At 66.5% G+C, this 113085-nt stretch carries 107 protein-coding genes, 1 tRNA gene and 1 pseudogene; 53 read left to right on the forward strand and 56 right to left on the reverse strand.

Annotation, left to right across the window (positions count from 1 at the left end; all coding sequences use genetic code 11):
- Window positions 1–574: 574 nt before the first annotated feature.
- Both WS95_RS26585 and WS95_RS26590 read right to left on the reverse strand, forming a co-directional pair.
- A complete protein-coding gene (locus WS95_RS26585; RefSeq protein WP_059827031.1) occupies window positions 575–1108 on the reverse strand; it encodes a cytochrome b in 534 nt (177 codons plus the stop codon).
- The gene (locus tag WS95_RS26590) at window positions 1105–2193 is read right to left on the reverse strand and encodes a catalase family peroxidase (protein ID WP_059827033.1); all 1089 of its coding nucleotides are present in this window, start codon (window positions 2191–2193) and stop codon (window positions 1105–1107) included. Before WS95_RS26590 ends, WS95_RS26585 begins: the two co-directional genes overlap by 4 nt.
- A 157-nt stretch (window positions 2194–2350) precedes the next feature.
- Between WS95_RS26590 and WS95_RS26595 the strand changes: the two genes are divergently transcribed.
- Both WS95_RS26595 and WS95_RS26600 read left to right on the forward strand, forming a co-directional pair.
- Window positions 2351–2872, forward strand: coding sequence for a sigma-70 family RNA polymerase sigma factor (locus tag WS95_RS26595; RefSeq protein WP_034200555.1), 522 nt, complete (start codon window positions 2351–2353; stop codon window positions 2870–2872).
- Window positions 2869–3627, forward strand: a complete 759-nt coding sequence (locus tag WS95_RS26600; RefSeq protein ID WP_034209720.1) for an anti-sigma factor family protein — start codon at window positions 2869–2871, stop codon at window positions 3625–3627. The genes WS95_RS26595 and WS95_RS26600 overlap by 4 nt, the downstream gene beginning before the upstream one ends.
- A gap of 643 nt (window positions 3628–4270) precedes the next feature.
- On the opposite strand, the pseudogene WS95_RS26605 reads toward WS95_RS26600, so the two are convergent.
- Window positions 4271–4447, reverse strand: a pseudogene (locus WS95_RS26605) (Imm71 family immunity protein); the annotation flags it as partial.
- Window positions 4448–4463: 16 nt separating this feature from the next.
- Window positions 4464–5072 (reverse strand): hypothetical protein, encoded by a 609-nt coding sequence (locus tag WS95_RS26610; RefSeq protein WP_156444592.1) that lies wholly within the window; start codon window positions 5070–5072, stop codon window positions 4464–4466.
- A gap of 221 nt (window positions 5073–5293) precedes the next feature.
- Here WS95_RS26610 and WS95_RS35180 point away from each other — a divergent pair, with 221 nt between their 5' ends.
- Window positions 5294–5509, forward strand: coding sequence for a hypothetical protein (locus WS95_RS35180; RefSeq protein WP_059827035.1), 216 nt, complete (start codon window positions 5294–5296; stop codon window positions 5507–5509).
- On the opposite strand, the gene WS95_RS26620 is transcribed toward WS95_RS35180, so the two are convergent.
- Window positions 5510–5770, reverse strand: a complete 261-nt coding sequence (locus tag WS95_RS26620) for a hypothetical protein (protein ID WP_059827037.1) — start codon at window positions 5768–5770, stop codon at window positions 5510–5512.
- A 586-nt stretch (window positions 5771–6356) separates the two neighbouring features.
- On the opposite strand from WS95_RS26620, the gene WS95_RS26625 reads away from it, so the two are divergent.
- Together WS95_RS26625 and WS95_RS26630 are read left to right on the forward strand one after the other, a co-directional pair.
- Window positions 6357–6433, forward strand: a tRNA-Val gene (locus WS95_RS26625).
- A gap of 312 nt (window positions 6434–6745) precedes the next feature.
- Window positions 6746–7261, forward strand: a complete 516-nt coding sequence (locus WS95_RS26630) for a DUF2628 domain-containing protein (protein WP_059780488.1) — start codon at window positions 6746–6748, stop codon at window positions 7259–7261.
- A 100-nt stretch (window positions 7262–7361) separates the two neighbouring features.
- Here WS95_RS26630 and WS95_RS26635 read toward each other — a convergent pair whose 3' ends face one another.
- Together WS95_RS26635 and WS95_RS26640 are read right to left on the reverse strand one after the other, a co-directional pair.
- Window positions 7362–8243, reverse strand: coding sequence for a sigma-70 family RNA polymerase sigma factor (locus WS95_RS26635; RefSeq protein WP_059827039.1), 882 nt, complete (start codon window positions 8241–8243; stop codon window positions 7362–7364).
- Window positions 8243–8719, reverse strand: coding sequence for a carboxymuconolactone decarboxylase family protein (locus tag WS95_RS26640; protein ID WP_059827041.1), 477 nt, complete (start codon window positions 8717–8719; stop codon window positions 8243–8245). Before WS95_RS26640 ends, WS95_RS26635 begins: the two co-directional genes overlap by 1 nt.
- 581 nt (window positions 8720–9300) lie before the next feature.
- Here WS95_RS26640 and egtB point away from each other — a divergent pair.
- From egtB to WS95_RS26665, 5 genes are all read left to right on the forward strand, one after another.
- Window positions 9301–10527: an ergothioneine biosynthesis protein EgtB gene (egtB, locus tag WS95_RS26645; RefSeq protein WP_059780462.1), complete on the forward strand. Its 1227-nt coding sequence runs from the start codon at window positions 9301–9303 to the stop codon at window positions 10525–10527.
- Window positions 10511–11524: an L-histidine N(alpha)-methyltransferase gene (gene egtD / locus WS95_RS26650; RefSeq protein WP_059780461.1), complete on the forward strand. Its 1014-nt coding sequence runs from the start codon at window positions 10511–10513 to the stop codon at window positions 11522–11524. Before egtB ends, egtD begins: the two co-directional genes overlap by 17 nt.
- A gap of 291 nt (window positions 11525–11815) precedes the next feature.
- On the forward strand, window positions 11816–12121 hold the full coding sequence (locus WS95_RS26655) for a hypothetical protein (RefSeq protein WP_027783093.1): 306 nt from the start codon (window positions 11816–11818) through the stop codon (window positions 12119–12121).
- A gap of 36 nt (window positions 12122–12157) precedes the next feature.
- The gene (locus tag WS95_RS26660; protein ID WP_059827043.1) at window positions 12158–12412 is read left to right on the forward strand and encodes a hypothetical protein; all 255 of its coding nucleotides are present in this window, start codon (window positions 12158–12160) and stop codon (window positions 12410–12412) included.
- Between the two features lie 186 nt (window positions 12413–12598).
- Window positions 12599–12967, forward strand: coding sequence for a hypothetical protein (locus WS95_RS26665; protein ID WP_034209708.1), 369 nt, complete (start codon window positions 12599–12601; stop codon window positions 12965–12967).
- 246 nt (window positions 12968–13213) lie between these two features.
- Here WS95_RS26665 and WS95_RS26670 read toward each other — a convergent pair whose 3' ends face one another.
- Together WS95_RS26670 and WS95_RS26675 are read right to left on the reverse strand one after the other, a co-directional pair.
- Window positions 13214–16240, reverse strand: a complete 3027-nt coding sequence (locus WS95_RS26670; RefSeq protein ID WP_059827045.1) for a type III restriction-modification system endonuclease — start codon at window positions 16238–16240, stop codon at window positions 13214–13216.
- A complete protein-coding gene (locus WS95_RS26675) occupies window positions 16240–18258 on the reverse strand; it encodes a site-specific DNA-methyltransferase (protein WP_059827047.1) in 2019 nt (672 codons plus the stop codon). The genes WS95_RS26670 and WS95_RS26675 overlap by 1 nt, the downstream gene beginning before the upstream one ends.
- A 434-nt stretch (window positions 18259–18692) precedes the next feature.
- On the opposite strand from WS95_RS26675, the gene WS95_RS26680 reads away from it, so the two are divergent.
- A complete protein-coding gene (locus WS95_RS26680; protein ID WP_257139951.1) occupies window positions 18693–19445 on the forward strand; it encodes a response regulator transcription factor in 753 nt (250 codons plus the stop codon).
- Between the two features lie 25 nt (window positions 19446–19470).
- On the opposite strand, the gene WS95_RS26685 is transcribed toward WS95_RS26680, so the two are convergent.
- The 15 genes from WS95_RS26685 to WS95_RS26755 form a co-directional block, all read right to left on the reverse strand.
- On the reverse strand, window positions 19471–20481 hold the full coding sequence (locus tag WS95_RS26685) for a fimbrial protein (protein WP_059827050.1): 1011 nt from the start codon (window positions 20479–20481) through the stop codon (window positions 19471–19473).
- Window positions 20481–23117, reverse strand: coding sequence for a fimbria/pilus outer membrane usher protein (locus tag WS95_RS26690; protein WP_257139952.1), 2637 nt, complete (start codon window positions 23115–23117; stop codon window positions 20481–20483). Before WS95_RS26690 ends, WS95_RS26685 begins: the two co-directional genes overlap by 1 nt.
- Window positions 23118–23257: 140 nt before the next feature.
- Complete coding sequence (locus tag WS95_RS26695) at window positions 23258–23962, reverse strand: fimbria/pilus periplasmic chaperone (protein ID WP_257127807.1); 705 nt, start codon at window positions 23960–23962, stop codon at window positions 23258–23260.
- Window positions 23963–24172: 210 nt separating this feature from the next.
- Window positions 24173–24718 carry a fimbrial protein gene (locus WS95_RS26700; RefSeq protein WP_034209703.1) on the reverse strand — a complete coding sequence of 182 codons (546 nt, stop codon included), beginning with the start codon at window positions 24716–24718 and terminating at the stop codon, window positions 24173–24175.
- Window positions 24719–24914: 196 nt separating this feature from the next.
- Entirely contained in the window at window positions 24915–25154 is a 240-nt protein-coding gene (locus tag WS95_RS26705) for a hypothetical protein (RefSeq protein ID WP_034209702.1), read from the reverse strand.
- A gap of 110 nt (window positions 25155–25264) precedes the next feature.
- Window positions 25265–25579 (reverse strand): hypothetical protein, encoded by a 315-nt coding sequence (locus tag WS95_RS26710; RefSeq protein WP_059827057.1) that lies wholly within the window; start codon window positions 25577–25579, stop codon window positions 25265–25267.
- A 103-nt stretch (window positions 25580–25682) separates the two neighbouring features.
- Entirely contained in the window at window positions 25683–27821 is a 2139-nt protein-coding gene (locus tag WS95_RS26715) for a peptidase domain-containing ABC transporter (protein ID WP_059827059.1), read from the reverse strand.
- Between the two features lie 42 nt (window positions 27822–27863).
- Entirely contained in the window at window positions 27864–29123 is a 1260-nt protein-coding gene (locus tag WS95_RS26720) for an HlyD family secretion protein (protein ID WP_059827061.1), read from the reverse strand.
- A 40-nt stretch (window positions 29124–29163) separates the two neighbouring features.
- Window positions 29164–30465: a TolC family outer membrane protein gene (locus tag WS95_RS26725; RefSeq protein WP_257139953.1), complete on the reverse strand. Its 1302-nt coding sequence runs from the start codon at window positions 30463–30465 to the stop codon at window positions 29164–29166.
- Window positions 30466–30803: 338 nt separating this feature from the next.
- Window positions 30804–31931: a porin gene (locus WS95_RS26730; protein WP_059827063.1), complete on the reverse strand. Its 1128-nt coding sequence runs from the start codon at window positions 31929–31931 to the stop codon at window positions 30804–30806.
- 282 nt (window positions 31932–32213) lie between these two features.
- Window positions 32214–32891 (reverse strand): response regulator, encoded by a 678-nt coding sequence (locus WS95_RS26735; RefSeq protein WP_059827064.1) that lies wholly within the window; start codon window positions 32889–32891, stop codon window positions 32214–32216.
- Window positions 32892–32904: 13 nt separating this feature from the next.
- A complete protein-coding gene (locus WS95_RS26740) occupies window positions 32905–34272 on the reverse strand; it encodes a sensor histidine kinase (protein ID WP_059780450.1) in 1368 nt (455 codons plus the stop codon).
- Between the two features lie 88 nt (window positions 34273–34360).
- The gene (locus WS95_RS26745; protein WP_034209866.1) at window positions 34361–35209 is read right to left on the reverse strand and encodes an ABC transporter permease; all 849 of its coding nucleotides are present in this window, start codon (window positions 35207–35209) and stop codon (window positions 34361–34363) included.
- Between the two features lie 26 nt (window positions 35210–35235).
- The gene (locus WS95_RS26750) at window positions 35236–36033 is read right to left on the reverse strand and encodes an ABC transporter ATP-binding protein (protein ID WP_059780449.1); all 798 of its coding nucleotides are present in this window, start codon (window positions 36031–36033) and stop codon (window positions 35236–35238) included.
- A 112-nt stretch (window positions 36034–36145) separates the two neighbouring features.
- Window positions 36146–37150, reverse strand: a complete 1005-nt coding sequence (locus WS95_RS26755) for an ABC transporter substrate-binding protein (RefSeq protein WP_034209694.1) — start codon at window positions 37148–37150, stop codon at window positions 36146–36148.
- A gap of 387 nt (window positions 37151–37537) precedes the next feature.
- Here WS95_RS26755 and WS95_RS26760 point away from each other — a divergent pair, with 387 nt between their 5' ends.
- Window positions 37538–38026 carry a CPBP family intramembrane glutamic endopeptidase gene (locus WS95_RS26760; RefSeq protein ID WP_034209693.1) on the forward strand — a complete coding sequence of 163 codons (489 nt, stop codon included), beginning with the start codon at window positions 37538–37540 and terminating at the stop codon, window positions 38024–38026.
- A gap of 54 nt (window positions 38027–38080) precedes the next feature.
- On the opposite strand, the gene fliR is transcribed toward WS95_RS26760, so the two are convergent.
- The 9 genes from fliR to WS95_RS26805 form a co-directional block, all read right to left on the reverse strand.
- A complete protein-coding gene (gene fliR / locus WS95_RS26765; protein ID WP_059827066.1) occupies window positions 38081–38863 on the reverse strand; it encodes a flagellar biosynthetic protein FliR in 783 nt (260 codons plus the stop codon).
- A 22-nt stretch (window positions 38864–38885) separates the two neighbouring features.
- On the reverse strand, window positions 38886–39158 hold the full coding sequence (gene fliQ, locus WS95_RS26770) for a flagellar biosynthesis protein FliQ (protein ID WP_006491272.1): 273 nt from the start codon (window positions 39156–39158) through the stop codon (window positions 38886–38888).
- A 17-nt stretch (window positions 39159–39175) separates the two neighbouring features.
- The gene (gene fliP / locus WS95_RS26775) at window positions 39176–39937 is read right to left on the reverse strand and encodes a flagellar type III secretion system pore protein FliP (RefSeq protein ID WP_059827068.1); all 762 of its coding nucleotides are present in this window, start codon (window positions 39935–39937) and stop codon (window positions 39176–39178) included.
- Window positions 39938–39973: 36 nt separating this feature from the next.
- Complete coding sequence (gene fliO / locus WS95_RS26780) at window positions 39974–40549, reverse strand: flagellar biosynthetic protein FliO (RefSeq protein ID WP_059827070.1); 576 nt, start codon at window positions 40547–40549, stop codon at window positions 39974–39976.
- Window positions 40546–41034: a flagellar motor switch protein FliN gene (gene fliN, locus WS95_RS26785; protein ID WP_034209688.1), complete on the reverse strand. Its 489-nt coding sequence runs from the start codon at window positions 41032–41034 to the stop codon at window positions 40546–40548. The genes fliO and fliN overlap by 4 nt, the downstream gene beginning before the upstream one ends.
- Entirely contained in the window at window positions 41027–42025 is a 999-nt protein-coding gene (fliM, locus tag WS95_RS26790) for a flagellar motor switch protein FliM (protein WP_034209687.1), read from the reverse strand. The genes fliN and fliM overlap by 8 nt, the downstream gene beginning before the upstream one ends.
- A 22-nt stretch (window positions 42026–42047) precedes the next feature.
- Window positions 42048–42548: a flagellar basal body-associated protein FliL gene (fliL, locus tag WS95_RS26795; protein WP_034209686.1), complete on the reverse strand. Its 501-nt coding sequence runs from the start codon at window positions 42546–42548 to the stop codon at window positions 42048–42050.
- Between the two features lie 260 nt (window positions 42549–42808).
- A complete protein-coding gene (locus WS95_RS26800; protein WP_059503099.1) occupies window positions 42809–43531 on the reverse strand; it encodes an LrgB family protein in 723 nt (240 codons plus the stop codon).
- A gap of 13 nt (window positions 43532–43544) precedes the next feature.
- Complete coding sequence (locus tag WS95_RS26805; protein ID WP_059827192.1) at window positions 43545–44018, reverse strand: CidA/LrgA family protein; 474 nt, start codon at window positions 44016–44018, stop codon at window positions 43545–43547.
- 141 nt (window positions 44019–44159) lie between these two features.
- Here WS95_RS26805 and WS95_RS26810 point away from each other — a divergent pair, with 141 nt between their 5' ends.
- Complete coding sequence (locus tag WS95_RS26810) at window positions 44160–45086, forward strand: LysR family transcriptional regulator (RefSeq protein ID WP_059780442.1); 927 nt, start codon at window positions 44160–44162, stop codon at window positions 45084–45086.
- Window positions 45087–45108: 22 nt separating this feature from the next.
- Here the strand turns inward: WS95_RS26810 and WS95_RS26815 are convergent, their stop codons facing one another.
- The 4 genes from WS95_RS26815 to WS95_RS26830 form a co-directional block, all read right to left on the reverse strand.
- Complete coding sequence (locus WS95_RS26815; protein WP_059827072.1) at window positions 45109–45495, reverse strand: type II toxin-antitoxin system VapC family toxin; 387 nt, start codon at window positions 45493–45495, stop codon at window positions 45109–45111.
- Window positions 45492–45740: a type II toxin-antitoxin system Phd/YefM family antitoxin gene (locus tag WS95_RS26820; RefSeq protein WP_059827074.1), complete on the reverse strand. Its 249-nt coding sequence runs from the start codon at window positions 45738–45740 to the stop codon at window positions 45492–45494. The genes WS95_RS26815 and WS95_RS26820 overlap by 4 nt, the downstream gene beginning before the upstream one ends.
- A 105-nt stretch (window positions 45741–45845) precedes the next feature.
- Entirely contained in the window at window positions 45846–47408 is a 1563-nt protein-coding gene (locus WS95_RS26825; protein ID WP_034209680.1) for a DHA2 family efflux MFS transporter permease subunit, read from the reverse strand.
- Between the two features lie 178 nt (window positions 47409–47586).
- Window positions 47587–48075, reverse strand: a complete 489-nt coding sequence (locus tag WS95_RS26830; RefSeq protein WP_059780439.1) for a MarR family winged helix-turn-helix transcriptional regulator — start codon at window positions 48073–48075, stop codon at window positions 47587–47589.
- Between the two features lie 174 nt (window positions 48076–48249).
- Between WS95_RS26830 and WS95_RS26835 the strand changes: the two genes are divergently transcribed.
- Window positions 48250–48534: a multidrug ABC transporter ATPase gene (locus WS95_RS26835; protein ID WP_082725042.1), complete on the forward strand. Its 285-nt coding sequence runs from the start codon at window positions 48250–48252 to the stop codon at window positions 48532–48534.
- Window positions 48535–48831: 297 nt separating this feature from the next.
- On the forward strand, window positions 48832–50397 hold the full coding sequence (locus WS95_RS26840; RefSeq protein ID WP_059827077.1) for an efflux transporter outer membrane subunit: 1566 nt from the start codon (window positions 48832–48834) through the stop codon (window positions 50395–50397).
- Between the two features lie 25 nt (window positions 50398–50422).
- Here the strand turns inward: WS95_RS26840 and WS95_RS26845 are convergent, their stop codons facing one another.
- From WS95_RS26845 to gspG, 8 genes are read right to left on the reverse strand one after another with little or no spacing between them, the layout of a single operon-like run.
- Complete coding sequence (locus tag WS95_RS26845) at window positions 50423–51211, reverse strand: type II secretion system protein N (protein ID WP_059780483.1); 789 nt, start codon at window positions 51209–51211, stop codon at window positions 50423–50425.
- 36 nt (window positions 51212–51247) lie between these two features.
- Complete coding sequence (gene gspM, locus WS95_RS26850; protein WP_034209865.1) at window positions 51248–51754, reverse strand: type II secretion system protein GspM; 507 nt, start codon at window positions 51752–51754, stop codon at window positions 51248–51250.
- Window positions 51751–53127 (reverse strand): type II secretion system protein GspL, encoded by a 1377-nt coding sequence (gspL, locus tag WS95_RS26855; protein ID WP_059827078.1) that lies wholly within the window; start codon window positions 53125–53127, stop codon window positions 51751–51753. The genes gspM and gspL overlap by 4 nt, the downstream gene beginning before the upstream one ends.
- 26 nt (window positions 53128–53153) lie before the next feature.
- A complete protein-coding gene (gspK, locus tag WS95_RS26860) occupies window positions 53154–54263 on the reverse strand; it encodes a type II secretion system minor pseudopilin GspK (protein ID WP_059827194.1) in 1110 nt (369 codons plus the stop codon).
- Between the two features lie 2 nt (window positions 54264–54265).
- Window positions 54266–54934, reverse strand: coding sequence for a PulJ/GspJ family protein (locus WS95_RS26865; RefSeq protein WP_034209673.1), 669 nt, complete (start codon window positions 54932–54934; stop codon window positions 54266–54268).
- 7 nt (window positions 54935–54941) lie between these two features.
- Window positions 54942–55343 carry a type II secretion system minor pseudopilin GspI gene (gene gspI / locus WS95_RS26870; protein ID WP_059780481.1) on the reverse strand — a complete coding sequence of 134 codons (402 nt, stop codon included), beginning with the start codon at window positions 55341–55343 and terminating at the stop codon, window positions 54942–54944.
- A 2-nt stretch (window positions 55344–55345) separates the two neighbouring features.
- On the reverse strand, window positions 55346–55915 hold the full coding sequence (locus WS95_RS26875) for a GspH/FimT family pseudopilin (RefSeq protein ID WP_034209672.1): 570 nt from the start codon (window positions 55913–55915) through the stop codon (window positions 55346–55348).
- A gap of 39 nt (window positions 55916–55954) precedes the next feature.
- Window positions 55955–56407 (reverse strand): type II secretion system major pseudopilin GspG, encoded by a 453-nt coding sequence (gene gspG, locus WS95_RS26880; protein WP_027783126.1) that lies wholly within the window; start codon window positions 56405–56407, stop codon window positions 55955–55957.
- Window positions 56408–56582: 175 nt separating this feature from the next.
- Here gspG and WS95_RS26885 point away from each other — a divergent pair, with 175 nt between their 5' ends.
- Window positions 56583–56993 carry a type II secretion system protein N gene (locus WS95_RS26885; protein ID WP_034209671.1) on the forward strand — a complete coding sequence of 137 codons (411 nt, stop codon included), beginning with the start codon at window positions 56583–56585 and terminating at the stop codon, window positions 56991–56993.
- 31 nt (window positions 56994–57024) lie between these two features.
- On the opposite strand, the gene gspF is transcribed toward WS95_RS26885, so the two are convergent.
- From gspF to gspD, 3 genes are read right to left on the reverse strand one after another with little or no spacing between them, the layout of a single operon-like run.
- Window positions 57025–58242 carry a type II secretion system inner membrane protein GspF gene (gene gspF, locus WS95_RS26890; RefSeq protein WP_034209670.1) on the reverse strand — a complete coding sequence of 406 codons (1218 nt, stop codon included), beginning with the start codon at window positions 58240–58242 and terminating at the stop codon, window positions 57025–57027.
- A gap of 4 nt (window positions 58243–58246) precedes the next feature.
- Window positions 58247–59737 carry a type II secretion system ATPase GspE gene (gene gspE / locus WS95_RS26895; RefSeq protein WP_306453340.1) on the reverse strand — a complete coding sequence of 497 codons (1491 nt, stop codon included), beginning with the start codon at window positions 59735–59737 and terminating at the stop codon, window positions 58247–58249.
- Window positions 59738–59742: 5 nt separating this feature from the next.
- Window positions 59743–62085, reverse strand: coding sequence for a type II secretion system secretin GspD (gspD, locus tag WS95_RS26900; protein WP_059827080.1), 2343 nt, complete (start codon window positions 62083–62085; stop codon window positions 59743–59745).
- Window positions 62086–62466: 381 nt separating this feature from the next.
- Between gspD and WS95_RS26905 the strand changes: the two genes are divergently transcribed.
- Together WS95_RS26905 and WS95_RS26910 are read left to right on the forward strand one after the other, a co-directional pair.
- On the forward strand, window positions 62467–62952 hold the full coding sequence (locus tag WS95_RS26905) for a lytic transglycosylase domain-containing protein (protein WP_034209667.1): 486 nt from the start codon (window positions 62467–62469) through the stop codon (window positions 62950–62952).
- Window positions 62953–63110: 158 nt separating this feature from the next.
- Window positions 63111–64421 carry a GTP-binding protein gene (locus WS95_RS26910; protein WP_059827196.1) on the forward strand — a complete coding sequence of 437 codons (1311 nt, stop codon included), beginning with the start codon at window positions 63111–63113 and terminating at the stop codon, window positions 64419–64421.
- 131 nt (window positions 64422–64552) lie between these two features.
- On the opposite strand, the gene WS95_RS26915 is transcribed toward WS95_RS26910, so the two are convergent.
- Entirely contained in the window at window positions 64553–64831 is a 279-nt protein-coding gene (locus WS95_RS26915) for an HU family DNA-binding protein (protein WP_006401505.1), read from the reverse strand.
- A gap of 388 nt (window positions 64832–65219) precedes the next feature.
- Here WS95_RS26915 and mnmC point away from each other — a divergent pair, with 388 nt between their 5' ends.
- The 7 genes from mnmC to WS95_RS26950 all read left to right on the forward strand — a co-directional run bounded on the left by mnmC (window position 65220) and on the right by WS95_RS26950 (window position 74081).
- A complete protein-coding gene (gene mnmC / locus WS95_RS26920; RefSeq protein ID WP_059827082.1) occupies window positions 65220–67151 on the forward strand; it encodes a bifunctional tRNA (5-methylaminomethyl-2-thiouridine)(34)-methyltransferase MnmD/FAD-dependent 5-carboxymethylaminomethyl-2-thiouridine(34) oxidoreductase MnmC in 1932 nt (643 codons plus the stop codon).
- 669 nt (window positions 67152–67820) lie between these two features.
- A complete protein-coding gene (locus WS95_RS26925) occupies window positions 67821–69035 on the forward strand; it encodes a cation:proton antiporter (RefSeq protein WP_034209665.1) in 1215 nt (404 codons plus the stop codon).
- Window positions 69036–69049: 14 nt separating this feature from the next.
- On the forward strand, window positions 69050–70165 hold the full coding sequence (locus tag WS95_RS26930) for a YbdK family carboxylate-amine ligase (protein ID WP_059827084.1): 1116 nt from the start codon (window positions 69050–69052) through the stop codon (window positions 70163–70165).
- 507 nt (window positions 70166–70672) lie between these two features.
- Window positions 70673–71311 carry a MarR family winged helix-turn-helix transcriptional regulator gene (locus WS95_RS26935; RefSeq protein WP_034209663.1) on the forward strand — a complete coding sequence of 213 codons (639 nt, stop codon included), beginning with the start codon at window positions 70673–70675 and terminating at the stop codon, window positions 71309–71311.
- Window positions 71312–71339: 28 nt separating this feature from the next.
- A complete protein-coding gene (locus WS95_RS26940) occupies window positions 71340–72050 on the forward strand; it encodes a glutamine amidotransferase (protein ID WP_034209862.1) in 711 nt (236 codons plus the stop codon).
- A 210-nt stretch (window positions 72051–72260) separates the two neighbouring features.
- A complete protein-coding gene (locus WS95_RS26945) occupies window positions 72261–73373 on the forward strand; it encodes an NADH:flavin oxidoreductase/NADH oxidase (protein ID WP_059827086.1) in 1113 nt (370 codons plus the stop codon).
- A 177-nt stretch (window positions 73374–73550) separates the two neighbouring features.
- Window positions 73551–74081, forward strand: a complete 531-nt coding sequence (locus WS95_RS26950; RefSeq protein ID WP_034209661.1) for an SET domain-containing protein — start codon at window positions 73551–73553, stop codon at window positions 74079–74081.
- Between the two features lie 135 nt (window positions 74082–74216).
- Here the strand turns inward: WS95_RS26950 and WS95_RS26955 are convergent, their stop codons facing one another.
- Window positions 74217–75701, reverse strand: a complete 1485-nt coding sequence (locus WS95_RS26955) for a sensor histidine kinase (RefSeq protein ID WP_034209861.1) — start codon at window positions 75699–75701, stop codon at window positions 74217–74219.
- A 117-nt stretch (window positions 75702–75818) separates the two neighbouring features.
- Window positions 75819–76511 (reverse strand): response regulator, encoded by a 693-nt coding sequence (locus WS95_RS26960; RefSeq protein ID WP_006401494.1) that lies wholly within the window; start codon window positions 76509–76511, stop codon window positions 75819–75821.
- A 122-nt stretch (window positions 76512–76633) separates the two neighbouring features.
- Between WS95_RS26960 and WS95_RS26965 the strand changes: the two genes are divergently transcribed.
- Window positions 76634–76864 carry a DUF3717 domain-containing protein gene (locus WS95_RS26965; RefSeq protein WP_006401493.1) on the forward strand — a complete coding sequence of 77 codons (231 nt, stop codon included), beginning with the start codon at window positions 76634–76636 and terminating at the stop codon, window positions 76862–76864.
- 93 nt (window positions 76865–76957) lie between these two features.
- On the opposite strand, the gene WS95_RS26970 is transcribed toward WS95_RS26965, so the two are convergent.
- Both WS95_RS26970 and phhA read right to left on the reverse strand, forming a co-directional pair.
- Window positions 76958–77335: a 4a-hydroxytetrahydrobiopterin dehydratase gene (locus WS95_RS26970; RefSeq protein WP_257127321.1), complete on the reverse strand. Its 378-nt coding sequence runs from the start codon at window positions 77333–77335 to the stop codon at window positions 76958–76960.
- 73 nt (window positions 77336–77408) lie between these two features.
- A complete protein-coding gene (phhA, locus tag WS95_RS26975) occupies window positions 77409–78302 on the reverse strand; it encodes a phenylalanine 4-monooxygenase (RefSeq protein WP_059827197.1) in 894 nt (297 codons plus the stop codon).
- A 138-nt stretch (window positions 78303–78440) separates the two neighbouring features.
- On the opposite strand from phhA, the gene WS95_RS26980 reads away from it, so the two are divergent.
- Complete coding sequence (locus tag WS95_RS26980; protein WP_006408082.1) at window positions 78441–78926, forward strand: Lrp/AsnC family transcriptional regulator; 486 nt, start codon at window positions 78441–78443, stop codon at window positions 78924–78926.
- Window positions 78927–78990: 64 nt separating this feature from the next.
- Here the strand turns inward: WS95_RS26980 and WS95_RS26985 are convergent, their stop codons facing one another.
- Both WS95_RS26985 and WS95_RS26990 read right to left on the reverse strand, forming a co-directional pair.
- Complete coding sequence (locus WS95_RS26985; protein WP_059780430.1) at window positions 78991–79524, reverse strand: class IV adenylate cyclase; 534 nt, start codon at window positions 79522–79524, stop codon at window positions 78991–78993.
- 194 nt (window positions 79525–79718) lie between these two features.
- The gene (locus WS95_RS26990; protein ID WP_059827088.1) at window positions 79719–80618 is read right to left on the reverse strand and encodes a LysR family transcriptional regulator; all 900 of its coding nucleotides are present in this window, start codon (window positions 80616–80618) and stop codon (window positions 79719–79721) included.
- A gap of 458 nt (window positions 80619–81076) precedes the next feature.
- On the opposite strand from WS95_RS26990, the gene WS95_RS26995 reads away from it, so the two are divergent.
- From WS95_RS26995 to WS95_RS27115, 25 genes are all read left to right on the forward strand, one after another.
- Window positions 81077–82762, forward strand: a complete 1686-nt coding sequence (locus tag WS95_RS26995; RefSeq protein WP_059827090.1) for a GMC family oxidoreductase — start codon at window positions 81077–81079, stop codon at window positions 82760–82762.
- A gap of 428 nt (window positions 82763–83190) precedes the next feature.
- Window positions 83191–83970 (forward strand): ABC transporter ATP-binding protein, encoded by a 780-nt coding sequence (locus tag WS95_RS27000; protein WP_027783147.1) that lies wholly within the window; start codon window positions 83191–83193, stop codon window positions 83968–83970.
- On the forward strand, window positions 83967–84722 hold the full coding sequence (locus WS95_RS27005) for an ABC transporter ATP-binding protein (RefSeq protein ID WP_059827092.1): 756 nt from the start codon (window positions 83967–83969) through the stop codon (window positions 84720–84722). Before WS95_RS27000 ends, WS95_RS27005 begins: the two co-directional genes overlap by 4 nt.
- 77 nt (window positions 84723–84799) lie before the next feature.
- Entirely contained in the window at window positions 84800–85999 is a 1200-nt protein-coding gene (locus tag WS95_RS27010; RefSeq protein WP_034209656.1) for an ABC transporter substrate-binding protein, read from the forward strand.
- Window positions 86000–86127: 128 nt separating this feature from the next.
- Window positions 86128–87012, forward strand: a complete 885-nt coding sequence (locus WS95_RS27015) for a branched-chain amino acid ABC transporter permease (protein WP_027783150.1) — start codon at window positions 86128–86130, stop codon at window positions 87010–87012.
- A complete protein-coding gene (locus tag WS95_RS27020) occupies window positions 87012–87989 on the forward strand; it encodes a branched-chain amino acid ABC transporter permease (RefSeq protein WP_034209655.1) in 978 nt (325 codons plus the stop codon). The genes WS95_RS27015 and WS95_RS27020 overlap by 1 nt, the downstream gene beginning before the upstream one ends.
- 1059 nt (window positions 87990–89048) lie before the next feature.
- Window positions 89049–90206, forward strand: a complete 1158-nt coding sequence (locus WS95_RS27025) for an ABC transporter substrate-binding protein (RefSeq protein ID WP_034209654.1) — start codon at window positions 89049–89051, stop codon at window positions 90204–90206.
- Between the two features lie 201 nt (window positions 90207–90407).
- Window positions 90408–91463, forward strand: coding sequence for a branched-chain amino acid ABC transporter permease (locus tag WS95_RS27030; RefSeq protein ID WP_059827094.1), 1056 nt, complete (start codon window positions 90408–90410; stop codon window positions 91461–91463).
- A gap of 4 nt (window positions 91464–91467) precedes the next feature.
- Window positions 91468–93252 carry a branched-chain amino acid ABC transporter ATP-binding protein/permease gene (locus WS95_RS27035; protein ID WP_059780425.1) on the forward strand — a complete coding sequence of 595 codons (1785 nt, stop codon included), beginning with the start codon at window positions 91468–91470 and terminating at the stop codon, window positions 93250–93252.
- Entirely contained in the window at window positions 93252–94007 is a 756-nt protein-coding gene (locus WS95_RS27040) for an ABC transporter ATP-binding protein (protein ID WP_034209652.1), read from the forward strand. The genes WS95_RS27035 and WS95_RS27040 overlap by 1 nt, the downstream gene beginning before the upstream one ends.
- 533 nt (window positions 94008–94540) lie before the next feature.
- Entirely contained in the window at window positions 94541–96511 is a 1971-nt protein-coding gene (gene mnmG, locus WS95_RS27045; protein WP_059827096.1) for a tRNA uridine-5-carboxymethylaminomethyl(34) synthesis enzyme MnmG, read from the forward strand.
- On the forward strand, window positions 96508–97194 hold the full coding sequence (gene rsmG / locus WS95_RS27050; protein WP_059827098.1) for a 16S rRNA (guanine(527)-N(7))-methyltransferase RsmG: 687 nt from the start codon (window positions 96508–96510) through the stop codon (window positions 97192–97194). The genes mnmG and rsmG overlap by 4 nt, the downstream gene beginning before the upstream one ends.
- Before the next feature lie 51 nt (window positions 97195–97245).
- Complete coding sequence (locus WS95_RS27055) at window positions 97246–98025, forward strand: ParA family protein (RefSeq protein WP_011546804.1); 780 nt, start codon at window positions 97246–97248, stop codon at window positions 98023–98025.
- Between the two features lie 31 nt (window positions 98026–98056).
- Complete coding sequence (locus WS95_RS27060) at window positions 98057–98950, forward strand: ParB/RepB/Spo0J family partition protein (RefSeq protein WP_059780477.1); 894 nt, start codon at window positions 98057–98059, stop codon at window positions 98948–98950.
- A 10-nt stretch (window positions 98951–98960) separates the two neighbouring features.
- Window positions 98961–100091, forward strand: coding sequence for an SLC13 family permease (locus WS95_RS27065; RefSeq protein WP_059827099.1), 1131 nt, complete (start codon window positions 98961–98963; stop codon window positions 100089–100091).
- A gap of 567 nt (window positions 100092–100658) precedes the next feature.
- Complete coding sequence (locus WS95_RS27070) at window positions 100659–101180, forward strand: ATP synthase subunit I (protein ID WP_059827102.1); 522 nt, start codon at window positions 100659–100661, stop codon at window positions 101178–101180.
- A 109-nt stretch (window positions 101181–101289) separates the two neighbouring features.
- A complete protein-coding gene (gene atpB, locus WS95_RS27075) occupies window positions 101290–102141 on the forward strand; it encodes a F0F1 ATP synthase subunit A (RefSeq protein ID WP_034209647.1) in 852 nt (283 codons plus the stop codon).
- A 75-nt stretch (window positions 102142–102216) separates the two neighbouring features.
- Window positions 102217–102486: a F0F1 ATP synthase subunit C gene (atpE, locus tag WS95_RS27080; protein WP_006482730.1), complete on the forward strand. Its 270-nt coding sequence runs from the start codon at window positions 102217–102219 to the stop codon at window positions 102484–102486.
- A 129-nt stretch (window positions 102487–102615) separates the two neighbouring features.
- On the forward strand, window positions 102616–103086 hold the full coding sequence (locus WS95_RS27085) for a F0F1 ATP synthase subunit B (protein WP_006477283.1): 471 nt from the start codon (window positions 102616–102618) through the stop codon (window positions 103084–103086).
- Window positions 103087–103088: 2 nt separating this feature from the next.
- Window positions 103089–103628, forward strand: a complete 540-nt coding sequence (locus WS95_RS27090) for a F0F1 ATP synthase subunit delta (RefSeq protein WP_034188172.1) — start codon at window positions 103089–103091, stop codon at window positions 103626–103628.
- Window positions 103629–103672: 44 nt separating this feature from the next.
- Complete coding sequence (gene atpA / locus WS95_RS27095) at window positions 103673–105214, forward strand: F0F1 ATP synthase subunit alpha (protein ID WP_059503166.1); 1542 nt, start codon at window positions 103673–103675, stop codon at window positions 105212–105214.
- A 118-nt stretch (window positions 105215–105332) separates the two neighbouring features.
- Entirely contained in the window at window positions 105333–106208 is an 876-nt protein-coding gene (gene atpG, locus WS95_RS27100) for a F0F1 ATP synthase subunit gamma (protein WP_034209645.1), read from the forward strand.
- Window positions 106209–106274: 66 nt separating this feature from the next.
- A complete protein-coding gene (gene atpD / locus WS95_RS27105; protein ID WP_011882816.1) occupies window positions 106275–107669 on the forward strand; it encodes a F0F1 ATP synthase subunit beta in 1395 nt (464 codons plus the stop codon).
- A gap of 121 nt (window positions 107670–107790) precedes the next feature.
- On the forward strand, window positions 107791–108216 hold the full coding sequence (locus tag WS95_RS27110) for a F0F1 ATP synthase subunit epsilon (RefSeq protein ID WP_006477288.1): 426 nt from the start codon (window positions 107791–107793) through the stop codon (window positions 108214–108216).
- A gap of 253 nt (window positions 108217–108469) precedes the next feature.
- Window positions 108470–110197 carry an AMP-binding protein gene (locus tag WS95_RS27115; RefSeq protein ID WP_059827104.1) on the forward strand — a complete coding sequence of 576 codons (1728 nt, stop codon included), beginning with the start codon at window positions 108470–108472 and terminating at the stop codon, window positions 110195–110197.
- A 746-nt stretch (window positions 110198–110943) separates the two neighbouring features.
- Here WS95_RS27115 and WS95_RS27120 read toward each other — a convergent pair.
- The gene (locus WS95_RS27120) at window positions 110944–111744 is read right to left on the reverse strand and encodes a transporter substrate-binding domain-containing protein (protein WP_059827106.1); all 801 of its coding nucleotides are present in this window, start codon (window positions 111742–111744) and stop codon (window positions 110944–110946) included.
- A gap of 149 nt (window positions 111745–111893) precedes the next feature.
- On the opposite strand from WS95_RS27120, the gene hemE reads away from it, so the two are divergent.
- Window positions 111894–112988, forward strand: coding sequence for a uroporphyrinogen decarboxylase (gene hemE, locus WS95_RS27125; RefSeq protein WP_059827108.1), 1095 nt, complete (start codon window positions 111894–111896; stop codon window positions 112986–112988).
- The last annotated feature ends 97 nt before the right edge of the window (window positions 112989–113085 follow it).

Below are 113085 nucleotides of genomic sequence, written 5' to 3' on the forward strand. Positions count from 1 at the left end.
TTCAAACCTGTTACTGTTTTCGGTTCTTTCGAACCGGTCGCTCACTCAAAGCTGACAGGAATATGAATCACTTCATAAACCTGACTTACTTTAGTGTGAGACTCTTGATACTTTTGCTATCTGATCCTAGGATCAGCTCGCTTCCATCAAGCGCCCACACTTATCGGCTGTTAGTTTTTAAAGAGCATTCTGCGAGGGAACCTGAAGTTTCCCGGCAGCGCTGCGTTTTCAGCAGCAGAGAAGCGAGATTATTAACCGTTTTTTGAAACTCGTCAACAACTTTTTTTAACTACTTCGTTGCGACGACTGCGGTTTAATTTCGTATGCACTGGAGTCGCTACAACCGACTTCAACAGCACCGCTTCCCTTCTTCCCCCGCGCCGCGTTTCCGTTAGCGCGAAAGAGGCGAGATTCTAAGCACCTGCCCCGGTCTCCGCAACCCCCTTCGTGAAATATTTTTGACATGTCGTGCCTGCGGCCGTCGAACCTCCCGATTGGTCATATATAAGCGAGCGCGGCAGCAAGCCGCGCTCGCCCGCGAACCGGCCGCCGCATCGAACGCAATCTGCGTCGCTCACCGCCCCACCATTGCCCTCACCACCCCATCCCGCCGGATCAACCCGTGATACAGCGCAGCCGCGAAGTGCGCGAGGAACGTCAGGAAGAACAGATAGGCCAGCACGCGATGTGCAACCCGAAGCCACGCGAACGTCACCGGATCGGCCGACACCAGCGCCGGCAATTGCACGCCGCCGCCCAGCGTCACCGGATATCCGCCGGCCGACAGCATCGCCCAGCCGATCAGCGGCATCGCGACCATCAGCGCATACAGCACGAGATGCGACCCGTGCGCGGCCACCTTCTGCCACCCTGGCAGATCCTTGGGCAACGCCGGCGGCTTCGACAGAATCCGCACGACGATCCGCACACACACCAGCACCAGCACCGCGACACCCAGCGGCTTGTGAATCGCCACCAGAACCTCGTGCCGCGCGGAAACCGACGCCACCATTCCCACCCCGATGAACAGCATCGCGAGGATCATCGCGGCCATCACCCAATGCAGCACCCGCGCCGGCCAGCTAAACGTCGTCGAAGCCTTCATCATCGTCCCTCCCCACTCAATCGCGCCACACCCGCCACGCCGGCCTCTTCACTCGTGCGACGCAGATACGAATCCGCATACGCGGCCGAGCGCGCCGCCAGCAACGGATCACCCGACACCTGGATCCCCTGCGGCAGCACCGTCGGGTCGTAATTCACGTCGCGGCACGGGCCGCTGTCCTGCGCCTCCACGCGATCGAGCACGAGCGTGCCCGCGTCGATCGTCGTGCGCTGCGCGGGCCAGATCTTCGTCGCGTCGTCCACCGGGTCGCCGGGCTCGGCCAACGTGACCAGCAGCTTCCACTTCTGCGCACCGGCCGCGATGCGCTGCGTCACGTCCTGCTGCAGCACGTTCGGATTGGCGGCCGTCGCGACGTCGCCGGCGCCGGCCGTCTGCTCCGGCACGACGCGCCACCGCACCGCCTGGCGCTTGCCGGCCGCGTCGACGAAATAGAACGCGTTCAACCCGTAATAGCTTTCGGTGACGTAACTTGCGCTCGGCTTCGCACCCTTCACCCACTGCAGGAACGCGGCCGCCTCCGGATGCGCGCCGAAAAACGCCTTCACCTTCGCCGGATCGGGCTTGCCTGTCTTCGGATCGGGCCGGGTCGCGAGCGTCTGCTCGTAGAACGCCTGCGGCGTCGCCACAGGAAACACCGGCATCGCGTTCATCCCGGTCCGCCATTGCTCGCCGTCCGGCGCGGTGAGCTTCAGCGCGAGGCTGCGGATCGGCACGCTGCTGTCGGGCGCGTACGGGTTGCCGCCCGGCAACGCGAAGCGCCCGACCACCGGCGTGCGAACCGCCTTGAAGAACGGCGCGACCGAATACGCGCTCGCGGCGCCGTTGCCTTCGAAGTAGCCGGTCACGCACACGCCCTTCGCGTGATTGCGCCGAAAGCCCGGATGGACGCCGCTGTTGGTCTGCAGCGCGTCGACGAGCCGGTGCGGGGTCAGGCGCGCGGGCGCGAGCCATCCGCCGGCATACCCGAACGCCGCGGCGACGCCGGCCACCGCGCCGCCGATCACGGCCCAGCGCCACCACCCGCGCCCGGGCTCGCGCTGCGGCGAAGAAGACGAAGATTGCTTCATGAATGCACTCCCGATCGTCAGATCATTGTCGAACGTGCGTAGGACGCCGCCCGCGCCGCTTTATTCCACGAAAAGTTTTTTCGTATGCTGGAGGGAATAATCGGCGCCGACCGGCGTCCTACGCGGCATCTACGACCTTTCGGCAACCGGCCCGGCCATGCCCTCCACCGCCCTCGACGACGACGCGTTGCGCGAACTCATCCCCCGGCTGCGACGCTTCGCGTTGTGGCTGGCGCGCGACGTCCACGCGGCCGACGATCTCGTCCAGTCGACGCTCGAGCGCGCGCTGTCGCGCTGGACGAGCCGTCGCGACGACGCGTCGCTGCGCAGCTGGCTGTTCACGATCCTGTACCGGCAGTTTCTCGACGGAAAACGCAGCGCGAAGCGCTACGCGTGGCTGCTCGGCCGCATCCGCGACGACGACGAAGCGCACTGGCCGTCCGCCGAACGCGAATTCGCGGCGCGCGCGACGCTCGAGGCGTTCGGCCGGCTCTCCGACGAACAGCGCAGCCTGCTGCTGCTCGTCGCGGTCGAAGGCTTCACCTATCAGGAAGTCGCCGACCTGCTCGACGTGCCGATCGGCACCGTGATGTCGCGGCTCTCGCGCGCGCGCCAGGCACTGCGCCAGCTCAGCGACGGCGAACTGCCTGCTCCTTCCTTGCGGTTGATGAAGAAATGAACACGCCTCCGAACGAACATGACCTTCAGGCCTATGTCGACGGCCAGCTCGACGACGATGCGCGCGCCGCAGTCGAACGCTATCTCGCACTGCATCCGGAGCGCGCGGAACAGGTGAAGCAATGGCAGCAGGACGCGCAGCGGCTGCGGGCCGCGCTGGAGAGCGTGCGGATGCCGGCGGACAATCCCGCGCTCGATCCGGCGGCGATTCGCGGCCGGCGCGCGGAGCGCACGCGGATGCGGTTCGCGATGGCGGCTTCGTTCGTGTTCTGCGTCGGGCTCGGGACGTTCGGCGGGTGGCAAGCGCGCGGCTGGAACGCGCCGCCGCCCATCGCGCCGATGAGCGATGCGGTCAAGGCCTACCGGATGATGGTGGTCGATCAGACGGCGAAAGTCGATTACCGGCCGACCGGTGCAGGCGATTTGCAGGGGTGGCTCACCAGGCGCGTCGGTGCGTCGGCGAAGCTGCCGGATTTGAGCGCGGCGGGGTTTACGCCGGTCGGCGGACGGTTGTTCACGACGGACAGCGGAGCCACGGCCGCGATGGTGCTTTATCAGGACGATGCGGGGCAAACGCTGAGCTTCTATCTCCGGCCGGCGGAATCGGAACATCGGCTGCTGCCGGCCGGGCAACGCGTGGATGGCGCGCTGCTGGCGCGGTATGGATCGGTGAACGGCCTCAACTATGCGGTGGTCGGGCCGGCCGGGAGCGTCGGGGAGAAAGCGGTCCTGCAGGCGCTCGATCAGCAGACTTGAAGTGATACGATGCGCGCCCGGATGGCGGTCGGTAGTGGCGGCCCGCGCCTTTTCCGGCGCGGCTCGGCCCGCTTGAACGGGCGCACGCTCACCGCTCGAATGCACAGCGTTTCGACTGGCTTTCGCCGGCTGTTATTCACATTGAAACCGCTCCATCACCTTTAGAATCACAGGGTTTCGAGTCGCCGCGGAACAGGATATCCACATCGATCATGACGGTGCCGCATGCTGACTTCGATGGGTTCGCTCACCCTTGGCGTGCACAGCGTTTCGGGTTGTTTTGGGCGTCGATATCCACAAGCCGGGTGATCGGCCAAGCGTCTTCGCCGGATTCGACTGCGCTCACCCGTTGAATGCACAGGGTTTCGAGTGGCTTCGAGTCGACGATATCCACAAGGCATTCGACTTCCGGAAGTCGCACGCGATTTGTTCGCTGCCCGCTTGCATTGTCGACAAAGCCTTGTCGGGCAAGACATTCAGGCCAACGAGCCCATCGAAACCGGAATGCTCACCGGTCGGATGCACAGGGTTTCAACTGGATCGTGCGCCGGTTATCCACACACCGCCGCTCGCGCTTCGGGTCACTTCGTCCCCACTATCCCGAGAATCTCGCCGGTTTCCGGCGCGATGACGTAGTGGTCGGCTCCGGATCGTCATCGGGCCACGTATTCGCCGCATGTTCATACGCGTTAGCAAATCGCGCGAACCCGTCGCGCTTGCGCGTCCAGTGCGACAAACTCGTCACGCGTTGAAGCAGCCAGAAAATCTTGCGCCGAGCGGCGTCGTCCGTCATGTCGTGCTGCTCGATCGTGCCCGTCACGATGGCTCCGCTACGCTCATGTCGGCGTGTCGTCGTTGCACAGGCCGCTACGTTCCAACACCGCCCGCAGGCATACCGGACATACGAGCTCACCGGCGTCCCACAGCTGCACGAACATAGCCCGATCGTCGATGCGGAACGTCGATTCAACGATGTCGATATCCGGCCCGAGCACCTTGCGCAAGAACGTTTCGTCAAACCAGTGCGTGGCGCCCTGCTTCATGCTGGCATCGGTTACTCGCACGACAGGACAATCGCGGATCACGTCGATCGACAAGATCGCGGCCTCGATATCCGGTGACGTCCGCGTCGGCCGGATCAAGCCGTGCAATTCGCAGCGTGCGACGCCGCGCGGCCAATTCGCATTCGCCGCGACGACGGACGTGTCGAACGCCTGTTCCTTCGTCGTCGGTTTATAAGGCACCTCGCCGGAGCGCACGAGCAATTCGTCCAGGCATGCCGAACACAGATGCGCACGCAAACGCTCCAGCGCCGCAATCTTCGGAAACGCCTTCACGTGCGCAACGTTGTCGATGAAGGTCGCATCGACCTCGTGTTCGTCAAGTTCGGCACGCAGCATCCACATTTCACGGCTGTATTTCGGCCGGTCGAGCGAAACCTTCACGAGTTCGCCCGGCGAGAACTGCCCGCGCTGCCGGATGCGCGCGGCGATGCCAGTCGACGTCGTGATCCCGTTATCGCGTCCGTGCCGATGGCACATGATCGGTCCCATTACCGGCTCCGGTGGCGGGCAGTACTGGTATCGCCCGGGTCTTGCTTCGGTTTCATCGTATCGCTCGCTGTCATCGATGGCTCAGGATTCGAAATGCCTCGCGCGATTCGGGCATGTCGTTCGACGATGTATTGCGCCGGTCCGCGCCATGCGACCGAACGGTACCCGGGCCGCACGACGCCGGTCTCACGGTAATACTCGACGAGCGCCTGCGGGCGCGAATCGCCACGTCGGTCGCCGCAACCGCGACATGGCCGGCGATGGACGTTTCCTTCATCGCGTCGACAGGCGCGCTCATCGATCGCTTCGCCCGGCGTCGTCTGTCGTGATCACCCTGCCTCCTTCGCGAGCCATCCGACGATCGCCGCGATATCTTCGTCGGAAAGTTGCCCGACACGCTCGACGGAAACCCCGTAGTTGAGATCGAACTTCACGTTGAATCGCTGGCCCTTGTAGCGGCAACACAGAACTTCGGCTTCCGGTATCGACGCACGTCGCTCGAACACGACGTCGCCGGGATGTCGCTGCATCCGTTGTACGACTGTGTCGATATCGAGCGCGTGGAGGCGGGTCAACGAGGAATCGGTCATGTGCCGTGAGCCTGTCCGTCGGGCTTTGCATCCCGGATGCCGGCGATTCTACAGACATGAAGGCTTGCGCATCGATCGATGCGCTTCACAGCGTTCCGCTTCGTTCATCCAGTCGCTGCACGCAGTGCATATCCCGAGCGAAGCACAGTCGGTGGACTGTGCTTATCCAAAGGTTTTAACAGGGTTCGTATATATACGTAGTGATAGTTAACAAGCGCCGTGCGTCACAGTGGATAACCTCCGTAACGCACTGAATTCTCGGCGCGAAGCGAAATGCATAACCCTGGGTGCGCGACGTGAACAGCGCCCGGCAGCACAGAACAACTTTTCGTCGATTCACAGCCGCGCCGACCTATCCTCAATCGTTCCACTGTGAATCCAGAGGCTTGCCGGACGGTTATCCAGAGGGGAATGTGGATAACACCGCAGCACATCGACGCGTTTTGCTGTGACGCGAACGAATAAGGCCGACGCTGCCGGCATCGCCAGGCAACATCGACGTCAGCCCGCGCACGCCCCGTTTCAAAAAATTTTCACGAAGGGGCTTGTGCTCCCCGGAAACCCTCTCTATAATTCGCGGCTTCTTAGGCTCGTAGCTCAGTTGGTTAGAGCACCACCTTGACATGGTGGGGGTCGTTGGTTCGAATCCAATCGAGCCTACCAACGAACAAAATGAAGGGGTCCGGCAGCACAACTTGCCTACAGGCAACGCGGCTCGCCAAACATACGAACGCCACGCGGCAACTTCGCGTGGCGTTTTTCTTTTCCGGTCCGAAACGACGCGTGAAGCCCCGACGCGTCGTGTCGTGCGAACCGCGGCATCGCATCCTCCGTTCGACATCCCGACTTGCCACACAATGGCCGATGCACGGCGCGTAGAATCGTGTGCGCATCGACGTGGCGGCTTCGCCCGTCGCCCGATTTCCACCGCATCAAAACAACGACGCGCGCTTCGCGCGACTGAGAGCACACGACATGTCCGAGGTCACGACCGCCGCATCGCGCGCAAGCCACGACGAAATCGCCGCTTACGTCGGCAAGAAGGCCGACTGGTACGAACGAAAGTGGGCGATCGCCGAATCGCGCAAGAGCCGGCAGTCGTGGAACTGGGCCGCGTGCTTTCTCGGCCCGGTCTGGATGGCGTATCGATGCATGTACTGGCAGGCGGCCGCCGTGCTCGCCGTCACGCTGGGCATCACGCTGATCGAGTTGCTGTACTTCCCGGGATACTTCGAATCGAGCACGCTCGACCCGGCCACGATTGCGATCGCGGTGTCGCTGGGCTGGTACGGGAACGGCCTCTACAAGCGGTACGTCGAACGCAGGATCGAAAAGCTGCGCCCGAACGCGACGTCCCGCGAATCGTTTCTCGCGCTGCTCGACGCGCAAGGCGGCACGAACTGGCTGGCGGCGGCCGGTTTCGCCGTCGCGACGCCGCTGCTCGGCGTACTGCTGTACATGATCGGCAACGCCGGCGGCATGACGTTCTGATCGCGGTCGCCGGCAACCGGCAACGCGGGGTGAACAGAAGAGGGCGGGCGGCGCCGTCGCCATGCATCCACATGGCACGCGACGCATGCTCGCGCCACCCTCAATGCAGATGCTTCAATTTGTCAGGATTGCGCACGACATAGATCGCGACGATCTTCCCGTCGTCGATCTCGAGCGCGGTCGTCTGCAGCTCGCCGTCGGCTTCCAGCGTGACGAAACCCGGCAATCCGTTGATGTACCCGGCCCGCACGAGCTTCGACGCATGCGTCGTGAACAGCTCGGCGAGGTACGCGTGCACCCGCATCACGCGTTCGAAGCCGAACACCGGCTTGCCGGCCGCGGTACGCTTGCCGCCGCCGTCCGAATGCAGGCTCACGTCCTCGGCGAGCATCGCGCCGAGCGCGCGCATGTCGCCGCTGCGTGACGCCGCGAAGAACGCTTCGGCCAGCTCGATCCCGCGCTGCTTCTCGACATGAAAACGCGGCCGCGCGTCGCGCACGTGCGTGCGTGCCCGCGCGGCGAGTTGCCGGCACGCGGCCGGCTCGCGCTGGATCGTCGCGGCGACTTCGTCGAATTCGAGGCCGAACACGTCGTGCAGCAGGAACGCCGCGCGTTCGAGCGGCGAGAGCCGTTCGAGCGCGAGCAGCAGCGGCAGCGTGACGTCGTCCTGTTGATCTTCCTCGACGACCGGCTCGGGCAGCCACGGGCCGATATAGGTTTCGCGCTGGCGCCGCGCGGACTTCAACTGATCGAGGCACATGCGCGTCACCATGCGGCGCAGGAACGCCTCCGGCACGCGCACGTCGGTGCGGTCGACGTCCATCCAGCGGATGAACGCCTCCTGCACCATGTCCTCGGCATCCGCGACGGAACCGAGCATCCGGTACGCGACGCGCAGCAGCGTGCGGCGCAGCGGATCGAAGCTCGCCGCCGCGTCGGCCCGTTCGTCGGCGCCGACGTTGGCCGGGTCGAGGTTGGACATCAGGCCACCATCTTCGCGGCGGCGGCCTTCGCGTCGGCCGGGTCGACCCACAGCCCGAAGCCGACGGCGAGCCGGTTCCAGCCGTTGATCACGTTGATCATCACCGTGAGTTTCACCTGTTCCTCCTCGCTGAAATGGTCGTTCAGCGCCGCATAGGCCGCTTCGTGCGCAGCGTGTCCCTCCGACAGCCGCGTGAGCGCGTCGGTCCAGCCGAGCGCCGCGCGCTCGCGGTCGGTGTAGCAGGGCGCTTCGCGCCACGCGGACAGCAGGTAGATGCGCTGCTCGCTCTCGCCTTGCTCGCGCGCCTCGGCGGTGTGCATGTTAATGCAGTTCGCGCACGCGTTGATCTGCGACGCGCGGATCTTGACCAGCTCGATCAGCGTCGGCTCGAGGCTCCCGGCGGCGGCGACCGACACGGTCATCCAGTGCTTCATCAGCGCGGGGGCGGCGGCAAACGGATTGAGTTTTGCAGTCATGGTGGCTTCTCCTTTCGTGTGGGTTCCGCCGATATGACGAGCGAGCCCCCCGCGGGTGTGACATCGACGCAAAAAAATTTTCGGAACCGTCGACGCGGGCAGCGGCAAGCGAAGGGCGAGGCCGTCGAGCAGGGCGCTGCGGGACGCGATGTCGACGGACGAAGGGGGCGCATCGCGCCGTTCCGCCGACGAACGCGCGCCATCGACCTTTCATGCACGCCGTGCGGTTGTCACCGGACGTCAGCAGTGTGCAGTCGCGGGCACGTGTATTGCGTCCGTCGGCCGAACCCGGCCGCGACGGCCGCCGACGGTTCGTGCCGCGTGCGACGCCCCCCAATCGAGAATGCTTTCATTTTTCTTTCCGCTTCGTTTCATCGGAAATCCGATTCGCGACGTTCACATTTCTGGACCATACTGTTCTGCACGGGCAGACGAAGTGACGCCGCATCCGCGGCCCGGCGCGCGCGCCGGTTGCCCAACGACGCAGCAGCAGGTTGCACGTCAGCCGCGCGCACCCCAGCGCAAGGCTTTCCCTTTTCCGGCAACGCAACGCAGCGAATCGCGACGTGGACGGTAAACCGATGAGCCTCCTTGCATCACAGCTTCAGCGCCGTTACCAGGACGTGCGCGCCCATAGCGTCGCGTTGACCGCGACGCTGTCCGCCGAAGACCAGGCCGTGCAGTCGATGCCCGACGCGAGCCCGACGAAATGGCACCTCGCGCATACGACGTGGTTCTTCGAAACCGTCGTGCTGATGCGCCGCGTGCCCGGCTACGCGCCGTTCGACGACGCATTCCAGTTTCTCTTCAATTCCTATTACGAAGCGCTCGGCCCGCGCCATCCGCGACCGCAGCGCGGCCTGCTCACGCGTCCATCGCTGGACGACGTGCATGCGTACCGGCAATACGTCGACGACGCGATGCTGCACGCGCTGGCCGAGGCCGACGCGGCGCGGCTCGAGGCGATCGCGCCCGAGCTGGTGCTCGGCCTGCATCACGAGCAGCAGCATCAGGAACTGATCGTCACCGACATGCTGCATGCGTTCTCGTGCAACCCGTTGCGACCGGCGTTCCGGCCACGCACCGGCGCCGATGCGCAACGCGCGCTCGCCGCGGGCGACGCCGGCCCGTTGCGCTGGCTGCATCAGCCAGGCGGGCTCGTCGAGATCGGCCACGACGGCGATGGGTTCTCGTTCGACAACGAACGGCCGCGTCATACGGCGCTCGTGCGGCCGTACGAGATCGCGAATCGCCTCGTGACGAACGCGGAATTCGCGGCGTTCGTCGCGGACGGCGGCTATACGCGCCCCGAATTCTGGCTGTCCGACGGCTGGGCCACGGTGCAGCGGGAAGGGTGGCAAGGGCCCGCGTACTGGATGCCGGACGACGACGACGCGGCCGCCACGCGCGTGCGGCGCACCTTCGGCCTGCACGGCGTCGAGCCGCTCGCGCCCGACGCGCCGGTGTGTCACGTGAGCTTCTACGAAGCGGCCGCGTATGCGGAATGGGCCGGTGCGCGGCTGCCGACCGAATTCGAATGGGAAACCGCGTTCGCGGCCGACGGCATCCAGCAGATGCTCGGGCAGGTGTGGCAGTGGACGCGTTCGTCCTACGAGCCGTATCCGGGCTTTCGGCCGCTCGCGGGTGTGGCGGCCGAGTACAACGGCAAGTTCATGGTCGGCCAGCAGGTTCTGCGCGGCAGCAGCATCGCGACGCCGCCCGGGCACGAACGGCCGACGTACCGCAATTTCTTTCCGCCGGCGGCACGCTGGCAATTCACGGGAGTGCGACTTGCGCGAGACGTCTGACCTGACGGCCACGAGCGGTGGCCTGCAACCCGCCCGCGATGCGCGGCCGAGCGCGTTCGAGCGCGACCTGATCGACGGACTGTCGCGCACGCCGCGCAGCATTTCGCCGAAATACTTCTACGATGCGGCCGGTTCCGCGCTGTTCGACCGCATCTGCGAACTGCCGGAGTATTACCCGACGCGTACCGAGCTCGGCATCCTGCGCGAGCGCGCGGCCGAGATCGCGCAGCGTGTCGGCCCGCATGCGGACATCGTCGAATTCGGCGCGGGCTCGCTCGAGAAGATCCGCATCCTGCTCGACGCGTTCGCGAACAACTACGCGAACGCGCCGGCGCGCTACGTGCCGATCGACATCTCGGCCGACCATCTGCACGGCGCGGCCACCCGCCTGCGCGCCGCGTATCCGTGGCTCGACGTCGCGCCGCTCGCGGCCGACTACACGAAGGCCGAGCAACTGGCCGAGCTGACCGAAACGCCGCGGCGGCGCATCGGCTTCTTTCCCGGGTCGACGATCGGCAACTTCTCGCCGGAAGAGGCCGACACGTTCCTGCGCGACGCGGCGCGGCTGCTGCGCGGCGGCGGCCTGCTGGTCGGCGCGGATCTCGTGAAGGACGAGCGCACGCTGCACGCCGCGTACAACGACGCGCAGGGCGTGACCGCGCAGTTCAACCTGAACCTGCTGGTGCGCGCGAACGCCGAACTCGGCGCGGATTTCGACGTCGATGCGTTCTCGCACTGCGCGTTCTACGACCGCGAGCGGCAGCGCATCGAGATGCATCTCGTCAGCGACGTCGCGCAGACCGTACACGTGCGCGGCCACACGTTCAGCTTCGAAGCCGGCGAGCGCATCCACACGGAGAACTCGCACAAGTTCACGATCGACGGCTTCCATGCGATCGCGCGCCGCGCCGGGTTCGAACCCGATACCGTGTGGACCGATGCGGACAACCTGTTCAGCGTGCACTGGTTGCGCAGCGTCGACGATATCCGCGCGTAACCGCGCGCCGCCGCGAACCGCTCGCGCCGCAGGATGAGGGCGGTTCGCTCCCCGTGCGCCGGCGGGTTCGATCCGATCGCCGGTTTCGTGCCGAAAAAACCTTTTTTACCGACCCGATGCATCGCCGCAACGGTGTCCGGCATGCCGCCTCCCCCGTGCTCCATCAGGCTTTGCGGACACCTGTAAACGTCCGTTACCTGTCTCGCATACCCGTTTCACCTGTGTCGGCGTCCGGTGCCTAGACTCCGAACCGTAGTCACACGACGCACGACACGTGCAGGGAGTCGCGAAATGAGCAAGAAACTTATTCTCGGTGCAGTTCTCGGTGTAGCGGCGCTGGCAGCCTCGGGCGTCGCATCGGCCCACGTCGACCTGTCGGTCGGCATCGGCGTGCCGGGCGTCTACGCTGCGCCGGCGCCCGTCTACGTGGCGCCGCCTCCGCCGGTGATGTACGCGCCGGTCGGCTATCGCGACGACGGTTGGCGCGGCGACGGCTGGCGTCAGCGCGAATGGCGCGAACACGAGTGGCGCCGCCATGAATGGCGCGAGCACGAGTGGCGCGAGCGCGGCGGCTGGCGTGGCGGCCGCTGGGACTAAGCGGCTCGACCGATCATTCGAGAGGAGAGTGAAAACATGATGCCCGTTCGATACATCGGACTGCGTGCCGCCGCCGCTGTCGTTGCGCTCGCAACGATCGGCAGCGCGCACGCGGCGGGCTGCATGAAGGGTGCGGTGGTCGGCGGTGTGGCCGGACACTATGCGGGGCACCACGCGGTGGTCGGCGCCGTGGGCGGCTGTATCGTCGGCCATCACATGGCGAAGAAGCACGCGCAAGAGCAAGCCGCGCAGCACAAGGCCGCCGCGCAGCGCATGCAGCCGGCGCAGTAGGCGCGTCGTCGTTTGGGCGACGTCGCGGCATCGCCCCGGCGCTTCGCCCCTGCGTTCATGCACGCCCCCAATTGATCCGACGAATGCGTGCCGCACGCGTCGTTACGATCATTTACAACGTCGTGCTGCACGAATTCTGCGCGTTCATAAAATGCAGTCACGCAAACGCGCTCAAGGGAGCACAAAATGAAACAGCAACGATATCTGTCCGTCCTGGCGGCCGCGCTGTTCGCGCTCGGCTCGGTGTCTGCCCATGCGGCGGCCGGCGGCAATGGCGGGGGCAACGGCGGCGGTCATGGCGCTGGCGGCTCGGGCGGCAACGCAGGCGGCATGTCGGGCGGCCACATGAGCGGCCAGGCGCTGAGCAACTCGAACGGCATGCACGCCGGCGATCGCGACAAGGGCCTGTCGCGCGCGGCGGACCGTTCCGACACGATCGCCGATCGCGCCGGCACGCAGCCGGGCCGCGGTCACTCGCACGCGCATGGCCATACCGCGCATGCGTCGACGTCCACGCATCATTCGCATCGCAACGCATTCGGCCGCACGCTGTAAGCGCAGCCGGTGAATGCACGGGAAGGGCGCTTCGGCGCCCTTTTTCATGACGAAAACGCAACGTGTCGGGCGAACGAAAACATCGTGCCGACCCGATTTGCAACCAGCCGTAACGGCGTCGCCCGCACGCGAGCATGCGGATTGCTTTCACGCGGATGACGCAGCGGGCGATGCGCGGATACCCGGCGCGATCGACGACGGCCGGGCCACGCCGATAAAAAGGGCGGCTCGTCGCCGCCCTGCGTGTCACCGCACCGCGCCCGCCGGCGCCGCCGCGGGTTCGAACAACGCATCCGGCTGCCCGACGCGCACGAAGCGCGCCGCGCCGTCGCCATCGGTCAGCGCACGGAAATGCGCTTCGCCGCACGCGAGCTTCGCGCGCTCGTGCTCGCTCGGCACGTGGCCGTCGGCATTCGGCGTATCGACGACGAAGTACAGCCGCTCGCCGCCGTGCTGTTCCGCGAGCACGGCCCAGTCCGGATGGTAGCTGCCGAGCGGCGTCTGCACGCGGAACCACGCCGGCAGCTTCGCGTACAGCTTCACGCCGTCGTGCGCTTCGAGCGCGTCGGCGAATGCGCGCTCGGCGTCCGTCTCGCACACGACGGCCTCGTGGATCGACTTGCGCGCGTCCGGCCGCAGATTGCGCAGGTAGCCGGTCAGCGCTTCGCTCTCGAACGATTCGAGCGCATGCACGTGGCGCTCGCCGAGCTTGCGGTACGCGATGCCCGCGACGAGCGCGAGCCGCTTGCAGCGGTTGATCGCGTCGGCCGCCACCGCAATGAACTGCTGCGGATTCACGCGGAAATCGTCGAGCCGGCCGCTGTCCGCAAGGATCGTCGCGAGCGAACGGCGCGTGAGCTGCGTCCGGTCCTGCAACTCGGTGAGCAGGTCGGGCAGCGGCAACTCGCCTTCGTCGAGCAGCACCGTGCCGGCGCCGGCCACCTCGATCGCCTCGATGCCGGCCTTGCCGATGTCGATCTCGGCCTTGCGCCACTGCAGCCGCGCCCGCGCGATGTCCGGCGCGGCGCGCAACGCGGCCGTGCAGTCGCGCACCAGCTTCGCGTTGTCGAACTCGACGCGGTACACGGTGCGATGACGGATGCGATCCCACAGCGCACGGAAATCCTCGCCGAACACGACGGCCTTGCCCGACGCATCGCGCCGCAACGCGATCGCGCGGCGCTCGTCGGCGTTGCGCACCGCGAAGCGGCCCGACAGCTTGCGCAGCGTCGCGACGATCGGCGCACGCAGCCGCTCGAACGCGTCCGGCAGCACGAGCGCGCTCTGGCGCAGCGCATCCTTCAGCCGGTCGAGCACCTTGCCCTGCGCGTCGACGTAGCCCTGTTCGTGCAGATGGTTCCACAGCACGCGCGACAGCTCGACGCCGAGCGCATGCGCGGGGCCGCCGTCTTCCTGCACCGGCAGCGCTGCGAACTGGTGCTCCTCGACGATCCCGAAACGAATGCCGGTATCGGCCTCGATTTCCTTTTGCAGATTCTCCGCGAACGACTCGTAGCGCTCGGTCGCGATCACGGTCAGCGTGTTCACGCCCGGGTCGCGCACGCGTTCGCCGTCCTGGTCGACGGCGAGGCGCAGCCCGCGGCCAAGCGTCTGGCGGCGCTCGCGCTCGGTCTGGATGTCGCGCAGCGTGCAGATCTGGAACACGTTCGGGTTGTCCCAGCCTTCCTTGAGCGCCGAGTGCGAGAAGATGAACTTCAGCGGCGTGTCGAACGACAGCAGCGCTTCCTTCTCGCGCATGATCAGGCCGTACGCGCGCTCCGCGTTCTCGCGGGCCGCCGCGCTGCTCTCGCTCGTGTCGGTCCAGCCGCCCTTGCGGTCGATCGAGAAGTAGCCGTTGTGCGCACGCTCCACTTCAAGCGCGATGTCGACGCCGTCGAACAGCGCACGGTAGGCCGGCACGCGCGCCGCGCGCGCATATTCCTCTTCGAAGATCAGCGCGTAGTCGCCCTTCACGGGCATCCCGTTCTCGTCGTAGCGGCGATAGCGCTCGACCGAATCGACGAAGAACAGCGACAGCACCTTCACGCCGCGCTCGGCGAGGCGCAACTCCTTGTCGAGATGCTCGCGGATCGTGCGGCGGATCATCTCGCGCTGCACGGCGAGCGTGTCGATGTCGCCGAACGCCTCGCCGAGCGACAGGAACGCCTCGCCTTCCGGATGGCGCAGTTCGACGTACTCGGCGCCCTTGACCGCATGCACTTCGCCGATCCGCAGCCCCGCGTACAGCGCGCGCCTGGTCAGGCGCTCGAGATCGTCGCCGTCGGTTGCCGACACGATCTGGCGTTTCACGCCCGCGGCCGTCGCGACGTCGAGCTCGATGCGCGCGCTGATCGCGCCGCGCCGGTTCGACACGCCGACGAGCCGCACGTACGGCTTGTTGTGCGCATCCTCGACGATCGCCGACGCGATTTCGATCTGCTTGACGAGCTTGCGCTCGTACGCGTCGACCGCGTCGAGCCGGTACACCATGTGGTGGCGGTCGACGTGCGTGGCCGAATAGCGCAGCGTGCACAGCGGATTCATCGCGGCGAGCGCCTCGCGGCCGCGCCCCTCGAGGCCGCCGTCGACGCTTTGCGGCTCGTCGACGATCACGATCGGCCGCGTCGCGCGGATCAGGTCGATCGGTTTCTCGCCGCCGGTCTTCTCGCTGTCCTTGTAGAGGTTGTTGATCTCTTTCTTGTTGATCGCGGCGACCGTCATCACCATGATCTGGATCGCCGCGCTCGCCGCGAAGTGGCGCACCTGGCCGAGCTTCGCGGAGTCGTACAGGAAGTAGTCGTACGGCACGCCCGCGTACAGCGCGCGGAAGTGATCCTCGGTGATCGCGAGCGTCTTGTGCACGCCTTCCTTGATCGCGATCGACGGCACGACGATCACGAATTTCGTGAAGCCGTAGCGGCGGTTCAACTCGAAGATCGTGCGCAGGTACACGTAGGTCTTGCCGGTACCCGTCTCCATCTCGACGGTGAAGTCGCGCGAGCCGGGCAGGCCGGACGGCGGCAGCCCGCCGCGCAACTGCACGTCGGCGAGATTGCGCGCGAGCGCGTCGTCGGTCAGCGACAGCCGGTTGCCGACGCCTTGCTCCGATACCGCGAAGCCGAGCGAGCCTTGAGCTGCGGCCGTCGTGCCGGGCGCGGCGTTCGCGAGCACGCTGAAGTCGCCGCGATACGACTCCTGTCCGCGAAACAGGTCGCAGACGGCGTCGATCGCCTCGCGCTGGTAGTCGAGATCCGCTTCGAAATGCAGCCGCATCACAGGCTCCGCACGCGCTTCACGCCGTGCTGTTCGAGCAGCGCGGCGAGATTGAGCTTCGCGACGTCGTCGACGAAGCCGCTGTCGCGGAACAGGCACGTGACGTCGCGCGACGCGCCGGTCGCATCGAGCAGGTCGACGATGCCGTCGGCGAGCGGGCCTGCGTCGTCGCGCGAGATGCGCGCGTCGAAGCACGCGACGATCGCGCGGCCGATCAGGTGCACCGTCTTGCCGGCTACCTGGTGATGCTCGACCGGCGTGCACAGGTCGAGGCCGAGCTTCAGCGTCAGCTCGGCGAGCAGGTCGTCCTCGGTGCGGCCGGTCTTCACGTGTTCGACGGACGCGAACAGCGCGTGATCGAAATCGTCGCGGCGCGGGTCCCACTCGATCACGTTGGTCGTGTCGAGCCGGTACACGCGAAAGCCGAGGTCGCCATAGCTTTCCGGATAGTCGCGCGCGACCTGCTGCGCGGCGCGGCGCAGGCGTTCCTTCGTGATTTCCGCGAGCGTGAGCGGCTTCTTCAGCTTCGCGCAGAAATCGGCGGCCGCGGCTTGCGTCTTGTCGCGGCGGTCGAGCGCCTCGGGCAGCTGCACGAGAATGTAGCGGCGCGCGCCGCCGTCGGTCGCATTCACCTGCATCACCGCGTGGCCGGTCGAGCCGGAGCCGGCGAAACAGTCGAGCACGATGTCGTCGCCGCGCGTGCACCAGCCGATCACGGCCGCCGCGAAGTCGACCGGCTTCGGCAGGTCGAACGGAATGCCGAGCGTCTTCAAGAGCGCGTCGTCGGAGCCGGCGAACGGCAGCACCGACGGCACGTTCTCGTACATGTTCTCGTCGAGGTAGTAGATCCGCTGCGGCTGCGTGGTTTCATCCGGGCCGAATTCGATCTGGCCGCGCTCGAGCAACGCCTGCATCGTCGCGGGCGGGTTGCGCCAGCCGCGCGCCGGCATCGCGCACGGCTTGCCGGTGACCGGGTGGATCAGCGGCGTGAAATATTCGTCCGGCGCCTTCTTCTTGTTCGGCCAGGCCATCGACACGAGGCGGTACACGCGGCCTTCCGCCGACAGCCGGTCGTACATCACTTCGCCGCCGGACAGGTTGGTCTGCGCCTTCAGCCACGCGCGGTACGCCTTCTGCGCGTCCTTCGGGTTGCCGCTTCGGTATACCGCGTCGTGCGCGGCGTCGAGCATGCGCTGCGCGTTGCGCTTCGGGCGCTTGAGCGGCGCCCGTTCGAGCAGCGTCTCGGCGTTGCGCGCGAACAGCACCAGCGATTCGTGCTGGTACGCGACGCCGCGCGCGTCGCCCTTCGGGTTGCGCTTGTCCCACACGGCCACGCCGAGCTCGTTTTCCTCGCCGAAGATCTCGCGCAGCATCAGCACCAGCGCATGCACTTCGTGCTCGTCGATGTGCACGGCGATCAGCCCTTCGTCGGACAGCAGCGCATGCGCGAGCTTCAGGCGCGGATACATCATGTTCAGCCAGTCGGTATGGAACCGGCCGTTCGCCTCGGTATTGGTGCTGCGCTTCACGCCGCCGTCGGTCTGGCCGGTCATCGCCAGGTAGTGGCGGATGCTGTCGCTGAAGTCGTCCGGATAGACGAAATCGCTGCCGGTGTTGTACGGCGGGTCGATGTAGACGAGCTTCACCTTGCCCGCGTAGCTCTTGTGCAGCAGCTTCATCACGTCGAGGTTGTCGCCCTCGATCACGAGATGGCGCGTGTCGTCCCATGCGACGCTGTCGTCGGGGCAGGGGCGCAGCGTGCCCGTCGACGGCGTCAGCGCGGCCTGGCGCGCGCTGCGCTTGCCGTGCCAGTGGAAGCCGTAGCGCTCGTCGGCGGCGCCGACCGTGCGTTCGCCGATCAGCGCCTTCAGCACGTCGACGTCGACCGACGCGCCGTCCGGGCCTTCGGTCACGAGTTCGGGGAACAGCGCCTTCAGGCGCGCGACGTTGTCGGCGGTGAAATCCGTCGACATCGCCTGCGGGCTGGCCGCATCGAGTTTCTGCATCGTCTTTTCCATCGGAGCCCGGCCGCGCGCGCCAGGACGTCGGGCGCGCTCACGGCACCGGCGGCAATGGCCGCCCGGGCAAACCCGAAACGCTAGCGAGTCGGTCGGCGCAGGTCAAGCGCCGATATGGGGCGAAATCGCGCGTCCGCGCCGCACGGGATGCGCGGCGCCAAGGCTACCGGATTATCGCATTGCGCGACCCGATTGGCCGTATTCGACGCTGCAGCGACTACGACGAGTTGAAACGGTTTGAAAAGCTCTTTGTATTTCCGGGATAGTCAGCCATTCCCGAGGCTGCATTTGACAGGACGTCGCGCGAACATCCGAATATCAACGGCGGCGAATGGAGAAATGGTCGATTCATTGCAGATTCATTGCCTATGATCCAACGTCACGTTCGATTTCGGCTTTCTGTCCCCTTTAGAAAATAATCGATCGATTATTGCTTGACCAGCGTCACCGGCACCGCCCTGAACGGTAACAGCCGAACCCCATTCACATTGATGCGGATGTCCGTGTTGACTTGTCCGGTCAAAATATTTTCCGAGAAGTTCCTTATGGCCATTACCGTCGCCATTGCAGACGATCATCCGGTTGTCGTAAGCGTACTCATGCAGTTGTTCCAGCGCGACCCGTCCTTTCACGTCGAGCATTGTTGCAATGAAGGTTCGCTGTTGATCGAATCATTGGCCCGCGCGTCGACCGACATCGTCGTCGTCGATTATTCGATGACCCGCGGCAACCGGCCGGTCGACGGGCTCGCGCTATTGCGCAAGCTTCGAGACGTGGCACCGAAAGCCGGGCGCGTGCTGTTTACCGCGCAGAAGAATCCGACCGTGTTCGCGGCCGCCGTCCGCCTCGGCGTGGCGGCCATCGTCAGCAAGGAGGATGAAGTCGGGGAGATCCTGCGCGCATGCCGATACATCAGCGATGGCAGCTCGCACTATCTGTCGCCGACCGTCCGGACGATCGTCGATCAGGCCGGCACGGTATTGCACGAGGCCCCGCCGCCGCTCACGCAAAAGGAGCTCGATGTCGTGCGGTTGTTCGTTTCCGGGCACTCGCTTGCCGACATCGCGAAACAGCTCGGCCGCTCGGTCAGCACCGTATCGACACAAAAATACACGGCCATGCGCAAGCTGCGCGCCGACACCAACATTCACCTGATCCGATACGCGTACGAAAACGGATTGCTCTGAGCGGCGCGGGACACGCGCCGCGGTGTTACCGGTAGATGATCGTGAAAGTCGCCGCGCCATTCGCGGTGCCGGCCCGGGTCGTCTGCCGGGTCTGGTAATAGCGGGCCGAGAGCGGCACCAGCAGCGTCGACGACAGCGATCCCGCGACCTTCCACGGTGTGCCGAACGGAACGGGCTGACCGTCGCTCCTGAGCACCTGGATGCCTACGCCCGTGGCTCCGCTCGACGACGACAGCGCGAGCACGCCGTTCGATGCATCGACCGTGTTGCCGTCGAGCATCAAGTTGACGATGAAGTTGCCGGCGACGCCGGCGTCGCAGCGCAGGCCGATCGAGAACCCCTTGGCCGGCGATGTCGACCCGACGCCGGACCCGAGCCCCGACGACTTGCCGAGCGACTGGGTACCCAGATCGACGGCGACGGACGGCGTCGTGGTCGAGCAGGTCGTCGCCTGAAACGAAATATTGTTGAAGCCGAGCGTCAGGTAGCGGGCCGAATCCGAATATGCGTTGTCCGGGCCGCCGATCAATACCGTGAGGACCGACAGGACGGGAAAGTCCGTCGGGACGGCTGGCGTCGGTCCGACCTTGACCAGCTCGACGTCGACGGTCGCCGTGACGACCGTCTCCCCGAACGCCTTGATCGTCGTGCCCATCGGAAACGACGCGGCGCCGTACCCGCGGTTGCCCTGGTAAGTGACGTACAGCGCGAGCCCGTTGGCCGTCAGCTTGGGATCGTCGGCCCATCGATACAGCGTCGCCGGCACGCCGCTGGTTCCCGGGACCGGCAGGGTCTTCGTGCACGTCGCGGAGATCGTGATGCCCTTTTTGCTCCACAGGACCGTGTTGATTGGCGCGTCCGCGGAAATTTTCAGCGATTCCGGCAACCGGCCGAGGTCGGCCGGTGACGAAGGCTGGCATTTCGCCAGCGCCGCATGCGCGGCGCCGATGCCGGCCATCCACAGCAGCGCGCCGAATACGGCACTCAGCCAGTTTGCGCGCCGACGCGCATTCCGTTTCCTTTCCTTGTGGTCCATCACGATTCTCCTGCGAGGCTTCGTCGAGCGGCCGATTCGCCGCCCGCTGCGGCCGGTTTCGCTTGCAGCTGGCACGGCGCGTCGATGCGCTCGATTCCGGCGCGTGCGGCGTGCCGATCGGGCGGCGGCAACGCAACCTTGATCGAGCATTGCCACGCGTCGGCGTGCCCCCATTTCACGGTCAGCACGTCGTCCGGTTTCCGCAGCCGCGCATAAATCCGGCCGCCCTGCGACACGATCCCGATCTGGTTTCCGGCGCCGTCGAATACCGGCGCCCCGAACGGCAACTCGGTGCCGTCGGATACCTTCGAGCCGATCAGCAACGCTCGACCCTGCACCGTCGGATAGCGCAGCATCACGACGGCGCCGTTGCGCGGCGCGACCTGCTGGCTCGTCGTTTCCAGCTCGACGTCGGCCGGCAGGCCGCGCGGATCGAGCTCGATCCGGTTGAGACGATAGGGATTCAGATAAGGCACGACCGCATAGCCGCGCGAATCGAGGCGAATGCCGCCGTAACCGGCCACCGCCGCGCCGCCTGCCGCCGGTGCGGCGACGACAGCCATCGTGTCGGCCGTATACGGGGTCGCCGTCACGCCGCCCGGGTGAACCACGACGCCTCCGCTCAACCCGAACGACCCCGACGTATAGCCGTCGCCCTTTGCGAACGCGCCCTGGACCGTCGTGTAGGGCGTCCGGTATTGCCCCGACACGTTGCCCGAGTAGGTCGCGCCGGTTTCGCGCGCGGCGGAAACGGAATAGCTGCCCTCGTTGCGCGTGCCGAGGAAACCGGTCGCGCTGGCCATCGACGTGAAGCCGCTGACGCTGTCGCGCGCGAGATTGACGGTCAAGCGCGGCGCCATCGGCTTCGAACCCAGCGGCATCGACACGGTCAGCATGTACTGCGTATCGAGATCGCCGGTATAGGTGCGGGACCGGTTTGCCGAAAGCGAGTAATCGAGCTGGCGATAGCGGTTGTTGTAGCCGATCTGGAACTGCGTGTCGCTGCCGCCGCGGGCCCAGTAGTTCTGCGTATAGCCGCTGATGTAGAGCTGGCCCCATCGGTCGCCGAGCGGCTGCGCCGCCGTGATCGAGATGCGATTGCGCGCACGCCATGCCGGCAGTGCGTCTGCGCCGGTCAGGTTGCGCTTGACGTTGTCGACGAAGGTGAGCGCGTTGGCGAAATCGAGGTACCCGGCAGACGAGAAGCGATAGGCGGCCACCGACAGCGTGCTGTCCGTCGCCTCGATCGTCTTGCTGTACGTGACGCGCACGCTGGTTCCGCGCAGCCGCTGGCCGTCTTGCGACGTCATTGCGCCCGACACGTCGAGCGCCATCGCACCGAATGGCGTGTTGAGCGCGCCGCCCGCCAGCACGTTCTGATAGTTTTCGTTCGCGAGCACGCCGCCGTACAGCGTCAGCAGATTGGTGATGCCGCGGCTGTAGGTGGCCTGCACGAAGTGCGGCGTGTACGACAGATCGAGGTTGCGCACGGTGCCCGCGACCGCGCTGAACCGGCTCTGGCCGGGCCGCAACGATTGCGCGACCGATGCGTAGGGCACCTTGAACGCGCGGGCGCTGCCGTCCGCCTCGGTGACGGTCACGTCGAGATCGCCGCCGTAGCCGGTCGGAAACAGGTCGTCGATCACGAACGGTCCGGGCGGCACCGCCGTTTCGTAGATCACCGAGCCGTTCTGCCGGATCGTCACGCGCGCGTTGGTATTGGCGATGCCGCGCACGACCGGCGCATAGCCCCGCTGCGAATCCGGCCACATGCTGTCGTCGCTCGCGAGCTGCGCGCCGCGAAACGCGAACGTGTCGAACAGTTCGCCGGACGTGTTCGCGTCGCCGATCCGCACCCTCGCCTTGAGCGCCGTCAGATCGTGCTGCACGTAGGTGTTGACGCTGCCGTAGCGTTTCGTGCCGCGTTGCTGCCAGTTCAGCGCGCCGTCGTGCCGCAGATACCAGTCGCCGACGTTGATGCCCGCATTCACGCCGACATACGCGCTGTTCGCGCTCATCCCACGTGCGACGTTTCGGTAAATGTTCGCGTTGTAGCCGACGAATCCCGCCGTCACACCGTTGTCCCACAGCGCCGGATCTACGTAGCCGCGCGCGGCGCGCCGTAACAGCGCCTGCGGAATCTGCACGTCGAGGCGGGCCTCCGCCGCATCGAACGATGCCGACGTGCCGGGCAGCAGCTGTTCCAGCGCGATGCATGCGCCGGGGGCGTCGAGCAGCGCGAGCCGTTCCGGCGGGATCTGGGCGAGGTTCGCGTTGAACTTGTCGAGCAGCGCGCGACTGATGCAGATCTGCACGGCGCCGCGGCTCGCCTCGCGCAACGTCACGTCGTCGCGGCCCAGCATCGCGCCGTTCAGATACACGTCCGAACGGTAGCGGCCGGGCCACACGGGCATTCCCTTTTCGTAACGCGACAGGTCGATGTCATCGCCGGCCGGCGAAGCGACGAGGTCCGGATTGAACTGCACCGGCTTGCCGCCGGGCTTGCGCGCCGCTTCGGCATCGCCGACATCCGGCATGCGGCCGGCCGCCGGCGCGGGTTCGCTCGCGGCGGCGGGGAGCGGCAGCGACGAACACGCAAGCAGCACCATCGCGTACGAACGGCGCAACGCTGGCATGAGTGGACGGACGCGTCGCGTCGTCGCGCAATCGGCGCGTTCCATGGCATTGACTCCAGAGACTCGAATGACGGGCCGCGGCGCGCGCGAATGGCGGCGGCCGGGCACTGGGCGGATGTCGAGAGGGGGAGCGGGCGGCGCTACGGCGTATCGTCGATCGACGACTGCCATTCGACGCCAGCGCCGAAGTCGTTGATCGTCGAATAATCGAGCTTCGTCCGACCGGGCAGCGCCGGCAACGGGGCGTCCAGCGGGAAAACGTGCGATTGCCCGGGCGCCACCATCGCACCGTCGACGGTCCCGTACGTGCGGCCGCCGTGGGCGACGCGCGCCGACAACACGGTGACGTTGAACGGCGACGCATTCGTTGCGCGCAACGCATGCCCGTCGCCGCCCGGCGCGGGTACCACCGACCATTTCAACTGCTTCGCCGCGGCGACGGCGCCGTCCGCATCGAGGCCGACCGGCCGGAAAAACAGCTTGATACGCGTACGAAACGCAAGCTGTAGCGCCGTCGTCGTACTCGACTCGTCGACTTTCGGTGGAATGTCCAGCACATTGAGCCAGAACACCGATTCGCGATCCTGCGGGAGCGGATCGCCGGTATAGACGATCCGCAGGGTCTGGCCTTTGCCGGGATCGATCCGGGAAATCGGCGGCATCATCACGAACGGCACCGTGGCGGTGCCGGGGCGCGAGTGCACGTCCCCGTCGTCGAGCCAGGCCTGCACGAGCGAGGGCAGTGTTCCGTTGTTGTCGATCTTGACGGTAATTTCACGGTCGCCCGCGGGATAGATCACGCGCGTACCGGAAATGACGACGCTCGCCGCCGCTTGCTGCGTCATGCACGCGAGCATCGCGCAGAGGCACGGCATGAGCCGACGGGACAGAAGGGATAAGAATCGGGTCATCATGTGATGCGATGGGCCGCAAGCGCCGGCATACGGCGCTTCGTGACGATGCGCGGCCGGACGAGAAGCGCGCATGGCGCGACTGGTCGATACGAAGCGTCGGGCGGACGGATACGATACGCCGCCCGCCCGACGGACTGACGCTTAGAGGTAGTCGATCGAATAGGTGACCGACGTGTTCACGCTACCGGCGGTTGCAGCGGCCGTCGCGTAGTACTGCGCACCGTAGACGAGTGTGGCGCTGTTGTTCGTGAGCGCCACCGAGCCGCCGTTGCGCTGGCTGATGTCGCCGGCCTTCAATGCCTTGCCGTCGATGTCGAGCAGTTGCACCGCGACGTTCGTTGCCGCATTGACGTTCGCGCGGTTGGCCAGCGTGCCGTCGTTGGTGTTCACGGTGGGGCCGGCTTCGAAGAATGCGCGAACCGATTTGCCGTCCGCGTTCGTGCAGTCGCTGAGCGCGATCGTGAAATTCGTCGCGCCGGTCGTCGCGCCCTTCGACGCCAGCGAACTCGCGCCCACGCTCGGCAATTGCACGGTGCCGTTCTGGTTCGCGCCGTTGACCTTGACCGTGCAGGTCGCGCCGGACAGCGAACCCGTGAAGGTCACGGTACCGTCGTACGCGTGCGCGGCGGTCGGCGCCAAGGCGATCGTGGCCACCGTTGCGGCAGCTACGCTAAGTTGCTTGATCATCGTTTGACTTCCTTTTGAATGACTGATTGAAAACTCGATTCGTGCTGCTGTGAACGAACCGACTCGATTTCACTCTGAATGGCTAAATTTCGCCATCGCAATTCGTCCATAAATCTCGATCATGGCCCTGCGCAATCCCGAAAATATAGGATGACGAATGACTGCATCGATGCGAGGTCCCGTTCCGATGGGACGCTTACCGCCCGCCGTTGCGGATCAGCGACCAGCCGGTGACCGCAACCGCAATGCCGACGGCGGCGACGAATTTCCCGATTGCCTCCACCGCGCCGATCTGTTGATTGTCGGCCGGAAACGGATTGACCCAGGGTTCGGAAGGCTTGCTCGGCCGCACCAGATTGTTGATCCAGTCCAGCACCGTGCTGGTCGACAGGCCGCCCGAGACGGCCCTGCATTCCACGTCGTTCAAGATACGCATGATTTACCGTTCGATTGAAGGTGTACATGTTGGATGCCGCGCCGTCGTGCGTGACGCGGAGCTGCGGATGCCGACACGCGCTCGGAACGTCGAATCCCGAGCACGGCCGATCACTTCGGCGTCGGCGCCAGCCAGTCGAAGACGTTCTCCATCAGCGTATTGAAGACCTTGAGTGTCTGCGGAGCATCGTTGACCAGCCCGTAGACCGCGCCGCTGACGACGCCATACACGGCGCCGACGACCATGCCCGCCGCTCCGCTGACGAGGCCCACGCCGAGCAGCCCGCCCTGTGCGCCACCGACCACGGCGCCCTTGGCCGTGCCGCTGATGATGCCGGCCATCCCGCCCAGCACCGACGCACCGAGCCGGCTCATGACACCCCCGCCGCTCACTTCGTTGATTTCCATCATCGTCAATTCACGCATTGACGTTCTCCTTGCAGTTACGTGTTGCCGATCGTGATGGCCGGATCGGCGTCGGCCGGCCCGCCGCGCATCGCGCGACGAGGATTCCGTGGTCACCGCACCGTCATACGGCCAGTGCGCCGCACTCCAGCGCCCGCGCGCGGCCCTGCACGAGCTCGACGATCCGGTCCGCGCTGCGAATGGTTTCCGGCCGATGCGCGATGATGATCCGCGTCACGTTCATCGCCCGCACCGCGTCGTTGATCAGGCGTTCGCGCTCGACGTCGAGATGGCTCGTCGCCTCGTCGAGCACCAGGATCGCCGGCTTCCGGTAGAACGCGCGTGCGAGCAGCACGCGCTGGCACTGGCCGCCCGACAGCGACGAGCCCATGTCGCCGACGAGACTCTGGTAACCCATCGGCATCGCGACGATGTCGTCGTGGATCTGCGCGAGCCGCGCGACTTCCTCGACGCGCGCGTGGTCCGGCTGCGGATCGAAGAAGCAGATGTTGTCGGCGATCGAACCGGCGAACAGGATGTCGTCCTGCATCACGCAGCCGATCAGGTCGCGATACGGCTGCAGGCCGAATTTGCGGATGTCGACGCCGCCGATGCACACGCTGCCCTGCTCGGGCGCAAGCAGGCCGAGCATCAGCTTCGCCATCGTCGTCTTGCCGTGGCCCGACGGGCCGACGAGCGCGATCGATTCGCCGGGCGCCACCGAAAACGAACAGTTCTCGAGCACCCACGGTTCGGTTTCCCCGTAGCGGAAGCTCACGCCGCGCACGTCGATCGCCGGCGGGCCGGCATCGTCCGTTGCCCTCGAGGCATGCGCGATCTTCGCCTCCATGTCGCCCTCGACATCGGTCAGCACGATGTCGGCGAGGCGCTCGCCGTGCAGGCGCAGCATCCGGAAATCGATGATCGTGCCGATCAGCGCCGCGCCGCGCGACATGAACTGGTCGGCGAAGCTCACGTACGCGACGAGCATGCCGGCCGAGAACTGCCCGTCGAGTACGTGCTTCGCCGCGAGCCACACGAGCACCACGCGGCCGGCGCCGGAGATCACGCCTTGCAGCGTCGAGAAGCCGATCGACAGGCGCTGGATCGCCACGTTCTTGTTGGTGGTCTCGACGATCGCGTTCGCGTAGGCCGCGACGCGCGCGTCCTGCTGGTTCGCGAGCTTGACCGCCTGCACGCCGCGGATCGATTCGAGCAGGTTCGACTGCGCGCGCGCCGCGTAGACGATGTGTTCCTCGTTCGCTTGCCGGAACGGTCGGTACGATACCCAGCGAATCAGGCCGTAGGCGGCGAACAGCCCGAGCACGAGCCATGTCAGCACGGGGCTGTAGACGAACAGCATGCCGAGCGTGACGACGGCCATCACGCCGTCGAGCAGCGCGCCGATGAACTGGGTGGTCAGCGTGCTCTGGATCGTGCCGATCGAACCGAAGCGCGATACGACGTCGCCGATGTGCCGCTGCTCGAAGTACGCGAGCGGCAGCCGGAACAGATGCGAGCAGACGTTCGCGGTCCATTGCACGCCGAGCAGGCTCGAGAACCACGTGACGACCCACGAGCGCAGCGCGGACACGGCGTTCTGGAACAGCACGACGAGCAGGAAGCCGATTCCGAGCAGGGTCAGCAGATCGGCGTCGGCCGACACCAGCACCTGATCCATCACCCACTGCATGTAGAACGGCGTGACGATGCCGAATACCTCGAGCGCGGCCGACAGCAGCAAGACCTGGACCAGCGTCGTGCGAATGCCGGTCACGTTGCCGATCAGCCGCGTCATCGAGATCGATTCGCGCGCTTGCGCGCGCTTGAACGACGGCGACGGCAGCAGTTCCAGCGCCACTCCGGTGAAATGAGCGGACACCTCCGACATCGGCACGTCGCAGCGGCCGCGCGCCGGATCGTGAATCGTGATCTTGCCGCGCGACACCGACTTCAGCACGACGAAATGGTTCATGTCCCAATGCAGCAGGCACGGGCGCCGCAGCCGGCCGAGCTCGTCGAGCTCGAGTCGGAGCGCACGGGAGGCGAGACCCAGCCGATGGGCGATCAGCATGACGTCGCCGAGCGTGGCGCCCTTCAGCGACGGGCTGAAACGGCGGCGCAGGCTGACGAGGTCGAGATCGTGGCCGAAATAGCTCGCCACCATGCCCACGCAGACGAGCCCGCATTCGGCCGCCTGTGTCTGCAACATGACCGGCAGCCGGCGACGCCAGCCGAACTGCAACGCGTCCATCCATTTCATCGTTTTATTGGCTCCATGACGTATGCATGCACGCAGGCGCGATCACGACGATGCGCGCCGGCCGAGCGCGTACAGCGGTTCGAGCACCCACTCGATCAGCCGCCGCCGGTCGATCAGCACGTCGGCTTCCAGCGCCATGCCCGGACGCAGCGCTTCCGGTTTGCCGTATGCGAGGATGTCCTGCCGGTCGAGCGCGACGACGACCCGATAAAGCTGCTCGGGCACGTTCGTCCGGCCGGTCAGGTTCGCGACCTCCTGCGGCGTGAGCGCGGTGCGCGACACCTCGGTCACGCGCCCGAACTGCTGCCCGAACTTTTGAAACGGGTACGCCTCGTAGCGCAGCACGACGCGCGCGCCGGCGCGCACGAAGCCGATGGCGCGGCTCGGCACCATCAGTTGCGCTTCGAGCTGCGCGCCTTGCGGCAGCAGCGACACGACCGTCTGCCCGGCGCCGACGAGCTGCCCCGGCTTCGCGAGCAGCGCCGCGACGACGCTCGCCTGCGGCGCGCGCAGGATCACCGCGCGACGCGCCTCGTTTTCGGCGATCGATTGGTCGAGCTCCGCGAGCTTGCGCTCGATGTCGTTCTGCCGGTTGCGCGTGTTGAGCGGCAGTTCGCGCAGCTGCTGACGAATCCGGTCGAGTTGCTGGTCGACGTCGAGCCGCTGGCGCGCGAGATCCTGAAGGCGCGTCTGCGCGTCGAGCAACACGCCTTCCTGCTGTTCCACCTGGCTGTTCGACAAGTAGCCTTCCTCGCGCATCGCCTGCAGCTTGTCGAGCTGCCGACGCGACAGTTCCGCCTGGCGCGTGCGCTGGATCTTCTGCTGTGCGATCTGCGCAAGCTGGTCGTTCAGCGCTGCCGCCTGCACGCGCAGGCCGCGCCGCGCCTCGTCGCTCAACTGCGTCTGCCCGGCGAGATCGGTCTGCAGCCGTTCGCGCTGGAATTTCAATTGCCGCGCGACCATCTCGCGCGTCGCGCCGAGCTGTGTCGCGATCTCGCCCGATACGGCCATCAGCTCCGCGCCCGCGGCGACCGTTTGCCCTTCGCGCACGCGCGTGTCGATCACGGTTCCCGCGAGCGGCGGCGCCACGGTCAGCAACCCTTTCGCGGGCAGCAACTGGCCGACGACCCGTTCACGCTTCGTATAGGTGCCGAACGTGAGGAACACGACGATCGCGAGCGTGAGCGCCGACACGATGCCGATCGTCAGCCATCGATAGGGCGGCGAATACAGCGCAACGGTGCCCATCAGCTTGTGCTTGGTCGCATCGAGCGCTTCCTGGCGGAACAGGGAGTCGGTCATGAGTCTTCGCGGAAAAGGGACGGGACAGGCGCGCGGCGCGTCATGGCGAACCCGGCGCTGCGCACGAGAGGGCGGCCACGTCGTGGTCGCCGAGCGTACCGATGGCGGCGGACAGCTGGAGCCGCGCGCGCAGGTAGCGGTAGCGCGTGTCGGCAAGATCGCGGATCGCCTCGAAGTAGCGCTGCTGCGCATTCAGCTCGTCGATCTGCGTGCGCAGCCCGACTTCACGGCCGAGGCGCGTCGATTTCACCTTGCTGTCGGCCGACGCGAGCGCGCGCTCCTGCGCGCGGATCAGCGCGAGGCCGTTGGTGATGCCGAGATACGCGCTGCGCGCGCGTTCGCGCGCCTTGCGGCGTGCATCCTCGAGCGCGTCGCGCGCCTGGTTGCGGCGGCGATAGGCTTCACGGCTCGCCGACAGCGGGCCGCCGCCGGCGAACAGCGGAATCGTGATCGTCACGCCGATCACCGACGAACGGGTTTTCGACGTCGTGCCGAAGATGTTGTCCAGCACGTTCTCGTCGGCGCCGCGGCTCCAGTTGGTGCCGTAGCTCGCCTGCAGGTTCACGACGGGCAGATTCGCGCCGGTCGCGGCAACGATGTCGGCGCGCGACTGCTCGAGCTGCTTTTCGGCCAGGCGCACGTCGACGCTGTCGCGCGCGGCTTCGTCCATCGCGGTCGACAGATCGACGGGCGCCGCGGGCGGCACGCACTGCCATGCGATCGGCGCGATGTCGTCCGCGGGCAGCCCCGTCAGCCGGCGCAGCGTGCCGCTCGCGATTTCCAGATCCGTTTGCGCGCCGACCTTGCGCGCGAGCGCGTCATCGAGATTCGCGCGCGCCTCGTCGACGTCGGTCCGCGTGCCGTCGCCGATGCGCAGCGCGGCCTGAGCCTGGTCGAACTGCCGCTGGAACGCCTGCCGAGCGGAATCGGCCGCCTGCAGTACCTCGCGTGCATACAGCACGTCGAAATACGCGTTGGAGACGTCCGTGATGAGGGTCTGCCGGGCCTTTTCGTACTCGATGTCGGCCTGGTCGGCGAGTGCGCCGCCCCGTTTGAAGTCGGCGATACGCGCCATATCGAAGATCGGCTGCGTGATCGTCGCCGATGCACTGTGGCGACGCACCGCGGCCGCATACGTCGCCGTCGGCTGATCCTGCTTCGTGTAGTTGCCGTCGATCTGCGCGCGCGGCAGCAGGCCTGCCAGCCCCTGCCACCGCTTCTCGCGGCCGGCGAGCCGTGCTTCGCGCGCCGCGGCGATGCCCGAGTCGAATCCCCTCGCCGCATTGACCGCGTCGAGCAAGTCGGCCGCGTGCGCCGGCCAAGCGGCGGCCAGCCAGCCCAAAACGGCGATTCGCCGGAAACATCGTGTCGATATCATGTGCGTCAGTACCTGACGGCCGTCGGGCCGCCGTGACACGACGGGCGTCGCGTCTGGAAAACGCTGAATTCTTCAGCAACGCATGACGGCGAGATATCGTATTACGTCCATTTTGGCGCCGGTCGGCGCGCAACGGCGCAGTGAACCGCGCGCCTGTGCAACGACGATCGCGACCCGCCCGCAGCTTGTCGCGGCAGGACGAAAAAAAGCACGGTCGGCGCAGTGCGCCGGCCGTGCCCGCATGGAGATTCCCGAAAGAGAGACGGGCGGAGCACGATGGCCCCGCCCGGGCGAAACGCCGGTCAGAAGCGCGTCCGGATGCCCGACGTCAGTTCGAGCTGGTTCTTCGCGCCGAACGTCGACGCCGCCGTGTAGCCGCCATGCAGCTTCATGTAGTCGCCGGCCAGGTACACCTCGGTGCGCTTGCTCAGGTGATAGAACACCGACCCGTAGATCGTCTCCTTGAAGCCGTTGGCGACGCCGTTGGTCAGGCTGAATGCGCCGAGGTTCGCGTTCGGCGTGAAGCCGTCCGCGTTGTTCGCGGCGTTATTGATGCGCATCTGCTGGTAGCCGAGCTCGTAGTCGAGCGCGCCCTTCGGCGCGATCTTCATCGACACCGTCCACGCATCGTCGTGGCGCTGGCCGAGCGCGCCCTGGTCGCCGTTGTAGCGGAAGTAGCCGGCATTCAGGCGCACGATGTCGAACGTGTAGTTGCCGCCGACCGAGAACGTCTGGTTCCGGAAGCCGCCGTGGTTCACGTGGCTGTAGAAGCCCGACACGTTGAACGGGCCGCCGTTGTAGCCGAGCGCGAGCTGGTACGCGGAGCCGGTCGCGAACTGCGTCGAGTTGCTGAACTGGTAGCCGGCGCTCGCGAAGATGCCGTTGGCGAACAGCTTCTTCCACGCGATGCCGTTGTTGTAGCGCGTGCCGGTCGGGCCGGCCGCGTAGAAGATCATCTGCTTGAAGTTGTTCGAGTTGGTCCAGCCGCCTTCCTCGGTCGACAGCCTGGCGGAGCCGTACGGGTCGCCGTAGATCGCCGCCGCGTCGCGCGCGATCGTGTTCTGGAAGCCGGCCGTCAGCTTGCCGAAGCGCTCGTCCTCGACGCCGACCCACGCGTCGCGGTCGAAGATCTGGCCTTCGTCCTCCATCTGGCCGTTCGCGACCACGAATTCGCTTTCGAGGCGGAAGATGATCTTCGTGCCGCCGCCGATGTCTTCGGCGCCTCGCAGGCCCCACCGGCTGCCGCTGAACCACGGCTCGCCTTCGTTGCCCATGCCGATCACGTGCTTGCCGTTCGCGTCGGCGTGGGTCCGGTAGGTCGGAAAGCTCAGGTCCATCAGGCCGTAGAGCTGCACGCTCGACTGCGCATGCGCGTGGCCGGTGCACAGGCCTGCCGCCGCGATGGAAAGGGCCAGGGTTTTTCGTTTCAAGATCGTCTCCTCCGAGCTGCCGTATTGAAATCCGGTCGTTGGCAGTACGTAATGTATGCCGACTCTTGCCGGCCACAGCGAGAGGGCCGACGCGTAACATCGTAGAGGGTGCAATCCTTCACGACGCTTTCCCCGACGCAAGAATCGGATCGGTGAAAACACCGAACGCGCAATCATCCCGGATCGGGAAGGCGTGCGGAAGCGACGCCGCCCGACGCTCGACCGATCTGGACAACGATTCGTGCTACGAATCGATATGAGCGCGTGCGGAAGCGAGGCGCGTCAATCGTGCGCGCTCTTCATGCGCAGGATGTAACCGAGCCCGCGCAGCGTGATGATCTCGGCCGTGCTGAGCGCGAGATGCTTGCGCAGCCGGTGAATGTAGATGTCGATCGCGTCGGCGCTCGGTTCGTCGTCGAGCGCGAACACGCTGTCCATCAGCCGCGCCTTCGAGACCGTCTTGTTCTGCTGCAGCATCAGCGTTTCGAGGATCGCGTGCTCGCGGCGCCGCAGCGCGAGCACGGCGTCGCCGCAGCGGAATTCGCGCGTGCCGAATGCATAGACGAGATCGCCGCACACGAGCTGCGTCGTGCCGACGCCGGCCTGCCGGCGGATCAGCGCGCGAATCCGCGCCACCAGCTCGCGCGACTCGAACGGCTTCACGACGTAATCGTCGGCGCCCGCGCCGAAACAGTCGACCTTGTCGTCGACCGAGCCGTGCGCGGTCAGCATCAGCACCGGCACGTTGTCGTTGCGGCGCCGCAGCCGCGCGAGCACTTCCTTGCCGCTGATGCCGGGCAGCCGCATGTCGAGCAGCACCGCGTCGTAGCGTTCGGTCTTCAGCACCATGTCGGCGCGCTCGCCGTCGCCGACGCTGTCGACCGCGAAATCCTCGCCGCGCAGCAGGTTCACGATCCAGTGCGCGAGTTCGGCGTTGTCTTCGACCAGCAGGAGTTTCATGACGGCGTTCTCTTCAATCGAAAGCGGGCAGCCGCACGGTGACGACGATACCGCGATTGCCGGGGCCCGGCGCGAGCGACGCGCTGCCGCCGTGCGCCTGCGCGATCTCGCGGACGATCGCGAGCCCGAGGCCCGAGCCCTCGGTATCGGCCGACACGCGGTAGAACCGCTTGAATACGTGCGGCCGTGCTTCGGCCGGGATGCCGGGGCCGTCGTCGACCACGTCGAGCACGACCGCATCGCCGTCGCGCCGCGCGCAGACCGTCACGCAGCCGCCCGGCTGCGTGTAGCGCACCGCGTTGTCGACGAGGTTCATCACCAGCGCGGTCAGCAGGCTATCGCTGCCCGCGACGTCGAGCCGCTCGCCGAGATCGGCGCCGAGGTCGATGTCGCGCCGCTGCGCGAGCACGATCGTCTCTTCCAGCACGCTCGACACCACGGCCGCGAGATCGACGCGATGGGTCAGGAGCGTCGACGGCGTCGCTTCCGCATGCGCGAGCAGCAACAGCTTGTCGGTCACGTCGGCCATCTTGCGGCTGCTGCGCTGCATGCTGTCGAGCACCGCCGCGAGTTCCGCATCGTCGTGCCCGCGCCGCTGCGCGTACTGGATCTGCGTGTCGAGCACCGCGATCGGCGTGCGCAACTGGTGCGCGGCATCCGCGATGAAGCGGCGCTGCGTGGCCGTATGCGTGTTGAGCCGCGCGATGCACTGGTTGATCGCGTCGACGATCGGGCGCAGTTCGTGCTGGAGCCGCTCGGGGCGGATCGGCTCCAGTTCCATCGGCCCGCGATCGGCCACGTCGTCCTTCAATTTCATCAGCGGGCGCAGCTCCAGCGTGAGGCCGAGGTAGACGAGCACCACCGCGAGCACCAGCATCAGCGACAAGCGCACGAGCTGCGGCCGCCAGATCGTCGCGACCATCGCGCCGTACGAACGCGTCGTCTTCGCGACGACCACCGTGACCGTCTCGACCTGCCCCTCGTCGTACAGCTGGCGGTCGTAGGCCACCGCGCGCAGCGGCACGCCGTCGAGCGACGTGTCGTACAGCGTCGGCTCGATGCCGTGCCGCGCGGGCAGGTCGAGCACCGGATTGCCGGCGAGCAGGCGGTCGTGGCCGTCGATCACCTTGTAGAACACCGAGTCGCCCGACGGCGATTCGAAAATCTCCAGCGCGGCCGGCGGCACGTCGGCCGCCGGGCGCCCGTTGCGCCATTCGACGTCCTCGCCGATCGTACGTGCGGACGCAACGAGCGCGCTGTCCTGCACGAGCCCGGCCGTGGTCCGCGCGGTGTCGTACGACATCGCGCCCGCGATCAGCACGAACACCGCGAGCGGCAGCAGCAGCCACCACAGCAGCCGTCCGCGCAGGCTGTGCGCCATCCTGTTGCGCTCCTTCTCCGAAATGCCGAACCGCGCCGGGGTCGCCGGCGCGGTCGCGTGTGTCATGTCAGGCGTCGCTCCGCGGCGTTCAGAACGCCGCGGGGCGCCACTTCAGCAGCCGCTTCTCGATGCGCGTCAGCAGATAGTCGGCGGCCAGCGCGACCACGGCCAGCACGATCATCGCCGCGAACACGCCGCTCGCGTTGAACGCGCCTTGGGCGGTGGAGATTAACAGCCCGATCCCTTGCTTGGAACCCAGGAATTCGCCGACCACCGCGCCGACCAGCGCGAAGCCGAAGCTCACGTGCAGGCTCGCGAGAATCCAGCTCAGCGCGGACGGGATCACGACCGACGTGGTGATCTGCCGGCGCGACGCGCCGAGGATCTGCGCGTTCGCGATCAGGTAGCGATCGGCTTCGCGCACGCCCTGGAACGCGTTGCCGAACACCACGAAGAACACCATCACGACGGCCAGCGCGATCTTCGACGCCATCCCGAGGCCGAGTGCGATCACGAACACCGAGCCGAGCACGACGCGCGGAATCGAGTTCGCGATCTGGATGTACAGGCCGAACACGTCGGCCATCAGCTTGTTGCGGCCGAGCACGATCCCGCAGATCACGCCGGCGACCGAGCCGATCAGGAAGCCGATCGCGGTTTCCTCGAGCGTGACCCACACCTGCGTGAGCAGCGGGCCCTGCGACGTGCCGTTCACGAACCAGTCCTGGATCTGCGCGAAGATCAGCGACGGCATCGAGAAGAAGAACGGGTCGATCCACTTCAGCCGTGCGGCGAGTTCCCACCCGCCCAGCACGAACACGAGTACGGCGATCCGCAGCGTGACGATCAGGTTGCGCCGGCGGCGCAGCCGGCGTTGCGCGGCGCGCTCGTCGTCCTCGAGCGTGGTCGCCGCAATGGCGGTGGTGGGAAGCGTCATGTCGGTCATGCTCCTGTCCTTTGCTTTCAGCCGATCTGCACTTCTTCGCGCAGGTCGTGCCAGATGTTCCTGGAAATTTCGATGAAGCGCGCGTCGTAGCGCACGTCCGACATGACGCGCGGACGCGGCAGGTCGATCTCGACCACGCGCTTGAGCGTCGCGGGTCGCGCGGTCAGCACGAACACGCGGTCGGCGAGCGCGATCGCTTCCTCGAGGTCGTGCGTGACGAACACGACCGAGCCCTTGTTCGCGGACCATAGCTGCAGCAACTCGTCCTGCATCAGCGTGCGCGTCTGCATGTCGAGCGCGGAAAACGGCTCGTCCATCAGCAGGATTTCGGGCTGGTTGATGAAGGTCTGCGCGAGCGCGACGCGCTTTCTCATCCCGCCCGAGAGCTGGTGCGGGTAGTGCTTCGTGAACTTGTCGAGGCCGACCTTGCGGATCCACTCCTCGGCCTGCGCGTACGCGACGTCCTTCGAGCGGCCGCGAAACAGCGGGCCTGCCGCGACGTTGTCGATCACGTTGCGCCACGGAAACACGGCGTCAGCCTGGAACACGAAGCCGATGCGCGGGTCGATTCCGTCGACCGGGCGGCCCATCACGCGCACCTCGCCCGACACGGGCTTGAGCAGCCCGGTGATCAGGTTCAGCGTCGTCGACTTGCCGCAGCCGGTCGGGCCGACGATCGCGATGAATTCGCCGCGCGCGACGCTCATGCTGAAGTCGCGCAGCGCGACGGTGGCCTTGCCTTCTGGCGAAATGAAGCGGCACGACACATTGCGAAACTCGATCGCCGGTGTGCTCGGGGAGACTGCCTGATTCATCGCGTTCGTCCTGCGGGTGAAGAGGGCGTCGCAGCATGGCGGCGCCGGGCCGGTCGACCGGGCCGGAACGGGGAACGCACGGCGGCGGGATCGCCGCCGCCGGCGTCGCTGCTTACTTCGCGCTCACGAACTCGTTCGTGTAGGTGCGCGTCAGGTCGATGTGCTTGCCCTTCACCGACGGGTTGAACGCCGACAGCACCTTCAGCACGGTCGCCGGGCCGTCGGCCGGCATCTTCGCGTCGGCCGTGAACATCGGCAGCGACGCCTTCAGCGCGTTCACGTACAGCACCTTGTCCTTCTGGTAGTCGGCCGGCATCTTCGCGGCGATGTCCTCGGCGCTGTGCGTGTGGATGAACTGCATCGTCTTCGCGAACGCGTGCGCGAGCTTGGTCGCCTGCGCCTTGTGCGAATCGGCCCACGCCGACTGCACGTACAGGCTCGCGGCCGGGTAGGTGCCGCCGAGCGCGGCGCGCGTGCCTTCGAGCGTGCGCAGGTCGACCAGCACCTTCGCATCGCCCATCTTCTCGAGCGCGGACACGGTCGGCTCGGTCGTCATGCCGGCGTCGATCCGGCCCTGCTTGATCGCGGCGATGAAGCTCGCGTCGGCGCCGACCGGCAACATCGTGTACTGCGTGGACGGGATGCCGTGCTGCAGCGCGAGGAATTGCGTGAGGAAGCTGGTCGACGAGCCGAGGCCCGTCACGCCGAGCGTCTTGCCCTTCGCGTCGGCCATCGACTTGAAGGTCGGCGCGGCCTTGGTCGACACCATCTCGACTTCGCCCGGCACCTGGCCGAACACGGCGATCGCCTTCACGTCCTTGCCCTTGCTCTGCAGGTCGATCGTGTGGTCGTAGAAGCCGACGACGCCCTGCACGGCGCCCGCGAGCAGCTCGTTCTCGGCGTCGACGCCGGCCGGCTGCGACAGCAGCTCGACGTCGAGCCCCTCGGCCTTGAAGTAGCCGAGTTCCTGCGTGAGCCGCGCGGGCAGGTAGATCATCTTCGCGATCCCGCCGACCATGATCGTGATCTTGCCGTCGTCGTCGGCGAAAGCGGGGTGGGCGGCGAGCGCGCAGGTGAGGGTGGCTGCAACGGCGAGGGTGCGCAGGATGGGTCGCATCGGGTTGTCTCCGTTCGTTTTTGGTGTGGCGCGATGCTTCTTGCATCGTTGAACCGAGTATAGGGACGTGAAACCTTCGGCAACCTTTCGCGGGGTGGCGGTTCCTTTAGGGGTTTTCCACGAATCCGATGCGAATGCTCGAAGAGCGCCCTCAAGCCGGATCGAGACGCAGGTTGGAATCGCGACAGGACTATCTACGCTGATTTCTCGGCATTACGCTTTGGCAAGCACAAAGAGAATCATCCATTGCGCCCGGACCAACTCTGGAAGCATGACATCGCGACAAAAGCGCTGGTCGACGAGGATGCATTGCGTTGCACGCCGTGCCGACTCTGACTTCTCGTAATCTGGTCTGGTCGGTTCGCCTTCTGGACAAGATGAATCGCTATGAAAGACTGCCCTGATAACAGCGTGATTCGCACTATCTCGCATAGCCCGGTACTCGTTTCCGCCCTTCTGGCTTGCGCTCTCACATACGTCGCCGGCCTTTTTGTCTGGAGTGGCCAATTTATCTTCGGACTTCCATTCGGCCCTTCCTCCGGTGCGCTGCCTGAAATAGTGAAGTACGACCTATTGACCCGCCTGTTTGTTGGTTCGCTCGCTGCACCGATAGTGGAAACATTTCTTTTCCAGTGGCTTCCCATTCGGTTGATTCGCCGCACATTCGGAGGGAATGTTTGGTCTGCGATCGGTGCTTCGACTCTTGCGTTCGGTGCAACGCACGGCTACAGCATCCTGTACGTGGCGGTTGCTTTATGGGGCGGGCTGATTTTCGCAACGGTCTTCGTGCTGCGTGATTACCCCGGTGGCCGTCCCTTTTTGGTCGTCGCCACCGCACATGCCGCCCGCAACACGCTGGCAAGTATCCTCGTCTGACGCGAATGCCTCGGTCGAGGCGGCGCCGATACCTCGGGATGAATGACTCGCCCGTCAGCGCCAGCCGATCAACACCCGCCCCATCGCATCCAGCCCCATGTCGAACAGGTGCGACACGAACGGCACGAGGTTCGGCACCATCAGTTGCACGAGCAACAGCCCGACGAGCATCGTCACCGGAAAGCCGACCTGGAACACGCCGATCTGCGGCGCCGCGCGGTTCAGGATGCCGAGCGCGAGGTTCGCGATCAGCAGCGCCGCGACCACCGGCAGCGCGAGCAGCAGCCCCATCTCGACCACGGTCGCGCCGAACGCGGCGAGCGTGCGCCAGCCCGGCGCGTGCAGCAGGTCGCCCGACACCGGCAGCGACTGGAACGACGCGGCGAGCGCCGCGAACACCTGCAGGTGGCCGTCCACCGCGAGGAACGCGAGCATCGCGACCGCGTTCAGGAAGCGGCCCATCGCCGGTGTGGCGCCGCTCGTGTGCGGATCGAAGAAGGTCGCGAAGCCGAGGCCCATCGACAGCCCGATGAAGTCGCCGGCCGCCTCGACGGCCGCGAACACGAGCTGCATCGTGAAGCCCATCGCGACGCCGATCAGGAATTGCGTGACGAGGATCCAGATCCCCGGCGCGGAGAACACGGTGACGTCCGGCATCGCGCCGAGCGTCGGCGCGACGACCAGCGCCATGAACGCGGCCAGGCCGATCTTCGCGCGCACCGGCACCGCCGCGTGGCCGACGACGGGCGCCGTCGCGACGAGCGCGAGCATCCGCACGAACGGCCACAGGAACGCCGTGAGCCAGCCGTTGAGCTGCGCGTAGGTAACCGAGAACATCGCCGCCGGCGCTGTGCGCGGCTCAGCCGACGCCGAGCGTCGCGACGTGCAGCAGCGTCTGCCGCAGGTAGTCGAGCATCGTCGTCAGCATCCACGGGCCGGCGATCACGAGTGTCGCGGCGACCGCGAGCAGCTTCGGGATGAACGACAGCGTCGCTTCGTTGATCTGCGTCGCGGCCTGGAACAGGCTCACGACGAGGCCGACCGCGAGCGCGACCAGCAGCAGCGGGGCCGCGAGCAGCAGGCCGACCATCATCGCCTGATGCGCGAGCGTCATCACTTGTTCGGGCGTCATCGCGCGTGTTCCTCCGCTTACGTGAAGCTCTGCGCGAGCGAGCCGATCAGCAGTTGCCAGCCGTCGACCAGCACGAACAGCATCAGCTTGAACGGCAGCGACACGGTGGACGGCGACACCATCATCATCCCCATCGACATCAGCACGCTCGCGACGACCATGTCGATGATCAGGAACGGGATGAACACCGTGAAGCCGATCTGGAAGCCGGTCTTCAGCTCGCTCGTGACGAACGCGGGCACCAGCAGCGACAGCGGCACGTCCTCGGGGCCTTGCATCGGCGCGGCCTTCGAGATCTTCGCGAACAGCGCGAGATCGGTCTCGCGGGTCTGCTTGAGCATGAAGGTCTTGAACGGCGCGACGCCGCGCTGCACGGCCTGCTCCATCGGCATCGAGCCGTCGGAGAACGGCTTGTAGCCGTCGTTGTACGCCCGGTCGAGCACCGGCGACATCACGAAGAAGGTGAGGAACATTGCGAGGCCGACGAGCACCTGGTTCGGCGGCGTCGTCGCGGTGCCGAGCGCCTGGCGCAGCAGCGACAGCACGATGATGATGCGCGTGAAGCTCGTCATCATCAGCAGCATCGCCGGCAGGAACGACAGCATCGTGAGCAGCAGCATCGTCTGCACGCTCAGCGAATAGGTGGTGCCGCCGTGCGGGCCCGGGCTCGCGTTGAACGCGGGCAGGCCGTTCGCCTGCGCGCAGGCAAGCGCGGGCGCGAGACAGAGGATCAGCACGGGCGCGACGCGCGCCGCGCGCCGCAGGAATACGTGTTTCATCGGAATGCGAGGTCGGAAAGAGGGCGCGGCGCCATGTCAGCGGTCCTTGCCGCGACCGAGGCGTTTCGCGGCTTCGCCCGCGAGCGCGGCGCGAAACCGCGAGCCGAACGTGCCGGGCAGGCCGGCGTCGGACGCATGGCTGCCGGCAGCCGCGTCGGCCGGGGCCGAACCCGCGGTCGCGGCGGCCGCCGCCGAACCGGCCGGCAGCGTATGCAGCAAGCGCACGTTGCCCGGCGCGACGCCGAGCACGAGCCAGGTGTCGCCGATCTCGACGATCGTCGCGCTTTCCTTCGCGCCGAGCCCGACGCTCGACACGACCTTCAGCGGGCCGCCGCGCCGTGCGGGCTGGAAGCCGAAGCGGCGGGCGAGCCATGCGCACGCGAACACGAGGCCGATCACGACCGCGAGCCCGACGAGCGTCTGCAGCACCGCGCCGATGCCGAGCGACGGCGCGGCCGAACCGACCGTCACGCTCGCCGCGATCGAACCGGCATGGTTTACCGCGTTCATGTCGGCGGCGCCGGCCGGCGCGCACGAGAGCGCCGCGACGGCGGCCAGCGCCGTCGCCGCGATCGCGCCGCCTGCACGCTGGCCGGGCATCGCGACGTTCATCGATTGAGCTTCCGGATGCGTTCGGCCGGCGTGATGATGTCGGTCAGGCGGATGCCGAACTTGTCGTTGACGACCACGACCTCGCCCTGCGCGATCAGGCAGCCGTTCACGAGCACGTCCATCGGCTCGCCGGCCATGCCGTCGAGCTCGACGACCGAACCCTGCGCGAGCTGCAGCAGGTTGCGGATCGCGATCTTCGTGCGGCCGAGCTCCACGGTCATCTTGACCGGGATGTCGAGGATCATCTCGATGTCGTTGTGCGTCGAGTTCGCCGCGGCCTTCGACAGCGGCTGGAACACGCCGGCGCCCGTCGCCCCGGCCTGCACCGGCTGCTGGTTCTGCTCGGCGAGCGCGGCCGCCCAGTCGTCCATGCCCGGATCCTCGTCGGCCGCGGCCGGCGCCTGCGCGTCGGCGGCCGACGCCGCGAGGGCCGCATCGGCCATCGCCTGCATGTCGTCGTCGGGCGTCTGGTTCAGCTCACTCATATCCACCTTCCTTCATCGAATCGCTCGCGCCGATCATCTTCTGCACGCGCAACGCATATTGACCATTGAAAATTCCGTAGCCGCACTCCATCACCGGCACGCCGTCGACCTTCGCGGTGATCGTGTCCTCGATCTCCAGCGGCAGCACGTCGCCCGCGCGCAGGTTCAGGATCTTCTCGAACGTCGACGGGATCTCGGCCAGATTCGCGGTCAGCTCGACTTCGGCGGCCTGCACCTGCTGCGACAGCACGCGCACCCAGCGGCGGTCGACTTCGAGCGCCTCGCCCTGGATCGGCGAGCTGAGCACGTCGCGGATCGGCTCGATCATCGAGTACGGCATGCAGATGTGCAGCGTGCCGCCCGTCGGCCCGAATTCGATCGAGAACTGCGTGACGATCACGATCTCGTTCGGCGTCGCGACGTTCGCGAACTGCGTGTGCATTTCGGAGCGCACGAATTCGAACTGCAGCGGCCGCACGCTTTTCCATGCGGTCGTGTAGTGCTCGAACACGAGGTTCAGCAGCTTGCCGATGATCCGCTGCTCGGTGGCCGTGAAATCGCGGCCCTCGACGCGCGTGTGGAAGCGCCCGTCGCCGCCGAACAGGTTGTCGACGACGAAGAACACGAGGTTCGGGTCGAACACGAACAGCGACGTGCCGCGCAGCGGCTTCACGTGCACCAGGTTCAGGTTCGTCGGAATCGGCAGGTTGCGGGTGAATTCGCTGTACTTCTGCACCTTCACCTGGCTGACGGAGATTTCCGCCGTGCGCCGCATGAAGTTGAAGATGCCGATCCGCAACAGGCGCGCGAAGCGGTCGTTGATGATCTCGAGGCCGGGCATCCGCCCGCGGACGATGCGCTCCTGCGTCGCGATGTTGTAGGGGCGGACGCCCGACGTGTCGCGCTGCTCGTCGACCGCATCGGTTTCGCCCGTGACGCCCTTGAGGAGGGCATCGACCTCCTCCTGGGACATGAACTCCTGGTGACCCATACGCGCTCCTTTCGCGGCCGCGTTACTGGACGACGAACTCGGTGAACAGGACGTCGTCGACCTTCGCGCGCTGGTTGCCCGGCTGCGTCGGCTGCTCGATCAGGTCCCGCAGCTCGTTCGCGAGCGAACGTTTGCCGTCCGGCGTCGCGAGTTCCTCGGGATGCTTGTTCGACAGCGCGAGCAGGATCCGGCTGCGGATCTCCGGCATCCGCGCGGTCAGTTGCTCCTGCGCCTTCGGGTCGGTGAGCTTCAGCGACAGGCCGACGCGCAGGTAGTGCTGCGCGCCGTCGTCGGACTGCAGGTTCACGGTCAGCGGGTCGAGCGCGAAAAACGTCGGCGCGGCAAGCGGCGCCGGCTCGGCGGGCGCGCTCGCATGGCCGACGCCTGCCTTGCTCAGGAACACGTACATGCCGCCGGCGGCGGCGGCAGCCGCGCCCAGCGCGATGACGGCGATGAGCGCGATGCGCTTGAACTTGCCGGACGAAGCCGGCTTGTCGGCGGTCGGGGTTGCGGTCGTGGCCATGTGAATGCGTGCGTGATGTCTCGTAGCATGCATTGTTCGGCATCCGGGCCGACGCCGATGGGCGGAAAAGAGGGGGGAATTGCGGCTATCTCAGCCGATTGTCCCGACGGTCGACCGGGCGTCGGCTCGACGCCGGACGGCGACGGCGGGGAAAACGAACAGGGGGGCGAGGGTGGAGCGCGGCGGGCCGGAACCGGGCCGGCGGAGGAAGCGAGCGGGGCGCGACGGCGGGGCGGGCGGCTGCGCCCGCCCGTGCATCGTCAGATCGGCAGCAGCGTGAGCAGCGGCGCGATCAGCACCATCGCGACGCCCGCGATCATCATCGTCAGGCTCGACACGACGCCTTCCTCGCTGCCGATCTCGCGCGCCTTCGCGGTGCCCACGCCGTGGGCGGCCGCGCCGAACAGCGCGCCGCGTGCGAGCCGGGTGCGCATCGGCACGAGCGCCAGCACCAGTTCGCCGAGCAGCATCCCGCAGATGCCGGTCGCGATCACGAACAGGGCGGTGAGATCCTTCGGCGCGTGGATCTTGTCCGACACGGCGAGCGCGAACGGCGTCGACACCGAGCGCGTCATCAGCGAGCGCTGCAGTTCGGGCGACAGGTGCAGCAGCTTCGCGAGCAGCAGCGACCCGCATACGCCCGCGGCGATCCCGACCGCGACGCCGACCGACAGCGACAGCCAGTGGCGGCGGATCAGCTCGCGATATTCGTAGATCGGCACCGCGAACGCGATCGTCGCCGGGCCGAGCAGCCACATCAGCCAGCGCGTGTCGCGGAAATAGACCGAATACGGGATGCCGGTCAGCAGCACGAGCAGCACCAGCACGCCGGGCACGAACACGAGCGGCGAGAACAGCAGCGTCTTCTTGTACGCATAGAGCCGCTTCGACGCGAAATACAGCACGACCGTCAGCACGAAGCAGCCGACGGAGATCGCGGTATTCACGCGATCGGCGGGCAGGTTCGACAGCGCGGCGAGCATGGGCGGCTCCGGCTCAGTGAGCGACGGCGCTCAGGCGCGTACGGCGGCGCTCGGCGAATACGCGCTGCGCGGCGAGCCGACGTTCGAGCTTCGCGGCGAGATCGACCGCCACGGCCACCGCGACCATCACGAACGCGGTGCCGGCGAGCATCACCAGCGCGATGCGCCAGCCGTCCTCGCGGAACAGCCCGCCGTACTGCACGGCCGCGACGGCGGCCGGCACGAAGAACAGCAGCATGTCGGACAGCAGCCAGTTCGCGCCGTCCTTCACCCACGCCGGCGCGACGCGACCCGAGAACAGCAGCACGAGCAGCACCGCGAGGCCGATCACGCCGGACGGAATCGGCAGCCCGACCTTGCGCACGGCCCAGTCGACCGCCATCCACAGCACGCCGAGCGCGGTGGCCTGCAGCACGATCCGGCCCGTGTGCGCGAGGCTGCCCGACGCGGCAGGGCGGGCGGCGGCAGTGGCGGTCGGCTTGTTCATGACGGGCTCCATACGGATGTTTCTGTCGATGGCGTCAGTATAGGGTTTCCCCTAACCATAAATAAAATGACTTGTCTCTATCCTTATCATTCCAGTTCGGAATTCGTTTTGATGTTGCCGCACCAATCTGGGGAGTGATCGATGGAATTGCGCGCGCTGCGGTACTTCGTCGAGGTGGTTCGCCAGCAGAGCTTCACTGCGGCGGCCGACAAGCTGTTCGTCACGCAACCGACCATCAGCAAGATGGTGAAGGCGCTGGAAGACGAGATCGGTTCGCCGCTCCTGCTGCGCGACGGCCGGCAGATGGTGCTGACCGACGCCGGGCGGATCGTGTTCCAGCGCGGCCAGGACGTGCTCGCCGCGCAGGCGCAGCTGCAATCGGAGCTGAACGATCTCGGCACGCTCGGACGCGGCGAGCTGACCATCGGCATTCCGCCGCTCGGCGGTTCGCTGTTCACGCCGATCATCGCCGCATACAAGCAGCGCTATCCGAACATCGAGCTGAAGCTGTTCGAGCAAGGCGCGCGGATGATCGAGGCCGCGCTGACGTCGGGCGAGCTGGAACTCGGCGGGCTGCTCGAGCCCGTCGATCCGGGCACGTTCGAGCGGCTGCCGATGGTGCGCGCGCCGCTGTGGCTCGTCGCGCCGCGCGAGTCGCGCTGGGAGGAGCACGCGGCCGTGCCGCTCGCGGATCTCGCACGCGAATCGTTCGTGTTCTATGCGGAAAGCCTCGCGCTGCACGATGCGGTGCTCGATGCGTGCCGGCAGGCCGGCTTCACGCCGTCGATCGTGAGCCGCAGCGGCCACTGGGATTTCATGGCCGCGCTCGTGCATGCGGGCGTCGGCATCGCGCTGCTGCCCGAGCCGTATTGCCGGCGGCTCGACGCGGGCCAGTTCACGTGCCGGCCGATCGTCGAGCCGGAAATCACGTGGGCGATCGCGCTCGGCTGGCTGAAGAAAGGCTACTTGTCGCACGCGGCGCGGGCATGGCTCGACGTCGCGCGGGCGACGCTGCCGCTCGCGGCGGGCGACGATCTGGCGTTCGGGGGGTTGCGGGCGAGGGAGTGAGGGTCGCTCAGGCTCGGCGCGATCAGACGTGCCGAATCGGGCCCGGATACCGGGCCACCGTGTGGTCGTGCGTGAGCAACGTGACGCCTTCCGAAATCGCCTGGGCAATCAGGACCCGATCGAACGGATCACGATGCACTGCCGGCAGTTGTTCCACGGCGAGAACGTGCTCGCTCGTGATCGGCAATTCGACGTAGCCGGCGTCAAGCAGATTGCGACGCAGCACGTGCGGATCGACTTGAAAATCATTGCGGTCGAGCCCGCGCTTGATCACGATCTCCCACAGACTTGCAGCGCTGAACAACAGGGTATGGGCGGGATCCTCGATGAGCGTGCGAGCTTGATCCGGCAATTCGGTCGCGTCCGCCGCCGCCCAAAGGATCAGGTGCGTATCGAGCAGCAGTTTCACGCGTCGCCCTCGAACAGCTTCCGGATGGCCTCGTCGCCCATCGTGTCGAAGTCGGGCGGCACGACGATCTGCCCCTTCATGAAGCCGATCCGCGCCGGCCGGGGCACCTCGGGCGCATCGATCGGCACGACCTTGACGAGCGGCTTGCCGGCCTTCGCGATCACGAATGGTTCACCCGCGTGAACTGCCTCGTCAATCAGACGCGACAGGTTCGTCTTCGCGTCATGCATGTTGTAGGTCTGCATGGCATCCCTCAAATGAACTAAGTTTAGTCAATTTGTTAGCTTAGTTCACAGAGGGCATGTCCGCAAGGTCCGCGGTCGCCCGATACAAAGCCGTCCGGCGTGTCCTCAATGCCCCATCGCCGGCCCCGCGCCCTTCTTCGGCTTCGTGATCCACACGAGCGCCGCGAGCGCGATGAACACCACCGCCGACAAGTGGAAGAAGTCGTTGGTCGCCATCATGAAGCCCTGCTGCGTGACGAGCTGGTTGAGCTGCGCATTGGCCGTCTGGCCGACGATGCCGAGCTGCGCGAGCGCGCCCTGGTAGTCGGTCGTGTTCTGCGCGTAGACGCTCACCGATTCGGACAGCCGCGCATGATGGTAGATCGCGTCGTTCTCCCAGAACGTCGAGCTGGCCGCGGTGCCGATCGCGCCCGACAGCGTGCGCAGGAAGTTCGACAGCCCCGACGCGCTCGCGAGCCGTTCGTCGGAGATGCTCGACAGCGTGATCGTCGTCATCGGCACGAAGAAACACGCGACGCCGATGCCCTGCACGAGCCGCGGCAGGATCACGTGGTTGAACGGCACGTCGAGCGTGAACGTCGCGTTCCACATCGACACGCCCGCGAACACGATGAACGCGAAGCTCGCGACCATCCGCAGGTCGAGCCGGTGCATGTTGCGGCCGATCAGCGGCGACAGCACGAGCGCGAGCAGCCCGACCGGCGCGGTCGCGAGGCCGGCCTTGCCAGCCGTGTAGCCCATCACCGTCTGCAGCCACAGCGGAAAGATCACGACCGAGCCGAAGAACGCCATGAAGCCGAACGAGATGATCAGCGCGCCGAGCGCGAAGTTGCGGTCCTTGAAGAGCGTGAGGTCGACCACCGGCTCCTTCTCGGTCGCCTCCCACACCAGCATGAACGCGAGCGACACGACCGCGATCAGCGCGAGCGCGACGATGAACGACGAGTTGAACCAGTCGCGGTCCTTGCCGAGGTCGAGCATCATCTGCAGGCACGACACGCCGATCACGAGCAGCGCGAGGCCGATCGCGTCGATCCGCTGCTTCGACGTCTTCGTTTCGCGGCCGCGCAGCAGGAAGTACGCGCAGGTCGCCGAGAACACGCCGATCGGCAGGTTGATGTAGAAGATCCACGGCCACGTGTAGTTGTCGCTGATCCAGCCGCCCAGCAACGGGCCGAAGATCGGCGCGACGATCACCGTCATCGCCCATAGCCCGAGTGCGAGCCCGCGTTTCGCGGGCGGGTAGCTGCGCATCAGGATCGTCTGCGACAGCGGCACCATCGGCCCCGACACGAGGCCCTGCAGCAGCCGGAACGCGATCAGCGTCTCGAAGTTCGACGCGAGGCCGCACAGCGCCGACGCGATCGTGAACGCGAGCACCGACAGCGTGAACAGCCTCACTTCGCCGACCCGCCGCGCGAGCCAGCCGGTGAGCGGCACCGCGATCGCTGACGCGACCGAGTACGACGAAATCACCCACGTGCCCTCGCTCGTCGCGACGCCGAGGCTGCCCGAGATGGTCGGCACCGCGACGTTCGCGATCGACGTGTCGAGCACTTCCATGAAGGTGCCGAGCGCGAGCCCGACGGTCAGCAGTGCGAGCGCACCGCCGGTCAGCGGTGCCGGTTCGGCAGCGGGGGAGGGGGCGGATGCCGTGGTGGCGGACATCGGAATCTCCTAGACGCGGCGCGCGCGACGCGCCGGCACAACGTACGGACGCGCGACGCAGCGCGGCCCGGCCGGGTGGAATGAAAAAGGGGAAAGGTGGAGCGCGTGCCTCGTCATCTTCTGCCCAGACAGAGAAATAAGCGAACGTTTAACTGAGACATGAGGGGCTCCACGCGCATCAGCAGTCGGCTTCGTCAGGCTTCGGGCAGCCGGTCGAACCGGGCCCGTTGGCGATGAAGCGCTGCAGCAGGCCGGTGAGCGTCGCGAGTTCGTCGGCCGAGAAGCCTTCGAGCTGCGCGTTGAGCACGGTCGCGACCAGCGACGGCAGCGCGCGGGCGGCTTCGACGCCGCGCTCGGTGAGCGTCAGTTCGATCATCCGGCGGTCCTGCTCGCTGCGCGTGCGTGCGATCAGCCCCTTGCGTTCGAGCCGGTCGAGCATGCGCGTCATCGACCCGCTGTCGTACGACATCTTGCGCGACAGTTCGAACGGCGTGCGTGCGTAGCCGCGCGACAGCAGCAGGATCACGCCGATCTGCTGCGCGGTGAGGTCGAACGGCTCGAGCGCACGATCCATCCGCTCGACGAGCGCCTGCTTCGCCTTCGACAGGTAATAGCCGAGGCTCGTTTCCAGCGCGATGTTCTCGGGATCGTAGAGGCCGCCGGTCATACGATTGCGCGCGCAGCAATAGTGCGTTTCGGGTTAAAACGCGCCCAGTATCTTGAAAAATGATTGCTTAGTCAATATTATTTGAGTCAACCAGTTACGACGTGCATGTTGCACTGCCGGAGACTATGTTCTGACCGATCCGCCCGCACCGCCGGGCACCCGAGGATGTTCGCGATGCTGTTCCTGAAAAATGCCGCCGGCGCGTTGCGCCGCAATCTGACCGATACCGCTCATCATGTGTTTTCCGGGCCGCACCGCGGCTGGAAAATCGCGCTGTACGTGACGATGCTGGTCGTGCCTGGCGGCTCGCTCGCGGCGCTCGGGTTCGCATGGTTCGATCATCGTCGGCAGCGCAACGCGAAGGGCGGCGCGCGCCGCACGAGCCAGCCGGCCGCGACGGAGCCGTCGACATGGCGCGCCGCCGCCGAACCCGTCCCGGCGCCCGTGCGCTGCCACTGACGCCGCACCGCTTCCGCGCGCCACACTATCCCGGCCCGATTCCAGTCTGTCCGATCGCCCGCCGCGTCACGCGCGGCCGGCGTCGTATGCCCGTTCGCCCGCCTGCCGTCCCGCAAGCAAGCCGTAATGGCCGGTAACCCGGCCGGCCGCGCCGGTAACACATCCGGGCCGCCGCGCACCGTACCCTTAGGGCTGCGCAGCTTTCTCGCCGTCAGTTACCATTTGTCCGCCAGCGGCACGACGATCGCATCGCGCGGCGCCGCTCGCCGGCCGCCACGCCCAGACAGGAAAACCACCATGCCGTACGCCTCCCTCCCGCGCGCCGTTCGCCCGCTGAGCGCCGCCGTCGCCATTGCGACGGCCGTGCTGCTCGCCGGCTGCGCCGTCGGGCCCGACTATCACCGGCCCGACACGTCGATCCCCGCCGCCTTCAAGGAAGCGCCGGCCGGCTGGAAAGTCGCGCAGCCCGCCGATCGCGCCGACCGCGGCGCATGGTGGACGGTCTACAACGATCCGCAGCTCGATGCGCTGATCGGCAAGCTCAACGCGTCGAACCAGACCATCGCGCAATCGGCGGCCGCCTACCGGCAGGCGCGCGCGCTCGTCACCGAGGCGCGCGCCGCGTATTTCCCGACCGTCGGGCTGAGCGCATCGGGCTCGCGCGCGCGGACGCCGCGCACGTCGCTGTCGTCGAGCTCGTCGTCGAATTTCGGCAGCGGATCGACGGGGTCGATCAACAACAGCTACAGCGTCGGCCTCGACGCCAGTTGGGAACCCGATCTGTGGGGCAAGGTGAGCCGCACCGTCAGCGCGCAGCGCGCCGGCGAAGCGGCCGCCGCGGCCGATCTCGCGAACGCGCGGCTGTCGCAGCAGGCGCTGCTCGCGCAGACCTATTTCCAGTTGCGCACGTCCGACGCGCTGCAAAAGCTGCTCGACGACACCGTGAAGTCGTACGAACGGTCGCTGCAGCTCACGCAGAACCAGTACGCGCAAGGCGTCGCCGCGCGCGCAGACGTGATCCAGGCGCAGACGCAGTTGCAGAGCGCGCAGGCCGCGCAGATCGACAACGGCGTGGCTCGCGCGCAGTACGAGCATGCGATCGCGACGCTGATCGGCGAACCGGCGTCGACCTTCTCGCTGCCGCCGGCCCCGCTCGCGGCCGAGCCGCCGATCACGCCGGTCGACGTGCCGTCCGCGATCCTCGAGCGCCGGCCCGACGTCGCGGCGGCCGAGCGCCGTGCGGCGGCCGCGAACGAGCAGATCGGCGTCGCGATCGCCGCGTTCTTCCCCACCCTGACGCTGTCGGCGAGCGGCGGCTTCCAGAGCTCGGTGTGGTCGCAGCTGTTCACGCTGCCGGCGCGCTTCTGGACGGTCGGCCCGCAGCTCGCGGCCACGCTGTTCGACGCGGGGCTGCGCGCCGCGCAGACCGACGCCGCGCGCGCGACCTACGACCAGGACGTCGCCGCCTATCGCCTCGCGGTGCTCACCGCATTCCAGGACGTCGAGGACAACCTCGCGTCGCAGCGCATCCTCGCGCAGGAAATCGACGTGCAGCGGCAGGCCGTCGACAGCGCCGAGCACGCGCTCGCGATCGTCACGAACCAGTACAAGGCCGGCACGGTCGCGTACCTGAACGTGCTGACCGCGCAGACCACCGCGTTCACCGCGCAGCAAAAGCTCGCGACGATCGCCGGGCAGCGGATGGTGTCGTCGGTCGGGCTCGTGAAGGCCCTTGGCGGCGGCTGGAACGTATCGGAGATGGCGCGCGAGAACGGCGACATGGCGGCGCCGGCGCCTTTGCCGGCGTCCGGTGCGGCAGCGGCCACCGCACCGGCGGCCGCCGCGCCGCTCGCGCAGAAGTAGGAAGGGAAGCGGCCGACGCGCGCGTTCAGCGCTGCGCGTCGCCGAAGATCAGCGACACCTGGTTGTTGCCGATCGGATGCCCGAGCAGGTTCAGCAACCCCGCGAGGTTCGCCTGCTGCTCGGGCGCCGCATGCGCGGTCCCGCGGAACGAGCCCTGGCCGGGGCCGAAGCTGCCGTGCCCGTCGAGGAACAGCGGGCCCTGCGTCGTCGACAGATCGAGATCGGCGCCCGCGCCCTTCGCCTGCAATACCGCCCGGTACGAACCGAGCGGCTTCACGCGCGACACGCGCGAACTCATCGAATCGATCGTCACCGTCAACTGGCCGAACGCGTTGGTGCCGATGAGCCGCCAGTCGCTCCAGCCGAGCCGCACGTCGCCCTGCAGGTCGAGCGTGTTGAACGGCGTGCCGAGCCCCGCGAGCAGCGACGCGGGCACGGCCATCGTGCCCGCCGACAGCACCGCGCCGCGCCACGTCGCATCGAGCGTGACCGCATCGGGCATCGCTTCCGTCTGCCGCATGCGCATCTGCACGCGCCCGGTCAGCAGCGGCCAGAACCGCGTGGTCCATTCGACCCGGCCCGGCAGCAGCGTCGCCGCGCTCTGATCGGCGCCCGGCGCGAGCATCAGCGTGCCCGAGCCGTGCCACAGCGACCCGTCCGGATCGACGAGATTCACGTGGCCGCCGGTCGCACGCGCGAACTGCGGCGCGATCCACGCGGCCGGCGCGAGCGCGACGAGCGTCACCGCCGTCGCCAGGCCGCCCGCCAGCACCCACGGCAATACGGCGACGAGCCGCCTTGCCCACGGCCTCATCGGCCGCCCTTCGTTTGCGTCATCCACTGCCGTCATCTACTTCTGGACGGAAGGTTGCATCACGGCCGTCAGGTCCACCTGGCCGTCTTCCTTCAGCGCCGTGGCGTGCGCTTCGCCGACCTGCACCTTGAACTGCCGGCGCGCATCGTCGAGCCACTGGGTCCATGCCGGGAACGACACGTTCTTCATCTGGATCTGCACGCCGTTGCCGACGATCTGCACCTGCGCGCCCTGTAACCCGTGATCGGACAGCGACGCGGTCAGCGCGTCCTTCAGCGCGAGGCCGGTCGGCGCGACGCCCTGCGCGGCGGCCGTCAGCGACTTCGCCTCGTTCGCCTGCGCGGTCATCTGCGCGAGTTCGCGACGCATCGTCGGCAATTCGCGCTGGATCCGCGCGCGGCCTTCCTGCGCGGGCGACCACAGCACCGAATACGCGATCGCGACCGCCAGCACGGCGCCGCCCCAGCCGAGCAGCGTCTTCTCGCGCGGCGAGCGCTCGCCCCAGAACTGGGTCAGCGTCTGGTTCAGTTGTTCGGTTTTCATGAGCGGCTCCGGATCGTCCATTTGCCCGTGTTGCTGTCGACTTCGCCGGACAGTCCGTTACGCGCGAGGCGCTGCGTGAAATCGGGATCGACCTTGACCTCCGGCTTGAAGCCGACGTCGAGCCGACGGTCGTGATAGTCGAGCGACGCGATGCCGTTCAGCGGCAGCGCACCCATCGAGCGCGACAAGCCGCTCGACAGCGCGAGGAAATCGTTCGGCGACAGCTCGCCGGCCGCAAGGCGCAGCTGGTCGAGCTGACGCTGCATCTGCGCGGGCGGGTCGAGCACGGTGGTCGTCTTCGGGAACGCGGACAGCAGCGTCTCGGTGATCTGCGCGGACAGCGCATCGCGCTCGCGCGACAGCTTCCACCAGTGCAGGTTCATCCCGATCACCGCGACGCCGAGCGTCGCCGCAGCGAGCGCGATCGGCACGCGCAGGCGCTTGAGCGTCGCGCGGTCGAAGCGCCACGGCTGCGATTCGAATTCGAACTGGCACAGATCGAATGGCTCGGTCAGCGCCCGGCGCGCGAACGTGTCGAACGACAGCGGCGCGGCGCCCGGCAGCAGCGGGCCGTCGGTGCGGCCAACCGATGCGAGCCGCGGCTCCGCGCCCGGTTCGCCGAGTTCGTACAGTTCGATGTCGCCGCCGCCGGCGAGCGCGGCCAGCGTGCCGGCCGCGCGCGACGCGGGCGCCACGAAGCCTTCGCCGAGCGCGCCGCGCGCGACGGCCAGCTCGAGGCGCGGCGCACCGGCCGCCGCCGGCAGCGCGCCGGCTTCGACGAGCACCGGTTCGACCGCCGTCGCGAGCCCGAGCACCGCGGCGACCGTCGTCGGGCGGGCAGGCGGCTCGGCCGCGGCCGCGACGAGTGGGGCGGTGTCGATGGCCTCGTCGTCGGCCGCCGGCACGACGGATGCCGCTTCGGCCGGCGCGCGCGGCGCCGGCAGGCAGCGGGTCGCGGGCACCGCGCTCAGGTGCCGGTGGCCGGCCGCGGTGAACGCGTCGCAGATCGTGCGGAACCACGCGCGATCGACGACGGCCAGCACGCGGCGCCCGTCGGGCAGCGCGGCCGGGTCGAGCGCGATGTGGCAGCCGAGCGGATCCTGGATCAGCTGATCCTCGACGATGTTGGGCAGCGCCTGGCGCAGCTTCGGCCCCTTCAGCGGCGGCACGGTCGCGGCCAGCAGCAGCACGTCGCGCGCGGCGACGATCAGCACCGTCGCGTTCGCCCGCGGCAGCAGCGCCAGCGCGGCGCGGCCGGCGCGCTGCACCTGGCCGCCCTTGTCGACGAGCATGAACGGCAGCTCGGGCCACTGCCATTCCTGCAACGGCACGGCAGGCTCGCGCGGCGGCAAAGAAACAATCAACGTGCTCACAAGAGCTCCTCTCCCGATTGGCGTCGTTATAGCTGGTCGCGGATACGCACGACCCGCGTCGAGTGCGTGGTCGGATCACGATACACGAGCGAGGTGCGGTCGACCTCCGCGCGTTCGTGCTGGATCCGGCCATGCACGATGAAATAGCTCGAATTGACGTCGACGAGGCTCGAGTCGATCGTCACGTTCGGCGGCGCGCCGGCGCCGCGCAGCGCGAGCTGCACGTCGCCGACGTTCCGGAAGAACACGGTCTCGCGGCGCGACACCAGCGCCTGCGCGGACGACACGCTCATCCCCGGCACCAGCGCCGCGATCACTTCGGCCGGCGCGGTGTTCATGTTCACGGGGGTCGTGGTCGGCAGCACGGTGACGAACGGGCGCAGCCGCGCGACCATCTCGGGCGTCACGCTGTCGACGTCGAGCAGGCTGTCCACGCGCGTCATCATCAGCGGCGCGGGCCCGCGGTCCCCGCCGGCCATGCCGGGATCGTCGGTGAAGCCGCTGCCCTGCTGGTCGCCGCTCGTCACCGGTGCGGTCGCGGCGTTCGCGGCGGTCGCGCCGCCGCCGGGCAGGTTCGGCATCTGGAACCGCGTGGCCGAATGCAGCAGGCCCGCGCGCACCTGGAGCGCGATGCGCTTCGCGAACGCGCTGTCGTAGCCGAGCGTCGTCAGCAGGCGCTGAAATGCCTGCATCTGCGTGACGTTCAACTGCAGCACGCCGGGCGCCGGCGACGACACGAGGTTGCGCAGGTTGAACTTCGCCTGCGCGTCCTCGATCGAGCCGGAGATATAGGTGTCTTCGCCGCCGCCGTCGTTGGGCGAGCCGATCCGGCCGAGAAAATCCGACAGCTTCGTCTTCGCGATCGGCACGCCCCAGATCCCGCCGAGATAGGTGATGCCGGGCGCCGTGTCGCCTTCGGAGCGCAGGATCATCCGGGTCCAGTCGAGCGCGCCGCGCGCGACCCACTGCGCCTGCGCGATCGTGCGCTGGTTCTCGATGCGGCGGATCTGCACCTGCTGGCGCCACAGCATCCCCGACACGAGGATCGCCGACAGCGCGACCACGAGCAGCGCGGTGATGATCGCGGCGCCGCGCTGGCGGCGGGCGGGCGTTCGGCGGGCAAGGCGCGCACGCATCGTCATTCTCCGACGAGGAAGATGCGCGTGACCGGCACGCGCAGCGACGTCGCGCCGATGCTGACCTGCAGCCCGGTCACCGCGCGCGCGGGCGGTGCGTTGCCGATCTGCGGCACCTTGAGCGCGTCGTTGTTCTGTGCGAGCGCTTCGTCGGCCGTCTGCAGGTTGGTGGTCCAGCCCACGCGCGGCACGTACAGCTTCGCGTCGATCGCGCCGACGCCGCCCATCAGCGCGACCCAGCTCCAGCCTTCGACGCTGCTGTCCTTCAGCAGGGTGCGCAGCCGGTTCGTGTCGTCGATCGGCGGCGATGCATAGCGCACGACCCGGCCGCCGGCGATCCGGTAGCGGACCACCTGCAGCCGCGGCGCGACGCCCGGCACGTCGAGTTCGCGCACGATCTGCAGCGTATTGCCGGCGACGCCGATCGCCGGCTGGCCGGCCTCGTCGTCGGTCGCGGCGAGCCGCGCGTCGATGCGCATCTGGTCGAACATCTGCGCGAACACGCGCTCGTCCTCCATCGCGGACGCGACCTTGTCGCGGCCGCGCATGATCTGGTCGAGCCCGCGCCACGCGAGGATCGCGACCACCGCGAGAATCGCGATCGCGATCATCAGCTCGATCAGCGTGAAGCCGCGGGCAGGGCGGCCCGAGGGAGCGGACAGGCGGCGCATCGGCGCGTCAGAGCGGACGGCTGGTTTCATTCGCGACCACCGTCACCATCTGCGCGAGCACGCCGGCGCGGCCGGGCATGCTCACCGAAATCCGCACGCGCCGGAATACCGGGTTCGGCGTGGTGCTCACGCGCTGCGTGCAGACGAGCTGCACGTTGCCTTGCGAGCAGTCGAAACTCTGTTCGCCGACCTCCGGCCACGCATGCGTGAGCCGCAACTGCGCAAGCGCGTTGTCGGCGCTCCAGCCGGCGAGCAGCCGGCGATGCAGGTCGGACGCGTTGGTCGCCATCGTGCCGACCGCGCGGATCGACGCGGCGAGCGCGACCGCGATGATCGCGAGCGCGACCAGCACCTCGATCATCGTGAAGCCGCGGGATGAAGCAACGGGGAAGGGCAGGCGACGACGCATCGTCATTGCACCTCGTAGCGGCCGTTGCCGGTGCCGACGATCGTCGCGCTGCCGGCGGCCGAATGCAGCGTCACGCGCACCGGCGTGTCGATGCTCTCGGTGCCGAACACGACGCGATTCGCGTGCGTGTCCGAGCCCGGGTAATCGATGTCGGCGCCGGTGACGCCGCCGTCCCAGTCGCGCGGGCGCAGCAGGTCGTCGCGCAGCGTGCGCCAGCCGTCGGGCGAGCTCACGTCGAAACGGAAACCGTGCGCGGTCGGCTGCCACGCGATCGGACGCGCGCGCACCTGCGCTTCGTCGCCGGCCGTCTCGAACAGCAGCGCGATGCGCTGCGCTTCCTCGCGCAGGTCGGTGCGCGGATTGCGCGTCAGCGACAGCGACGCGAGCGACACGAGCAGCCCCGCGATCACGAGCACGACCAGCATTTCGAGCAGCGTGAAGCCGCGCGCGCGACGCCGCGCCGCACGGCGCTTCGTCAAGCCGCCATCGGCGCCGGCCGGTACGGACGGCACCGCCCCGCGACGCACACGGCGATCGCGGCCGCAGCGGGAGGTCGTGCGAATGGCGAGCATGAAGAGCGGAAACGAAACGTCGGGTCGATCAGCGCCGGCTTATTGCCACGAGCCGATGTCGGAGTCGTTGCTCTCGCCGCCTTCCTTGCCGTCGGCGCCGTAGCTGAACACGTCGATCTCGCCGTGCACACCCGGGTTCAGGTACTTGTACCCGTTGCCCCACGGATCGTTCGGCAGGCGCTCGAGATAACCGCCGTCCTTCCAGTTGTTCGGGATCGGATCGGTGGTCGGCTTCTGGATCAGCGCGTTCAGGCCCTGCTCCTGGGTCGGATAGCGGCCGTTGTCCAGACGGTACAGCTTGAGCGCCTGCATGATCGTGCCGATGTCCTGCTTCGCGGCGATGCGGCGCGCCTCGTCCGGACGGCTCATGATCTTCGGCACGATCAGCGCCGCCAGGATCCCGAGGATCGCGACCACCACCATGATCTCGATCAGCGTGAAACCGCGCTGACGACGCACGGCCGCGTTGCGGCGAGTGATCCACGTTTGCATGACTGACTACCTCTTTCCAAAAAATGTCGTCGATTGAGTGACGCACCCGGCGCACCGGACGATTGCCTGACGGCAACCTTCCGGACCGGCGGGCGCGGAGCACGCATTGTAAGGCGCGCATCGCCGAGGGCTTTCACCCAACGCAAATTTCATATACATCCGTACAATAGCGCGCATGAACGCGCTCTCGATCCGGATCCTATCCCTCGCCCTCTTCGCGGGTTTGTGCGCGACGGCCACCTACTGGGTCGTCACGCTGTCGGCCCGCGAAGCGCCGCTGCCCGCCGCCGCCGCGCGGCTGCCGATCCGCACCGAGGACGCCGCCGCGCTCTTCGGCGGTCAGCTCGACAAGAATCCCGTCCAGGACATCCACCTGTTCGGCATTCTCGCGCTCGATCACGGCGGCGCGGCGATCGTCGGCATCGGCGGCGAACCGCCGCGCGCCGTGTCGCTCGGCGCGGAAGTCACGCCCGGCGCGAAGCTCGCCGAAGTGCGCCCGCGCTCGATCGTCGTCGACCGCAACGGCGCCCGCGCCGAAATCCAGCTCCCGGCCAACACGCCGTCCCCCGCGATCTACATGCGCTGAACGGCGGCGGCCCGGCAAGCGGGCCGCCGCGTCACTGCACCATGTTGTTCAGCTCGATGATCGGCAGCATCACGGCCAGCACGATCACGAGCACGATGCCGCCCATCGCGAGGATCAGCAGCGGCTCCAGCAGGCTCGTCAGGAACATCGTGCGGCGCTCCAGCTCGCGCGCTTCGCCTTCGGCCGCGCGATCCAGCATCGTCGTCACGTCGCCCGTCGCTTCGCCCGAACGAATCAGGTGCACGAGCACCGGCGGAAACGTCTTCACGTTGTTCAGCGCGCGCGACAGCGCGGAGCCTTCGCGCACGCGCACGATCGCGTCGTCGATGTTCGCGCGCATCGCGCGGTTCGACAGCGTCTCGCCGGCCGCCTGCAACGCGCGCAGGATCGGCACGCCGGCCGCGGTGAGAATGCCGAGCGTGCTCGCGAAGCGCACCGTGTTGTAGCCGCGCACGAGCTTGCCCGCGAGCGGCGCGGTCAGCACCCAACGATCGAATGCGAGCCGGGGCCCGGCGCGCGACAGCGTCGCCTTCACGAACCACACGACGAGCGCGACCGCGATCAGGATCGCCCACCACCAGTGCCGCACGAATTCCGACAGCGCCATCATCACGACCGTGAGGATCGGCAGTTGCTGCTTCGTGCTCGCGAACACGTTGACGACCTGCGGCACGACGTAGCTCAGCAGGAACGTGACGATGCCGAACGCGATCAGCGTGACGATGCCCGGATACGTGAACGCCAGCAGGATCTTCTGCTTCAGCGCATTGCTCTGCTCGATGTAGTCGGCCAGGCGCGACAGCACGATGCCGAGCTTGCCGGTGTGTTCGCCGGCCGCGACCAGCGCGCGATAGATTTCCGGAAAATCGCGCGGATGCTGACCCAGCGCATTCGCGAGCGAATGGCCGCCGAGCACTTCCGCGCGGATTGCGGCCATCAGTTCGCGGATGTAGTCGCGCTCGGCCTGCTCGGTCAGCACGCCGAGCGCCTCGTCGAGCGGCAGCCCCGCAATCAGCAGGCTCGCGAGCTGGCGCGTGAGGATCGCCTGTTCGCGCTGCGACAGCTTGCGGCCGAACGCGAGCCGCTGCGAGCGCGCGCCGCGCGTCGCGCTCGCGGCCGGCTCGACGACGAGCGGGGTGAGCCCCTGCGTGCGCAACTGGCCGCGCGCGCTGCGCGCACTGTCGGCATCGATGACGCCTTTCTGCGCGCGTCCCGCCGCATCGATCGCTTCGAAACGGAATGCCGGCATCGCGCTATGCGCCTCCCGTCACGCGCAGCACTTCCTCGAGCGACGTCGCGCCGGCCGCGAGCCAACGCTCCGCGTCGTCGCGCAGCGTGCGCATGCCTTGCGCGCGGCCGGCGGCCAGGATCTCGGCATCGGCCGCGTTGCGGTGAATCAGCGTGCGGATCGACTCGTCGACCAGCAGCAGTTCGTAGACCCCGCGCCGGCCCGCGTAGCCCGAATGCCCGCACTTGTCGCAACCGACCGGATGCCACACGGTGCGGCCGTCCTCGTGCCGCTCCTCCTTGCAGACCGGGCAGAGCTGGCGCACGAGGCGCTGCGCGAGCACGCCGAGCAGCGACGACGCGAGCAGGTACGGCTCGACGCCCATGTCGGTCAGGCGCGTGACGGCGGACGCCGCGTCGTTCGTGTGCAGCGTCGCGAGCACGAGGTGGCCCGTCAGCGACGCCTGCACCGCGATCTGCGCGGTTTCGAGGTCGCGGATTTCGCCGATCATGATCACGTCCGGGTCCTGGCGCAGGATCGAGCGCAGCGCGCGGGCAAAGGTCATCCCGATCCGCTCGTTCACCTGCGTCTGGCCGATGCCGGACAGGTCGTATTCGATCGGGTCCTCGACGGTCATGATGTTGGTCGTCGCGGTTTCGAGCCGCGACATCGACGCGTACAGCGTGGTCGTCTTGCCCGAACCGGTCGGGCCTGTGACGAGCACGATGCCGTGCGGGCGCGCGATCAGCTTGTCGAACTGCACGAGCGTGTCGCGGCCCATCCCGAGCGCTTCGAGGTTCAGGCGCTGCGCATCCTTTTCCAGCAGACGCAGCACCGCGCGCTCGCCGTGCCCGGTCGGCAGCGTCGACACGCGCACGTCGACCGGCCGGCCGCCGACGCGCAGCGTGATGCGGCCGTCCTGCGGCAGGCGCTTCTCCGCGATGTCGAGCTGCGCCATGATCTTGATCCGCGAGATCAGCGCGCCGTGCAGCGCCTTCTTCGGGCGCACGACGTCGCGCAGCGTGCCGTCGACGCGAAAGCGCACGACCGACGCATTCTCGAACGGCTCGATGTGAATGTCCGACGCCTGTTCGCGCGCCGCTTGCGTGAGCAGCGCGTTGATCATCCGGATGATCGGCGCGTCGTCTTCCGATTCGAGCAGATCCTCGACCTCGGGGATGTCCTGCATCAGCCGCGACAGGTCGACTTCGCCCTCGACCTCGCCGACCACCTGCGCGGCGCTGCCGTCCTGGCGCGCATAGGCCTGGTTGATCGCCTGCGCGAGCTCGTCGGCCGGCACGCGATGCACGGCGATCGAGCCGAAGTTGCGCGCGATTTCCGCGAGCGCGGCGTCGCTCGTGCGTTCGCTGATCCACACCTCGAGCGTGTCGTCGAGCTGATGCGCGATCAGCACCTGGCCGCTCTTCGCGAAGCCGTACGGCAGCAGGCGCGCGGCGAGCGGCGACGGCGGCTGGCGTTCGCCCGGCGCGCCGTCGTGCGTGGAAGACGCGAGCACGTCGCTCACTGCGAGGCTCCCGGCGCGGTGGTCAGCGGCTGTTGCGGCACCGCCTGCTGCGGCACGCTCTGCGGCTGCGCGGGCGTCGCCTCCGGCAACGGCTGGGCCGGCACCGGCGCCACCTGGCGCTGCAGCTGCTGGCGACGCATCTTGTCGAGATCGAACAGGTTGCCCGCGGCCGTGCCGCCCTGGCTCGGGCCGATCGGCATCGGCGGGACGACCGGGTCGTCCTTGTCGCGCATCACGTTGTTGTCCGACTTGTATGCGCCCGTCACGCCCTGGATGTAGTCGTAGCGGTTGGCCGTCACTTCCTGCGCGGTACTGCGATCGGAGATGATCACCGGGCGCAGGAATACCATCAGGTTGGTTTTCGCGCGCAGCTTCGTTTCGGAGCGGAACAACTGGCCGATCCACGGGATGTCGCCGAGCAGCGGCACCTTGCTGTTCGACACCTGGTAGTTGTCCTGCATCAGGCCGCCGAGCACGATGATCTCGCCGTTGTCGGCCAGGATCGTCGACTGGATCGAGCGCTTCGTGAAGGTCGGCCCGGTCTGCGCGTTCGTGGTGCCGCTGACGACCGCCGAATCCTCCGTGTAGAGCTGCAGCTTCAGGATCCCGCCGTCGGTGATCTGCGGCTTCACGTGCAGCGTCAGGCCGACGTCGCGACGGTCGTAGGTATTGAACGCATTGCTCGTCGTGCCGCTCGTCAGGTTCGAATACGAACCGGTCGCGATCGGCACGTTCTGGCCGACGACGATCTTCGCTTCCTCGTTGTCGAGCGTGATCAGGTTCGGCGTCGACAGCACGTTCGCGTCGCTCACGCCCGCAAAGTACTGCAACAGCGCGCCGAGCCCCTGCACGCCGAACATGTTGTGCAGCCAGCCGATGTTGAGCCCTTGCGACAATTGTCCGAGATTGGCGGCCAGCCCGCCGCCGGTGATCCCGCCGGCGGCATTGGTCAAGCCGCCGGCCGTCAGGTTGACGATGCTGTTGCCCAGACCGCCCGACGGATTCAGGTTCGTGCCGCCCAGGAACTGGCCGCTCGCCACCTGCCACTGGATGCCGAGGTTGCCGGACGTATTCGAATTGAGCTCGACGATCAGCGCTTCGATGTAGACCTGCGCACGTCGTGCGTCGAGCTGGTCGATCACCGAGCGCAGGTTCCGGTAAACCGGATCGGACGCGGTGATGATCAGCGAGTTGGTCGCCGAGTCGGCCTGGATCATCCCGCCCGGCTGGTTGTCGTCGCTCTTGTCCTTGTCGCCGCCGAGCAGGCCGCCCGTGCCGAGCCCGCCGCCGCCGGACGAGCCGCCGCCGTACGCCGACGAAGACGACGAGCCGCCGAGGCCGCCCGACGGCAGCGGCGGGGTGCCCGACGTGCCGGTCGAGAAGTTGCCGCTCGACGACGAGCCGCCGTTCTGGTTGAAGCTGTTCGCATCGTTGGACGATGCCGACGAGCCGCTGTCGTTGCCGCCCTTGCCGAGCATCCCGCGCAGCGTCTTCGCGAGCTTGACCGCATCGGCGTTGCGCAGCGGCACGACGTGCATGTTGCCGGGCACCGCGCTCGGCGCGTCGAGCTGCTGCACGAGGCGCTTCGCGGCCGCGAGGCGCGACGCGCTCGACGCACGCAGCATCAGCGAGTTGGTGCGCGGGTCGGCCGTGACCGATACCTTCAGCGTCGCGTCGCTGTTGCCGATCGCGCCCGGGTCGAGCATTTTCTGCAGCTGCGCGGCGAGGTCGATCGCGTTCGCGTTGCGCAGCGGCACGACCTGCACCTGCGCGCCCGCGGCGCTGTCGACGCCCGCGATGATCTGCGCGATGCGGCGCACGTTGTCCGCGTAGTCGGTCACGACGATCGTGTTGTTGGCCGGGTAGGCCGTCACCGTGTTGTTCGGCGAGATCAGCGGCCGCAGCACGGGCAGCAGGTTGTTCGCCGATTCGTTGTGCAGCTCGAACACCTGCGTGATCACCTGGTCGCCGCGCGCCTGCGGCGCATTGCCGACATAGGTCGGCACGCCCTGCAGCTTCGCGTCGGCTTCCGGCACGACCTTCAGCACGCCGTGATCCTGTACGAGCGCGAAGCCCTGCATGCGCAGCGCGGACTGCAGCGTCTTCAACGCCTGGTCTTCCGGCACCGGCCGTTCGGCCACGAGATTGAGCTGCCCCTTCACGCGGGGATCGACGATGATGGTCTTGCCGGTCGCGGCGCCGATCGCTTTCGCGACCTGGTCGATATCCGCATTCACGAAGTTGAGCGTGACCTGAGCATAGGCGGCCTGCGAGACGATGATGCCGGCCACGAGCAGGGTCGTGGCGATACGCCGCATAACGAAGCGATTTCTTGTCATGGATGAATGGGTCGATGCCGGCTCAGGCCACTTCCGGCGGTAGTGCTGGGATCCAGGTCCGAAAGAGGCGACATTAGCAGTTTTTCATGTCCGAAATATCACATTGATCCGAAGACTGTCTCACATACGACATGTATCCGGCATGTCGTATGCAAGATGTAAGGATCGATGTCACACTCCGCATGCCGGCCGTCGCCTCCGTCGTCGCACCCGTTTCGCGATGAACCGACACGGAAATGCGGTATAACCGGGGCTGTCGTATTCCTGCCTGTCGCACTCCGACGGTCTGCCGGTATGATACGGGCGGCGCGTTTCTCGTCGCACTAATAACGGGCACGGGTTTTCCCCGAGCCCCGCGCAATTCCTTTTCGTTTCCGCACGATGAACAGACGGTTCGCTTCGATCGCGTTGATCGCCGCCGGCGCGTGGTTCGCCAGCGGCAACGCACGCGCGGATTGTTTCGACGAAGCAGCCAAATACCAGCAGGTCAATCCGCTGATCCTGCGCGCGATCGCGTGGCAGGAGTCGCGCAACCGGCCCGATGCGCTGAACAAGAATACGAACGGCTCGGTCGACTACGGCCTGATGCAGATCAATTCGATCCACCTGCCGACGCTGTCGCGCTACGGGATCGGCCGCGACACGCTGATGGAACCGTGCAAGAACGTGTACATCGCCGCATGGCATCTCCGGCAGAAGATGAACCGCTACGGCAACACGTGGCAGGCGGTCGGCGCCTATCATTCGGAAACGCCGTCGCTGCGCGACAAGTACGCGCGGCAGATCGCCGGCATCCTGACGCAATGGAAGCTGCTGCCGCCCCAGCAGACCGCTCAGGCCGCCCAGGCTACTCCGGCCGCGCAGTGATGCCGCGCGGCGGCGCCGGCCGACGCCGCGCCGGCCGGCCGGCGCGCGTTTGATGCACAATGCGGGCTGACGCCGCCGTTTCGCCCGCGTGCGGGCCGGTCGCGCCCCCGCAGGGCGCCGCGGCCGCTTTTTCATCTTTTCCGTTGGTGCATATCATCATGAATCCGGCAATGAAACAGCCGTTGCCCGTCACCGTGCTGTCCGGCTTCCTCGGCGCCGGCAAGACCACGCTGCTCAACCACGTGCTCGCGAACCGCGCGGGCCTGAAAGTCGCGGTGATCGTCAACGATCTCGCGGCGGTCAACATCGACGCGTCGCTCGTGCGCGATGCGCAGGCGCTGTCGCACGTCGAGGAACGCCTCGTCGAGATGTCGAACGGCTGCATCTGCTGCACGCTGCGCGACGACCTGCTCGTCGAGATCCGCAACCTCGCGTCCGAAGGCCGCTTCGACGCGATCATGATCGAATCGACCGGTATCGCGGAGCCGATGCCGATCGCCGAAACGTTCACGTTCGTCGACGACGACGGCACGTCGCTGTCGGCCATCGCGCGGCTCGACACGCTCGTCACCGTGGTCGACGCATACAACTTCCTGCGCGACTACGGCTCCGACGACGCGCTCGCGACGCGCGGCATCGCCGCGTCGGAAGACGACGACCGCACGCTCGTCGAGCTGCTGATCGAGCAGATCGAATTCTGCGACGTGCTGGTGATCAACAAGGCCGACCTGGTCGGCGCGGACGATCTCGCGCGCCTGCAGCACATCCTCGCGCGCCTCAATCCGCGCGCGCACCAGGTCGTGTCGACGTTCGGCAACGTGCCGCTCGACGAAGTGCTGAACACCGGCCGTTTCGATTTCGACGAAGCCGCGAATGCGCCGGGCTGGCTCGCGTCGCTCGACCGCGCTCACACGCATTGCGACGACCCCGACTGCCAGGACGACCATCATGCGCACGTGCACGGCGAAGCCGACGAATTCGGGATCGGCAATTTCGTTTACCGCGCGCGCCGGCCGTTTCACCCGGCACGGCTCTGGGCGCTGCTGCATCAGGAGTGGCCGGGCGTGCTGCGCAGCAAGGGTTTCTTCTGGCTCGCGACGCGCAACGACATCGCGGGTTCGCTGTCGCAGGCGGGCGGCGTATGCCGGCACGGGCCGGCCGGTTCGTGGTGGGCCGCGCAGGATCGCGCGGAATGGCCGGACGACGACGAACTGCTCGCTGAAATCCGCGCCGAATGGCTGGGCGATCTCGACGATCGCACGGTCGGCGATCGCCGGCAGGAACTCGTGCTGATCGGCATCGCGCTCGACGCCGATGCGTGGCGCGCGAAACTCGACGCGTGCCTGCTGACCGATGCGGAGTTCGCACTCGGCGCGACGGGATGGGCGGTGTTCGACGATCCGTTTCCGGCGTGGGACGTCGATTCGCACGACGACGATCACGGCGACACGCAGATCGTGCACGCGTGAAGCGCGTGGTAACGGCTCGTAAAAATAACCGTTAATTTTTGCAAGAGCGGCGCGAACTGTGGCGAAAATGCCGCGCGCGCCCAACAAAAAACCCGCCGAGAGGCGGGTTTTTTTCTGGAACAGGCGCGGATTTAACGCTTGTTGACGGCGTCCTTGAACGCCTTGCCGGCCGTGAACTTGACCGTCTTGGCTGCCGGGATCTTGATGGTTTCGCCCGTCTTCGGGTTGCGGCCCGTACGTGCTGCGCGCTTGCCCGAACCGAAGCTGCCGAAGCCGATCAGCTGAACCGCATCACCCTTCGACACGGCCTTCTTGATGACTTCGAGCAGCGTGTCCAGCGTTTCGCCGGTTTGAGCCTTGCTGGCGCCCGTTTGGGCGGCGACGGCGTCGATCAGTTCCTGTTTGTTCATTAAGGTTCCTTTATCAGGTTAGGTTGACACGAACAGCGCGAACGCGCCGATTATACGTGCGCGAACCGTGCCGTCGAGAGTCAGACTCCGACGACACAGCGCCGAATCCTGGCCCGCGCGACGCGCCCTCCGGCTTGCCGGCGGCCACCCCGCGGTACGGCGTTGCTATGATAGCGCAGCGCAAACCCAATAACGACAAGGGTTTCAAAGATTTTCATCGGTATTTCGCCGAATGAATCGTCGATTGCCCGTTTTTTGACCTGCGCCAACCGGACAGGATACGCAGCGGGGTCCGCCCGTCCGTCGCCCCGTTGCCCTTTTCCAACGGCCGGTCGGACGGCCTCCCGCAATCCCTTGCCAGGCTTGGCTGCCACGTTTTTTGTTTCGCATGCCCGACCGACTTGTTTCCGCCACGCTCGCACTTCGCGACGACGGCACGCTCGTCTCGCCCGAGTTCGGCGAGCTTCATCGCGGCGCATCCGGCACGCTCGCGCATGCGCATCGCGCGTTCGTCGCGGGCAACGGGCTGCCCGCGCGCTGGCAGCGCCGTCGAACGTTCACGATCGTCACGACCCGATTCGGCGCGGGCGCCGGCTTCCTCGCAGCCTGGGCCGCGTGGCGCGACGATCCTGCGCGCTGCGAACGGCTGCATGTCGTCGCGCTAGAGCCGCACCCGTTCTCGCGCGACGACCTGCGCCGCGCGGTTTCGCATATGGTTGCAGACACAACCATATCGGCAGACGCCGATGCATTGATCGATGCATGGCCGATCCTCGTGCCGGGCCTGCACCGGCTCGAATTCGACGAAGGGCGCGTGGTGCTCACGCTCGCGTTCGGCGATGCGATCGAGCTGTCGAAGAAGCTCGTCGCGCGCGCCGACGCGTTTTTTCTCGATGGCGCCGCGGCCTCGGCCGACGGGATCCGCGCACTCGCGAAAATCGCCGGCGAACACGCGACGTTTGCGACCCATGCAAAGTCCGACGACGTGAAACACGCGCTCGGCGAAACGGGTTTCACGTTCCGCGAAGTCGACGATCGTCTCGTCGGCGAATATGCGCCGCGCTGGCGCGCGCGCCGGCACGAGCCACCGCGTGCGCTGCCCGTTGCAGCGCGCCGTGCAATCGTGATCGGTGCGGGCCTCGCCGGCTGCGCGGTGGTCGAACGCCTGGCTGCGCGCGGCTGGGACGTCACGCTGATCGAGCGGCACGAACGGATCGCCAGCGAAGCGTCGGGCAACCCGGCCGGCGTTTTCCATCCGTTGATGACGCGCGACGACAACGTCGCGAGCCGGCTCACGCGCGGCGGCTTCCTGCACGCACTGGCACGCTGGCACGCCCTCGAACGCGCCGGGCATGCGTTCGCCCACAGCACGCACGGGATGATCCATCTGGCCGAATCGGCCGACGATTTCGCGCGGATGCGCGATGCGTTCGATGGGTTCGGCGCGCCGTCCGACTACGTGACGCTGCTCGATGCCGATGCCGCGCGTGCGCACCTGAATCTGCCGGTCGCGCATGGCGGCCTGCTGTTTCCGCACGGCGGCGCCGTCTGGCCGGCCGGGCTGTGCGCCGCGCAATATGCGGCGGCCGGCGAGCGCGTGCACCTGCTTGCGTCCACCTGCGTCGCGCGGCTCGAACGACGGGGCGACACCTGGCATGCGCTCGACGATACCGGCGCCACGCTGGCCGAAGCGCCCGTCGTCGTGCTCGCGAACGCGGGCGACGCCGCGCGTCTTGCCGGGCTGCGGCATGTCGCGCTGCAACCGGTGCGCGGCCAGCTCACGCTGTTGCCGCCGGGCACGACGGCGCCGCTGCCGTGTCCGGCGATCGGTGACGGTTACGCGGTCCCGCTCGCCGACGGCACGCTGCTGATCGGCGCGACGTTCGAACCCGACGACACCGATCCCGCGATGCGTACGGCCGGCCACGTCGAGAACCTCGAACGCGTGCGGCACCTGCTGCCGGGCCTGATCGGCGATCTGCCGGACCCCGCCACGCTGCGCGGGCGCGTGGCGTTCCGCTGGGTCGTCGGCGACCGCCTGCCGCTCGTCGGCCCGCTCGCCGACGAAGCGCAGGCCACCGCGAACGCCCGCGCGCTCGGCGGTGCGCAGGCGCGCGACCTGCCGCGCCTGCCCGGCCTCTACGGCGCATTCGGCTTCGGTTCGCGCGGCCTCGTGTGGGCCGCGCTCGGCGCCGAGCTGATCGCCTCGCAACTCGAAGGCGAGCCGTGGCCGCTCGAGCGCGAACTCGCCGACGCGGTCGATCCCGCCCGCTTCCTGATCCGCGCGCTGCGCGCACGCCGCGTCGGTTCGACGGGCTGACCGGCCGCGTCTTCCTCACAGTTTCCCGATTTTCCCGCGCAAGGTTATCCACGCAATGCTGTGGATAACCGCGCGGAATCCGCGCGTACTTCGTGTGTAATCACAGTGGACGTAAACTGGGCAACTCCGCACAGCTGTGAAGCGGCCCAAAAGTTGCTCAACTCAAACGTCTGTGCACGAACAGCCTGTGCAACCGGTTATGGTTTCGCCAACGCATTGATCCAACAGCGTAAACCGGAGTTATCCACAGAACTGTGCGTCCTTTGTTAACTTCTACTACGTATATATACGAGTAAACCTTTGAAACCAAAGACCTGTGGTGCCGCACAGCGCCGCGAGTCGATTCGGTCGGTTCCGGAACGAAAAAGCTGTGGCACAATCGGTTTCCTTCGCGTTCGTTCGGCCAGGCGCCGGACATGCTTCAACGGAACGGTCGGCACGATTTCGAATCTGAATCTTCGAGTCCGCCAGTCCGTTCACACACCAGGCCGACAATCCAGATCGGCAACCTGAACGACGTTCCACCCTGTGGCGGAACAGGCGGACCCCATGTACCGCCGTCGTCGAGCACAACAATCACATTCGGGGCAATACCCAGCCGGCGCGTATCCATTCCTGTCGCTTGACCCCGCGTCGCTGGCGGTTGCTTCCAAAGGAGAAGTCACCACGATGAAGTCGGCGTTCTCATTCCTGCCCAACTGGCCGCTCGCGCCGGATGCCGTGTTCTGGGCCGGGCTCGCGCTGTTTGCAGCCGGCCTGTGCGGCGAGCTGTGCTATCGCGCGTGGCGTCTGCCGCGCATCACCGGCTATGCCGTGATCGGCCTGATCGCCGGTTCGTTCGGCTTCGGCGTGATCGACGCGAGCACCGACGAAACCTCGCGGCTGCTGATGGACGTCGCGCTCGGCCTGCTGCTGTTCGAACTCGGCAGCCGCCTCGACCTGCGCTGGATCCGGCGCAATCCGTGGCTCGTCGCGTCGAGCCTCGCGGAAGCCACGCTCACGTTCGTGCTCGTGCTGTTCGTGATGCTCGCGCTCGGCGTATCGGGGATGGTCGCGCTGGTGCTGTCGGCGATCGCGATCGCGACGTCGCCGTCGATGGTGATCCAGCTCAAGACCGAACTGCGCGCGGAAGGGCAGGTGTCGCAACGCCTCATCACGCTCACCGCGCTCAACAGCGTGTACGCGATCGTGCTGACCAAGCTCGTGACGAGCTGGCTGCACCAGGAAGCGTACGGCAACGTTTTCGCGACGATCCTGCAACCGCTTTACCTGCTCGCCGGTTCGTTCATCGTCGCGTATCTCGTCGCGCGTTCGTGCAATTACCTGTTCCGCCACATGACCGCGACGATGCGCGACGAGCATTCGTTCGTCGCGCTGTTCGGGCTCGTGATGCTCGCGATTGCCGTCGCGCAGGCGTTGAAGCTGTCGACGCTGCTCACGCTGCTGCTCGCCGGCATCATCGTGAAGAACCTCGAAGCGCGGCCGCAGCTGTGGCCCGAGCATTTCGGCACGGCCGGCTGGCTGCTGACGGTGGTGCTGTTCGTGCTGACGCTCACGTCGTTCACGTGGGGCGACATCGCGCTCGGCGGGTTGCTCGCGATCGTGCTGATCGTCACGCGGCTCGCCGCGAAACTGGCCGGCGTCGTCGCGTTCGCGAAGCCGAGCGGTCTCGGGATGAAGCAGGGCGTCGCGCTCGGCATCGCGCTCACGCCGATGTCCGCGCTGTCGTACCTGCTCGTCGACGACACCTACCAGCTCTATCCGAATTTCGACCCGCACCTGCGCGCGATCGTGATGTGCTCGATCGTGATCCTGCAGCTCGTCAGCCCGTTCGTCGTCTACCGCTGCCTGTCGGCGGTCGGCGAACGCAGCGACGGCAACTGATTCCGGAACCTGCCATGGCACTCGAAACCTTCGTCAATTCCGAACCGTTCACGTTCGGCGTCGAACTGGAGATCCAGGTCGTCAACACGCACAATTACGATCTGACCAAAGCGGCATCCGACCTGATGCGGCTGATCCAGGGCGAGACCTTTCCGGGCAACATCACGCCGGAAATCACCGAAAGCATGATCGAGCTGTCGACCGGCATCTGCCATTCGCACGAGCAGGCCGTCAGCGAGCTGCATGCGATCCGCGACGTGCTCGTGAAGGCGGCCGACCAGCTCAACGTCGGGCTGGCCGGCGGCGGCACGCATGCGTTCCAGCAATGGAGCGACCGGCAGATCTACGATGCGCCGCGCTTCCAGTACATCTCCGAGCTGTACGGCTATCTCGCGAAGCAGTTCACCGTGTTCGGCCAGCACGTGCACATCGGTTGCCCCGATCCCGACAGCGCGCTGTTCCTGCTGCACTCGATGTCGCGCTTCATTCCGCACTTCATCGCGCTGTCCGCGTCGTCGCCGTTCGTGCAGAACGTCGATACGGGCTTCCATTCGGCACGCCTGAATTCGGTGTTCGCGTTCCCGCTGTCGGGCCGCGCGCCGTTCGTGCTGACGTGGGACGGCTTCGAGGAGTACTTCACGAAGATGGTGAACACGGGCGTCGTCAACTCGATGAAGGACTTCTACTGGGATATCCGGCCGAAGCCCGGCTACGGCACGATCGAGGTGCGCGTGATGGACACGCCGCTGTCGGTCGATCGCGCGGCGGCGATCGCCTGCTACATCCAGACGCTCGCACGCTACCTGCTGACCGACCGACCGCTGAAGCTGTCGGAGGACGATTACCTCGTCTATACGTTCAACCGTTTCGAAGCGTGCCGCTTCGGGCTCGAGGGCACCTGCGTGAATCCTCAGACGGGCGAGCGCCGCACGATCGCGGAAGACATCCTCGACACGCTCGACCGGATCGCGCCGCATGCGGCCGCGCTCGGTTCGCGCGCGGCGCTCGACGAGATCGGCGCGCTCGCGAAGGCGCGCGTGAACGACGCATCGTGGTTGAGAACCGTTTTCAAACAGGAAAAATCGCTGAACGAGACGGTCCGGCAGCAGTGCTTACGTTGGCGCGAGTGAAAAAATGTTTTGCAGATTGCGGGATCGACCGCGGCGCGATTCGCTGAATGGCGCGCGCTGCCGTGTCCGGCCGAACGCGTCGCCAGTCGTCCTGAAAATCTGTGGATAACCCGATATTCCACTGCAAAGTCAATGCTCTGCGGGCGGGATAACCCGGTGGATCACCCGCGTGCGGCCGGGGGCCGATCCAAACGGGAAAATACCGGTGCACCCCGCTTCGCGGGGGCGCGACATTGCGCGCACAACGAAAAATTGCGGTTATCCAGTGATTTTCCACAGTGTGCAGGGGATAACTTAGCTGTGCGATTTTCCGCTCTCGCTTAGAATGACGGCTTTGCGGATGCCGGAAACGATGCGTGTCTCTCCGGTCGCCGCGAACGCGACCGCCGCGTGTGCCTCGCGACGGCCGTGCTGACGCATTCGAGAGCGTGCGTCTGTTTTGAGACGGGATTCGATCTCCACACTACGGCCGCTCGGCCAACCGGGCGGCGGAAAAGCGAAAAGACTATGAGCGAAGGCGTTTACGGGAACCAGGCTGCGGGACGTGTGACCCACAGCTTGCTGCGGTTGAGCACGGCCATGCGGAGCGAGGCATGGGATTGGGCGGAAGGCGCTGGCCTCACGCCGACGCAGGGCGAGATTCTCGTGCTGCTGTTGCAGCGCAAGGGCCCGATGCGGCTCGGCGAGATCGCGCGCGAGACGCAGCTCACTGCGGCCACGACGAGCGATGCGGTCAGCACGCTCGAGACGAAGGGGCTCGTCGAGAAGCGCCGTGCGCTGGACGACGGCCGGGCACTGGCCGTGCGCCTGTCGGCGCGTGGCCGCACGGCCGCGAAGAAGGCACTGCAATGGCCTGAATTCCTGACGAAAGCGGTCGGCAAGCTCGGCGCGGACGAGCAGGGCACGCTGTATCGCGCGCTGCTGAAGACGCTGCGCGAGCTGCAGGTGGCCGGCGCGACGCCGCCGCAACGCATGTGCCTCACGTGCACGCATTTCCAGCCGGGCAAGCTGTCGAAGAAGACCGTGCATCACTGCGCGGCGCTCGACATCTCGATGTCCGACAGCGATCTGCGTCTCGACTGCGCGGTGCAGGAAGAAGCCGACGCGGCGACGCAGAAGAAGACCTGGAAGATTTTCGCTGGCTGACGTCCGTCGATCGACCGGGAGGCCGATGATGAACGCTGAAGTCGTGGCGATCCGCCACGTGCATTTCGAGGATCTCGGGAGCTTCGAGCAGGTGCTCGGCGAACGCGGTCGACGGGTGCGCTATGTCGATGTCGGATCGTCGCGGGTCGAGGTGCTCGACGTGCTCGAGCCGTCGCTGCTCGTCGTGCTCGGCGGGCCGCTCAGCGTGTACGACGACGCGCAGTATCCGACGATCGCGCCGCTCCTGGCGCTCGTGCGCCAGCGCATCGACGCGGGGCTGCCGATCCTCGGCATCTGCCTCGGCGCGCAGTTCATCGCGCGGGCGCTCGGGGCGCACGTCTATCCGGCCGCCCGGCACGAACTCGGCTGGGCGCCGCTGACGCTCACCGACGCCGGCCGCGCGTCGCCGCTGCGCCATCTCGACGGCGCGACGACGTCGATGCTGCACTGGCATGGCGATACGTTCGACCTGCCGGGCGGTGCGATCCATCTCGCGTCGACGCCGGCCTGCCGCCACCAGGCATTCGCATGGGGGCAGCACGTGCTGGCGTTGCAATGTCATCCCGAGATCCGTACCGATCGCTTCGAACCGTGGCTGATCGCGAACGCCGGCGAAATCGCCGCGACGCCCGGCATCGACGCGCGCCAGCTGCGTGCCGATACCGCGCAGCACGGCCCCGCGCTCGAGACGGCCGCACGACGCATGTTCGCGGAGTGGCTCGACAGCGTCGGGCTCTGACGTCGCGGGCAGCCCCGCCCGCTGCAACGGTTGAGCCCAGCCTGCATCCGGTGTGGGCCGGCGCGTCGCCGGACACCGCACATTCCGCGCATCGCCGGCATCCGGCCGGCCGCACCTGACCATCCGCTTACTGTCGATCGCGCCGTCTGCACGCTTCGAGCGTGCGTGCTACGCTCGTCCGCTCTTTCCCTTTCCTGGCGAGCGGCTTCCATGACTGCGCTGTTTTCCCCGTTCACGCTGCGCGGCGTGACCCTTCCGAACCGGATCGTGATCTCCCCGATGTGCCAGTACTCGGCCGAACGCGGCGAAGCGACCGACTGGCACATGATTCATCTCGGCCATCTCGCGCTGTCGGGCGCGGGGCTGCTGTGCATCGAAGCGACCGCGGTGGAACCCGATGGGCGCATCACGCATGGCGACCTCGGCCTGTGGGACGACGTGACCGAAGCCGCGCTGAAGCCGGTGCTGGCCGCGATCCGCAAGCATTCGCCGGTCCGCGTCGCGATGCAGTTGTCGCATGCGGGGCGCAAGGCGTCGAGCGCGGCGCCGTGGGAAGGCGGCCAGCTCGTGCCGGTCGCCGAGGGCGGCTGGTTGCCGCACGGGCCGTCGGCCGTGCCGCACAAGGACGGCGAGACGCCGCCGCTCGCACTCGATGCCGCGGGTCTGAACCGCATCCGGGAAGCCTTCGCGGCGTCGGCCAGGCGGGCTGCGCGGCTCGGCATCGATGCGATCGAAGTGCATGCGGCGCACGGCTACTTGCTGCATCAGTTCCTGTCTCCGCTCGCGAACCGGCGCACCGACGAATACGGCGGCTCGCGCGAAAACCGGATGCGGTTTCCGCTCGAGATCTTCGAGATCGTGCGTGCCGCGTTTCCGGAAGACCGGCCGGTCGGCGTGCGCGTGTCCGCGACCGACTGGGTCGAAGGCGGCTGGGAGCTCGACGATACGATCGCGTTCGCGCACGAACTGAAGCGCCGCGGCTGCGACTGGATCGACGTGTCGTCCGGCGGCGTGTCGCCGCTGCAGAAGATTCCGCTGTCGCCCGGCTACCAGGTGCCGTTCGCGCAGGCCGTGAAGCGGGCGGTCGGCATGCCGACGATCGCGGTCGGCCTGATCAACGAACCCGAGCATGCGAACCGGCTGATCGAGGCCGGCGATGCCGATCTCGTCGCGATGGCGCGTGCGATGCTGTACGACCCGCGCTGGCCGTGGCACGCGGCGGCCGAACTCGGCGCGCAGGTGACGGCGCCGCCGCAATACTGGCGCTCGCAGCCGCGCGAGCACAAGGCGCTGTTCGGCGACGTCGCATTCGGCCAGCGCTGAGCGCATCGCGCAATATTGCGCGCGATGTTGAACGAAGCAATCGTGAACGTGTAGGATGCGGGTGATTCGCCGCATGCCCCGACGCGGCACCGACCGGTGCCGCGTTTTCGTTTGGCGCGGCGCCCGGCCGCGTTCGCGGTCGCTTCCATACAAGTCGTCTTCACAAGGATTCGTTCGATGAGTTCACGCAGGATCGCGGTGCGCCGCTCGGGAGTACACGGCAAGGGCGTGTTCGCCGTGGCGCCGATCAAGGCCGGCGAGCGCGTAGTGGAATACAAGGGCGAGCGAATCTCGTGGAAGGAAGCGCTGCGTCGTCATCCGCACGACCCGAGCGAGCCGAATCATACGTTCTACTTCGCACTCGACGAAGGCGGCGTGATCGACGGCAAGATCGACGGCAACAGCGCGCGCTGGATCAACCATTCGTGCGCGCCGAACTGCGAAGCCGAGGAAGTCAAGGGCCGCGTGTACATCCACGCGCTGCGCGACATCGCGCCGGAAGAGGAGCTGTTCTACGACTACGGCCTCGTGATCGACGCGAAGCTGACGAAGAAGCTCAAGCGCGAATACGCGTGCCACTGCGGGGCGGAGTCGTGCCGCGGCACGTTGCTCGCGACGTCCGACGAAGGCGGGAAGAAGAAAAAGAAGAAGGACAAGAAGGACGGCAAATCCGCGTCCGGTTCGAAGGACAAGAAGAACCGGAAGTGATGCAGGCGGCAGCGCATTTCGCGCTGCCGCTGTCTTTTCGGCCGACGGTTGGCGCGTCGTAGCGGGCCGTCGTTCGCTTTCGTTCTCCGGCGGGCCGCCCGGTCGACGGACCGACGGCCGCCCGCCGCGAATCGCTCAGTGCGTCGGCGCCGCAGCCGGCGTTTCGCCGGCCGGCTTCTCCGTGCGCGCGGCGAGCGGCACCCTCACCACGAAGCGCGAGCCGCCTTCCGGTGCATCCTCGTACGACACGGTGCCGCCGTGCATCGCGATGATGTCGTGCACGATCGCGAGCCCCAGCCCGGCGCCCGTTTCGACGCCGTTGCCGCTTTGCGCGTCGCCGCGGAAGAAGCGTTTGAACAGGTCGGCCTGCTGGTTCGCGGGCACGCCGGGGCCGTTGTCCTCGACGACGATCTCGGCGGCAGGCTGGCTGTCCTCGAGCGCGGCGCGCGCGACGTTCACCGTGATCCGCGCGCCGTCCGGCCGCGCGAGCGGCACGTACTTCAGCGCATTGTCGAGCAGGTTCGCGATCACCTCGCGCAGCAGCACGGGGTTGCCGCGCACGATCAGCGTCTCGTCGTCGCCCGCGTCGTCGCTGCGCTGGAAGCCGAGGTCGACATGCGACGCGAGCGCGCGCGGCACCCATTCGGCGCCCGTCTCGAACGCCATCGCCGCGAGATCGACGTCGACGAAGCGCGCGGCCTGTTCGCCCGGCTCGGCACGCGCGAGCGACAGCAACTGGTTGGACAGCCGCACCGCGCGGTCCGCGGCCGCGCGCAGCTCGCGCACCGCGGCGAAGGTCTGGTGCGGGTCGCGCGCGACCACCGCCTGCTCGGCATGCAGCTTCACCGCGGTGAGCGGCGTGCGCAACTGGTGGGCGGCATCGGCGATGAACTTGCGCTGCGCGTCGAGCGCGGTCTTCAGACGGCCGAGTAGCGCGTTCATCGCGCTCGTCAGCGGCCGGATCTCCAGCGGCACGTCGGTTTCGTCGACCGGTTCCAGCGACGTGTGGGTCTGCCGGTTCAGCGAATCGGCCAGATGCGTGAGCGGGCCCAGTTGCTGGTTCACGACGCGCCACACGATGCCCCAGCCCGCGAGCAGCAACAGCAGCAGCGGCATCATGATCGCGACGAGGAATTCGGCCGCGATCCGGTAGCGGTGCCGCACCGGCTGCGCGACTTCGACGACCATCGGCCGGCCGCCTTCGACGTTGTCGACGCGCACCTGCGCGACCCGCACCGCGCGGTTGTCGTATTCGGCCTCGAACACGTACGCATGATGCATGCGGCGCACGTTGATGCCCTGCAGCGGCAGCTTCGGATCGCCGGCGAGTTCCTGCTCGCCGTCGCTGATCCGGTAGATCAGCGCTTCGGCCGGATCGGAGAACATCGCCTGCGCGAGCGGCGGCACCGTGAACGGCGCGTCGGGGCCGGCGATCTGGATCTGTTTGGAGATGGCGGTCGCGAGATCGGCGAGCGAGCGGTCGATCACGTGCTGCGTGTATTGCCACGCGAGCCAGTAGGCGATCAGGCCGCTCATCAGCGCGAGCATCGACAGCGGCGCGGCGAGGCGCCGGAGCAGCGAGCGGCGCAGGCTGGTGGTCACAGCCGGATCAGGGGACATTTCGACGGGCAAATGGATAAGCGCCGCTCACGGGGAGCGGCGCGGTCGTGCGCCGGGCGCGGCGACGCGGAGCAGCGCATGCGCCGGCGGCACGCGGCCGACCGGCGCGCGCGTCGCTCAGACGCTCGCCGTTTGGCGGATTTCCTGCAGCAGGTAGCCGAAGCCGCGCACCGTGACGATTTCGACCCGGCACTGTTCGAGTTTCTTGCGTACGCGGTGCACGTAGACTTCGATCGCGGTGTCGCCGAGATCGCCGCCGAAGTGCGTGAGGTGATCCTGCAACTGGGCCTTGCTGACGACACGGCCGTGACGCAGCAGCAGCATCTCGAGCACCGCGAATTCGCGCGGCGACAGTTCGAGCGGCTTGTCGTCGTTGAAGATGCGGCGGTCGACGCCCGACAGGCGAACGCCGCCGAGCGACACTTCCGGACGCGGCATGTCGCTGTGCGGGCCGCTGCGGCGCATCACCGCGCGGATGCGGGCTTCGAGCTCGGCCGGCTCGAACGGCTTGAGCATGTAGTCGTCGGCGCCGGAGTTCAGGCCCTGGATCCGGTCGTTCAGCTCGTCGCGCGCGGTCAGCACGATCACGGGCGTGTGGCGGTTGGTCTGGCGAAAGCGCGTGAGCAGCGTCATCCCGTCGATGCCCGGCAGGCCGAGGTCGAGGATCACGAGTTCGTGGCGGTTCTGTGCCAGCGCCTGCTCGGCAAAAATGCCGTCATGCACCATGTCGACGGTGAAGCCAGCCTGCTCGAGGCTGCTCTGGATACCGCGTGCGATGGGGCGGTCGTCTTCGATCAGAAGGAGTCGCATGAAGTTCGCTCAAGTACAATGGGTTGGCGGTTCAGGCACGCGGACAGCACGAAGCCGTTTCCACAGGGACGCCGCATCGCCTGACATCAAGCATGGCGGCCAGCGAACGATTAGATCCAATCATGTCCGATATTTCGATCCACGACCTAGAAGCCGCGATCAATTTCTGGCGCGCCCGCTCGCCATCGAGCGGCGACGAACTCAAACTCTGCGAAGAGGCCAGCGCGCTCTCCAAGCCGTATGCGCTGCTGATTGTACAGCGCGAAAGCGCGCTGCAACTGGAAGGTTTGGACCCCAAGGCGCGGAAAGCGTACGAGACTTACGTGCGCCTTAAGGATGGCTTGGAAAGCTGAAGGCTTTCGCTGAGTACATCCTAGAAAACGTTTAGCGAAATGAAAAGTTGACGCGCCGCGCATCGAAAGGACGCGCGGCGGTAGAGGCGATACTCAGGCGCCCGGTTGCGCGTGCGCGGCGGCGCCGTCGATGAACCGCGCGAGTTCGATGTCGCGTTCGGTCAGCCCGTCGGCGTCGTGGGTCGACAGCGTGACGTCGACGCGGTTGTATACGTTGAACCATTCCGGATGGTGATTCATCTCCTGCGCCTTGATCGCGACACGCGTCATGAAGCCGAATGCCTCGTTGAAATCGGCGAAGCGCAGGCGGCGCTGGATCGCGTCGCGGCCCGGCACGGCCGTCCAGAGCGGCAGGCCTTCGAGCCGGGTCTTGCGTTCTTCGGATGTGAGCTTGTGAATCATCTTGCACCTCTCGTTCGGTAACGGCGTCCGCCCGCGGCTGCGCCGCGCGGCGAAGCCGGCGTCGTTCATTGTTTCATAGTTGCGGGAAGGGCGACGGGCGGCCGGCGACGGGCAACCGGCGGGCGCCGCGGCGCCCGGCGCATCACGCGTCGTCGTCGTCCGGCCAACCCTCGCCCGTGCCGCGATGCAGCACGCGGTCGGTCTCGAGCACCGCGCCGGCCGGAAATTCGGGCAGCGCCGTGAGCCGGCTGGCCAGGGCGCGGCCGTCGACGTCGGCGAGCGCGAACAGCTGCGTGAAATCGTCGATCACGAAGTAGGTCTTCTGGAACGTGTCGATCCGGTACTGCGTGCGCATCACGCGCTCGAGGTCGAACCCGAGCCGGTTCGGCGCCGCGCTTTCGAGGCTGTACAGGCTTTCGCCCTTGCTCGATACGATCCCGGCGCCGTAGATCGACAGCCCGTCGACCCCGCGCGGGTCGCGGATCAGCCCGAATTCCACCGTATACCAATAGAGGCGCGCGAGCCGCGCCAGCGCCGCTTCGTCGTCGGCGACCGCGAGCGCGGTGCGGCCATACGCCTGCATGTAGTCGGCGAACACCGGATCGATCAGCAACGGCACGTGGCCGAACAGGTCGTGGAAGCAGTCGGGTTCCTGCAGGTAGTCGAGCTGGTCGGGACGGCGCATCCACCAGGTGACGGGAAAACGCCGGTTCGCGAGGTGCTCGAAGAACACGCGGTCGGGCACGAGGCCCGGCACCGCCACGATTTCCCAGCCGGTCACGGGCTTCAACTGGCGGTTCACGTCGGCGAACGACGGCACGCGATCGGCCGGCAGCTCGATCTTGCCGAGCCCGGCGACGAATGCATCGCACGCGCGACCGCGCAGCAGGGTCGACTGGCGTGCATAGAGCTGCTTCCACACCGCGTGGTCGACCTGGCCGTAGCGCTGAAGCGGCTGGTCGATGGTGAAATCGGCGCGGGTTTCGAGGCCCGCGTCGAACTGCTCCTGCAGTTTCGCGGTGACGACGGTGGACATGATCAGGCTCTGCACGCTGGGGTTGAGATCATGCAAGTGTAGAGCGGGCTGCGCGCGGATTGGGCGCATGGTTGGCGTTGAATTGCTCGATAATGCGATAATCGTGCATTAAATCAAGGATCAATGCGGAGAATACTCATGCTGGAACTCGATCACTTCGATCTCGCGCTGCTGGACGTGCTGCAGCGCTTCGGTCGCGCGACCCATCAGCAGCTGGGCGAGGAGGTGCCGCTGTCGCCGTCGCAGATCGGCCGGCGGCTGCAGCGGCTCGAGGCGGCCGGCGTGATCGAAGGCTACCGCGTGATGCTGCGGCCCGAAAAGCTCGGGCTCGGCGTGACCGCGTTCACGAGCCTGAAACTCAAGCATCACGGCGATTCGATCATCGAGCAGTTCCAGCAGCAGATCGACGTGCTGCCGGAAGTGCTCGAATGCCATGCGGTGGTGGGCGATGCCGACTACCTGCTGCGGATCGTCGCGCCGGATCTCAACGCGCTGTCGCAGTTCGTGATGAAGAAGCTGATGCGTGTGCCGGGCGTCGACAGCGTGCGCTCGAATATCGTGCTGACGACCTTCAAGCGCAACGGCGCGCTGCCGCTCGCGCATCTGGCGCCCGGCGCCGCGTGACGGGAAGGGGCCGCGGCGCCGGCGCCGAGAGCGGCCCGCGCGGGGCGCCCTCGGCGGGGCTGGTTCAGGCCGTTTCGGGGTGGGCGTCGGCGTTCAGCAGATCGACGTACGCGACCGCGACGAGATCGTCCTGCGCCACGCCGAGCTTCGCGAACACCTCGTGCGCTTCGGCTTCGCCGCCGGCTTCGTCGTCATCCGGGCCGAGCACGACTTCGAGCTCGATGAAATCGCCGAGCCCGTCGACGCGGTCGAGGTGGATGCGCGTGCGGCCCGCGAGGTACACGTGCCGTTCCTTCGTCACGATCCCGCGCGTGGTCAGCGCGGTCGCGAGCAGCGAATGCATCGCATCGGGGTTCGTCACCGGGCTGCGCGTGTAGTACGACGCCTTCGGGCCGTCGCGATCGTCGCGCTGATAGAAGATCAGCTCGGCCGGCGTGCCGTCCTCGAAGCGGCGCAGCTTCAGCCGGCCGCGCGGCACGTCGTAGAAGAAATCCTGCTGGCGATAGAACAACGGCGCTTCGGTCGCGAGCTGAGCCGCCTGTTCGCGCAGCCGGTCGAATTCACGGGCGCGGGCTTTGATCTCGATGTTGCGGGCCATGCGGGTCTCCTTCAATCGGGGTCTCGCGGTGTGCGAACGCACAATCTAGCAAAAAGCCTGCGATGGTGGCGTGACGAGCGGACGGCACGCGGCGACACGACGCGGGGCGGGCGATCGATCCGCAACGGCGATCCGCGCAATGCGTCGGGCACCGAAACCCGCTGCGCGACCGGCCGCATCGACATCAGCCACGCTCATATCGCCCACTGCGCTTCGATCAGCCGCAGCGCGGCCGCGATCGCCGGTTCGTCGCGCCGCTCGGCGAGCGTCACGAACGTCAGTTCGGTCGGCACCGTCACGCGCTCGACGATCGTCAGCGCATGCGCGTGCGCTTCGGCCAGCGCGGTCGAATCGCGCGCGAGCGTCAACCCGATCCCCGATTTGACGAGGTCGAGCATCGATTGCTCCTGGTCGACCTCGGCGACCTTCACCGGCTGCGCGCCGGCGTCCGCAAAACGCCGCGACAGCAACCGATGGTGCGCGGACGCCGGCGGCGTCCAGATCCACGGCAGCGCGGCGAGCGCGCGCCAGTCGTGCGCGCGCTGCACGCGCTCCTTCCAGCCGGCCGGCGCGAGCACGCGGTACTCGAAATGCGTGAGCGCGAGGGTGTGGAACAGCGCGCCGTCGAGCGGATCGTCCTCGCCCGGCCGGCCGATGTAGTAGCCGACGTCGAGCGCCTGCGCGCGCACCTGTTCGATCACCCAGCCCGACATCCCGTGCCGCAGCGCGGTCTCGATCTGCGGATGGGTCTCGACCAGCGCGCGCAGGAAGCCGCCGAGCCGCAGGAACTCCGGGTCGAGAATCGTGCCGATCCGCAGCCGGCCGCGCACCTCGTGCCGCAGCGCGGCCGCGGCGCGCTGCACGTCGGCGGCGGCGGCGAGCGCGCGTTCCGCATGCGGCAGCAGCGTCTGGCCGTCGCGCGTGAGCGCGAGCCCGCGCGACGTGCGCGTGAACAGCGCGACGCCGAGCGTTTCCTGCAGATGCTTGATCTGGAGGCTGACGGCCGGTTGCGTCAGGTGCAGTTGCGCGGCCGCGCGCGTCAGGTTGCCTTCGCGGGCGACCGTCGCGAACGCGCGGAGCAGGGCGAGATCCATCGTCGTGATATGAGCGCGGCTTATAACGCAGTTCAGCATAACTCATTGGATCGGCGGCCGGGCGCGGGAGTACGCTTCATCGGGTCGTGGCGCGCGGGCCGCAGGCGCGGCGCGACGCACTATGCTGAAAATGCGCGCGGTATTGCGCCGCGCGGTGCACAACAAAGAGGTTTGCATGGAGCGCAGGAAGCGCTGAAGCGCTGACTTCGTCCAGCCACGTCATGGGGGCCGGGTAAGGGCTAAAGCGCTAACTCGGGTCGACCGCCGTGGGGATGGAGTAAGCGTTGGAGTGCTGACTCCGTCCAGCCACGCCATGGGGCCAGCGTAAGCGCTAAAGCGCTAACGCTGATCGACCGCCGTGGGGATGGAGTAGGCGCTGAAGCGCTGACTCCATCCAACCACGCCATGGGATCCGAGTAAGTGCTGAAGCACTTACTCGGATCGACAGGAGACAACCAGTGACTACTCAACGCACGCTCGAAGGCGAATTCGACTACGTGATCGTCGGCGCGGGCACCGCAGGCTGCGTGCTCGCGAACCGCCTGACCGAGGATCCCGATATCAGCGTGCTGCTCCTCGAAGCGGGCGGCAAGGACGACTATCACTGGATTCATATCCCGGTCGGCTATCTGTACTGCATCGGCAACCCGCGCACCGACTGGCTGTACAAGACGCAACCCGAAGCGGCGCTCAACGGCCGCGCACTGTCGTATCCGCGCGGCCGCGTGCTCGGCGGCTGCTCGTCGATCAACGGGATGATCTACATGCGCGGTCAGCGCGAGGACTACGACAACTGGGCACAGGAAACCGGCGACGCCGGCTGGTCGTGGGACAGCGTGCTGCCGATCTTCAAGCGCAGCGAGGATCACCATGCGGGCGCGAGCGACGCGCACGGCGCGGGCGGCTACTGGCGCGTCGAGAAGCAGCGGCTGCGCTGGGAGATCCTCGAATCGTTCGCGCAGGCCGCGCAGCAGACGGGCATCCCCGCCACAGACGATTTCAACCGCGGCGACAATGCCGGGGTCGGTTACTTCGAAGTGAACCAGAAGCGCGGCGTGCGCTGGAATACGTCGAAGGCGTTCCTGCGGCCCGCGATGGTGCGCCCGAACCTGACCGTGATCACCGGCGCGCACGCGCAGCGCGTGATCTTCGACGGGCGGCGCGCGGTCGGCGTCGAGTACCGCGGCGGCGGCGCCGATTACGTCGCGCGGGCGCGGGCGGAAGTGCTGCTGACGTCGGGCGCGGTGAATTCGCCGCAACTGCTCGAACTGTCGGGCATCGGCGACGGCCGGCGGCTGCAGGCGCTCGGCATCGACGTCGTGCAGGATCTGCCGGGCGTCGGCGAAAACCTGCAGGACCACCTGCAATTGCGGATGGCGTTTCGCGTCGACGGCGTGCGCACGCTCAACACGCTGTCCGCGCACTGGTGGGGCAAGCTGATGATCGGCGCCGAATATGCGCTGCTGCAGCGCGGGCCGATGTCGATGGCGCCGTCGCAACTGGGCGCATTCGCGAAATCGGACCCGGACGATCCCGCACTCACGCGCCCCGATCTCCAGTACCACGTGCAGCCGCTGTCGCTCGAACGCTTCGGCGAGCCGCTGCACGGCTTCAACGCCTTCACGGCGTCGGTCTGCCATTTGCGGCCGACGTCGCGCGGCAGCGTGCACGTCACGAGCGCCGATCCGGGCAGCGCACCGGCGATCGCGCCGAACTATCTGTCGACCGATCACGATCGGCACGTCGCCGCGAACGCGCTGCGCCTCACGCGCCGGATCGCGTCCGCGCCGGCGCTCGCGCGCTATCGTCCCGAGGAAGTCCTGCCGGGCCCGCAGTACCGGACGGAGGCCGAACTGATCGAGGCGGCCGGCGCCGTCGGCACGACGATCTTCCACCCGGTCGGTACCTGCCGGATGGGGCGCGCCGACGACGAGCGCGCGGTAGTCGACAGCCGGCTGCGGGTGCGCGGCATCGCCGGGTTGCGGATCGTCGATGCGTCGGTGATGCCGTTCATCACGTCGGGCAACACCAATTCGCCGACGCTGATGATCGCCGAGCGCGCGAGCGACATGATTCGTGCCGACCGCCGTGCGGCGCGCGAAACGACGCCGGTGCGCACCGAGGCCGCGGTGACGGCAGCATGACGGCCCGCTGACACGCGTGTCGGCAGGCCGTCATGCGACTGCCCGCTGATTCGATATGCGAAACAAGCTGCCGTCGCTTTCGAACGGCAAGATCCGTGCGAGCCGCGCCGTCGCGCGGCTTTTTTTCGGCATGTGCGTGCCACGTCCTGCAACCGGTCAACGCGTGATGATGCACGTATCAAAAAAACGCGGTGAAAACCGTGCACAGCCGCGTCCGACAAGGCGGCCATCCCTATAAGTGCAAATCCCGATGATTGCACTGCACCAACGGCGCGACAATGTTGCGCAATGTGCATACGCGTCGGCGCGGGAGACCACCCTCGAGGCGTACCACGGCGCCCGGGGGCAGCCCGCTGATCCGCTGACCCGTTCGCGGCCGCTTGCGCCAGGCTTCCCGGTGCTTCGCCTGACTTCGTACGGAAGGGAACATGATTCTCGGCGACACGATTCTGGAAACACGCGGACTGACGAAGGAATTCAGGGGCTTCACCGCCGTGAACGGCGTCAACCTGCGTGTGCGGCGCGGTGCGATCCACGCATTGATCGGGCCGAACGGCGCGGGCAAGACCACCTGTTTCAACCTCCTCACCAAATTTCTGACGCCGACGGCCGGCCAGATCGTCTTCAACGGCATCGACATCACCGACGAGCGGCCCGCGCAGGTCGCGCGGCGCGGCATCATCCGCTCGTTCCAGATCTCGGCCGTGTTCCCGCACCTGAGCGCGCTGCAGAACGTGCGCATCGGCCTGCAGCGGGCACTCGGCACCGAATTCCATTTCTGGCGCAGCGAACGCACGCTGAAGCGGCTCGACGACCGCGCGATGGATCTGCTCACGCAGGTCGGCCTCACCGATTTCGCGCACGTGCCGACCGTCGAGCTCGCCTACGGCCGCAAGCGCGCGCTCGAGATCGCGACGACGCTCGCGATGGAGCCCGAACTGATGCTTCTCGACGAGCCCACGCAGGGGATGGGCCACGAGGACGTCGACCGCGTGACCGCGCTGATCAAGAAGGTCGCGAGCGGCCGCACGATCCTGATGGTGGAACACAACATGAACGTGATCGCGGGGATCTCCGACACGATCACCGTCCTGCAACGCGGCGAGGTGCTGGCCGAAGGCTCGTATGCGGAAGTGTCGAAGAATCCGCTCGTCATCGAGGCCTACATGGGCAGCGCCGATGCCGCGCTCGCGGGGGCGCACGCATGAAGCACAGCGAACGGGAGGAACGCGAATTGAGCGGCGTCGAGAGCGGTACGCCTGCGCTGGAGATCACGGGCCTGGAGGCCTGGTACGGGGAATCCCACATCCTGCACGGCGTCGACCTGACCGTGCATCGCGGCGAGGTCGTCACGCTGCTCGGCCGCAACGGCGCGGGCCGCACGACGACGCTGCGCGCGATCATGGGCCTCACGGGCCGTCGCAGCGGGTCGATCAAGGTCGCGGGCCACGAGACGATCGGCCTCGCGACGCACCGCATCGCCTATTACGGCATCGGCTACTGCCCGGAGGAGCGCGGGATCTTCTCGAGCCTGTCGTGCGAGGAGAACCTGATGCTGCCGCCGCTGATCGGGCCGCACGAGCACGCGATGTCGCTCGACGAGATCTACGCGATGTTCCCGAACCTCGCGTCGCGCCGGCAGAGCCAGGGCACGCGGCTGTCGGGCGGCGAGCAGCAGATGCTCGCGGTCGCGCGGATCCTGCGCACCGGCGCGAACCTGCTGCTGCTCGACGAGATCTCCGAAGGCCTGGCGCCGGTGATCGTGCAGGCGCTCGCACGGATGATCGTCGCGTTGAAGGCGCGCGGCTACACGATCGTGATGGTCGAACAGAATTTCCGCTTCGCCGCGCCGCTCGCCGACCGCTTCTACGTGATGGAGCATGGCCGCATCGTCGAGCATTTCCGTGCATCCGAACTGGAAGGCAAGATGCCGATCCTGCACGACCTGCTCGGCGTGTGACGCCGCCCCGTTTCCGTTGCCGCTAGCCGTGGCGGCTCTCGAACAACCACAACGCATCAGAACAACAGGAGACGTCAATGAAAATGAAGACCCTCGCACAGGCCTGTCTCGCGCTCGCGGCCGCCGCGTTCACCGCCGGCGCCGCCCACGCGGCGGATACCGTGAAGATCGGCTTCATCACCGACATGTCGGGGCTTTACGCGGATATCGACGGGCAGGGCGGTCTCGAGGCGATCCGCATGGCGGTCGCGGACTTCGGCGGCAAGGTGCTCGGCAAGCCGATCGAGGTCGTCTACGCCGATCACCAGAACAAGGCCGACATCGCCGCGTCGAAGGCGCGCGAATGGATGGATCGCGGCGGGCTCGACCTGCTGGTCGGCGGCACGAACTCCGCGACCGCGCTGTCGATGAACCAGGTCGCGGCCGAGAAGAAGAAGGTCTACATCAACATCGGCGCGGGCGCCGACACGCTGACTAACGAGCAGTGCACGCCGTACACGGTCCACTACGCGTACGACACGATGGCGCTCGCGAAGGGCACCGGTTCGGCGGTGGTGAAGCAGGGCGGCAAGAGCTGGTTCTTCCTGACGGCCGACTACGCGTTCGGCAAGGCGCTCGAGAAGAACACGTCGGACGTCGTGAAGGCGAACGGCGGCCAGGTGCTCGGCGCGGTGCGTCACCCGCTGTCCGCGTCGGATTTCTCGTCGTTCCTGCTGCAGGCGCAATCGTCGAAGGCGCAGATCCTCGGCCTCGCGAACGCGGGCGGCGACACGATCAACTCGATCAAGGCCGCGAAGGAGTTCGGCATCACGAAGACGATGAAGCTCGCCGCGCTGCTGATGTTCATCGACGACGTGCACAGCCTCGGCCTCGAAACGACGCAGGGCCTCGTGCTGACCGACAGCTGGTACTGGAATCGCGACGCGGCGTCGCGCCAGTGGGCGCAGCGCTACTTCGGCAAGATGAAGAAGATGCCGTCGAGCCTGCAGGCGGCCGACTACTCGTCGGTGACGACGTACCTGAAGGCCGTGCAGGCCGCCGGTACGACCGACTCCGACAAGGTGATGGCCGAGCTGAAGAAGATCAAGATCAGCGACTTCTACGCGAAGGGCTATATCCGCCAGGACGGCAGCATGATCCACGACATGTACCTGATGGAAGTCAAGAAGCCGTCGGAATCGAAGGAGCCGTGGGACTACTACAAGGTGCTCGCGACGATTCCGGGCGAACAGGCGTTCGGCACCAAGCAGGAAACGCGCTGCGCGTTGTGGAAGTAAGCATCGCGTAGCGGCGCGCACGGGCGCGCCGCACGGTGGCGGCTGCGGCGACGTGCCCGCTGCGCCGCCCGCATGCGCGACGCATGAACGTTGCGCACGCAACGAAACTCATTCTGACGGCTAAGTCGATGGAAATCTTTGGCATTCCGTTGCCGGCGATGCTGAGCCAGTTGCTGCTCGGGCTCGTCAACGGCTCGTTCTACGCGATCCTGAGCCTCGGGCTCGCGGTGATCTTCGGGCTGCTCAACGTGATCAACTTCGCGCACGGCGCGCTGTTCATGCTGGGCGCGATGCTCGCGTGGATGGGCCTGTCGTATTTCGGGCTGCCGTACTGGGCGATGCTCGTGCTGGCGCCGGTGCTCGTGGGCGCGTTCGGGATCGCGATCGAACGCTCGATGCTGCGCTGGCTGTACAAGCTCGATCACCTGTACGGGCTGCTGCTCACGTTCGGCCTCACGCTGGTCGTCGAAGGCGTGTTCCGGTCGATCTACGGGTCGTCCGGCCAGCCGTACGACGTGCCGTCGCAGTTGTCCGGCGCGACCAACCTCGGTTTCATGTTCCTGCCGAACTATCGCGCGTGGGTCGTCGTCGCGTCGCTCGCGGTGTGCCTCGCGACGTGGTTCGTGATCGAGAAGACGCGGCTCGGCGCGTACCTGCGCGCGGGCACCGAGAACCCGAAGCTCGTCGAGGCGTTCGGCGTGAACGTGCCGATGATGATCACGCTCACCTACGGCTTCGGCGTCGCGCTCGCCGCGTTCGCGGGCGTGCTGGCCGCGCCCGTGATCCAGGTGTCGCCGCTGATGGGCCAGCCGATGATCATCACCGTGTTCGCGGTGGTCGTGATCGGCGGGATGGGCTCGATCCTCGGCTCGATCGTCACGGGCCTGCTGCTCGGCGTGATCGAGGGCTTCACGCGCGTGTTCTATCCCGAAGCGTCGGCCACCGTCGTGTTCGTGATCATGGCGATCGTGCTGCTGTTCCGTCCGGCGGGCCTCTTCGGCAAGGAAAAATGATGCAGAGAAAAGTGCTCTACGGCGTGCTGCTCGCCGCACTGCTCGCCGCGCCGTTCATCGGCGCGTATCCGGTGTTCGTGATGAAGGTGCTCGCCTTCGCGCTGTTCGCGGCCGCGTTCAACCTGCTGATCGGCTATACGGGGCTGCTGTCGTTCGGCCATGCGATGTTCCTCGCGACGGCCGGTTATGCGACCGGCTATTCGATGCAGACGCTCGGTTTCACGCCTGAGCTCGGCGTGCTGGCCGGCACCGTCGGCGCGACGCTGCTCGGGCTCGTCGTCGGGCTGTTCGCGATCCGCCGGCAGGGCATCTACTTCGCGATGATCACGCTCGCGTTCGCGCAGATGGTCTACTTCATCTATCTGCAGGCGCCGTTCACGCACGGCGAGGACGGCCTGCAGGGCGTGCCGCGCGGCCGCCTGTTCGGGCTGCTCGACCTGTCGAACGACGTCGCGCTGTACTACGTCGTGCTGGCGGTGGTCGTGGCCGCGTGCGCGTTCATCGTGCGGGTCGTCCATTCGCCGTTCGGCCAGGTGCTCGTCGCCATCAAGGAGAACGAAGCGCGCGCGATCTCGCTCGGCTACGACACCGACCGCTTCAAGCTGCTCGCGTTCATCCTGTCGGCCGCGCTCGCGGGGCTGGCCGGCTCGCTGAAGGTGCTCGTGCTCGGCTTCGAGACGCTGTCGGACGCGTACTGGACGATGTCGGGCCTCGTCGTGCTGATGACGCTCGTCGGCGGGATGGGCACGCTGTTCGGGCCGCTGCTGGGCGCCGCGCTGATCGTGGCGCTCGAAGACCGGCTCGGCGACATCGGCGAATGGCTCGCGTCGACGACGGGCGTCGCGTGGTTCCATTCGCTCGGCGAATCGGCGACGATCGTCACCGGGCTGATCTTCATCGCATGCGTGCTGGCCTTCCGGCGCGGCATCGTCGGCGAGATGGTCGCGCGGATCAAGCCGTTGAGAGCGTCGTCGTGAGCAGGCCGTGCGCGTCGCCGCGCGTTGATGCGAAGCACCATCCGGCACGCCCGGGAAGGGCGTCGCGGCGGGTTCGGGCCGGCGCCGCGCGGCAGACTGGTGCCCCATTTTCGTGCGGCGATGCACCATAGGGGTAAATGCTAAGTTGTCGTGGTGCTTAAGCCTCTTTAAGATTCACCTTAGTTCTGATGCACCGCGAAACGAATTTGCAGGTGGAGAACGAGGAGACAATCGAGGCACAAAGTGCCCGGACCCCAAAGCGCTGTTGGACGGAATCCAACAGCGCTTTTTCATTTGCGTGCACGGATTCCATCGATGGTGCATCGGCCCGCGTGACGGCCGTCTCTCGCGTTTGCATTCGCACCGCGTCTTTTCCGCGCTTCGCCGCGTCCCCCGTTTTCCCTTTCCGCGATCGTCCATGGACGATGCGCAGTCCTGCACAGGCGCTTCGGGCTTACCCGGTTGGCGTGCGCGAAAGGCGTCCGTTACACTCGGCTTTCGCCGACCGTGCGGTCGGGAAAATCGGTCGGCAGTTCTCCTACAAGCACAATGCAGAAGAGGGAGTACGGTTGGATGAGCAGCGCAGCGCGGTGGATCGGGGCAGGAGAGGCGGCGGGCGCCGCTCGTTCGTCATCGGGTGCGCGACGGGTCGTCGCGGCAGTCCCGAGCCGTCCTGCGGCCTGTATGCACGCCCCGGCGATCGTTGTGCTCGCACTCGTATCCGCATCGTCATGAGCCGCCGGCTTTCCGACGTTTCGTCGCGCGCGTACCGGGCCGCATCGGGCCGGTATGGCGGCCGTTTCCGCCATCGTTGCGCACGCACCGATTTTCCGCGCGATCCCGCCTTTATTCGCCTTCTTCATCCTGACGACATTGCTGCTGCGCATCGTGATGGCCGAATGACCGTTTCGGCCGGCATGCGGCGCATGGATGCGGCGTCACGGGAAAACGAGCATGGGCGCGGGTGGATCGGATAATTAAGATATTAACTGTTTCTGGGGACCGGGAGCCGCCCGAGCGACCCGTGGTTTTTTCGAGCAGCGTTTGGAGACAACGTAAATGAAGATGAATCGATGGATGGAGGCCATGCTTGCCGCGGGCCTCGTGTGTGCGGCGGCCACGGCGTCGGCGCAGGTCAAGATCGGCGTGACGCTGTCGGCGACGGGCCCGGCCGCCTCGCTCGGGATTCCGGAAAAGAACACGATCGCGCTGCTGCCGAAGGAAATCGCGGGCAAGAGCGTGCAGTACATCGTGCTCGACGACGCCTCCGACACGAGCCGCGCGGTGCAGAACGTGCGCAAGCTGATCGACGAGGACCACGTCGACGCGATCATCGGCTCCTCCGTCACGCCGAACTCGCTCGCGATGCTCGATCCCGTGTCGCAGGGCAAGACGCCGGCGATTTCGCTTGCCGCGAGCGCGCAGATCATCGCGCCGATGGACGCGAAGCGCGCGTGGATGTTCAAGGTGCCGCAGAACGATCAGCTGATGGCCGACGCGATCGCCGGCTACATGGCGAAGCACGGCGTGAAGACGGTCGGTTTCATCGGCTTCGCCGATGCGTACGGCGACAGCTGGTACAAGACGTTCGACGCGGCGGCCGCGAAGAACGGGCTGAAGCTGGTGTCGAACGAGCGCTACAACCGGACCGACGCGTCGGTGATGGGGCAGGTGCTGAAGCTGCTGGGCTCGAACCCGGATGCGGTGCTGATCGCGGGCTCGGGCACGCCGGCGGCGCTGCCGGCCAAGACGCTGAAGGAGCGCGGCTACAAGGGTAAGGTGTATCAGACGCACGGCGTCGCGAACAACGATTTCCTGCGCGTGTGCGGCAAGGATTGCGAAGGCGAGATCCTGCCGGCCGGCCCCGTACTCGTGACCGACCAGTTGCCCGATTCGAATCCGGTGAAGAAGCCGGCGCTCGGCTACAAGGCCGCGTACGAGAAGGCCTACGGCGCGGGCTCGCTGTCGACGTTCGGCGGCCATGCGTGGGATGCGGGCTTGCTGCTGCAGCGGGCGATCCCGGAAGCGCTGAAGAAGGGCCAGCCGGGCACCGAGGCGTTCCGCGAAGCGCTGCGCGCGTCGCTCGAAAGCGTGAAGGACCTGCCCGTCTCGCACGGCGTGATCAACATGACGGCGACCGATCACAACGGCTTCGACACGCGTGCGCGCGTGATGGTGCAGATCGTCGACGGCAAGTGGAAGTTGCAGGCCGAGTAAGCATCACGTGAAACCGGCACACGCGGCGCGAACGGCGCCGCGTGTGCCGTCGGCGGGGTCGCGCGCCTGACGGCCGCACCCATGCCGCCTGGAATCGCCGGGGCCCGCCGCATGACGCGCGACGTGCCGATCGCTTCGCGCGCGTCCCGAGCGTTTTCCGCCTTTCGTTTCTCCGCAGCATTCTCTCGATACACGAAACGTATGGATCTCTCGATTGCGGCGATCCTCGCGCAAGACGGCATCACGACCGGCGCCATTTATGCATTGTTGTCGCTGGCGCTCGTGCTGGTGTTTTCCGTCACGCGGGTGATCTTCATTCCCCAGGGCGAATTCGTCGCCTATGGTGCGCTGACGCTGGCCGCGTTGCAGGCGCAGAAATTCCCCGCCACCTGCTGGCTGCTGTTCGTGATGGGCATCGCGTGCTTTCTGCTGGAAGTCGGCGGCCTGATCCGCCATCGCGAACGCCGTCACCCGCTCGGCCGCACGCTCGCGACGCTGGCGAGCCGCTACGTGCTGCTGCCGCTCGCGGTGTTCGCGATCACGCGCAGCTTTGCCGCGCAGCCGTTGCCGATGCTCGCGCAGATCGCGCTGACGCTCGCGATCGTCGTGCCGATGGGGCCGTTCGTCTACCGGCTCGTGTACCAGCCGATCGCCGAAGGCACGACGCTGCTGCTGCTGATCGTGTCGGTCGCCGTCCACTTCGCGATGGTCGGCCTCGGCCTCGTGATGTTCGGTGCGGAAGGCTCGCGCACCGCCGGATTCTCGGACGCGTCGCTCGCGATCGGCAGCATGACGGTATCGATGCAGAGCATCCTGGTCGTCGTCACGGCGCTCGTGCTGATCGGCGCGCTCTATGTGTACTTCGGCCGCACGATCGCCGGCAAGGCGCTGCGCGCGACGTCGGTGAACCGGCTCGGTGCGCGGCTCGTCGGCATCGGCACGACCGAAGCCGGGCGGCTCGCGTTCACGTTCGCGGCAGGGCTCGGCGTGCTGTCGGGGATCCTCGTCGGCCCGCTGACGACGATCTACTACGACTCGGGCTTCCTGATCGGCCTGAAGGGCTTCGTCGGCGCGATCATCGGCGGGCTCGTCAGCTATCCGCTCGCGGCCGCCGGCTCGCTGCTCGTCGGCGTGCTCGAATCGTATTCGTCGTTCTGGGCGAGCGCATACAAGGAGGTGATCGTGTTCACGCTGATCATTCCGGTGCTGCTGTGGCGGAGCTTCGCGACGCCGCATGCGGAAGAGGAAGAGGAGTGATGCGATGAAGACGATGGTACGCAACAAGACCTTCTGGCTGTTTCTCGTCGTGCTGTTCGCGCTGCCGGTGCTGCCCGGCGCGCTACAGGTACCCGAGTACTGGATCACGCTGCTGAACTACATCGGCCTGTATGCGATCGTCGCGATCGGGCTCGTGCTGCTGACGGGCGTCGGCGGGATGACGAGCTTCGGGCAGGCCGCGTTCGTCGGCATCGGCGCGTATGCGACCGCGTTCCTGACGACGCGGTACGGCGTGTCGCCGTGGCTCGCGCTGATCGTCGGCGTCGTGCTGACGGCGCTCGTCGCGCTCATGCTCGGCGCGGTGACGATGCGGCTGTCCGGGCACTTCCTGCCGCTCGGTACGATCGCGTGGGGCCTCGCGCTGTTCTATCTGTTCGGCAACCTTGAACTGCTCGGCAAGTACGACGGGATCAACGGGATTCCGGCGCTGAACCTGTTCGGCATCCGGCTGGAAAGCGGCCGCAGCCTGTATTTCCTGATCTGGGCCGTGGTGCTGACCGCGATCGTGTCGGTGCAGAACCTGCTCAACAGCCGGCCCGGCCGCGCGATCCGCGCGCTGCGCGGCGGCGGCGTGATGGCCGAGGCGATGGGCGTGAACACCGCGTGGATGCGCGTGGTGATCTTCGTCTACGCGGCCGTGCTCGCGGCGGTATCGGGCTTCCTGTACGCGCACCTGCAGCGCGCGGTGAACCCGACACCGTTCGGCCTGAACCACGGGATCGAATTCCTGTTCATGGCGGTGGTGGGCGGCGTGTCGCACGTATGGGGCGCGGTGCTTGGCGCGGCGATCCTCACCGTGCTGCAGGACTACCTGCAGACGCTGCTGCCGAAGCTGCTCGGTTCGGAAGGCAACTTCGAGATCATCGTGTTCGGCGTGCTGATGGTGCTGCTGCTGCAGTACGCGCGCCAGGGCGTATGGCCGTTCGTCGCGAGACTGTTCCCGCGCGGGCCGCGTGCGCATGTGCCGGAGCAGGCCGACCCGCTGCCGCAGCGCGCGAAACCCGTGCCCGGCGAGCCGCTGCTCGTCGTCGACGGCGCGCGCAAGCAGTTCGGCGGGCTCGTGGCCGTCAACGATGTCAGCTTCGACGTGAAAGCGGGGCAGATCGTCGGGCTGATCGGCCCGAACGGCGCGGGCAAGTCGACCACGTTCAACCTCGTGACCGGCGTGCTGAAGCCGACCGGCGGTGCGATCACGTTTCGTGGCGAGCGCATCGACGGGTTGACGTCGCGTCAGGTCGTCCGCCGCGGCATCGGTCGCACGTTCCAGCACGTGAAGCTGTTGCCGGCGATGACGGTGCTCGAGAACGTCGCGATCGGCGCCCATCTGCGCGGCCATACGGGCGTGTGGCGCAGCATCGCGCGGCTCAATGCGCGCGAGGAAGCGCAGTTGCTGGCCGAAGCCGCGCGCCAGATCCGCCGCGTCGGGCTCGAGAAGCACATGTACGACGAAGCGGGCAGCTTGGCACTCGGCCAGCAGCGGATTCTCGAAATCGCACGGGCGCTGTGCTGCGATCCGACGTTGCTGCTGCTCGACGAGCCGGCTGCCGGCCTGCGTTACCAGGAGAAGCAGCAACTCGCCGACCTGCTGCGGCGGCTGAAGGCCGAAGGCATGAGCGTGTTGCTCGTGGAACACGACATGGATTTCGTGATGAACCTCACCGACCGGCTGGTGGTGATGGAGTTCGGTACGCGGATCGCGGAAGGGCTGCCGCAGGATGTGCAGCAGGACCCGGCCGTGCTCGAAGCGTACCTGGGCGGGGTGGAGTGATGACGGATACGACGATGCCGATTCTCGAAGTACGCGGCCTGGCGGTGCGGTACGGGAAGGTGGAGGCGCTGCACGGTGCTGCCATCAAGGTCGGAGCGGGGCAGATCGTCAGCGTGATCGGCCCGAACGGGGCCGGTAAATCGACGCTGCTGAACGCGATCATGGGCGCGCTGCCGATAACGGGGCACGCGTCGGGCGCGGTCGTGTATCGCGGCAACGATGTCGGTGCGCTGCCGGTCGAGCAGCGCGTCGCGCGCGGAATGTGTCTCGTACCGGAGAAGCGCGAGCTGTTCAGCACGATGACGGTCGAGGACAACCTCGTATTGGGCGCATATCGGCGCAAGCAGGCGGGGGAAGCGAACTTCCTCGATCAACTCGATCACGTGTTCGCGCTGTTTCCGCGGCTGAAGGAACGCCGCAGGCAGGCGGCCGGTACGCTGTCGGGCGGCGAGCGGCAAATGTTGGCGGTCGGACGTGCGCTGATGGGCAAGCCCGACCTGCTGATGCTCGACGAGCCGAGCCTGGGGCTGGCGCCGCTGATCGTGAAGGAGATCTTTCATATCATCAGCGCGTTGCGCGGTACCGGCGTGGCGACGCTGCTGATCGAGCAGAACGCACGGGCGGCGCTGCAAATTTCCGACTACGGCTATGTGCTGGAGACGGGCGAGTTTGCGCTGGAAGGGCCTGCGGCCGAACTCGCCCGGAATCCGCGGGTGATCGAGACATATCTCGGCCTGGCGAAAAAGACGGCTTGATTATTTGAGGTGGTGGGGGGGACGAGCGGCGTGTTTCACGTGAAACACGCCGTTTTTGTTTGGCGAGATCGCAAGGTGTCGAAGTATCGCCGGTTCGGGACCGGGGATAAGTCGCGCAGGAATAGTCGGAGGCGCTGTGCGACGCCGCACAGGCTTGTTCCACAGGTCGCCGATGCGTTGGGCTTCAGTGGACAAGTCTCCGGACAACCATCGGAAACGCTGTGTGGAGGAGGGCACCGGGCGTCGCGGCCGGTGGATTGCGGGGGCACAGACATCGGTCAGGTCAGCGGTTCCGCGCATGCTGGCGTGGTGATTAACCGGGTTTGGCACAGGCACGATGATGTGTGCTTGACCGGTCGTGAGCACCGCCGAAGCCGCCCGGCACGCCAAATTCGCGCGCCCACAGCAAAAAATCGCCGAAATGCACAGACCCTACCATTCGGACGGCCTTCGGGCGAAAAGCGAACCCGCTATAATTCGGCCCATACATTTCTCAGATAGGTTCGTGCGCTGCTCTGCGTACGGAATCCACCATGCTTTTTCCCACAGAATTTGACGTCATCGTCGTCGGTGGCGGTCATGCCGGCACGGAAGCCGCGCTGGCGTCCGCCCGTATGGGCGCAAAGACACTGCTGCTGACCCACAACATCGAAACGCTTGGGCAGATGAGCTGCAATCCGTCGATCGGCGGCATTGGCAAGGGCCATCTGGTCAAGGAAGTCGACGCGTTGGGCGGCGCAATGGCCGCCGCGACGGATGAAAGCGGTATTCAGTTCCGGATCCTCAATTCGTCGAAGGGTCCGGCCGTGCGCGCGACACGTGCGCAGGCCGATCGTATCCTGTACAAGGCCGCGATCCGCCGCCGGCTCGAAAATCAGCCGAACCTGTGGCTGTTCCAGCAGGCCGTCGACGACCTGATGGTCGAGGGCGACCGCGTGGTGGGCGCCGTCACGCAGATCGGCATCCGCTTCCGCGCTCGCGCAGTCGTGCTGACGGCCGGTACATTCCTCGACGGCAAGATTCACGTCGGCCTGAACAACTACACGGGCGGCCGCGCGGGCGATCCGGCGGCCGTGTCGCTGTCGTCGCGCCTGAAGGAGCTGAAGCTGCCGCAGGGCCGGCTGAAGACCGGTACGCCGCCGCGTATCGACGGTCGCACGATCGACTTTTCGAAGCTCGACGAGCAGCCGGGCGACCTCGATCCGATCCCCGTATTCTCGTTCCTGGGCCGCGCGGAGCAGCATCCGCAACAGCTGCCGTGCTGGGTGACGCATACGAACGAACGCACGCACGACATCATTCGCGGCGGTCTCGATCGTTCGCCCATGTATACAGGCGTGATCGAAGGGGTCGGGCCGCGCTATTGCCCGTCGATCGAGGACAAGATCCACCGGTTCGCGTCGAAGGAATCGCACCAGATCTTTCTCGAGCCGGAAGGGCTGACGACCAACGAGTTCTACCCCAACGGGATCTCGACCAGCCTGCCGTTCGACGTCCAGCTCGAGCTCGTGCATTCGATGCGCGGCCTCGAGAACGCGCATATCCTGCGCCCCGGTTACGCGATCGAATACGACTATTTCGACCCGCGCGCGCTGAAGGCGTCGCTCGAGACGAAGGCGATCAATGGGCTATTCTTTGCGGGCCAGATCAACGGTACGACCGGCTACGAGGAAGCGGCAGCACAGGGGCTGCTGGCCGGCCTCAATGCGGGCCGCTACGTGCAGGAAAAGGATGCGTGGTGCCCGCGTCGCGATCAAGCCTATCTGGGCGTGCTGGTCGACGATCTCGTCACGCGCGGCGTGGCCGAGCCGTACCGGATGTTCACAAGCCGGGCCGAGTATCGTCTGAGCCTGCGCGAAGACAACGCCGACATGCGCCTGACCGAGATCGGCCGCGAGCTTGGACTGGTCGACGACGCACGCTGGGATGCCTTCAGCCGGAAGCGCGACGCTGTTTCACGTGAAACCGAACGCCTGAAGTCGACGTGGGTGACGCCGAAGACGCTGCCTGCGGAAGAGGCGACCGCGCTGCTCGGCAAGGCGATCGATCACGAATACAGCCTCGCCGAGCTGCTGCGCCGCCCGGGCGTTGGCTACGATGGCGTGTGCGGGCTGAAGGGCGGCGAGTGCGGCCCTGCGGAGCCGTTGACCGACGATCCGGTGCTGCTCGAGCAGATCAAGGAGCAGGTCGAAATCGGGATCAAGTATCAGGGCTATATCGAGCGCCAGGCATCCGAGATCGAGCGCAACGACGCGAACGAGAACACGCGCCTGCCGGACGGTATCGATTACCGCGACGTTCGAGGCCTGTCGTTCGAGGTAAGCCAGAAGCTCAACGAGTTCCGTCCGGAAACGATCGGGCAGGCGTCGCGCATTTCCGGCGTCACGCCGGCGGCAATCTCGCTGCTGATGGTGCATCTGAAGCGTCGCGGCCTGGGCCGCCGTAACGGCACGGTCGCGGAAGCCGCGGAGCAGGGGGACGGCAGCGTCCCGACGCAACAATGACGGCGCGTCGCGCGCCGGCGGTGAATCGGGACGTACTGGAACAGATGCTCGTCGAAGGCACGGCGGCACTCGACCTGACGCTGACGGATACACAACGCAACCAGCTGCTCGACTATGTCGCGCTGCTCGGCAAGTGGAACGCGGTCTACAACCTGACCGCGATCCGCGACCCGAAGCAGATGCTGATTCAGCACATCCTCGATTCGCTTTCCATCGTCCCGCATCTGCGCGGCCGGACGTCGGCACGCGTACTCGACGTCGGCTCGGGCGGCGGGCTGCCCGGTATCGTGCTGGCGATCGTCGAGCCGGGCTGGCAGGTCACGCTGAACGATATCGTGCAGAAGAAGTCTGCCTTCCAGACGCAGATGCGCGCGGAGCTGAAGCTCGCGAACCTGTCGGTCGTCACCGGGCGGGTCGAATCGCTGCAGCCGGGTGTCGAAGTGCCGGAAAAATTCGACATGATCGTATCCCGCGCCTTCGCGGACCTGTCCGACTTCGTTAAACTTGCTCGACATCTGGTCGCGCCGGGCGGGTCGATCTGGGCGATGAAGGGCGTTCACCCGGATGACGAGATTGCGCGGTTGCCGGAAGGCAGCCGCGTGAAGCAGACGATCCGGCTGGCGGTGCCGATGCTCGATGCAGAGCGGCATCTGTTCGAAGTGGCCGTCGACGAGGCGAATTGAAGGCGCGCGGTAGCGCGCCGTTTGTTTGAAGGTAAAGGGAACACACCAACGATGGCAAAGATCTTCTGCGTTGCGAACCAGAAGGGGGGCGTCGGCAAGACGACGACATCGGTCAATCTCGCCGCAAGCCTTGCAGCGCAGGAGCAACGAGTCCTGTTGATCGATCTCGACCCGCAGGGCAACGCGACGATGGGCAGCGGGATCGACAAGGCCGCCTGCGAAGCGACCGTGTACGAAGTGCTGGTCGACGGCGTGTCGGTGGCCGACGCACGTGTGCGTCCGGAGGGCGTCACTTACGACGTGCTTCCCGCAAACCGCGAGCTGTCCGGCGCCGAGATCGAGCTGATCAGCATCGACAACCGCGAGCGCCGCCTGAAGGCCGCGCTCGAGCGCGTGGCCGACGACTACGATTTCGTGCTGATCGATTGCCCGCCGACGCTGTCGCTGCTGACGCTGAACGGGCTGTGCGCGGCGCATGGCGTCGTGATCCCGATGCAGTGCGAGTACTTCGCACTGGAAGGGCTGTCGGACCTCGTCAACACGATCAAGCAGGTTCACGCGAACATGAACCGCGACCTGAAGATCATCGGCTTGCTGCGCGTGATGTTCGATCCGCGCATCACACTGCAGCAGCAAGTCTCCGATCAACTGAAGGCGCACTTCGGCGACAAGGTGTTCGACGCGGTGATTCCGCGCAACGTGCGCCTGGCCGAAGCGCCGAGCTACGGGTTGCCGGGCGTCGTGTTCGACCGCAGTTCGCGCGGCGCGCAGGCGTATATCCAGTTCGGTGCCGAGATGATCGAGCGCGTGCGCGCGTTCGAGGTGTCGTGATCCGGACATGAGCGAAGCGAGGAAGAAAGACATGAACGCGGTACCAAAGAAGAAGGGCTTGGGACGTGGCCTCGAAGCGCTGCTCGGCGGCAGCGCCGATATCACCGAAGCGGTGAAGATCGAAGGGGCGCCGAACACGCTCGCGCTCGGCAAGCTGCAAGCCGGCAAGTACCAGCCGCGCACGCGGATGGACGAGGGCAGCCTGCAGGAGCTCGCGGCAAGCATTCGCGCGCAGGGCGTGATGCAGCCGATCCTGGTACGGCCTATTTCGTCAGACAAATACGAGATCATCGCGGGCGAGCGGCGTTTCCGTGCCGCACGTCTGGCCGGCCTCGAGGAAGTGCCGGTGCTCGTGAAGGACGTATCCGATCAGGCTGCCGCCGCGATGGCGCTGATCGAGAACATCCAGCGCGAGGATCTGAATCCGCTTGAAGAGGCGCACGGTATTCAGCGCCTGCTCGACGAGTTCGGTTTCACGCACGAACAGGCTGCCGAATCGGTCGGCCGTTCGCGCAGTGCGGTGTCGAACCTGCTGCGCCTGCTGAACCTCGCGTCGCCGGTGCAGACGATGCTGCTGGCCGGCGATCTCGACATGGGACACGCACGCGCACTGCTCGCCGTCGATGCGGCCACGCAGATCACGCTCGCGCATCAGGTGGTCAACAAGCGCATGTCGGTGCGCGAGACCGAGAAGCTCGTCGCGCACACGACGAAGGAAGCGCCGGCCGTGAAGGCGCGTGCGAAGGACGACGGCGGCCGCGATACGCGTCGCCTCGAAGAGGAGTTGTCCGATCTGCTCGCGTCGACGGTGAAGATCAAGCTCGGCCGCCGCGGGCGAGGGCAGGTGCTGATCGACTTCGGCAACCTCGATGCGCTCGAAGGCATTCTCGCGCGACTGCGCGGCAACGTCGCGACCGAAGAGTAACGGGCAATCCATGGAACAGATGGGCACACCGGCGCCGCGCCGGTGGCTCGGCTGGCTTGCGCAGGAACCGGTGCTGTCGGTGCTCGCGCTTGGCCTGATCGTGCTGCAATGGGTGCGTCCGCAACCATTTTCGGTGCTCGCCGAGCGCGTCGACTGGCAGACGGTCGCGACGCTCGCGGGCCTGCTGATGCTGACCAAGGCGCTCGAGCTGTCCGGCTGCCTGATGTGGCTCGCGCATCGCATCGTGCATCACGTGCACTCCGAGCGCGGGCTTGCGATGCTGCTCGTCGGCTTCGCCGCGGTGTTGTCGATGTGGCTCACCAACGACGTCGCGCTGTTCGTCGTCGTGCCGTTGATGGTGTCGCTGCGCGCGCTGACACCGCTGCCGTTCCGGCGGCTCGTGATCGTCGTCGCGCTGGCCGTCAATGCGGGGTCCGTTGCGACACCGCTCGGCAATCCGCAGAATCTTTTCCTGTGGCAATTGAGCGGCGTGTCGTTCGGCCGCTTCGTGGTCACGCTGGGGCCGCTCGCCGTCGCGACGATGGCGCTGCTGCTCGTGCTGACTGCACTGATGTTTCGCGCGAAGCCGCTCGACCTGTCCGGCGACGCTGCCGGCTTTCCCGTACAACGCATGCACGCGCTGATCGCGGCGGTCCTGTTCGCCGCGTTCGTGCTGCTCGCCGATGCGCACCATCCGCTGCCGGGCCTCGTCGGCGTCGCGATCGTGCTGCTCGCCGTCAAACGCGATGCAGTCCTGAAGATCGACTGGCTGCTGCTGTTGATCTTCGTGCTGATGTTCGTCGTGTTGCGCAGTGCGGCTGCGCTGCCTGTCGTGCACGACGCGATTGCGCACGCGCAGCTCGATTCGCCGCTGCGCGTCTATGCCGCCGGCGCCGTGCTGTCACAGGCGATCAGCAACGTGCCGGCCGCGATCCTGCTGTCGGAATTCACGCACGACTGGCGCGCGCTTGCATTCGGCGTATCGGTCGGCGGCTTCGGTTTCGCGATCGGCTCGCTCGCGAACCTGATCGCGGTACGTCTCGCGAAGGAGCCGCGCATGTGGCTGCCGTTCCACCTCGTTTCGATTCCGTTCGCGCTGGCGAGCGCGGCGCTCGGCGCGTGGCTGCTCATGCACGGTTGAGCGAGGCCGGTGGGTGCGGCACTGGCGTATCGTTCGGGCAGTGGCGGGGCGCACAGCGTTCGAGGTGATCGACGGCTGTTGATAAGTGCTGCAATCTACAATCGAACCTCTGTGGCGGCGCGACAACTGATTGGATGAATCGATGCGCGAACAACCGGTCGAATTTCGCGCGTCGCGTGCGGCGGTTCGGTCACGATGTCGTGCTCCTTCCGCAGCGTCGCACCGAGCCGTTCCCGACGGCTGCATTGCAGCGAATTCGCGGCGGCGATCGCACCGCTTCCTCCCGATCCGCATCGGGCATCGTTTCCCGCGATTTCCCCTCGTCGCCGGACTTTTTCGCGCAAGAAATACCGGTGCAAAAAATTGACCTTACAACTGTCATCGTACGTCGTCGAATCGGGTGTTTTTTCACATCATGAGGCGTCGTTTTATGCAGGTTTTTGTCGCGTCTAAAGCCTTGAATCACTTGCAACTATCGCTTACAATCGCCCGGATTTGTTAGCTAGGCACCCCTGAAAGCTTTCAGAAAGCTTGGGGTCGGGTTCAAGGATTCTGCGGAAGATTGCGATGGCGGGTCAGGCGCCGGACGACAGGCACGATGATCAGCGCACGCAACGCACCGCTTCGGCGGCCGGCGAGCGGCGTGAATCCGACGACTGGGATGTCGAGCAGCAAGATAACAACATCGTTCCGCTGACGCGGGCAGAGGCCGAAAGGCTGTTCGGCCCGAACGTGAGCAAGCCCTCGCGCGTGACCCCCTACAAGGTGGTGTTCGCGCAAGTGGTCCTGTCCCTGGTTGCAACGCTGGCGTGGTGGCTGTTTTCGAAGTCGCCGGGCGCCGCTGCGCAATCCGCGTTTCTGGGCGGAGCGATCGGCTGGGTGCCAAGTGCGGTATTCGTGGCGCGACTGAAGGCCGGTGGCTCGGCCACCGTGATGAGCTGGGTGATGGGCGAAGCCCTGAAACTGGCTCTGACGATCGGAATGTTCACCGCAGTGGCGTTCGGCTGGGCCGGCGTGCACTGGGTGCCGTTCCTCGTCACGTACCTCGTCGTGCTGAAGACGTACTGGATCGCGCTGGCCTGGCGGTAAGGAACAAGCAGCGTGCGGGTTCGACAACGAACCGCACCGGCTCGTTCCCGCAATAGCGTGTTGCGGAACGGGCAAAACGATTTTCGACAATTTGGGTGGCATTAACGATATGGCAGCTAGCGAAGGCACGCGCGGTCCGGATCCGTCCGAGTACATTGCGCACCACTTGCAGAATTTCTCCACCTCGCATCAGACGTCGATTTTCGACATCCACGTCTGGAATCTCGACACGCTGTTCTGGTCGATCGTTTGCGGCATCGTGACGATCATCCTGCTGCGTCTGGCCGCCCGCAAGGCGACGTCGGGCGTGCCGGGCCGTTTCCAGTGCGCGATCGAGATGCTCGTCGAAATGGTCGAAGACCAGTCGAAGGCCATCGTCCACGGCAATCGTACCTTCATCGCGCCGCTCGCCCTCACGGTGTTCGTGTGGGTTGCGCTGATGAACTCCCTCGACTTCCTCCCGGTCGACCTGCCGGGCCGCGTGATCGGCCTGCTCGGTCTGTCGGACGTGATTTCCCACCATCGCATCGTCCCGACGGCCGACCTGAACGGCACGCTCGGCATCGCGCTCGGCGTGTTCGTCCTGATGATCTACTACAGCATCAAGATCAAGGGCGCGGGCGGCTTTGCGCATGAGCTGCTGTCGGCCCCGTTCGGCGGTCACCCGCTGCTGTGGATCCCGAACCTCGCGCTCAACATCGTCGAATACGTTGCAAAGACCGTTTCGCTCGGCATGCGGCTGTTCGGCAACATGTACGCGGGTGAGCTGTTGTTCCTGTTGATCGCCCTGCTCGGCAGCATGTGGAGCTTCGGTGGCGACGCAACGTTCCTCGGCTTCGTTGGTCATGTGATCGCGGGTAGCGTCTGGGCAATCTTCCACATTCTGATTGTTCTGTTGCAGGCATTCATTTTCATGATGCTGACGCTGGTGTATCTCGGCCAGGCGCACGACAAGCACTAAGCGCGGCGTGCAAGAAAGAGTCTTCGTTTTAGTTTTTTAAATCTCAGTTCCAAGTCTTTTCACAAAGGAGTGATCATGCAAGCTTACATCGCCAACATCCAGGGTCTGACCGCCATCGGTATCGGCATCATCATCGGCCTGGGTGCAATCGGCGCCTGTATCGGTATCGCGCTGATGGGTGGCAAGTACATCGAAGCCTGCGCACGTCAGCCGGAACTCATCAACCCGCTGCAAACGAAGATGTTCCTGCTGGCTGGTCTGATCGACGCTGCATTCCTGATCGGCGTTGGTGTCGCAATGCTGTTCGCGTTCGCGAACCCGCTCCTGTCGAAGCTCGCAGGCTAAGGTTCCTCGGAAATATGCGTCCGGCGTGAGCCGGCGCAGGGCGGAACGGAGACTTGGGGCGCTGATCGAATGCAACTCGATGAGCGCCTTACCGTTTCATTTTTCCGGAATAGCAGATAAGGAAACACCGTGAATCTCAACGCAACTCTGTTTGCGCAAATGGTCGTGTTCCTGGTCCTCGCGTGGTTCACGATGAAATTCGTGTGGCCGCCGTTGATCAACGCCCTCGACGAACGTTCGAAGAAGATCGCCGACGGCCTCGCCGCCGCCGAGAAGGGCAAGGCGGAACTCGACGCAGCGCACAAGCGCGTGGACCAGGAACTCGCGCAGGCCCGCAACGACGGCCAGCAGCGCATCGCCGACGCCGAAAAGCGTGCACAGGCGGTCGCCGAGGAAATCAAGGCCAACGCCCAGGCTGAAGCCGCCCGCATCGTCGCCCAGGCGAAGGCGGAAGCAGAACAGCAAATCGTGAAGGCGCGCGAAGCGCTGCGTGGCGAAGTCGCCGCGCTGGCCGTGAAGGGCGCCGAGCAGATCCTGAAGCGCGAAGTCGATCAAACGGCCCACGCCCAACTGCTGAATCAACTGAAAGCCGAGCTCTGATCATGGCCGAACTTGCAACCATCGCCCGCCCTTACGCAGAAGCGCTGTTCCGCGTGGCCGAGGGCGGTGACATCGCCGCCTGGTCCACGCTCGTGCAAGAGCTGGCCCAGGTTGCGCGTCTGCCGGAAGTGCTGTCGGTCGCGTCGAGCCCGAAGGTGACGCGCACGCAAGTAGCCGAGTTGCTGCTTGCTGCGGTGAAGTCGCCGCTCGCGGCCGGCGCCGAAGCGAAGAACTTCGTGCAGATGCTGGTCGACAATCATCGCATCGCGCTGCTGCCGGAAATCGCCGAGCAGTTCGAGGCGCTCAAGAACGAACGTGAAGGCGCAGCCGACGCCGAGATCGTGAGCGCGTTTCCGCTGAACGGCGCGGATCTCGACAGTCTCGTCTCGGGCCTCGAACGCAAGTTCAAGCGCAAGCTGAAACCGACGGTCGAAGTCGATTCGTCGCTGATCGGCGGCGTGCGCGTGACGGTCGGCGACGAAGTGCTCGACACCTCGGTTCGCGCGCGCCTCGCATCGATGCAGGCTGCCTTGACCGCCTGAGCGCCACGCCGGCACGCAACAGAATTGACTATCAGGAGCGAATAATGCAACTCAATCCCTCTGAGATCAGCGAGCTGATCAAGAGCCGGATCCAGGGCCTTGAAGCGAGCGCAGACGTTCGCAACCAGGGCACCGTGATCTCCGTGACCGACGGTATCGTGCGTATCCACGGCCTGTCGGACGTGATGCAGGGCGAAATGCTCGAGTTTCCGGGCAACACGTTCGGTCTCGCGCTGAACCTCGAGCGCGACTCGGTCGGCGCGGTGATTCTCGGCGAATACGAACACATTTCGGAAGGCGACGTCGTCAAGACGACGGGCCGCATTCTCGAAGTCCCGGTTGGCCCGGAACTCGTCGGCCGCGTGGTCGACGCGCTCGGCAACCCGATCGACGGCAAGGGCCCGGTCAACGCGAAGCTGACCGACGCGATCGAAAAGATCGCCCCGGGCGTGATCTGGCGTAAGTCGGTGTCGCAGCCGGTGCAGACGGGCATCAAGTCGATCGACGCGATGGTGCCGATCGGCCGTGGCCAGCGTGAGCTGATCATCGGCGACCGTCAGTGCGGCAAGACCGCGGTGGCGCTCGACGCGATCATCAACCAGAAGGGCAAGGACCTGATCTGTATCTACGTCGCGATCGGCCAGAAGGCTTCGTCGATCATGAACGTGGTGCGCAAGCTCGAAGAAACGGGCGCGCTCGAATACACGATCGTCGTCGCCGCTTCGGCATCGGATTCGGCTGCGATGCAGTACCTGGCACCGTACGCCGGCTGCACGATGGGCGAATACTTCCGCGACCGCGGCCAAGACGCGCTGATCATCTATGACGACTTGACCAAGCAGGCTTGGGCATACCGTCAGATCTCGCTGCTGCTGCGCCGCCCGCCGGGCCGTGAAGCGTACCCGGGTGACGTGTTCTATCTGCACTCGCGTCTGCTCGAGCGTGCGGCTCGCGTGTCGGAAGAGTACGTCGAGAAGTTCACGAACGGGGAAGTGAAGGGCAAGAGCGGCTCGCTGACGGCACTGCCGGTCATCGAAACGCAAGCCGGCGACGTGACCGCGTTCGTTCCGACGAACGTGATCTCGATTACCGACGGCCAGATCTTCTTGGAAACCGACCTGTTCAACGCAGGCATCCGCCCGGCAATCAACGCCGGCGTGTCGGTGTCGCGCGTCGGTGGCGCCGCTCAGACGAAGGTCGTGAAGAAGCTGTCGGGCGGTATCCGTACCGACCTCGCGCAGTACCGTGAACTCGCGGCATTCGCGCAGTTCGCATCGGATCTCGACGAAGCGACCCGCAAGCAGCTCGAGCGCGGCCGCCGCGTGACGGAACTGCTGAAGCAGCCGCAGTACCAGCCGCTGCAGGTGTGGGAACTGGCCGTGTCGCTGTACGCCGCGAACAACGGCTACCTCGACGATCTCGACGTCAAGCAAGTGCTGCCGTTCGAGAAGGGCCTGCGCGACAACCTGAAGACCAGCCACGCTGACCTCATCAAGCGCATCGAAGACACCAAGGATCTCTCGAAGGACGACGAAGGCGCGCTGCGCGCGGCGATCGAATCCTTCAAGAAGTCCGGTGCCTATTGATCCGCGAGTGACACACCGAGGCCGCGCGGGGGCTGATGCGCCCGCGCCGCTTCGGTGAGCGATGCATGAGCCCCGAGTGAGCGCTGAAGCGCTAACACGGGGCGCAAAGGAGCAAGCTATGGCTGGAATGAAGGAAATTCGCGGCAAGATCAAGAGCGTGCAGAACACGCGCAAGATCACGAAGGCGATGGAGATGGTGGCTGCATCGAAGATGCGTCGCGCGCAGGAACGCATGCGCGCCGCTCGTCCGTATGCGGACAAGGTCCGTGCCATCGCCGCGCACATGAGCCGTGCGAACCCGGAGTACCGCCACCCGTTCATGGTGGCGAACGACGGCGCGCAGACGGCCGGCATCATCCTCGTCACGACCGACAAGGGGCTGTGCGGCGGTCTGAACACCAACGTGCTGCGTGCGACGGTGCAGAAGTTCAAGGAGCTGGAAGAGAAGGGCCAGAAGGTCGAAGCCACCGCGATCGGCGGCAAGGGCCTCGGGTTCCTGAACCGCTTCGGCGCGAAGGTGATGTCGCAGGTCGTGCACCTCGGCGACACCCCGCACCTGGACAAGCTGATCGGCGCCGTGAAGACGCAGCTCGATCTGTACTCGGAAGGCAAGCTGTCGGCGGTTTATATCGCTTACACGCGCTTCGTCAACACGATGAAGCAGGAAGCCGTGATCGAGCAGTTGCTGCCGCTGTCGTCGGAACACTTCGAAGCCGATGACGGTACGCCGGCGACGTCGTGGGACTACATCTACGAGCCGGACGCGCAGGCCGTCGTCGACGAACTGCTCGTGCGTTACGTCGAGGCGCTGGTGTACCAGGCCGTCGCGGAAAACATGGCGTCCGAGCAATCGGCGCGCATGGTCGCGATGAAGGCCGCGTCCGACAACGCGAAGACGGTGATCAGCGAACTGCAGCTCGTCTACAACAAGAGCCGTCAGGCCGCGATCACGAAAGAACTGTCGGAGATCGTCGGCGGCGCAGCCGCTGTTTAAGCGCGCGCCCGGGACGACAACTGCGCCTTTGCGCGAGTAAAGAATCAGGTATTTAAAGGAAAAGCGATGAGTACTGCTGCTTTGGTAGAAGGCAAGATCGTACAGTGCATCGGCGCCGTTATCGACGTGGAATTCCCGCGCGACAGCATGCCGAAGATCTACGACGCGCTCATTCTCGATGGCTCGGAACTGACGCTCGAAGTCCAGCAGCAGCTGGGCGACGGCGTGGTCCGTACCATCTGTCTGGGTGCATCCGACGGCCTGCGCCGCGGCCTGACCGTGAAGAACACGGCGAAGCCGATCTCGGTGCCGGTCGGCAAGCCGACCCTCGGCCGAATCATGGACGTGCTCGGCCGTCCGATCGACGAAGCCGGCCCGATCGAAAGCGAACATACGCGTTCGATCCACCAGAAGGCGCCGGCGTTCGACGAACTGTCGCCGTCGACCGAACTGCTCGAAACGGGTATCAAGGTCATCGACCTGATCTGCCCGTTCGCGAAGGGCGGCAAGGTGGGCCTGTTCGGCGGTGCTGGCGTGGGCAAGACCGTCAACATGATGGAGCTCATCAACAACATCGCGAAGGAACACGGCGGTTACTCCGTGTTCGCGGGCGTGGGCGAGCGTACCCGTGAAGGGAACGACTTCTACCACGAAATGAAGGACTCGAACGTTCTCGACAAGGTCGCGCTGGTGTACGGCCAGATGAACGAGCCGCCGGGCAACCGTCTGCGCGTCGCGCTGACCGGCCTGACGATGGCCGAGCACTTCCGTGACGAAGGCCTCGACGTGCTGTTCTTCGTCGACAACATCTACCGTTTCACGCTGGCCGGTACCGAAGTGTCGGCACTGCTCGGCCGTATGCCGTCGGCAGTGGGCTATCAGCCGACGCTGGCTGAAGAAATGGGCAAGCTGCAAGAGCGCATCACGTCGACGAAGAAGGGCTCGATCACGTCGGTTCAGGCCGTGTACGTCCCTGCGGACGACTTGACCGACCCGTCGCCGGCGACCACCTTCGGCCACCTGGACGCAACCGTCGTTCTGTCGCGTGACATCGCTTCGCTGGGTATCTACCCGGCGGTCGACCCGCTCGACTCGACGTCGCGCCAGATCGACCCGAACGTGATCGGCGAAGAGCACTACACGATCACCCGTCGCGTTCAGCAGACGCTGCAGCGCTACAAGGAACTGCGCGACATCATCGCGATTCTGGGCATGGACGAACTGTCGCCGGAAGACAAGCTGTCGGTCGCACGTGCGCGTAAGATCCAGCGTTTCCTGTCGCAGCCGTTCCACGTCGCTGAAGTGTTCACGGGCTCGCCGGGCAAGTACGTGCCGCTGAAGGAAACGATCCGCGGCTTCAAGATGATCGTCGACGGCGAGTGCGACCACCTGCCGGAACAGGCGTTCTACATGGTCGGCACGATCGACGAAGCCTTCGAAAAGGCCAAGAAGATCCAGTAAGGGCTTGAGTGAGTCGCAAGCCGGCGTGTGCCGGCCGGAGCAATGAGTCAGCGATGACTCGTATTCCGGCCGCCCGCGCCGGTCGCAATACGCTCAACCCGTGGATGAGATTGGAGTCGATATGGCAACCATCAAAGTAGACGTCGTCAGCGCGGAAGAGCAGATCTTCTCGGGCGAGGCGAAATTCGTCGCGCTGCCGGGCGAAACGGGTGAGCTGGGCATTCTGCCGGGCCACACGCCGCTCATCACCCGGATTCGTCCGGGTGCGGTGCGCATCGAGGTCGAGGGCGGCAACGACGAATTCGTGTTCGTCGCGGGCGGCATTCTCGAAGTGCAGCCGGGCGCCGTGACGGTGCTCGCCGATACCGCGATCCGCGGCAAGGACCTCGACGCGGCGAAAGCCGAGGAAGCGCGCAAGCGTGCCGAGGAAACGCTGCAGAACGCGAAGTCGGATCTCGACCTCGCGAAAGCGCAATCCGAGCTCGCGACCGCGATGGCGCAGCTCGAGGCGATCCAGCGTCTGGCGAAGATCCGCAGCCGGCACTGAGCCGCGACGCGTATCTCGCGAAAGAAAGCAGCCTTCGGGCTGCTTTTTTTCGTCCGTCGTTTTCGTCCGTTTTTTGCGGGCAGGATCGTATCGTCCGGTCGTGCTATTTCACCCGTCCGCCGCGATTCGATGTCAGAGTATCGTCAGCGAAGCGCGGCATCATCCGCGGTGAGGCCGGCCGTCGCGATCGTTGCGGCGGCGGCGGGCGCGGTGCGCGCGCGGGCCGATCAGACAAAAACGGACGGAGACATCGATGGCAGCAGACCTTGGCAAGGGGGCGCTGATCGCGCCCGAAAACGGACTGTCCTACGTGCGCGGCGCAACCGACGTGCCGCTATCCGAAGCGACGATCAGCCGGTTCCTGCTCGACACGGCCGGCCGCTTTCCCGACCGTCCGGCCGTCGTGTTCCGCGAGCAGCAGGTGCGCTGGACCTGGCGCGAGTTCGCGAACGAGGTCGACGTGCTGGCCGCCGGGCTCGCGGCGCTCGGGATCGTGAAGGGCGACTGCGTCGGCATCTGGTCGCCGAACCGCAGCGAATGGCTGCTCACGCAGTTCGCGACCGCGCGGATCGGCGCCGTGCTCGTCAACATCAATCCGGCTTACCGGCTGTCGGAACTCGAATACGCGCTGAACAAGGTCGGCTGCAAGGCCGTGATCTCGGCCCAGCGCTTCAAGACGTCCGCGTACGTCGAGATGCTGCAGACGATCGCGCCGGAGCTCGCGACCGCGACGCCGGGCGACCTGCACGCGGCGCGCGTGCCGAGCCTGCGCACGATCGTGTCGATGGGCGAGGTGGCGCCCGCCGGCATGTTCCGCTTCGCGGACGTGATGGCGCGCGGCCGCCAGGCCGTCGATCCGGCGCTGCTCGATGCGATCGGCGCGACGCTCGCGGCCAACGATCCGATCAATATCCAGTTCACGAGCGGCACGACCGGCAGCCCGAAGGGCGCGACGCTCACGCACCGCAACGTCGTCAACAACGCGCGCTCGATCGCGATGGCGATGCGTTTCACCGAGCAGGATTCGCTCTGCATCCCGGTGCCGCTCTATCACTGCTTCGGGATGGTGCTGGCCGTGCTCGCGTGCGTGTCGAAGGGCGCCGCGATGGTGTTCCCCGGCGAAGCGTTCGACCCGGTCGCGACGCTCGCGGCGGTGGCCGAGGAACGGTGCACCGCACTGCACGGCGTGCCGACGATGTTCATCGCGGAGCTCGACCATCCGGAATTCGCGAAATTCGACCTGTCGACGCTGCGTACCGGGATCATGGCCGGCTCGCCGTGCCCGATCGAGACGATGAAGCGCGTCGTGTCGCAGATGCATCTTTCCGAAATCACGATCGCGTACGGGATGACGGAGACGAGCCCCGTGTCGTTCCAGAGCTCGACCGACGATCCGCTGGAAAAGCGCACGACGACGGTCGGCCGCATCCAGCCGCATCTCGAAGTGAAGATCGTCGATCCGGCCGGCGAGATCGTGCCGGTCGGCGCGACGGGCGAGCTGTGCACGAAAGGCTATTCGGTGATGCTCGGCTACTGGGACGACGATGCGAAGACGCGCGAGGTGCTGGTCGACGGCTGGATGCATACGGGCGACCTCGCGACGCTCGACGAGGACGGCTACTGCAACATCGTCGGCCGCCTGAAGGACATGGTGATTCGCGGCGGCGAGAACGTCTATCCGCGGGAGATCGAGGAATTCCTGTTCCGGCATCCGAAGATCCAGAGCGCGCAGGTGTTCGGCGTGCCCGATCCGAAGTACGGCGAGGAGCTGTGCGCGTGGATCGTGCTGCGCGCGGACGAGCGGATGACCGAGGACGACGTGCGTGCGTTCTGCAACGGGCAGATCGCGCACTACAAGATTCCGCGCTATATCCGCTTCGTCGACGAACTGCCGATGACGGTGACGGGCAAGGTGCAGAAGTTCGTGATGCGCGAGCGGATGATCGAGGAGCTGAAGCTCGACGTGCAGAAGACCGCGTGAAGCGCGACGATGCGCGAACGTGCGGAACAAACAGGGTGGCCTGCGGGCCGCTCTGTGCGGGTCGCGACGTTTTCGATGGACGAAAAAAAGCGGGCTTATTAGCCCGCTAAAAACCACACGCTACGGGGTTAGCGCGAGGAGACCAAAGATGAAACCGGATCCGGCGGGGGGCCGGAAACGACTCCAACAGGGATGCCCCTCGGAAGGGCTTCGGTACGTGACCGACTGGCTCGCAGCGCTTCGCGTCCGCTCACACTTGGCACACGAGACCGCATCCGTGTTGAAACCGTTGAGGCCATTGTGGGCGAATTAATGACCCGTCGCGGTAACAAAGTGTTTCAGGTTGTAACGCCCGCCAGATAAGGCTTTCCGGGATTTTTTGCTGTTTTCGGGGTCCTGAAAAAGGTCATTTTTACCCATATTTTCCGTCGCGTTTTCAAGGTATGCGCGCGATGCGTTTTTCACGCGTATCGGGCGCGATGAATTGCCGATTTGCACGCGAGAAAGTGCACGGCGTGATCGATACCGCGCACGACGATTCATTCGTCGGAAAGATTTTGAAACGTGATCGGAATGCGCGAAAGTCGGCCGTTCGGCCAATCCCGCGCATCTTGCGCCGAGGGCGGGTGCCGCAGCGCGAAGGGAAAGTGTAACGACGGCACGCCGGCTGCCGGGCCTCGCGAGATGTCGGCGCCCGGCGGCCGCGGGGTCGGTGCCCGTGTCCGGCCGCCGCGGCGCGGGCGCGCCTACTTCAGCCACTTGTCCGAAATCGCCTGATATTCGCCGGTGGACAGCGCAAGATGCAGCCACTGGTCGACGTACTGCTGGAACACGACGTCGCCGCGCGGCACCATGTACGCCTTCTCGCCGAACTGGAACGGCTTGTCCGGATGCACCGAGCAGAGGCCCGGATTCAGCTTTTGCTGCAACAGCGTCTCCGATGCATCCGTCACCATCACGTCGGCCTTGCCCGCGAGGATCTGCTTGAAGATCGTCACGTTGTCCGGATAGACGGCGAGGTTCGCGTGCGTGAAGAACTGCTTCGCGAAGCGCTCGTTGGTGCCGCCCGGATTCACGATCACGCGCGTCTCGGGCCGGTCGATCTGCGCGACGGTCTGGTACTTGTCGGCATCCGCGCAGCGCACGATCGGCGTCTTGCCGTCGACCACGTACGGCTGCGTGAAGAACACGCGCTTCTGGCGCTCGAGCGTCGTCGACACGCCGCCCACCGCGATGTCGCACTTCGCGACGAAGTCGTTGGTGAGGTTCGACCAACTCGTCTTCACATAGTCGGCCTTCACGCCGAGCGATTTCGCGAGCGATTCCGCCATGTCGATGTCGATGCCCTCGAAGCGGCCGTCCGCGCGGTAGTACGAATACGGCTTGTAGTCGCCCGTCGTGCACACGCGCAGCGCGCCGCGCGCGAGCACGTCGTCGAGCCGCGTGCCGGCGGCCGGCGCGGCGGGGGCGGCGCCGGCCGCGGTCTGCGCGTGCGCGGCGGGGCAGCACAGCCATGCGGCTGCGGCGAGCGTGGCGAATCTCTTCATCGGTCTCCTCCTCGGTTGGGTTCGATATGAGCGTCCGATCATAACGGAGCCATCGCGCGCGTCATATGGCCGCCATCGCTCCGGCATGCGCAGCCCGATCGCGGCTGTCCGGTAAAATGCCGCTTTGCCTTCGCATCGTCGCTCCTACCGTGGCCCATACCCTGCTCAACGACACCTTCCTGCGTGCGCTTCTGCGCGAGCCGACCGACTACACGCCGATCTGGCTGATGCGCCAGGCCGGCCGCTACCTGCCCGAATACAACGCGACGCGTGCGCGCGCCGGCAGCTTCCTCGGCCTCGCGAAAAATCCCGACTACGCGACCGAAGTGACGTTGCAGCCGCTCGAGCGCTTTCCGCTCGACGCCGCGATCCTGTTCTCGGACATCCTGACGATTCCCGACGCGATGGGGCTCGGTCTCGACTTCCAGGCCGGCGAAGGGCCGAAGTTCGCGCATCCGGTGCGCACCGAGGCCGACGTCGCGAAGCTCGCGGTGCCGGACATCGAGGAGACGCTCGGCTACGTGACGGGCGCCGTGCGCGAGATCCGCCGCGCGCTCACCGACGGCCAGGGCCGTCAGCGCGTGCCGCTGATCGGTTTCTCGGGCAGCCCGTGGACGCTCGCGTGCTACATGGTCGAAGGCGGCGGCTCGGACGATTTCCGCACGGTGAAGTCGATGGCGTATTCGCGCCCCGACCTGATGCACCGGATCCTCGACGTGAACGCGCAGGCGGTGGCCGCGTATCTGAACGCGCAGATCGACGCGGGCGCGCAGGCCGTGATGATCTTCGATACGTGGGGCGGCGCGCTGGCCGACGGCGCGTACCAGCGCTTCTCGCTCGATTACATCCGCCGCGTGGTGTCGCAGCTCAAGCGCGAGCACGACGGCGCGCGCGTGCCGGTGATCACGTTCACGAAGGGCGGCGGGCTGTGGCTCGAGGAGATCGCGGCGACCGGCGTCGACGCGGTCGGGCTCGACTGGACGGTCAACCTCGGCGCCGCGCGCGAGCGCGTCGCGGGGCGCGTGGCGCTGCAGGGCAACCTCGACCCGACGATCCTGTTCGCGCCGCCGGCCACGGTGCGCGAGCAGGCGCGCGCGGTGCTCGACAGCTACGGCAACCATCCGGGTCACGTGTTCAATCTCGGGCACGGTATTTCGCAATTCACGTCGCCCGATCACGTCGCCGAACTCGTCGACGAAGTGCATACCCACAGCCGCGCGATCCGTAGCGGAGCGGCGCGCTGAATGCAAGCGCCGCCATGCTGCGCTGCGGAATGACGGCGTTTCGTCGTTGAAACTAAACAGGACGCAACCCCGCTCCGGTCGCCGATTCGATGCTTGT

Origin of the sequence: Burkholderia sp. MSMB1826, assembly GCF_001526325.1 — a bacterium.
In the GTDB taxonomy this organism is placed as follows: Bacteria; Pseudomonadota; Gammaproteobacteria; order Burkholderiales; family Burkholderiaceae; genus Burkholderia.

Excerpts from the sequence above, each read along its gene's own strand:
- WS95_RS26695 (WP_257127807.1), bottom strand. The coding sequence starts at position 23,962 with ATGACGCAGCAAGCGGCGGCGAGCGTCGTCATTTCCGGTACGCGCGTG.
- WS95_RS26910 (WP_059827196.1), top strand. The coding sequence starts at position 63,111 with ATGAATCCGGCAATGAAACAGCCGTTGCCCGTCACCGTGCTGTCCGGC.
- gspD (WP_059827080.1), bottom strand. The coding sequence starts at position 62,085 with ATGACAAGAAATCGCTTCGTTATGCGGCGTATCGCCACGACCCTGCTC.
- WS95_RS26825 (WP_034209680.1), bottom strand. The coding sequence starts at position 47,408 with ATGTCCGCCACCACGGCATCCGCCCCCTCCCCCGCTGCCGAACCGGCA.
- fliR (WP_059827066.1), bottom strand. The coding sequence starts at position 38,863 with ATGTTCTCGGTTACCTACGCGCAGCTCAACGGCTGGCTCACGGCGTTC.
- WS95_RS26630 (WP_059780488.1), top strand. The coding sequence starts at position 6,746 with ATGTCCGAGGTCACGACCGCCGCATCGCGCGCAAGCCACGACGAAATC.
- gspF (WP_034209670.1), bottom strand. The coding sequence starts at position 58,242 with ATGCCGGCATTCCGTTTCGAAGCGATCGATGCGGCGGGACGCGCGCAG.
- WS95_RS26845 (WP_059780483.1), bottom strand. The coding sequence starts at position 51,211 with ATGAGGCCGTGGGCAAGGCGGCTCGTCGCCGTATTGCCGTGGGTGCTG.
- WS95_RS26595 (WP_034200555.1), top strand. The coding sequence starts at position 2,351 with ATGCCCTCCACCGCCCTCGACGACGACGCGTTGCGCGAACTCATCCCC.
- gspK (WP_059827194.1), bottom strand. The coding sequence starts at position 54,263 with ATGCGTGCGCGCCTTGCCCGCCGAACGCCCGCCCGCCGCCAGCGCGGC.
- WS95_RS26735 (WP_059827064.1), bottom strand. The coding sequence starts at position 32,891 with ATGAAACTCCTGCTGGTCGAAGACAACGCCGAACTCGCGCACTGGATC.
- fliO (WP_059827070.1), bottom strand. The coding sequence starts at position 40,549 with ATGAACGTCGCGATGCCCGGCCAGCGTGCAGGCGGCGCGATCGCGGCG.
- fliM (WP_034209687.1), bottom strand. The coding sequence starts at position 42,025 with ATGGGTCACCAGGAGTTCATGTCCCAGGAGGAGGTCGATGCCCTCCTC.
- WS95_RS26885 (WP_034209671.1), top strand. The coding sequence starts at position 56,583 with ATGAACGCGCTCTCGATCCGGATCCTATCCCTCGCCCTCTTCGCGGGT.
- WS95_RS27110 (WP_006477288.1), top strand. The coding sequence starts at position 107,791 with ATGGCAACCATCAAAGTAGACGTCGTCAGCGCGGAAGAGCAGATCTTC.
- WS95_RS26945 (WP_059827086.1), top strand. The coding sequence starts at position 72,261 with ATGACTGCGCTGTTTTCCCCGTTCACGCTGCGCGGCGTGACCCTTCCG.
- WS95_RS26840 (WP_059827077.1), top strand. The coding sequence starts at position 48,832 with ATGCCGTACGCCTCCCTCCCGCGCGCCGTTCGCCCGCTGAGCGCCGCC.
- atpD (WP_011882816.1), top strand. The coding sequence starts at position 106,275 with ATGAGTACTGCTGCTTTGGTAGAAGGCAAGATCGTACAGTGCATCGGC.
- WS95_RS26980 (WP_006408082.1), top strand. The coding sequence starts at position 78,441 with ATGCTGGAACTCGATCACTTCGATCTCGCGCTGCTGGACGTGCTGCAG.
- WS95_RS26745 (WP_034209866.1), bottom strand. The coding sequence starts at position 35,209 with ATGACGCTTCCCACCACCGCCATTGCGGCGACCACGCTCGAGGACGAC.
- WS95_RS27010 (WP_034209656.1), top strand. The coding sequence starts at position 84,800 with ATGAAAATGAAGACCCTCGCACAGGCCTGTCTCGCGCTCGCGGCCGCC.
- WS95_RS26965 (WP_006401493.1), top strand. The coding sequence starts at position 76,634 with ATGTCCGATATTTCGATCCACGACCTAGAAGCCGCGATCAATTTCTGG.
- WS95_RS26740 (WP_059780450.1), bottom strand. The coding sequence starts at position 34,272 with ATGGCGCACAGCCTGCGCGGACGGCTGCTGTGGTGGCTGCTGCTGCCG.
- WS95_RS27070 (WP_059827102.1), top strand. The coding sequence starts at position 100,659 with ATGGCGGGTCAGGCGCCGGACGACAGGCACGATGATCAGCGCACGCAA.
- WS95_RS27000 (WP_027783147.1), top strand. The coding sequence starts at position 83,191 with ATGATTCTCGGCGACACGATTCTGGAAACACGCGGACTGACGAAGGAA.
- WS95_RS26640 (WP_059827041.1), bottom strand. The coding sequence starts at position 8,719 with ATGACTGCAAAACTCAATCCGTTTGCCGCCGCCCCCGCGCTGATGAAG.
- WS95_RS27035 (WP_059780425.1), top strand. The coding sequence starts at position 91,468 with ATGAAGACGATGGTACGCAACAAGACCTTCTGGCTGTTTCTCGTCGTG.
- WS95_RS26905 (WP_034209667.1), top strand. The coding sequence starts at position 62,467 with ATGAACAGACGGTTCGCTTCGATCGCGTTGATCGCCGCCGGCGCGTGG.
- WS95_RS26970 (WP_257127321.1), bottom strand. The coding sequence starts at position 77,335 with ATGAACGACGCCGGCTTCGCCGCGCGGCGCAGCCGCGGGCGGACGCCG.
- WS95_RS27030 (WP_059827094.1), top strand. The coding sequence starts at position 90,408 with ATGGATCTCTCGATTGCGGCGATCCTCGCGCAAGACGGCATCACGACC.
- WS95_RS27040 (WP_034209652.1), top strand. The coding sequence starts at position 93,252 with ATGACGGATACGACGATGCCGATTCTCGAAGTACGCGGCCTGGCGGTG.
- gspI (WP_059780481.1), bottom strand. The coding sequence starts at position 55,343 with ATGCGTCGTCGCCTGCCCTTCCCCGTTGCTTCATCCCGCGGCTTCACG.
- WS95_RS26830 (WP_059780439.1), bottom strand. The coding sequence starts at position 48,075 with ATGACCGGCGGCCTCTACGATCCCGAGAACATCGCGCTGGAAACGAGC.
- WS95_RS26705 (WP_034209702.1), bottom strand. The coding sequence starts at position 25,154 with ATGCGTATCTTGAACGACGTGGAATGCAGGGCCGTCTCGGGCGGCCTG.
- WS95_RS26655 (WP_027783093.1), top strand. The coding sequence starts at position 11,816 with ATGAGCAAGAAACTTATTCTCGGTGCAGTTCTCGGTGTAGCGGCGCTG.
- WS95_RS26935 (WP_034209663.1), top strand. The coding sequence starts at position 70,673 with ATGAGCGAAGGCGTTTACGGGAACCAGGCTGCGGGACGTGTGACCCAC.
- WS95_RS26685 (WP_059827050.1), bottom strand. The coding sequence starts at position 20,481 with ATGGACCACAAGGAAAGGAAACGGAATGCGCGTCGGCGCGCAAACTGG.
- WS95_RS26820 (WP_059827074.1), bottom strand. The coding sequence starts at position 45,740 with ATGCAGACCTACAACATGCATGACGCGAAGACGAACCTGTCGCGTCTG.
- egtB (WP_059780462.1), top strand. The coding sequence starts at position 9,301 with ATGAGCCTCCTTGCATCACAGCTTCAGCGCCGTTACCAGGACGTGCGC.
- mnmG (WP_059827096.1), top strand. The coding sequence starts at position 94,541 with ATGCTTTTTCCCACAGAATTTGACGTCATCGTCGTCGGTGGCGGTCAT.
- WS95_RS26805 (WP_059827192.1), bottom strand. The coding sequence starts at position 44,018 with ATGAACAAGCCGACCGCCACTGCCGCCGCCCGCCCTGCCGCGTCGGGC.
- WS95_RS26690 (WP_257139952.1), bottom strand. The coding sequence starts at position 23,117 with ATGCCAGCGTTGCGCCGTTCGTACGCGATGGTGCTGCTTGCGTGTTCG.
- WS95_RS26620 (WP_059827037.1), bottom strand. The coding sequence starts at position 5,770 with ATGACCGATTCCTCGTTGACCCGCCTCCACGCGCTCGATATCGACACA.
- WS95_RS26590 (WP_059827033.1), bottom strand. The coding sequence starts at position 2,193 with ATGAAGCAATCTTCGTCTTCTTCGCCGCAGCGCGAGCCCGGGCGCGGG.
- WS95_RS26700 (WP_034209703.1), bottom strand. The coding sequence starts at position 24,718 with ATGATCAAGCAACTTAGCGTAGCTGCCGCAACGGTGGCCACGATCGCC.
- gspG (WP_027783126.1), bottom strand. The coding sequence starts at position 56,407 with ATGCAAACGTGGATCACTCGCCGCAACGCGGCCGTGCGTCGTCAGCGC.
- WS95_RS26675 (WP_059827047.1), bottom strand. The coding sequence starts at position 18,258 with ATGGAAAAGACGATGCAGAAACTCGATGCGGCCAGCCCGCAGGCGATG.
- WS95_RS27025 (WP_034209654.1), top strand. The coding sequence starts at position 89,049 with ATGAAGATGAATCGATGGATGGAGGCCATGCTTGCCGCGGGCCTCGTG.
- fliN (WP_034209688.1), bottom strand. The coding sequence starts at position 41,034 with ATGAGTGAGCTGAACCAGACGCCCGACGACGACATGCAGGCGATGGCC.
- fliP (WP_059827068.1), bottom strand. The coding sequence starts at position 39,937 with ATGAAACACGTATTCCTGCGGCGCGCGGCGCGCGTCGCGCCCGTGCTG.
- WS95_RS27020 (WP_034209655.1), top strand. The coding sequence starts at position 87,012 with ATGCAGAGAAAAGTGCTCTACGGCGTGCTGCTCGCCGCACTGCTCGCC.
- WS95_RS26635 (WP_059827039.1), bottom strand. The coding sequence starts at position 8,243 with ATGTCCAACCTCGACCCGGCCAACGTCGGCGCCGACGAACGGGCCGAC.
- WS95_RS26960 (WP_006401494.1), bottom strand. The coding sequence starts at position 76,511 with ATGCGACTCCTTCTGATCGAAGACGACCGCCCCATCGCACGCGGTATC.
- WS95_RS26955 (WP_034209861.1), bottom strand. The coding sequence starts at position 75,701 with ATGTCCCCTGATCCGGCTGTGACCACCAGCCTGCGCCGCTCGCTGCTC.
- WS95_RS27115 (WP_059827104.1), top strand. The coding sequence starts at position 108,470 with ATGGCAGCAGACCTTGGCAAGGGGGCGCTGATCGCGCCCGAAAACGGA.
- WS95_RS35180 (WP_059827035.1), top strand. The coding sequence starts at position 5,294 with ATGTCGTTCGACGATGTATTGCGCCGGTCCGCGCCATGCGACCGAACG.
- atpA (WP_059503166.1), top strand. The coding sequence starts at position 103,673 with ATGCAACTCAATCCCTCTGAGATCAGCGAGCTGATCAAGAGCCGGATC.
- WS95_RS26940 (WP_034209862.1), top strand. The coding sequence starts at position 71,340 with ATGAACGCTGAAGTCGTGGCGATCCGCCACGTGCATTTCGAGGATCTC.
- gspM (WP_034209865.1), bottom strand. The coding sequence starts at position 51,754 with ATGAAAACCGAACAACTGAACCAGACGCTGACCCAGTTCTGGGGCGAG.
- WS95_RS26600 (WP_034209720.1), top strand. The coding sequence starts at position 2,869 with ATGAACACGCCTCCGAACGAACATGACCTTCAGGCCTATGTCGACGGC.
- WS95_RS27065 (WP_059827099.1), top strand. The coding sequence starts at position 98,961 with ATGGAACAGATGGGCACACCGGCGCCGCGCCGGTGGCTCGGCTGGCTT.
- WS95_RS27090 (WP_034188172.1), top strand. The coding sequence starts at position 103,089 with ATGGCCGAACTTGCAACCATCGCCCGCCCTTACGCAGAAGCGCTGTTC.
- WS95_RS26755 (WP_034209694.1), bottom strand. The coding sequence starts at position 37,150 with ATGCGACCCATCCTGCGCACCCTCGCCGTTGCAGCCACCCTCACCTGC.
- WS95_RS26925 (WP_034209665.1), top strand. The coding sequence starts at position 67,821 with ATGAAGTCGGCGTTCTCATTCCTGCCCAACTGGCCGCTCGCGCCGGAT.
- WS95_RS26950 (WP_034209661.1), top strand. The coding sequence starts at position 73,551 with ATGAGTTCACGCAGGATCGCGGTGCGCCGCTCGGGAGTACACGGCAAG.
- WS95_RS26670 (WP_059827045.1), bottom strand. The coding sequence starts at position 16,240 with ATGCGGCTGCATTTCGAAGCGGATCTCGACTACCAGCGCGAGGCGATC.
- WS95_RS26800 (WP_059503099.1), bottom strand. The coding sequence starts at position 43,531 with ATGCTCGCCGCGCTGTCGAACCTGCCCGCCGATCGCGTGAATACCGCG.
- WS95_RS26760 (WP_034209693.1), top strand. The coding sequence starts at position 37,538 with ATGAAAGACTGCCCTGATAACAGCGTGATTCGCACTATCTCGCATAGC.
- WS95_RS26715 (WP_059827059.1), bottom strand. The coding sequence starts at position 27,821 with ATGAAATGGATGGACGCGTTGCAGTTCGGCTGGCGTCGCCGGCTGCCG.
- WS95_RS27015 (WP_027783150.1), top strand. The coding sequence starts at position 86,128 with ATGGAAATCTTTGGCATTCCGTTGCCGGCGATGCTGAGCCAGTTGCTG.
- WS95_RS26985 (WP_059780430.1), bottom strand. The coding sequence starts at position 79,524 with ATGGCCCGCAACATCGAGATCAAAGCCCGCGCCCGTGAATTCGACCGG.
- WS95_RS27120 (WP_059827106.1), bottom strand. The coding sequence starts at position 111,744 with ATGAAGAGATTCGCCACGCTCGCCGCAGCCGCATGGCTGTGCTGCCCC.
- rsmG (WP_059827098.1), top strand. The coding sequence starts at position 96,508 with ATGACGGCGCGTCGCGCGCCGGCGGTGAATCGGGACGTACTGGAACAG.
- atpE (WP_006482730.1), top strand. The coding sequence starts at position 102,217 with ATGCAAGCTTACATCGCCAACATCCAGGGTCTGACCGCCATCGGTATC.
- WS95_RS26720 (WP_059827061.1), bottom strand. The coding sequence starts at position 29,123 with ATGACCGACTCCCTGTTCCGCCAGGAAGCGCTCGATGCGACCAAGCAC.
- atpG (WP_034209645.1), top strand. The coding sequence starts at position 105,333 with ATGGCTGGAATGAAGGAAATTCGCGGCAAGATCAAGAGCGTGCAGAAC.
- WS95_RS26990 (WP_059827088.1), bottom strand. The coding sequence starts at position 80,618 with ATGGATCTCGCCCTGCTCCGCGCGTTCGCGACGGTCGCCCGCGAAGGC.
- WS95_RS26750 (WP_059780449.1), bottom strand. The coding sequence starts at position 36,033 with ATGAATCAGGCAGTCTCCCCGAGCACACCGGCGATCGAGTTTCGCAAT.
- WS95_RS26660 (WP_059827043.1), top strand. The coding sequence starts at position 12,158 with ATGATGCCCGTTCGATACATCGGACTGCGTGCCGCCGCCGCTGTCGTT.
- mnmC (WP_059827082.1), top strand. The coding sequence starts at position 65,220 with ATGCCCGACCGACTTGTTTCCGCCACGCTCGCACTTCGCGACGACGGC.
- WS95_RS26865 (WP_034209673.1), bottom strand. The coding sequence starts at position 54,934 with ATGCGCCGCCTGTCCGCTCCCTCGGGCCGCCCTGCCCGCGGCTTCACG.
- fliL (WP_034209686.1), bottom strand. The coding sequence starts at position 42,548 with ATGGCCACGACCGCAACCCCGACCGCCGACAAGCCGGCTTCGTCCGGC.
- phhA (WP_059827197.1), bottom strand. The coding sequence starts at position 78,302 with ATGTCCACCGTCGTCACCGCGAAACTGCAGGAGCAGTTCGACGCGGGC.
- WS95_RS26710 (WP_059827057.1), bottom strand. The coding sequence starts at position 25,579 with ATGCGTGAATTGACGATGATGGAAATCAACGAAGTGAGCGGCGGGGGT.
- WS95_RS26930 (WP_059827084.1), top strand. The coding sequence starts at position 69,050 with ATGGCACTCGAAACCTTCGTCAATTCCGAACCGTTCACGTTCGGCGTC.
- WS95_RS26835 (WP_082725042.1), top strand. The coding sequence starts at position 48,250 with ATGCTGTTCCTGAAAAATGCCGCCGGCGCGTTGCGCCGCAATCTGACC.
- WS95_RS26915 (WP_006401505.1), bottom strand. The coding sequence starts at position 64,831 with ATGAACAAACAGGAACTGATCGACGCCGTCGCCGCCCAAACGGGCGCC.
- WS95_RS26875 (WP_034209672.1), bottom strand. The coding sequence starts at position 55,915 with ATGCTCGCCATTCGCACGACCTCCCGCTGCGGCCGCGATCGCCGTGTG.
- WS95_RS27005 (WP_059827092.1), top strand. The coding sequence starts at position 83,967 with ATGAAGCACAGCGAACGGGAGGAACGCGAATTGAGCGGCGTCGAGAGC.
- atpB (WP_034209647.1), top strand. The coding sequence starts at position 101,290 with ATGGCAGCTAGCGAAGGCACGCGCGGTCCGGATCCGTCCGAGTACATT.
- WS95_RS26665 (WP_034209708.1), top strand. The coding sequence starts at position 12,599 with ATGAAACAGCAACGATATCTGTCCGTCCTGGCGGCCGCGCTGTTCGCG.
- WS95_RS27060 (WP_059780477.1), top strand. The coding sequence starts at position 98,057 with ATGAACGCGGTACCAAAGAAGAAGGGCTTGGGACGTGGCCTCGAAGCG.
- WS95_RS26810 (WP_059780442.1), top strand. The coding sequence starts at position 44,160 with ATGGAATTGCGCGCGCTGCGGTACTTCGTCGAGGTGGTTCGCCAGCAG.
- WS95_RS27055 (WP_011546804.1), top strand. The coding sequence starts at position 97,246 with ATGGCAAAGATCTTCTGCGTTGCGAACCAGAAGGGGGGCGTCGGCAAG.
- WS95_RS26585 (WP_059827031.1), bottom strand. The coding sequence starts at position 1,108 with ATGATGAAGGCTTCGACGACGTTTAGCTGGCCGGCGCGGGTGCTGCAT.
- fliQ (WP_006491272.1), bottom strand. The coding sequence starts at position 39,158 with ATGACGCCCGAACAAGTGATGACGCTCGCGCATCAGGCGATGATGGTC.